The organism is Rhizobium sp. WW_1, assembly GCF_003610155.1.
GTDB classification, from domain to species: Bacteria; Pseudomonadota; Alphaproteobacteria; order Rhizobiales; family Rhizobiaceae; genus Rhizobium; species Rhizobium tropici_A.
Map to the genome: position 1 here is coordinate 1 of NZ_RAIN01000020.1, position 106494 is coordinate 106494.

The 106494-nt window shown below is 59.0% G+C and carries 102 protein-coding genes and 3 pseudogenes; 50 read left to right on the forward strand and 55 right to left on the reverse strand.

The window, feature by feature from the left end; genetic code table 11:
• Nucleotides 1–466 precede the first annotated feature (466 nt).
• Nucleotides 467–1459: a carbon-nitrogen hydrolase family protein gene (locus tag BJ928_RS32785; RefSeq protein WP_047637151.1), complete on the forward strand. Its 993-nt coding sequence runs from the start codon at nt 467–469 to the stop codon at nt 1457–1459.
• A gap of 120 nt (nt 1460–1579) precedes the next feature.
• Here the strand turns inward: BJ928_RS32785 and phnD (BJ928_RS32790) are convergent, their stop codons facing one another.
• Nucleotides 1580–2488: a phosphonate ABC transporter substrate-binding protein gene (gene phnD, locus BJ928_RS32790; protein WP_047637150.1), complete on the reverse strand. Its 909-nt coding sequence runs from the start codon at nt 2486–2488 to the stop codon at nt 1580–1582.
• A gap of 369 nt (nt 2489–2857) precedes the next feature.
• Here phnD (BJ928_RS32790) and phnF (BJ928_RS32795) point away from each other — a divergent pair, with 369 nt between their 5' ends.
• Both phnF (BJ928_RS32795) and BJ928_RS32800 read left to right on the forward strand, forming a co-directional pair.
• Nucleotides 2858–3649 (forward strand): phosphonate metabolism transcriptional regulator PhnF, encoded by a 792-nt coding sequence (phnF, locus tag BJ928_RS32795; RefSeq protein ID WP_082012077.1) that lies wholly within the window; start codon nt 2858–2860, stop codon nt 3647–3649.
• 415 nt (nt 3650–4064) lie between these two features.
• A pseudogene (locus BJ928_RS32800) lies at nt 4065–4244 on the forward strand (IS5/IS1182 family transposase); the annotation flags it as partial.
• Nucleotides 4245–4340: 96 nt separating this feature from the next.
• Here the strand turns inward: BJ928_RS32800 and BJ928_RS32805 are convergent.
• Genes BJ928_RS32805 through BJ928_RS32820 form a run of 4 tightly spaced genes read right to left on the reverse strand, consistent with a single transcriptional unit; the run spans nt 4341 to nt 8015 of the window.
• Nucleotides 4341–4706 carry a GtrA family protein gene (locus tag BJ928_RS32805; protein ID WP_047637147.1) on the reverse strand — a complete coding sequence of 122 codons (366 nt, stop codon included), beginning with the start codon at nt 4704–4706 and terminating at the stop codon, nt 4341–4343.
• Nucleotides 4703–5407 (reverse strand): HAD family hydrolase, encoded by a 705-nt coding sequence (locus tag BJ928_RS32810; protein ID WP_047637145.1) that lies wholly within the window; start codon nt 5405–5407, stop codon nt 4703–4705. The genes BJ928_RS32805 and BJ928_RS32810 overlap by 4 nt, the downstream gene beginning before the upstream one ends.
• The gene (locus tag BJ928_RS32815; RefSeq protein ID WP_120296770.1) at nt 5404–6366 is read right to left on the reverse strand and encodes a UbiA prenyltransferase family protein; all 963 of its coding nucleotides are present in this window, start codon (nt 6364–6366) and stop codon (nt 5404–5406) included. The genes BJ928_RS32810 and BJ928_RS32815 overlap by 4 nt, the downstream gene beginning before the upstream one ends.
• 53 nt (nt 6367–6419) lie before the next feature.
• Nucleotides 6420–8015, reverse strand: a complete 1596-nt coding sequence (locus BJ928_RS32820; RefSeq protein ID WP_047637142.1) for a hypothetical protein — start codon at nt 8013–8015, stop codon at nt 6420–6422.
• A gap of 551 nt (nt 8016–8566) precedes the next feature.
• Between BJ928_RS32820 and BJ928_RS32830 the strand changes: the two are divergent.
• Nucleotides 8567–8707: pseudogene (locus tag BJ928_RS32830) on the forward strand (helix-turn-helix domain-containing protein); the annotation flags it as partial.
• 212 nt (nt 8708–8919) lie between these two features.
• Here BJ928_RS32830 and BJ928_RS32835 read toward each other — a convergent pair.
• The gene (locus BJ928_RS32835; protein WP_047637140.1) at nt 8920–9834 is read right to left on the reverse strand and encodes a LysR family transcriptional regulator; all 915 of its coding nucleotides are present in this window, start codon (nt 9832–9834) and stop codon (nt 8920–8922) included.
• A gap of 100 nt (nt 9835–9934) precedes the next feature.
• Between BJ928_RS32835 and BJ928_RS32840 the strand changes: the two genes are divergently transcribed.
• Nucleotides 9935–10573, forward strand: a complete 639-nt coding sequence (locus BJ928_RS32840; protein WP_047637155.1) for a DsbA family protein — start codon at nt 9935–9937, stop codon at nt 10571–10573.
• Between the two features lie 25 nt (nt 10574–10598).
• Nucleotides 10599–11495, forward strand: coding sequence for an MBL fold metallo-hydrolase (locus BJ928_RS32845; protein ID WP_047637139.1), 897 nt, complete (start codon nt 10599–10601; stop codon nt 11493–11495).
• 195 nt (nt 11496–11690) lie between these two features.
• On the opposite strand, the gene BJ928_RS32850 is transcribed toward BJ928_RS32845, so the two are convergent.
• The gene (locus BJ928_RS32850; protein WP_052228088.1) at nt 11691–12833 is read right to left on the reverse strand and encodes a glycosyltransferase family 2 protein; all 1143 of its coding nucleotides are present in this window, start codon (nt 12831–12833) and stop codon (nt 11691–11693) included.
• A gap of 387 nt (nt 12834–13220) precedes the next feature.
• Here BJ928_RS32850 and BJ928_RS32855 point away from each other — a divergent pair, with 387 nt between their 5' ends.
• The gene (locus BJ928_RS32855; protein ID WP_052228087.1) at nt 13221–14069 is read left to right on the forward strand and encodes an endo alpha-1,4 polygalactosaminidase; all 849 of its coding nucleotides are present in this window, start codon (nt 13221–13223) and stop codon (nt 14067–14069) included.
• Between the two features lie 279 nt (nt 14070–14348).
• On the opposite strand, the pseudogene BJ928_RS32860 reads toward BJ928_RS32855, so the two are convergent.
• The 3 genes and pseudogenes from BJ928_RS32860 to BJ928_RS32870 all read right to left on the reverse strand — a co-directional run.
• Nucleotides 14349–14527, reverse strand: a pseudogene (locus tag BJ928_RS32860) (IS3 family transposase); the annotation flags it as partial.
• 206 nt (nt 14528–14733) lie between these two features.
• Entirely contained in the window at nt 14734–15162 is a 429-nt protein-coding gene (locus BJ928_RS39510) for an MBG-2 domain-containing protein (protein ID WP_183079489.1), read from the reverse strand.
• Nucleotides 15163–15526: 364 nt separating this feature from the next.
• On the reverse strand, nt 15527–16432 hold the full coding sequence (locus BJ928_RS32870) for a LysR family transcriptional regulator (RefSeq protein WP_047635913.1): 906 nt from the start codon (nt 16430–16432) through the stop codon (nt 15527–15529).
• Between the two features lie 167 nt (nt 16433–16599).
• Here BJ928_RS32870 and BJ928_RS32875 point away from each other — a divergent pair, with 167 nt between their 5' ends.
• Nucleotides 16600–16956, forward strand: a complete 357-nt coding sequence (locus BJ928_RS32875) for a hypothetical protein (RefSeq protein WP_047635914.1) — start codon at nt 16600–16602, stop codon at nt 16954–16956.
• A 599-nt stretch (nt 16957–17555) separates the two neighbouring features.
• On the opposite strand, the gene BJ928_RS32880 is transcribed toward BJ928_RS32875, so the two are convergent.
• From BJ928_RS32880 to BJ928_RS32905, 7 genes are all read right to left on the reverse strand, one after another.
• Nucleotides 17556–18179: a hypothetical protein gene (locus BJ928_RS32880; protein ID WP_147413966.1), complete on the reverse strand. Its 624-nt coding sequence runs from the start codon at nt 18177–18179 to the stop codon at nt 17556–17558.
• 62 nt (nt 18180–18241) lie between these two features.
• Nucleotides 18242–18850, reverse strand: a complete 609-nt coding sequence (locus tag BJ928_RS32885) for a hypothetical protein (RefSeq protein WP_047635916.1) — start codon at nt 18848–18850, stop codon at nt 18242–18244.
• Nucleotides 18851–18911: 61 nt separating this feature from the next.
• Nucleotides 18912–20003: an ABC transporter substrate-binding protein gene (locus tag BJ928_RS32890; protein WP_047635917.1), complete on the reverse strand. Its 1092-nt coding sequence runs from the start codon at nt 20001–20003 to the stop codon at nt 18912–18914.
• 58 nt (nt 20004–20061) lie between these two features.
• A complete protein-coding gene (locus BJ928_RS32895) occupies nt 20062–20574 on the reverse strand; it encodes a hypothetical protein (protein WP_047635918.1) in 513 nt (170 codons plus the stop codon).
• Nucleotides 20567–21007, reverse strand: coding sequence for a hypothetical protein (locus tag BJ928_RS32900; protein ID WP_245432656.1), 441 nt, complete (start codon nt 21005–21007; stop codon nt 20567–20569). Before BJ928_RS32900 ends, BJ928_RS32895 begins: the two co-directional genes overlap by 8 nt.
• A 129-nt stretch (nt 21008–21136) precedes the next feature.
• Complete coding sequence (locus BJ928_RS39520) at nt 21137–21871, reverse strand: hypothetical protein (RefSeq protein WP_245432657.1); 735 nt, start codon at nt 21869–21871, stop codon at nt 21137–21139.
• Complete coding sequence (locus BJ928_RS32905; RefSeq protein ID WP_245432659.1) at nt 21868–22098, reverse strand: hypothetical protein; 231 nt, start codon at nt 22096–22098, stop codon at nt 21868–21870. The genes BJ928_RS39520 and BJ928_RS32905 overlap by 4 nt, the downstream gene beginning before the upstream one ends.
• Nucleotides 22099–22172: 74 nt before the next feature.
• On the opposite strand from BJ928_RS32905, the gene BJ928_RS32910 reads away from it, so the two are divergent.
• Nucleotides 22173–23552, forward strand: coding sequence for an HWE histidine kinase domain-containing protein (locus BJ928_RS32910; RefSeq protein WP_052227947.1), 1380 nt, complete (start codon nt 22173–22175; stop codon nt 23550–23552).
• A gap of 258 nt (nt 23553–23810) precedes the next feature.
• On the opposite strand, the gene BJ928_RS32915 is transcribed toward BJ928_RS32910, so the two are convergent.
• On the reverse strand, nt 23811–25994 hold the full coding sequence (locus BJ928_RS32915) for a histidine kinase dimerization/phosphoacceptor domain -containing protein (RefSeq protein ID WP_183079487.1): 2184 nt from the start codon (nt 25992–25994) through the stop codon (nt 23811–23813).
• Nucleotides 25936–26514 carry a biliverdin-producing heme oxygenase gene (locus tag BJ928_RS38635; RefSeq protein ID WP_147413967.1) on the reverse strand — a complete coding sequence of 193 codons (579 nt, stop codon included), beginning with the start codon at nt 26512–26514 and terminating at the stop codon, nt 25936–25938. The genes BJ928_RS32915 and BJ928_RS38635 overlap by 59 nt, the downstream gene beginning before the upstream one ends.
• 418 nt (nt 26515–26932) lie before the next feature.
• On the opposite strand from BJ928_RS38635, the gene BJ928_RS32920 reads away from it, so the two are divergent.
• The 12 genes from BJ928_RS32920 (at nt 26933) to BJ928_RS32975 (ending at nt 40719) form a co-directional block, all read left to right on the forward strand.
• Nucleotides 26933–27256 (forward strand): hypothetical protein, encoded by a 324-nt coding sequence (locus BJ928_RS32920; RefSeq protein ID WP_047635920.1) that lies wholly within the window; start codon nt 26933–26935, stop codon nt 27254–27256.
• 271 nt (nt 27257–27527) lie between these two features.
• A complete protein-coding gene (locus tag BJ928_RS32925; RefSeq protein WP_047635921.1) occupies nt 27528–30962 on the forward strand; it encodes a response regulator in 3435 nt (1144 codons plus the stop codon).
• Complete coding sequence (locus BJ928_RS32930) at nt 30959–31798, forward strand: CheR family methyltransferase (RefSeq protein WP_245432663.1); 840 nt, start codon at nt 30959–30961, stop codon at nt 31796–31798. The genes BJ928_RS32925 and BJ928_RS32930 overlap by 4 nt, the downstream gene beginning before the upstream one ends.
• Nucleotides 31795–32361 (forward strand): chemotaxis protein CheB, encoded by a 567-nt coding sequence (locus tag BJ928_RS32935; protein WP_047635923.1) that lies wholly within the window; start codon nt 31795–31797, stop codon nt 32359–32361. Before BJ928_RS32930 ends, BJ928_RS32935 begins: the two co-directional genes overlap by 4 nt.
• Before the next feature lie 4 nt (nt 32362–32365).
• Nucleotides 32366–33919, forward strand: coding sequence for a response regulator (locus BJ928_RS32940; RefSeq protein WP_047635924.1), 1554 nt, complete (start codon nt 32366–32368; stop codon nt 33917–33919).
• Nucleotides 33920–34238: 319 nt separating this feature from the next.
• Entirely contained in the window at nt 34239–34478 is a 240-nt protein-coding gene (locus tag BJ928_RS32945) for a hypothetical protein (RefSeq protein WP_047635925.1), read from the forward strand.
• A 61-nt stretch (nt 34479–34539) separates the two neighbouring features.
• Nucleotides 34540–34854: a hypothetical protein gene (locus tag BJ928_RS32950; protein ID WP_047635926.1), complete on the forward strand. Its 315-nt coding sequence runs from the start codon at nt 34540–34542 to the stop codon at nt 34852–34854.
• The gene (locus BJ928_RS32955; protein ID WP_047635927.1) at nt 34847–35101 is read left to right on the forward strand and encodes a hypothetical protein; all 255 of its coding nucleotides are present in this window, start codon (nt 34847–34849) and stop codon (nt 35099–35101) included. Before BJ928_RS32950 ends, BJ928_RS32955 begins: the two co-directional genes overlap by 8 nt.
• Before the next feature lie 118 nt (nt 35102–35219).
• Complete coding sequence (locus BJ928_RS32960) at nt 35220–35591, forward strand: hypothetical protein (protein WP_082011995.1); 372 nt, start codon at nt 35220–35222, stop codon at nt 35589–35591.
• 162 nt (nt 35592–35753) lie between these two features.
• Nucleotides 35754–36128, forward strand: coding sequence for a FixH family protein (locus tag BJ928_RS32965; protein ID WP_047635929.1), 375 nt, complete (start codon nt 35754–35756; stop codon nt 36126–36128).
• Entirely contained in the window at nt 36125–37552 is a 1428-nt protein-coding gene (locus BJ928_RS32970; RefSeq protein WP_052227949.1) for an efflux RND transporter periplasmic adaptor subunit, read from the forward strand. Before BJ928_RS32965 ends, BJ928_RS32970 begins: the two co-directional genes overlap by 4 nt.
• Entirely contained in the window at nt 37549–40719 is a 3171-nt protein-coding gene (locus BJ928_RS32975) for a CusA/CzcA family heavy metal efflux RND transporter (RefSeq protein WP_047635930.1), read from the forward strand. Before BJ928_RS32970 ends, BJ928_RS32975 begins: the two co-directional genes overlap by 4 nt.
• A gap of 326 nt (nt 40720–41045) precedes the next feature.
• On the opposite strand, the gene arsH is transcribed toward BJ928_RS32975, so the two are convergent.
• The 7 genes from arsH to BJ928_RS33015 form a co-directional block, all read right to left on the reverse strand.
• Nucleotides 41046–41774 (reverse strand): arsenical resistance protein ArsH, encoded by a 729-nt coding sequence (arsH, locus tag BJ928_RS32985; RefSeq protein WP_047635932.1) that lies wholly within the window; start codon nt 41772–41774, stop codon nt 41046–41048.
• A complete protein-coding gene (arsC, locus tag BJ928_RS32990; protein ID WP_047635933.1) occupies nt 41749–42180 on the reverse strand; it encodes an arsenate reductase (glutaredoxin) in 432 nt (143 codons plus the stop codon). The genes arsH and arsC overlap by 26 nt, the downstream gene beginning before the upstream one ends.
• The gene (gene arsB / locus BJ928_RS32995; RefSeq protein ID WP_047635934.1) at nt 42177–43235 is read right to left on the reverse strand and encodes an ACR3 family arsenite efflux transporter; all 1059 of its coding nucleotides are present in this window, start codon (nt 43233–43235) and stop codon (nt 42177–42179) included. Before arsB ends, arsC begins: the two co-directional genes overlap by 4 nt.
• A gap of 1 nt (nt 43236) precedes the next feature.
• Nucleotides 43237–43764, reverse strand: coding sequence for an arsenate reductase ArsC (locus BJ928_RS33000; protein WP_047635935.1), 528 nt, complete (start codon nt 43762–43764; stop codon nt 43237–43239).
• A 38-nt stretch (nt 43765–43802) separates the two neighbouring features.
• Complete coding sequence (locus BJ928_RS33005; RefSeq protein ID WP_047635936.1) at nt 43803–44156, reverse strand: metalloregulator ArsR/SmtB family transcription factor; 354 nt, start codon at nt 44154–44156, stop codon at nt 43803–43805.
• 495 nt (nt 44157–44651) lie between these two features.
• Entirely contained in the window at nt 44652–46007 is a 1356-nt protein-coding gene (locus tag BJ928_RS33010) for an ATP-binding protein (RefSeq protein WP_052227950.1), read from the reverse strand.
• Complete coding sequence (locus BJ928_RS33015) at nt 46007–46669, reverse strand: response regulator (RefSeq protein ID WP_047635937.1); 663 nt, start codon at nt 46667–46669, stop codon at nt 46007–46009. The genes BJ928_RS33010 and BJ928_RS33015 overlap by 1 nt, the downstream gene beginning before the upstream one ends.
• A gap of 117 nt (nt 46670–46786) precedes the next feature.
• Here BJ928_RS33015 and dsbD point away from each other — a divergent pair, with 117 nt between their 5' ends.
• Both dsbD and BJ928_RS33025 read left to right on the forward strand, forming a co-directional pair.
• Complete coding sequence (gene dsbD / locus BJ928_RS33020; protein WP_052227951.1) at nt 46787–48622, forward strand: protein-disulfide reductase DsbD; 1836 nt, start codon at nt 46787–46789, stop codon at nt 48620–48622.
• Nucleotides 48619–49227 carry a DsbA family protein gene (locus tag BJ928_RS33025; RefSeq protein WP_047635938.1) on the forward strand — a complete coding sequence of 203 codons (609 nt, stop codon included), beginning with the start codon at nt 48619–48621 and terminating at the stop codon, nt 49225–49227. Before dsbD ends, BJ928_RS33025 begins: the two co-directional genes overlap by 4 nt.
• On the opposite strand, the gene BJ928_RS33030 is transcribed toward BJ928_RS33025, so the two are convergent.
• Both BJ928_RS33030 and BJ928_RS33035 read right to left on the reverse strand, forming a co-directional pair.
• On the reverse strand, nt 49224–49871 hold the full coding sequence (locus BJ928_RS33030; RefSeq protein ID WP_245432673.1) for a DsbA family protein: 648 nt from the start codon (nt 49869–49871) through the stop codon (nt 49224–49226). The genes BJ928_RS33025 and BJ928_RS33030 overlap by 4 nt on opposite strands.
• Nucleotides 49872–49905: 34 nt before the next feature.
• Nucleotides 49906–50631 (reverse strand): L,D-transpeptidase, encoded by a 726-nt coding sequence (locus BJ928_RS33035; protein WP_047635939.1) that lies wholly within the window; start codon nt 50629–50631, stop codon nt 49906–49908.
• A 109-nt stretch (nt 50632–50740) separates the two neighbouring features.
• On the opposite strand from BJ928_RS33035, the gene BJ928_RS33040 reads away from it, so the two are divergent.
• The gene (locus tag BJ928_RS33040; protein WP_052227952.1) at nt 50741–51658 is read left to right on the forward strand and encodes an alpha/beta hydrolase-fold protein; all 918 of its coding nucleotides are present in this window, start codon (nt 50741–50743) and stop codon (nt 51656–51658) included.
• Here BJ928_RS33040 and BJ928_RS39525 read toward each other — a convergent pair.
• Together BJ928_RS39525 and BJ928_RS33045 are read right to left on the reverse strand one after the other, a co-directional pair.
• Nucleotides 51618–51938, reverse strand: a complete 321-nt coding sequence (locus BJ928_RS39525; protein ID WP_245432684.1) for a LysR substrate-binding domain-containing protein — start codon at nt 51936–51938, stop codon at nt 51618–51620. The genes BJ928_RS33040 and BJ928_RS39525 overlap by 41 nt on opposite strands.
• Nucleotides 51869–52567 carry a LysR family transcriptional regulator gene (locus BJ928_RS33045; protein ID WP_245432686.1) on the reverse strand — a complete coding sequence of 233 codons (699 nt, stop codon included), beginning with the start codon at nt 52565–52567 and terminating at the stop codon, nt 51869–51871. The genes BJ928_RS39525 and BJ928_RS33045 overlap by 70 nt, the downstream gene beginning before the upstream one ends.
• Nucleotides 52568–52671: 104 nt before the next feature.
• On the opposite strand from BJ928_RS33045, the gene BJ928_RS33050 reads away from it, so the two are divergent.
• From BJ928_RS33050 to BJ928_RS33065, 4 genes are read left to right on the forward strand one after another with little or no spacing between them, the layout of a single operon-like run.
• Complete coding sequence (locus BJ928_RS33050; protein WP_047635940.1) at nt 52672–53418, forward strand: SDR family oxidoreductase; 747 nt, start codon at nt 52672–52674, stop codon at nt 53416–53418.
• Between the two features lies 1 nt (nt 53419).
• A complete protein-coding gene (locus BJ928_RS33055; RefSeq protein ID WP_047635941.1) occupies nt 53420–54124 on the forward strand; it encodes a cupin domain-containing protein in 705 nt (234 codons plus the stop codon).
• Nucleotides 54121–55224, forward strand: coding sequence for an FAD-dependent oxidoreductase (locus BJ928_RS33060; RefSeq protein WP_047635942.1), 1104 nt, complete (start codon nt 54121–54123; stop codon nt 55222–55224). The genes BJ928_RS33055 and BJ928_RS33060 overlap by 4 nt, the downstream gene beginning before the upstream one ends.
• Nucleotides 55221–56420 carry an MFS transporter gene (locus BJ928_RS33065; protein ID WP_047635943.1) on the forward strand — a complete coding sequence of 400 codons (1200 nt, stop codon included), beginning with the start codon at nt 55221–55223 and terminating at the stop codon, nt 56418–56420. The genes BJ928_RS33060 and BJ928_RS33065 overlap by 4 nt, the downstream gene beginning before the upstream one ends.
• Nucleotides 56421–56495: 75 nt before the next feature.
• Here the strand turns inward: BJ928_RS33065 and phnE (BJ928_RS33070) are convergent, their stop codons facing one another.
• The 5 genes from phnE (BJ928_RS33070) to phnF (BJ928_RS33090) all read right to left on the reverse strand — a co-directional run bounded on the left by phnE (BJ928_RS33070) (nt 56496) and on the right by phnF (BJ928_RS33090) (nt 60938).
• Nucleotides 56496–57377, reverse strand: a complete 882-nt coding sequence (gene phnE / locus BJ928_RS33070; RefSeq protein WP_052227953.1) for a phosphonate ABC transporter, permease protein PhnE — start codon at nt 57375–57377, stop codon at nt 56496–56498.
• Nucleotides 57374–58273 carry a phosphonate ABC transporter, permease protein PhnE gene (phnE, locus tag BJ928_RS33075; RefSeq protein WP_047635993.1) on the reverse strand — a complete coding sequence of 300 codons (900 nt, stop codon included), beginning with the start codon at nt 58271–58273 and terminating at the stop codon, nt 57374–57376. The genes phnE (BJ928_RS33070) and phnE (BJ928_RS33075) overlap by 4 nt, the downstream gene beginning before the upstream one ends.
• Nucleotides 58274–58308: 35 nt before the next feature.
• Entirely contained in the window at nt 58309–59247 is a 939-nt protein-coding gene (gene phnD / locus BJ928_RS33080) for a phosphonate ABC transporter substrate-binding protein (RefSeq protein WP_047635944.1), read from the reverse strand.
• A 49-nt stretch (nt 59248–59296) separates the two neighbouring features.
• Entirely contained in the window at nt 59297–60094 is a 798-nt protein-coding gene (phnC, locus tag BJ928_RS33085; protein ID WP_047635945.1) for a phosphonate ABC transporter ATP-binding protein, read from the reverse strand.
• Nucleotides 60095–60167: 73 nt separating this feature from the next.
• A complete protein-coding gene (gene phnF / locus BJ928_RS33090) occupies nt 60168–60938 on the reverse strand; it encodes a phosphonate metabolism transcriptional regulator PhnF (RefSeq protein WP_052227954.1) in 771 nt (256 codons plus the stop codon).
• 434 nt (nt 60939–61372) lie between these two features.
• Here phnF (BJ928_RS33090) and BJ928_RS33095 point away from each other — a divergent pair, with 434 nt between their 5' ends.
• From BJ928_RS33095 to BJ928_RS33125, 7 genes are all read left to right on the forward strand, one after another.
• Complete coding sequence (locus BJ928_RS33095; protein WP_047635946.1) at nt 61373–62509, forward strand: transporter substrate-binding protein; 1137 nt, start codon at nt 61373–61375, stop codon at nt 62507–62509.
• Nucleotides 62506–63087, forward strand: coding sequence for an ANTAR domain-containing protein (locus tag BJ928_RS33100; RefSeq protein WP_047635947.1), 582 nt, complete (start codon nt 62506–62508; stop codon nt 63085–63087). The genes BJ928_RS33095 and BJ928_RS33100 overlap by 4 nt, the downstream gene beginning before the upstream one ends.
• Nucleotides 63087–63935, forward strand: a complete 849-nt coding sequence (locus BJ928_RS33105) for an ABC transporter permease (RefSeq protein WP_047635948.1) — start codon at nt 63087–63089, stop codon at nt 63933–63935. The genes BJ928_RS33100 and BJ928_RS33105 overlap by 1 nt, the downstream gene beginning before the upstream one ends.
• Nucleotides 63935–64855: an ABC transporter permease gene (locus BJ928_RS33110; protein ID WP_047635949.1), complete on the forward strand. Its 921-nt coding sequence runs from the start codon at nt 63935–63937 to the stop codon at nt 64853–64855. The genes BJ928_RS33105 and BJ928_RS33110 overlap by 1 nt, the downstream gene beginning before the upstream one ends.
• 24 nt (nt 64856–64879) lie before the next feature.
• Nucleotides 64880–66499 (forward strand): ABC transporter substrate-binding protein, encoded by a 1620-nt coding sequence (locus tag BJ928_RS33115; RefSeq protein ID WP_047635950.1) that lies wholly within the window; start codon nt 64880–64882, stop codon nt 66497–66499.
• A gap of 77 nt (nt 66500–66576) precedes the next feature.
• Entirely contained in the window at nt 66577–67521 is a 945-nt protein-coding gene (locus BJ928_RS33120) for an acetamidase/formamidase family protein (RefSeq protein ID WP_047635951.1), read from the forward strand.
• Entirely contained in the window at nt 67518–69200 is a 1683-nt protein-coding gene (locus BJ928_RS33125) for an ABC transporter ATP-binding protein (protein WP_047635952.1), read from the forward strand. Before BJ928_RS33120 ends, BJ928_RS33125 begins: the two co-directional genes overlap by 4 nt.
• Before the next feature lie 90 nt (nt 69201–69290).
• Here the strand turns inward: BJ928_RS33125 and BJ928_RS33130 are convergent, their stop codons facing one another.
• On the reverse strand, nt 69291–69935 hold the full coding sequence (locus BJ928_RS33130) for a TenA family protein (protein WP_047635953.1): 645 nt from the start codon (nt 69933–69935) through the stop codon (nt 69291–69293).
• A gap of 5 nt (nt 69936–69940) precedes the next feature.
• Nucleotides 69941–70783 (reverse strand): BtpA/SgcQ family protein, encoded by an 843-nt coding sequence (locus tag BJ928_RS33135; RefSeq protein WP_047635954.1) that lies wholly within the window; start codon nt 70781–70783, stop codon nt 69941–69943.
• A gap of 26 nt (nt 70784–70809) precedes the next feature.
• Between BJ928_RS33135 and BJ928_RS33140 the strand changes: the two genes are divergently transcribed.
• A complete protein-coding gene (locus BJ928_RS33140; RefSeq protein WP_047635955.1) occupies nt 70810–71712 on the forward strand; it encodes a PfkB family carbohydrate kinase in 903 nt (300 codons plus the stop codon).
• A gap of 2 nt (nt 71713–71714) precedes the next feature.
• Here the strand turns inward: BJ928_RS33140 and BJ928_RS33145 are convergent, their stop codons facing one another.
• The 7 genes from BJ928_RS33145 to BJ928_RS33175 form a co-directional block, all read right to left on the reverse strand.
• The gene (locus tag BJ928_RS33145; RefSeq protein WP_047635956.1) at nt 71715–72485 is read right to left on the reverse strand and encodes a glutamine amidotransferase; all 771 of its coding nucleotides are present in this window, start codon (nt 72483–72485) and stop codon (nt 71715–71717) included.
• 17 nt (nt 72486–72502) lie between these two features.
• Nucleotides 72503–73579, reverse strand: coding sequence for a phosphotriesterase (locus BJ928_RS33150; protein ID WP_047635957.1), 1077 nt, complete (start codon nt 73577–73579; stop codon nt 72503–72505).
• The gene (locus BJ928_RS33155; protein WP_047635958.1) at nt 73579–74583 is read right to left on the reverse strand and encodes an ABC transporter permease; all 1005 of its coding nucleotides are present in this window, start codon (nt 74581–74583) and stop codon (nt 73579–73581) included. The genes BJ928_RS33150 and BJ928_RS33155 overlap by 1 nt, the downstream gene beginning before the upstream one ends.
• Nucleotides 74580–75386: an ATP-binding cassette domain-containing protein gene (locus BJ928_RS33160; protein WP_047635995.1), complete on the reverse strand. Its 807-nt coding sequence runs from the start codon at nt 75384–75386 to the stop codon at nt 74580–74582. The genes BJ928_RS33155 and BJ928_RS33160 overlap by 4 nt, the downstream gene beginning before the upstream one ends.
• Nucleotides 75386–76336, reverse strand: coding sequence for a substrate-binding domain-containing protein (locus BJ928_RS33165; protein ID WP_047635959.1), 951 nt, complete (start codon nt 76334–76336; stop codon nt 75386–75388). Before BJ928_RS33165 ends, BJ928_RS33160 begins: the two co-directional genes overlap by 1 nt.
• Nucleotides 76337–76356: 20 nt before the next feature.
• Nucleotides 76357–77394 carry a LacI family DNA-binding transcriptional regulator gene (locus BJ928_RS33170; protein WP_047635960.1) on the reverse strand — a complete coding sequence of 346 codons (1038 nt, stop codon included), beginning with the start codon at nt 77392–77394 and terminating at the stop codon, nt 76357–76359.
• 203 nt (nt 77395–77597) lie between these two features.
• Nucleotides 77598–78632: a 4-hydroxythreonine-4-phosphate dehydrogenase PdxA gene (locus BJ928_RS33175; protein ID WP_047635961.1), complete on the reverse strand. Its 1035-nt coding sequence runs from the start codon at nt 78630–78632 to the stop codon at nt 77598–77600.
• Between the two features lie 182 nt (nt 78633–78814).
• Between BJ928_RS33175 and BJ928_RS33180 the strand changes: the two genes are divergently transcribed.
• Nucleotides 78815–79513 (forward strand): GntR family transcriptional regulator, encoded by a 699-nt coding sequence (locus BJ928_RS33180; protein WP_052227955.1) that lies wholly within the window; start codon nt 78815–78817, stop codon nt 79511–79513.
• Between the two features lie 173 nt (nt 79514–79686).
• Here BJ928_RS33180 and BJ928_RS33185 read toward each other — a convergent pair whose 3' ends face one another.
• Nucleotides 79687–81165: an amidohydrolase family protein gene (locus BJ928_RS33185; RefSeq protein ID WP_047635962.1), complete on the reverse strand. Its 1479-nt coding sequence runs from the start codon at nt 81163–81165 to the stop codon at nt 79687–79689.
• 156 nt (nt 81166–81321) lie between these two features.
• Here BJ928_RS33185 and BJ928_RS33190 point away from each other — a divergent pair, with 156 nt between their 5' ends.
• The 7 genes from BJ928_RS33190 to BJ928_RS33225 all read left to right on the forward strand — a co-directional run bounded on the left by BJ928_RS33190 (nt 81322) and on the right by BJ928_RS33225 (nt 89932).
• Nucleotides 81322–82887: an ABC transporter substrate-binding protein gene (locus BJ928_RS33190; protein WP_047635963.1), complete on the forward strand. Its 1566-nt coding sequence runs from the start codon at nt 81322–81324 to the stop codon at nt 82885–82887.
• Between the two features lie 458 nt (nt 82888–83345).
• Nucleotides 83346–84314 carry an ABC transporter permease gene (locus BJ928_RS33200; protein WP_047635965.1) on the forward strand — a complete coding sequence of 323 codons (969 nt, stop codon included), beginning with the start codon at nt 83346–83348 and terminating at the stop codon, nt 84312–84314.
• 20 nt (nt 84315–84334) lie between these two features.
• A complete protein-coding gene (locus tag BJ928_RS33205) occupies nt 84335–85294 on the forward strand; it encodes an ABC transporter permease (RefSeq protein WP_047635966.1) in 960 nt (319 codons plus the stop codon).
• A gap of 4 nt (nt 85295–85298) precedes the next feature.
• A complete protein-coding gene (locus BJ928_RS33210) occupies nt 85299–86492 on the forward strand; it encodes an amidohydrolase family protein (RefSeq protein WP_047635967.1) in 1194 nt (397 codons plus the stop codon).
• On the forward strand, nt 86492–87982 hold the full coding sequence (locus tag BJ928_RS33215) for an amidohydrolase family protein (protein ID WP_047635968.1): 1491 nt from the start codon (nt 86492–86494) through the stop codon (nt 87980–87982). The genes BJ928_RS33210 and BJ928_RS33215 overlap by 1 nt, the downstream gene beginning before the upstream one ends.
• A complete protein-coding gene (locus BJ928_RS33220) occupies nt 87975–88958 on the forward strand; it encodes an ABC transporter ATP-binding protein (protein WP_047635969.1) in 984 nt (327 codons plus the stop codon). The genes BJ928_RS33215 and BJ928_RS33220 overlap by 8 nt, the downstream gene beginning before the upstream one ends.
• On the forward strand, nt 88955–89932 hold the full coding sequence (locus BJ928_RS33225; RefSeq protein WP_047635970.1) for an oligopeptide/dipeptide ABC transporter ATP-binding protein: 978 nt from the start codon (nt 88955–88957) through the stop codon (nt 89930–89932). The genes BJ928_RS33220 and BJ928_RS33225 overlap by 4 nt, the downstream gene beginning before the upstream one ends.
• 21 nt (nt 89933–89953) lie before the next feature.
• On the opposite strand, the gene BJ928_RS33230 is transcribed toward BJ928_RS33225, so the two are convergent.
• Entirely contained in the window at nt 89954–90631 is a 678-nt protein-coding gene (locus BJ928_RS33230; protein ID WP_047635971.1) for a GntR family transcriptional regulator, read from the reverse strand.
• Nucleotides 90632–90767: 136 nt separating this feature from the next.
• On the opposite strand from BJ928_RS33230, the gene BJ928_RS33235 reads away from it, so the two are divergent.
• From BJ928_RS33235 to BJ928_RS33260, 6 genes are all read left to right on the forward strand, one after another.
• Entirely contained in the window at nt 90768–91403 is a 636-nt protein-coding gene (locus BJ928_RS33235) for a flavin reductase family protein (protein ID WP_047635972.1), read from the forward strand.
• Nucleotides 91404–91417: 14 nt separating this feature from the next.
• Nucleotides 91418–92140, forward strand: coding sequence for an aspartate/glutamate racemase family protein (locus BJ928_RS33240; protein WP_047635997.1), 723 nt, complete (start codon nt 91418–91420; stop codon nt 92138–92140).
• A 239-nt stretch (nt 92141–92379) separates the two neighbouring features.
• Nucleotides 92380–93213, forward strand: a complete 834-nt coding sequence (locus BJ928_RS33245) for a formate/nitrite transporter family protein (RefSeq protein ID WP_047635973.1) — start codon at nt 92380–92382, stop codon at nt 93211–93213.
• 171 nt (nt 93214–93384) lie between these two features.
• Entirely contained in the window at nt 93385–94986 is a 1602-nt protein-coding gene (locus BJ928_RS33250; RefSeq protein ID WP_047635974.1) for an ATP-binding protein, read from the forward strand.
• Nucleotides 94979–95626, forward strand: a complete 648-nt coding sequence (locus BJ928_RS33255; RefSeq protein ID WP_047635975.1) for a response regulator transcription factor — start codon at nt 94979–94981, stop codon at nt 95624–95626. The genes BJ928_RS33250 and BJ928_RS33255 overlap by 8 nt, the downstream gene beginning before the upstream one ends.
• 185 nt (nt 95627–95811) lie before the next feature.
• Nucleotides 95812–97506 carry a dihydroxyacetone kinase family protein gene (locus tag BJ928_RS33260; RefSeq protein ID WP_047635976.1) on the forward strand — a complete coding sequence of 565 codons (1695 nt, stop codon included), beginning with the start codon at nt 95812–95814 and terminating at the stop codon, nt 97504–97506.
• A 28-nt stretch (nt 97507–97534) separates the two neighbouring features.
• Here BJ928_RS33260 and BJ928_RS33265 read toward each other — a convergent pair whose 3' ends face one another.
• The 9 genes from BJ928_RS33265 to BJ928_RS33305 form a co-directional block, all read right to left on the reverse strand.
• The gene (locus tag BJ928_RS33265; RefSeq protein WP_047635977.1) at nt 97535–98464 is read right to left on the reverse strand and encodes a LysR substrate-binding domain-containing protein; all 930 of its coding nucleotides are present in this window, start codon (nt 98462–98464) and stop codon (nt 97535–97537) included.
• A gap of 75 nt (nt 98465–98539) precedes the next feature.
• The gene (gene argH / locus BJ928_RS33270) at nt 98540–99928 is read right to left on the reverse strand and encodes an argininosuccinate lyase (RefSeq protein ID WP_047635978.1); all 1389 of its coding nucleotides are present in this window, start codon (nt 99926–99928) and stop codon (nt 98540–98542) included.
• A gap of 48 nt (nt 99929–99976) precedes the next feature.
• Nucleotides 99977–101338, reverse strand: a complete 1362-nt coding sequence (locus BJ928_RS33275; protein WP_047635979.1) for an MmgE/PrpD family protein — start codon at nt 101336–101338, stop codon at nt 99977–99979.
• Entirely contained in the window at nt 101328–102227 is a 900-nt protein-coding gene (locus tag BJ928_RS33280) for a polysaccharide deacetylase family protein (protein WP_047635980.1), read from the reverse strand. The genes BJ928_RS33275 and BJ928_RS33280 overlap by 11 nt, the downstream gene beginning before the upstream one ends.
• Nucleotides 102224–103096, reverse strand: coding sequence for a polysaccharide deacetylase (locus BJ928_RS33285; RefSeq protein ID WP_052227957.1), 873 nt, complete (start codon nt 103094–103096; stop codon nt 102224–102226). Before BJ928_RS33285 ends, BJ928_RS33280 begins: the two co-directional genes overlap by 4 nt.
• Before the next feature lie 128 nt (nt 103097–103224).
• On the reverse strand, nt 103225–104055 hold the full coding sequence (locus tag BJ928_RS33290) for an ABC transporter substrate-binding protein (protein WP_047635981.1): 831 nt from the start codon (nt 104053–104055) through the stop codon (nt 103225–103227).
• A gap of 39 nt (nt 104056–104094) precedes the next feature.
• Nucleotides 104095–104856: an amino acid ABC transporter ATP-binding protein gene (locus BJ928_RS33295; RefSeq protein ID WP_047635982.1), complete on the reverse strand. Its 762-nt coding sequence runs from the start codon at nt 104854–104856 to the stop codon at nt 104095–104097.
• The gene (locus BJ928_RS33300) at nt 104856–105743 is read right to left on the reverse strand and encodes an amino acid ABC transporter permease (protein WP_245432675.1); all 888 of its coding nucleotides are present in this window, start codon (nt 105741–105743) and stop codon (nt 104856–104858) included. The genes BJ928_RS33295 and BJ928_RS33300 overlap by 1 nt, the downstream gene beginning before the upstream one ends.
• Nucleotides 105744–105942: 199 nt before the next feature.
• On the reverse strand, nt 105943–106431 hold the full coding sequence (locus tag BJ928_RS33305; protein WP_047635983.1) for an NUDIX hydrolase: 489 nt from the start codon (nt 106429–106431) through the stop codon (nt 105943–105945).
• Nucleotides 106432–106494: the final 63 nt, after the last annotated feature.

Here is a 106494-nt window from a genome sequence, read left to right on the forward strand (position 1 = left end):
CTCATCTTCGCTTCCTTTGATAGAGCTACGATGAGCCGAAAATCCTCTCTTCTCAATTAAACCAATTCTGTCTCAAGGGCGCTGATGTCGGACAGAGTGCCATATCTTGAAGAATGGTTGGTCGGCATATTTGTTCCGGGCGAAAGTAGGTCCGCAATCAACCCGTTTTGGAATTCGAACACCGGGAGACCGGGCGCGGCAATTAGTGACCGAGACATTGGCTGGCAGATTAATGCCGACAATATTCCTTATTCGCATCTCTCAAATGCAGTCTCTGCGGCAACTTGACGAATCGGTGCTAACAAAACAATCTCGCTTTTGGCGTGACCTACGCCCAACCTCCCAGGACCTTCCCCAGCATGGTCTTCAACGGAGGCAAAGGGACTTTCGTCTCGGGTCGTTGTCTTGGTCCTATCGTTTGGGCGTTGTTGCTGGGGAGCTTTCGTTCGAACGGGAAGGTCTGACAATGACACAGAATGGAAATCTCAAACGTCGTGTTCGTGCTCGCTCGACCAAAACAGGCGAGTCTTATACCACCGCTCTTATGCATGTCCGCCGATCTGTGTCGGACATTGCTCCCGCAAAATCAATGTGTTTGGCCGTGTCTCAAACCACGCTGTTTAATGACCCTCGCGACATTCAAGGGCTTCGCGCCAGCGGTTTGGAATTGCGACAGTTGATGCGGGAGGCGAGGGCAGGAGGTGCGCAGCTCGTTCATTTTTCCGAAGGCACCACTTGCTCACCGCACAAGCGCATCATGTCCGAAGTCGGCCCAAGGGAAATCGGTCCGTCCGACTGGAGCCGTTTCGAATGGGGTGTCCTCCAGGAAGAAATGCACGAGACGGTCGAACTCGCGAAGCATCTCAAGCTTTGGGTGGTACTCGGTTCGGTTCATCGACTGACGCCTCCGCACCGACCCCATAACAGCCTGTATGTCATTTCCGACCGTGGGGAAATCGTCACCCGGTACGATGAACGGCTGCTCTCGAATACCAAGATTTCCTTCATGTATTCGCCAGGAAAACTCCCGATCACCTTCGATGTCGACGGCTTTCGCTTTGGCTGCGCCATGGGAATGGAATCCCACTACCCAGAGATTTTCATCGAATACGAACGGCTTGGTGTCGATTGCGTCCTGTTCTCGACGACAGGGGAACTCCCGGAAGCCGCTTCCGCCTTCGCAGCAGAGGTGTTAGGACATGCTGCCAGCAATGCGTATTGGGTGAGCTATGCAGCGCACGCGCCGCAAAGCGTTGCAATACCTTCCGGAATTGCCGGTCCGAATGGCCGCTGGGCCGCCCAATGCCCAACGAATGGAGGCTCTGGTATTGCTCTTGCGGATATTAGAACCGATCCGGAGAATCTCGCCCGACCTTGGAGGCGCAAAGCTCGATCCGACCTCTACATTCCCCATCAGGTGAACGACGATCCCCGAAGCGACGGTCGTAATCTCTTCTAAGGAAGCATGATGTTCAGTGGGGCGATTTCGCCCCACTGACACAGGGTTCACGCTACGGAGCTGATCGATATTTCGATTGATTCGGCGTCTTCGGCGGAGTTCGAGACGATCGATCGCCGGTTATCCGCCGATCGCAGCCTTGCGCACTTCGATAACAGCCTTGTAGTTATCCTCCGTTACCGGGACATAGCCCTTGAAGTCGCCGCCTGCGATAGCATCGAAGCACTTCGGGTCGTCTTTCGGGAGAGCGAGGAAAAAGTCCGTGAGTTTCTTGCGCCATTCATCGCCAAGCCCGTTTCGAACGACAAGAGGACCGTTCGGAATCAATGGCGAGCGCCATACTTCCACGAGCCTGGCGGGATCGACTTCCCCCTTGGCGACCATTTTGTGGAACGTATCCGAGCTGTAGCCGTCTCTGAAATCGCCAATGCCGGACGAGCCGTCGACCGAGACGTCAATCTTACCATCATACATCGCGAGAATATTGTTTTCATGGCCGCCGGTGAACTGCGTCGATGCGAAGAACTTGTCGTTCGGCATCCCCGTTACCTTCGGTATCTGAGTAAAGGGAACCAGATAGCCCGAGGTAGAGTCCGGGTCGGCATAGCCCAGTTTCTTGCCCTTCGCATCTGTGATCGTTTTGATGCCGGAATCCTTGCGGGCAAGGCCGATCGAATAATAACCCGTCGATCCATCCGTTTGCTGTTCGGTCAGGATCGGAGTGACCGCGTTCTTGTCCTTCAGGTAGAGTGCTGCGTAACCGGAAGCTCCGAGCTCGGCGTAGTCGAGCGTGCCGCCCAATAGCCCCTGAATGACGCCATCGTAGTCGGCGGCGGGGAACAGCAGCACCTTGTCAAAGCCGAAATGCTCCTTGAGATGGTCGGCGAGGCAGGCAAAGTTGCGCATGCGGTCGGCTTCGTTCTCGCCGCCAAGGATACCGATGCGGAATTCCTTCAGATCGGCCGCGTGTAGACTGGAGGTCGCCAAGGCGATAACCGCCGCAGTGACCGCAAAGAATTTTTTCGACATAGTGGTTCCTTGAATGATTTTGCCAGATGGCAGCGACGGTTGTTCAGGTTTGCGGCATCGTTGAAACATGTCAGGATTCATCGAGCTCCCGATCGCTGCGGCATCAAAGGCGCAGTCAGGTAGCCATCGGCATCCGACCTATGGAGTCGGCCAGCGGCAATCGGCATTGATCTCTTGATCCGTCAGGTTTCTGCCGGGAACCTGCGGCGCGCCCATGAAAATTGGGCAACAACGACATGAAGAAAAACTGACAGAATGTGGTGAACTTTTGAGTTTCGATGGGTTTCGGCAATTCACGCGATTGCAATTGATGCGTCGCTGCGACCATAATCCGCGACCGCAAATGTGAATCTAACGGTATTTTGCCAGATGGCTTCGACGTCACCATCCCACCGACCCTCGCGGTCCGGCAGCAGGTTTCTTTGGCAACTCGTCATGGATGACCTGTTGAAGGACATTCGCGACGGGGCTCTGCTGCCAGGCCAGAAACTGCCGACAGAAACCGCCCTCGCTGCCCGCTTCGAGGTAAACGTCAACACCGTCAGGCGCGCGCTGTCCCACCTACAGGAGAAAGGTATTGTCCGCGGCGAGCGGGGGAGCGGTACATTTGTGAAGGACGATACCATCCGATATCCCGTCTCCATTCGGCAGGAGCAAGGTAAGGAGTTGGCAAGGCTCCAGAGGTCCAACCTGCGGCAAGTTCTGGCCGCAAAAACCTTGCGAGCGTCAGATGAAGTCGCGGCGGCTCTGCAGATCGATGCCGGCAGTTATGTCAGAAGGGTCGAGACGCTGAGCTGGGCCGATACCAGGCCGTTTTCCGTCTCCACCTATTTTTATCCGCTGCCACGCTATTCCGGCATCGATGCCAAGATCTCCGAATATGGCTCGATAACCAGGGCGCTCCGGGACTACGGCATCGAAGACTACAGACGAGCACAATCGCTGATCAGGTCCAAGAAGCTATCAGTTCGCGAGGCGAAGCTTCTTCAGCAATCGAGGACAAAGCCTTCGATTATGGCCGCTCATATCAATATCGAGCCGAATGGAACGCCGATCCAGATCAGCGTTAGTGTCGAAGCCGCATGGGTGGAATTGCTCTTCCGTTTCGATGGCGATGCCCCCGACAGAGCCGCCGACTTGAAATTCCCGCTGTCGAACTGATCTTGCGATCGTCGCGGAAAGCAGCTCATCGAAATGCATTGTGAAGATCGGACAAAATCATCGGCGGGTCGTAAATGCCACGGATGATAGCGGAGACGGCAAGGTATACTGCGCGGAACGTATCGCTGGTTTTGTGTCCGACGACAACTAGTTGATCCGGCGATGACGAAGCGACTGATGCACGACCGTTGACCGCGTAAAGCGGCCCTCTCAGGTTCGGCCGCCTTCGGCCTACCGTTCTAGCACCGCCGGTATGGCTCATCAGCTGTTCATTTGTGTCGAGATCTTACCCAACTTTGCATTTCATCGCGACACTACCTGGATGCCGATATCGCAAATTCATCAATGGGTTCTCAGCCGCTGAATGGATCAGCCGCAAATGCAAATCTGGGTCAAGGCGTTGTGAAACTGAACAGCCAAGAGTTTCGAAGTCCTGCTGCGTCGCGGGGTCGTGGAACGCACCTTCACATGGCTTGGCAGGTGCCGACGTTTGGCATAGGATTCGAAGAAATCAGTCGCTTCAGCCGAAGACTGGATCGTCATCGCTCACATCCGCATACTGACCCGACGTCTCGCAAGATATTATTTTTATTAAACTATTTTGAATCAGACAAGGACCATGTCCCGTATCGGAAAATCCTCTACCAATAATTCGCAAACGCGGACTTTACTGTGCGACAATTTCAAGGTTCTACTTAAAAACCCAAAGGAGGTTGATCAGGAAATTGAAAATGAAGGCGATGCCTATGCCTAAGAATTTTGCCCAAAAGGGTTGGATCTCGAAGTTTCTCACAAGCAATACCGTCATGCAGACATTGATCGACAGCCCCAACAGCGCACCAACCAAAAACAATGAAGCGCGCTTGTGGCTGACAGCCTGCTTGAAGACATAACGGCTGGTGAGGCCGTAATTGACGGCGGCGGCGATCAACCAGCTCGAGGTCGCCGAAAAGCCGAGCGGTACGCTTATAAACAAGAGACCGCGAAAAACCCCGAGATCGACAACGGAAGCCAAGCCTCCCGTAAACACATAGCGGATTGCCTTCGACAATATCATTCGAACACTTTCTCCCTCAGCAATGGTGCAAACAGCCGATCTGAGTAGTTCGAAAAAATGCGCCAACCGTCGCGCGGTTTTTGGGAGCGAATGAACGGGAGGACGCCAGCGCGCCGGGCGGCAAGACCGTCCCGATCGGGCCTGTCGCCGATCAGAACGGTTTGTTCCGGACTTACGCCAGCACGCTGCATCAGGATCCGCAACCCACGCGGGTTCGGCTTCAAGACACCAACACCGACATCTTCTGCGGATAATATATAATCGGCGGACAATTTCATCCTTTGCAGCTTCTCCTCGGCAGGATAGTCGGAATAGATTCCGATTGCCTTGTTTCCTCTCCGCAGTCCCGCAAACAATTCGACCAGTCCGTTGTACCGACAAGACTCGATATAGGCGAGTGGACGACGTTGGATCCATTCGGCAACGATTGCCTCTATTCGTTCCGCCGAAACACCGGTTCGCGCGACGGTTTGCGCCATTAGGCACTCCTGAAAACCGTCAATCTCCTGCTCGCCGATTATTTCACGCACCGATCGGTACGCCCGCAAGACTCGTAGATTGGTCAACCCGCGCGTTGCTACTGCATCGGCAATCATCTCGCCCGCCATGCGAAGACGCAGCTTGCGTTGATTATAGAGCGTACCGTCAACATCAAAGACGACGAAGTGGATCCTGTCCCAGTCGAAATGCTCCGTGATCATCTGATGGTAATGTAGTGCTGCTCGGTCAGGGTCACTAGCAACGGGATATCCACACATGTTGTGAAGATGAATGCTGCCACCAATGCCATGACGATGGCGAGGAGACCCGGTTCGCGGAACAACTTTTCCGGCTTCTGCGCCGTAGATCCCGGCTTCGTCGCCATCACAAAATAAGTAGTGAACAGCGCAACAACAAATGGCAGCACGAGAATGTATTCGATTCGATATTTGACGAGAAATACAGACAGGAAGGCAATCGAGAACAAGGAATAGGCGATACAGGACGCAGTCAACGATACCTGCGTATACTGAGCGAAACTCACGCGGTATCGCGAGAGCAACTCCTTGCCGTGCGAAGCGACGATTTCATCATATTCCGAAAGACGTTTTGCCGCCATCAGGAAGGCGCCTCCGAACCAGTAGGCCAGGATAATAGATCCTGGTGGTAAGGTGGTAGGGTCGATCATCGACCAGCCGATTACCAGCCGGATCGGGTTATTAATCGATTCCGAGATAACGTCGAGATAGGCCTTGTCCTTGCTCCTGATCGGGTCGAGATTGTAGACGATCCCCTGCATCGCAAACAGACAGGCGACGAAGAAGAGAAGCTTGCTCGACAGGATGGCGCAGCCGAGTCCGACAAAGAGCAGCAGAGCCCATTCGAGCTGCACCAGCCTGCCGTTCATGACGCTTTGTACAGCAGAGCGTTTTGATTTCGCTGGATGATGTCGGTCGAACTCACGATCGAACCACTCGTTGATGCAGTAGTTCGCGGATGCGATACAAATGGCGGTCAAGAACCCGAGTAAAATTGAGGAAAGTATGTCATCGTTTCTGACTCCGCGGAGAAGAAACGCGAGGACAATGCCAGGAACGATGAAGATGTGCTTCGTACTATGATCTAGCCGGGCGATGGCAATGTAATCGCGAACGCCTGCCCGCCCCGACGCAGGCAACATGCTTTTACCCAAGCTTGTGTTCACGCCGAACGCCTCCCTTATCCTCGGGCAATCTATTTCCGATCATCGCCCAATAAATACACATCATAAGTTTCAAAATAATTCGCAGGTCCGAATTCCGCGAGTAGCGTGGTCTTGGATAGAAAGTCGTTGATCTGCTGTTGCGATGCATGAAAGGTCCAGTTGTAGCCCTCGGCGTAGATCTGACCGGGGATCATGTTCTTCAATTTGTGCTGCATTAAAATCACCACCGGAGACCCGGTTTTGTCTTGCAGATCCTCGCTGACTTTCAAGGTCTCTCCGAGATCCGTGTCGAGTTGACCCTGTTTCGTAAAGTGGACATAGTTCCCGAATTTGTGTTCCCGGATCAGGTAGATCGGGTTGGAGATATAGAATGGGAGCGCCTCAGCCAAATATTCCGGTTCAGCAACAATGATTGCCTTCGCCAGCTCCGGCCGAGATCGAATCAAACGGCTAAGATCGGCACTCCGGCTCTCGACTCTCCCTTGAGCGATGGCCAATCCTGCCATCTTGAGCCCGAAGGCTAGCTGCAGGCACGCCATAATCACGAACATTCCACAGCCGAACCGGAAAATGACGTTCCAACGCAGCTTTCGTCTGCCCGAAAAGCAGTCCGTTATTCGATCCCAGCTTATCCAGTAGAGGGCAAGGCAGAAGCAAAGCCAGACCAGAGCATGCCGTTCGCTACCCCCCGATGCCAGACTGGAAAAGAGCGAGAAAACGAGAAGCGAGACAAGGGCCGCAGCGAAGGCCGCCGGTCTGGCCAAAAGACCAAGGGTTGTGCCAAACAGCACGAATGATCCGAGCAGGCTCGGGACAGTCGGGAGCAAGGTGCCTGGCGTCGTGCTTGCTGGATTAAATATCGCGCTCAATGCAAGCATTGTCGGCGATTGCATGGAGAGGTCGATGACCGCGGCATCGTTGAAAGTTGGAAGAATCGTGACGCCACAGACGGCCAATCCTGCCGCCGCGATGAGCGCATTGACAAAGAAGTTCGTGAGTGTCGGGGTCCAGCGCATTCCGCTTTCCTCAAGCAGATCGAAGAACCAGAAGAGCAGGAATCCCCCCGTCATGATCGCCGCGATGACGTTGGTGTTGGCGAGAAGGAAGAGGAGGCAGCCCATCAGATACCCGCGCTGCCGCCAGGCCGGATAGCTTGCGGCGACGATGAACATTAGGAGCGCCGATATGCCGTAATTCCTGGCCATGACTGAATATTCATAAAGGAAGCCGTTGCTTCCCATGAACAGGACGACCAGGATAAGGGGAAACGGTGACCGGAAGAGGAGTAGGCCTACCGCAACGATGGCAATTAGGAGAGCAAGACCGGGCAGCACCTGCACACTTCCGAACACCGCATAAGCGAGACGCAGTAGCAGATACCAGATCGCCGGATGGCCTTCGCCATGGATCGTCCCCAGCATCGCCCATACGTTCTCGCCGGAAAGAGCCAGTGACAGAGCTCGGACTTCATCCCGAAACATCACGTGGTGGTGAACCTGGATGCTGATCGCGGCAAGCCAGATCACGAAAACGACAAATTCGACAGGCCGGCGAGACTCGGTTCTCGACCGGGAGAAAAGCTTGAGCGGATCAGCCGATCTGTGTGCGGTTAGAGTATGCATCATTCTCGAGCTGCCACGTAAACGAGCAAATGCCCTGTAAAAAAATATCCCACTGCCAGCTATTGCCGCGCAGTTGTTCTTCAGGACATCCTCACGAGAATTCCCGAGCCACACTCGTGTTCTTAGCAACTGAAACCTAAGATAAGCTTTAGACATCCGCTCTGAGTTTTGTGAGAATACTATCGAATCTAGGTGGAGTAACGGTTCGCCCACGTGATACGCTCTTTGAGCAGGCGGTCCGGCGAGGACAACCATCATATCGATCTTCTCCCGAAAACGTGGGGAAGCGGTAAGACCTATGGCTATCAAACTGGCAGAGGACTATTTTCTGGTGAAGTCAGATATCATGAACTCTCAGTTGACGCCCGAGATTGGATCAGAGGCCAATGCCGAAAGACTGCGCGTTTGCCGCGGGAGTTCATTACGGGCAAGGCAGCTTGCGCAGGAAAAACAACAGCCACAGGATTGCAGTAGTTCCATAATTAAGCTTATCTGCTTTTTGATTGTAGCGGGGTACATTCTATTTTCAATTGCTTACGCTTATAGATTCTCTTATGCATAGCTGTTATCAGCAACTGACCCTCGCCGACCGACAACGCCTACATCCGTTGGCTACGGCAAAGGTTTCCGTTAACGAAATGGCGCGCCTGCTCGGTCGCCACCGTTCGACCAATCACCGCGAGATCAAGCGCAATATCATTCCTGATGCACGTTCTGGGGGTGTCAGGATGAGGTCAAAATCTACGAGGGGCAATTGTGGCAGGTCAGCTCTGGTTCTATTCCTTTCCCGGTGATCTTTGGCTCAAACGTTTATAGCTCGACCGAGCGACTTCATATGTCAGTAGGCTACGTTGTTTAATTGTGCAGTATAAATTGCACGCGAAAGAAGCATCTCTCCTGCGAAGGACTACTTCGCAGCAGCTCCCCGTCGTCGTTCGGCAGCCTGCAGCATCTCGATGAACCGCTTCACCTTGGCAGGACGGAAGCGAGCGATCGGGAGCACGGCATGGATCCCACCGACGGGCAGCGTCCACTCCGGAACCAGTCGCTGCAGGCGGCCTGCTGCAATGTCGTCGACAACCATATAGTCGGGAAAGACGGAGACGCCCATGCCGGCCTTCACGCAGGCATAGGCCGACGGTGTCTTGTCCGTCCGCACTGTAGAATGCATTTCGACGATTTCGGATTGATGACCTTCGCGCGAAAACATCCAGCGCAAGGGCTGACGTAGCACAGCGTTCTCTATCCAGGGCAGCTTCGACACATCGGACGGCGCCACAGCCTCCGGAAAGCTTGCTGCGAGCTTGGGTGTTGCCACGAGATATTGTTGAAACGTGCCCAGGCGTCGAGCTTTGTTGCTCATGTCGGCCAACCAGCCCGCCCTGATCGCCAGATCGAGCTGTCCGTTGGCGAGATCGATGACACTGTCGTCGAATATGAGGTCGACAAGCATCTGCGGATACCGCTCCCGATAGGCGGCGACGACAGCGACAACCACGGCCGTACCGTAGTCCAAAGGTGCTGTCAGCGTCAGCGTCCCGTTTGGCTCGCTCGAATGAAGTGCCATTTCCCCATAGGCGGCTTCCGCCTCCCGGAGGATGATCGCGCAGCGGTCGTAGAACACCCGCCCCTCTTCCGTCGCATGCAATCGCCGCGTCGTCCGTATCAGTAACGAGACGCCGAGCTCTTCCTCGAGTCGCGCCACCTGATGGCTGACCACGGCCTTGGCGACGCCAAGACGTTCGGCTGCGGCGGTGAAGGATCCGGTTTCGATGACGGAAGTGAAGAAGATCAGCCGGTTAAGATTGAGAAGGTCGCTCATGCCATTGTCTGATTAATTCATACAGTCAGTATCATTGATCGATGTTTATCTCGAAGGCAACAACTGGAATGGTCTGTCCGTGCCAACGGAGGCCCAAGCCGTGCAGAAATTCTCAGCCACCTATCTCTTCGACCCGCTCTGTGGTTGGTGCTACGGCGCAAGCCCGATGATCGAGCGTCTTCGTCTCGCAGGTATCGACGTCCGCCTTCTCCCAACGGGTCTGTTCTCGGGATCCGGCGCACGCGAAATGGACGCGTCGTTCGCAGCCTATGCCTGGTCGAACGATCAACGGATCGAGCGGTTAAGCGGTCAGCAATTCTCCGAGAACTATCGCTCGGAGGTTTTGAACAAGCCAGGCTCGCTGTTCGATTCGAGTGCAGCGACACTGGCGGTCACGGCGGCCGGCCTTGCGGATCATCGCAAGCGCTTCGATGCGCTGCGCCATATCCAACATGCGCGATACGTGACGGGACTAGACATCACCAACGTGGCGCTTCTGGCAGATTTGCTCTCGTCCGAGGGATTTGCCGACGCCGCCCGCAGCTTGTCTGAGGGCTCGACTGAATTGCTCGACGCCAACAGGCAGCTCGTCTCCCAGGGTCAGGATCTCTTTCGACGCCATGGGGCCAACGGAGTTCCAGCACTGGTGATCGAAAGAAACGGACACCAGCGCCTCCTGGACGCAAGTGCCCTCTTCAGCAGCTATGAGAACCTCATGGCGCATCTCCAGGCAGCATGACCTCACAAACAACAAAGGAACCAGCATGTTCACCAGACGCGAAGCATTGAAACTTTCGCTCGGCGCCGGCGCCGTCTCAATCGTTCCCCTCGCCGCCTCACAGGCTGCAGGTTCGAAGCTCAAGTGGCGGTATTTCCAGGCCGGTGAGACCGGCTTTCGCCGCACGCCGGTGCTGTTGACCGGCAAAACCGAGGCGATCCTCATCGACGGCGGCTTCACCCTTTCGGATGGCCGGGCGGTCGCGGACGCCATCAAGAACACCGGCAAGCATCTCAGCACCATCTATGTGAGCTGCAACGATCCCGACTACTATTTCAGTCTGCGGCCGATCGTCGAATCCTTCCCCGATGCAAAGGTTATCGCCAAGCCGGCCACGGTTGCGGCCATCCACGCCAATGTCGAGGGCAAGCTTGCCACCTGGGGACCGCAACTGAAGGACAACGGTCCGCAGAAGCTGGCGGACGTCGTCCTCCCGGCAGCCTCAGACTTGAAGGCGCTCGAACTCGACGGCGAGAAGATCGAGATCGTCGAAGTTCCCGACATGCGTGATCGTCGATATCTCTGGGTCCCGTCGCTCAGGGCTGTTTTCGGGGGCGTATTGGTCTCCTCCGGGATTCACGTCTGGGTCGCGGACGAAGCGACGCCGGAGAAGCGGCAGGCATGGATAAAGGCACTCGATGAACTGGCGGCTCGCAAGCCGGAAATCGTGATCCCAGCCCACCAGACCGAAGGCGCGCCGCAGGGTCTCGGAGCCGTCAGGTTCACCCGCGACTATCTCCTCGCCTTCCATGAGGAGGAAGTGAAGGCCAAGGACAGCGCCGCTTTGATCGCAGCAATGACCAAGAGATATCCCGACCTCGCCGACGTCGGCTCCCTCGAACTTGGCGCCAAGGTCGCTAAGGGCGAGATGAAGTGGGGTTGAATCCTCAAACGGATCGGCTGATACCCTCAGCCGATCCGCCTATGCCCAATCCCGGTTCGCTCGCTAATCGTGGTGAATCTTGGATGCGCACTACTGCTGCTGGAGAAATATTTGAGGCAGGTACTGAGGCGTAATAAGGCCATCGCTCTTGATCTTTGAGCCAGATCCGCCCGGCCTGTCGGCTTCGGCGCGAGCTTAGCACCCGTCAATTCGGCGATAATGGGCCGATAGGATGCCCATCGCCCCCTCGACCAGTCCAACCGCACTGCCGATATTCGCCGCAATGGCGATCAACGCCCGCTCGCGCCGGATCGGCACGAAGGCGACAGACACGACGATCTTGCAAAGCCTCATGGCGAACGAAGATACAAGCCTCGCTTGGTCCTTCAGCCGGCCCCTGCGGACGAAGCTTGTTTGCCGGGCGTGGTCGCGGCTTCTGCGGTAACAATAGTAGAGGCTCATCCGCGAGGCTGGAACGTCTTCGTGGACAATGGCGTAAGGCGTCCACCCCGTTTTGGCACCGAGGTTTTTCGCCTCTTGCCAGAACTTCCAGTCCTCACCCCCACCGAGTGCCAGATCCGCATCAAAGCGCAGACCGCTTGCGCGTAAAAAGCTCAACCTTGCCAACCAGCTTCCGGTCGCAATCTTGATGGAGCCGGATCGTCCACGCTCACGCAGCTTGATGCAGCGCCTCTCGGCGCTCTCATTGTTCTTCTTCATCCCGCGAAGCAGAAGCAATTGCCAAGTGGAGCTTGGCGGGTCGAAAGCTTCGATGCGCACCGGTGATCCAACGAGATCAAGGCCTTTGCTCCTTTGCTCCCTCAGGAGCTCAACAAGCCAGCTTGCACTGACACGCTCATCATCATCCGCAAAAGCTAAAAAATGATATCCCCTGGCGATCGCATGTTCCAAGGCGCCATTGCGCGCCGAAGCAATTCCTATTCTGCGCTCAAGGATATAGTCGCATTGCAATGTCTCGACCTCGTGTCGGAACCTCTCAACCACATGCTCGAGCGTCTTTTCATGATTATTCTCAACAACCAGAAAATCGAGATAAACGCCGTGTGGCCTAATAAGATTTGCATATGACATCAGCAACGCCTCGAGCATCTTCGGTCGATCTCTCGTGACTGTTGCGACGCAAATCCTGATCTGATGGTTCGACGCGTCGAAGTCTTCCCTCGAAGACACCTCAATGCACGTTGCAGCCATATGAAGGCTCTCTTGTCCCACCGGAGGCGCGGTGCAGTCGTGCCCGGCCCTATCGTTGGTCTCGCTGCGTGTCGGGATCATCCGATCATCGGACAGAAGAATCTTCCGGATCTCACCCTTTAGCATCCACGTGACCTCTCGATGATTGGGGTTATCCCCATTGCCACCGATTAGCGGAGAAATGTGCACGAATGCTGGATCTATTGTGGATGTTGTGTGGAGATGAACGGTGTTTAAACGGATAATTGCATCGGAATACCGGATGCGAGACCATCAGTAAAAAATGCTAGAGACCTAATGAGCGCTGTTCTTTTCGACGGACGTGATAAATCATCACGTCGCCATCAGCTTATATATATGATTGCTATGGAACTATGTTTTGACGTGCTTGACTGCAGGTTTGTCGACACTACATCCTGGCATCAGCTGAATCTTGACGGTCATCAGCCCGTCATGAAATGCGCCAAAGCATTGGGCTTGAGGCGGGATATCAGCTCGACGGGGTTTACCTGAATGCGTTTTACCTGGTTTCATGCGACAATTATCGCCACTATTACCGTGACCCATATTGTCATGCCGGCTAGCGTCCAGGGTGCTCAGTCCGTCTTGTTGCCCCCGGTCAAGGGTCAGTTTGACTACCAACTCGGCGGTGACTACCAGCCGACGAAAAGCGCTGCAATTGTTGTTCGGGATCGAGAGGTAAAACCAGTCAAGGACAAGTACAACATATGCTACGTAAATGCGTTTCAGACTCAGCCGGACGATGGCGCCTGGTGGACATCCAAACATCCAGACCTGCTCGTTCGCAAGAATGACCAATTCGTTATCGACAAAAAATGGAACGAGTATCTGTTTGATACGTCGACAGATGTGAAGCGAACGGCACTTATGAGGATCGTTGGCCCGTGGTTCGACAAATGCGCGACGGATGGTTTCAAGGGCATCGACGCCGATAATCTTGATTCATGGACACGGTCCGAGGGTGTCCTGTCCGAGAAAAGTAATGTGGAATTTGCCAAGCTGCTAGTGAAGCGCGCCCATGCCGTAAACCTCGCAATCGCGCAGAAGAACGCCGGGAGCCTCGCATCGATCGGGCATTCCAAGATCGGCTTCGATTTCGCAATTGTGGAGGAATGCCAGGTTTGGTCGGAATGCAACTCGTTCACGGACGCCTACCCAGGTGAGGTCTACGAGATCGAGTATAACGACAACAACAAGGACGCTGACGGCAATCCCGTTGATCCGATCAGCTTCTTTAACGCTGCGTGCGCGGCGCACGGCAAGCAGATTTCGGTGATTTATCGTGACCGCGACCTGGTTCCGTTCGGGTCTCCCGGATACGAGTATAAAGTGTGCAAATAAAATCCAGGAAATGCACCCTGCAAGCCTGGGACCTTGTTGACCCTTCGTCCCGAAGCGCGAGCGCGTGGAGGCACATGTGTCTTCGGCGACCTCATGTTTCAAGCGACAGCTGTCCATGCGGCGCAACGAGCGGCGTGGAGATGCGGCCGCTTGTCGAGTTTCACGACACCTTAATCCCTATTTTAATTTGATGGTCATCCCTTCGATCATCGGGAACCAATTGATGAATCTGGTATATCGCTTTCGAAGCAGACAACGACGAAATGTATAGTTGGAGGTCCGTTGGCCGAGATTTTTTCGGTATTCGATGGAGTTGAGAGAGCCAAGGGAGATCTTGATCCGCTTTCCGTCGTACCATTGGATGTGGCATCAACCTCCCTGACGAGCTATTCGATAGTGATGTCCTTCCAATCACGCGGGTAGAAGATATTCGTTTTAACCGCGCCGAAGAATCCTTCGGCACGCGGCGTTGCATGAGACCTATGCCGAGTGTGAACCAACGGCGACGCGCCGAGCTCGCCAAGAACGCACCGTTCGCCGCAAACATCAGACGAGACATTCGGCATAATCCGCTGATGCACGGAGATTGGTGATCCCCTACCCTGTAAAACCGACATGATGCACTTGGGGCAGGAAGTCCAATGTCAAACTCGCAATCCCCGGATCATGGCGCTCCGTGAACAACACACCCCTCGCCATTTCCGAAGCAGACGACAGTGCCGTTGAAGCGCAGGTCGACGATATAAGGGCGGCCGCCCTGATCATTCCTCTTGCCACTGACAAAGGTGGGTCCCGCCTGCTCCTGAACCGGCAGCAGAGGCGTGGTATCGGGTGCATAGGAACGGGGTATGCCGACGCTGGCGAGTTGCGCGCTCGGGATCGTCGGCGCCGCCGTCACCGTCAGCACGCCGTCGATAAAGCTCATGTCGTAGTTGCCGGACGCGGCAAGCGAGCCTCGGGTGATGGCATAGCTGCCCGGTGAGGAGAAGGACGTGGCCGCGCTTGCGAGCTGACCGAACAGCCTGTCGCCATTGACAAGACCCGCACCACCGATGGTGTGGGTGAAGAATTGAAAACCAAAGCGATTCGGCAGGCGTGCCGGGCCAGCCGATCAATCGGTTCATGCAAGTGAAGGGGACGCTAGGTGGATTCTAACCCACTGTCGCCGTCCATTTCTGATCAATGACCACCGGACCGCGGCGCCGTGCGGTGTTTTGGTTCAGCTTCATTCAAGGTGGAACGAGAACACAAGCTTATCGCCGGAAGTTCGAAGCGCCCTCGCGCCTGCAATGGCACTGTCGACGATCAGCAGCTTGTGCGCCTGCGCTCTGGTATGGACGTCTATCGGTCACGCCGAGGACAATGCGTGAGATTGTGAAGTGCTCAATGGTACATCCGCCATGCCGGCAACTGTCTGGCAGTTCAGCACTACCACTGGCGACGCCGATTCACGGCACTTATCTTGGCGAAGGCAGGCTGCTCCCCGCCAGGGTGTCTTTCATGAAGTCGACGAAAAAGCGCACTTTGGACGATATGTGCTTACGGCTTGGGTATACAGCATAGACGTTTCGTTCCGGGGAAGGAAATTCGGACATGACTTCGATCAACCTTCCATCTTTGAGATCTTCGGCCACAAGGAAGTGCGGTTCAAGCACCAGAGCTTGGTGACCAAGTGCAATCGATCGTGAAATGTGGCCACTCGATGCCTTTACACGTGGACGAATCTCGAAGTTCCTGGGAGATCCGTCGACCAAAAATTCCCAGCTGTAGCTTTCCTGATCTCTTGCGACCGCTGCAACGACGAATTTCTTAAGCTCATTGGGGTGCACAGGCATACCGTGTCGACGAATAAACTCAGGCGAGGCGCACAAGACCATTTTCATAGTCGAGACGCGCCTCCTGACGAGGTCTGCGGAGTGCGCCTCGCCAATCCGTAAGGCGACATCAAACCCATCCCCGATCAGGTCAACGGGACGGTCACTGAGATCTATATCGAGGCTCAGGCGCGGAGCCTTTGTAAGAAGCTCGGGCCAGGCATTCATCAGATAATGAAGCCCGAATGAGGATGGGATCGATACCCGCAACACGCCGACTGCAGACCCCGCGTTTCCGAGAAGGTTCTGTTCCGCATCTTCAATGATTTCAAGGGCCTCCACACAACGAGTGAAGAAAGCTCTTCCTTCCTCTGTTAATGCAACATGCCGTGTCGAGCGTTGCAGGAGGCGAGTGCCGAGCCGGGATTCCAGCGCTGCTATGTGTCGAGACATAGCCGGCCGAGAAGTTCCAAGTGTCTCGGCGGCCTTCGTAAAGCTTTTGAGTGTCGCCACGGCATGGAATGCCGTCATTTCATTGAAGCGATCCATTGTTTCAATTTTCGTACCAAGCTTGTTCGAAAAAGCAGTCTACAACGGGCTTGATGAAATAATCTACTCTAAAACATGTGAGCTTCAGAAGAGACGCTCGCAGGGCTCAAACAAGCGGTGCACGGCGACATAGCGGCACTGCAAGGAACAATCGTGAGGATAAGCGCATGGCAAACATCGTATGGGCCGCTCTCGCCGCAACGGCGGCCTTGAGTGTAACGTCGGTAGCAAGAGCAGAAGTGATCGAGGTCGTGACGTTCAACCTAAAACCTGGCGTAACCGCCAAGGAGTTCGAGCCACTCGACAAGGCCGTTGGTGCCAGTCATGTTGCGAAGCAGCCCGGCTTCATTTCACGAGAATCAGCCGCCGGTCGGAACGGAACATGGCTAGTCGTAGTCCATTGGAAGTCCGTTAACGATGCCGAGGCATCGATGAACAGCTTCATGGCCGCGCCCGCAGCCAAATCATTTATGGACAAGCTTCAGGCGGATACCATGAAAATGGTACGTTACGATAAACAGTAACGTTGTAAAGCGCATTAATTTAGCTTTCCAAAGCTTGTCGGTGGATCGACCCTTACCACCGGCAAGTCAGCTTGGCATCGGCCGTTGGGCCAGAACGCCGCGAAGTTGCTTTTGCAACAGCTTACAGAGAAAAATGCCGACAAGCGTTGGAACTTCGTTAGGCGCGGTGCACCGACCATCTATGAAATATGGCCCCATGATGCCACCGGACAGGTTGTACGCTTCATGCGTCGAGACAAGCTCCGCAACGATGATAGAACGATATCTGAAACGACGTCATTGTCGAAGTTCATCGCCACCACACCATCCTTGTTCATTTGCGTCGCGATTTCCCCCAGTTGCATCCGAACATGACCTTTCTGCGATGGCGATGTAGCAAACTTGTCAACGAGTTCTCGTCGTTTGAGTGGATCAGCGTCAGATGAAAATGCGGATCAGAGCGAGGTGCAACTGAACACTATGCTGCTGGAAGAAGGCATGGCACGGGTCAGGGCGCGCATCGCCAAGGGCGAAAGCGGCGAATGAAATACTACACAATGCGGCTGTCGTCGGAGGCGGAGACAGACCTTGCGCGGATCTACAACCGTATCGCCGGCAAGTCAGGTTCCGCCATTACGGCTGAAGCTATTTTCAACCTCCTGGCTCAGGTGCTCGCTGGCCCACCGCATCGGCGCCTCGATCTCTCGTCGAAGCCACGGGTAGAAGCCGTTGAGGAAGCGGGTAGCTGCAGGAATGTAGTAGCCGCCATGATGCATATGCGGATCGAGCGTTGTGGCGATCAGCCGACCTCGAAAGCCGCGCCGGTCATCGAAGAGGATATCGCCAATCCGTTCCTCACTATGCGGTCGGCATAGTTCGACAATCGTGTCCGCTGTCCCGGCTTTCAGATAATGACCATGTCTGTGCCATTGCAGGTCCTTCAGGCCGATATAGCGATGCAGGCTGTGGCCTGCGTTGCCCATGCGATGACCGCTATCGGGATTTTCCTGCATGAACCAGGTAAAATTGGTGCCCGTAGGCACGAAGGTCATCCGCGGATCGACGATATCGGCGCGCACACCCCCCATCAGGACCAAGAAGCCCCCTCCATCGAGGAAAGCACGCAAAAGCGCCGCGTGACGTTTGAGTTGGTCGTTGTCGGAGCGGCATGCAATCACCACGGCTCGACTGCGCGCAAGATCCTCCTCGGTCAATTCGGGGAAATAGACGATGCGGTCGATCATCCTGGCATAGTCGCGCAGAAAATTGAGATGCTGGGGAAGCCCGTTATGAATGACTGTCAAACTCATGAGCGCGGCTCCACAAGCCAATTGATCAGATCATGGGTCAGATTCGGTGTATCGTGTGGCCCGCTATGGAAGGCGGCAATGTCGGGGCCGCCATGGCAAAAGAAGATGCCACCCGCCTCGTTCTCGATATACCAGTCGATCGCGTAGGCCCCGCGCCCGATGGTGTTTACCACCTTAGCCCCGGGCGGCGGAGGATTGTGGCCGACACCGTAGACGCCCGCCATTCCCTCCAACAGATGAAACCGATCGAAGGGCAGCCTGTCGAATGCAGGATGAGGGCTGTGACGCTCGACCGAATAGTCGCCGAGACCGGGAAGCGGAATGGGTTCGAAGGGCCGCAGGAACGGCATATAGGGAAGAGCAACGATATCGTTGGCAAGGATGGACGCCCCCTGCTCCCAGGCGCCCTGCAGCCATTCCCGCTTGCGCGATAACATGATCTCATCGCTTTGCATGGGTATGATGATCAGCCGGTGGCGAAGCGGCGCCGGCGTATCGGGCAGATCGCGCACATGGACGATGTCCAGCGTCAGCGGCGCGGTCCGATAAGCCTCCGCGGGCGGTTCGTCCTCATTGCGGCTGCGAATGTAAAGAGCATTGACCATCGTTCGTACCTGCTACCTGCCCATGCGACAAAGGCCCGCCAAGGCGGGCCTTTGTGTTGTGCTATTTGCCGGCGAAGCGTTCGTAGCCTTTGGCCCCGGCATTCATGTCCATGCGCAGGATGGCGTCGATCTGCTTGTCCGTCGGGGTTTGCCCGTAGAGCTTCGGATACCAGTCCTTGATTTCGGCGCGCAGGTCGAAATTGAACAGGTCGGGCTGCAGGATATCGGCAAGCCACATCCAGCCGAGCGGCGATTCCGCACTGCCGGGATCCCAGCGATAGCCGCCCATCGGCATCTGGTAGACCCGCTTGTTCTTTGCCGCGTCGGTCAGGCCGAGCACCGGATCATCATAGAAGCGCTTGACGCTCGCCTTGTCCTCGAACGTGCTGATGAAGATCACCTCCGGATTCCAGGCCGCAACCTGCTCGACACTCACCTGCTTCCACTTGTCGATGTCGGCAGCGGCATTGCGGCCGCCGGTAAGACCGATCTGCCAGCCGTCATGATAGTTGTTGCCGACGGTCCACAGCTTGTCGACGGAGTAGAAGAAATAGGCGACCTTCGGCTTCTTGTCCTCCGCGACGCCCTTCAGGCCCGCCTGCAGCTTGCCGATGACATCGTTGTGCCAGTCGTTGATCATTTTGGCGCGTTCCGGCTTGCCGATCGCCTGCCCGAGCATCGTCAGGCTCTGCTGCACATAGGTGTCGTCATCGCCGCTGACGACAATGGCGGTGTTGAGACCGGCATTGACCAGCGGTGCGATATTGTCTTCGCCCGCATGCGCCCATTGCAGCACGAGATCGGGCCGAAGAGCGGCGATCGCCTCGACATTCGGCTTGCTGCCCTGGGCCGCGCCACCGGCGAGAATTCCGGTTCCAAGCGCCTTGGCCTTGGGAAAGAATTCGCCGAGAATTCCCTGGGCGATCGCCGAATAGGCCTCCGGATGGGCGGCGATCAGGCGGTCGGCGCCTTGGTCCAGCGCGATCACCATCGACGCCATGGGCACCGGAAAGGCGATGATCCGCTCGGCCGGCTTTTCAAGGGTAATGATCTTGCCGGTGAGATCGGTTATCTTGATCTCCTCGGCATGCGCGCTCGCGCCGGCGAACAGCGCCAGGGCGGCCAACAATCCGGCAAAGCCTTGTTTTTTCATGGTCGTCTCGACTTTCCTTATGGGTGTTTTGGCAGCGTCATGGGTGTTCCACACCCGGTCAGGAGAGCAGTCGCACGGCATAGATTTCCGTTGCCGGCAATGGCCGCAAGCGGGCCGCCATCTCGGCCTTCAGTTCTTCGAGACGCGCGTCTTCCTGAGGCGTCCGGCTCGGATTGGCCCCGAGCGTGACGAACTCCTCGCGCACGTGGCCGGGCTTGATGACGGCCTCCGCAGTTCTGTCGCGATAGGTAAAACGGAAGACATAGGGACCCGGCGGATCGCTGATCACGTCCTTGCCGCCAATCGAACGGTCGATAGTGAGCCGGCCATCCGTCAATGCGCGCGTCACCATCTCGATCGCATCGCGGGCGCCCGGACCGGAGAAGGCCGTCAGGATGGAAATCTCCCGTCGTTCGGGCGGTGTCTCGGAAAGCAGGGCAAAGGCCGCCTGCATGGCCTTCAGGCCATGCGCGACGCCGCCCGGAAAGCCGCCGCCGTGAAAGACGTTGATATCGTCGAAGGAGAAAACAAGATCCTTGCCGTTTTCACGGACAGTGATGGTGTCATGCATGGAGATAGGCCTTCAGGTTGGGGACGAAACGGTCCAGGAAGCGCGTGGTGGCAGGCATGAAGTGCGAGCCGTGATGAAACATCGGGTCGAGCGTGGAGAGGATCATTCGCCCCGGTGTCGAGACGTCGTCGACATAGAGAATGGCGCGACCCTCGGCGTCGGTCAAAAGCACCTCTGCACCCTCGGGCGGTTGGAACCAGCCATGCAGGTGCCAGGTGACATCCTCCTTGACCATGCCCCGCATCAACGGGTGATCGGGCGCGACGATCGAGACGCCGAGATCGGCCTTGGGATCTCGCCACCACCACCAGTTGGTCGGCGTTTCGGTAAAATCGATGAAGGGAAGCCAGAGATCGGAGCGGCTTTCACCCAGCGCCACCACCGTGCCACCCGCCTCAAGATGATCGGCGACAACCTGGCGCTGCGGCATCATACGCTGGGCCGGCGTACGGCATGGAACCCAGAGGATATCGTCCGGCCCGAGCGCGCACTCAAGCTCTTCCGGCGCAACGATCTTGTCGAAAGCGTTGGAGTAACGCGGTCCCTCAAGGCTCCGAATGGCCTAGTAGGAGCCGGCCGATGGAGCCACGATGCGCCGGGATTTGGCGGTCGCCGACTTGCTGCCGCCAAAATCTTCCGGTGCTTCGAGTTCCCGGCCGCCGGCGGGGTCCGCGAAACCTACGCGCGCCGGATCAAGACAGGGGGCGCCGCCAGCCCAATCGAGAATTCGTTGCGTGAGTTCGGGTGCAAGCCCCCAATCCTGACCCATGGCGCCGAGATCGTTGCCCGCATGCGAAAATACGCGCCCGCCGCCCGGCCTTGCCCAGACCCAGTCGACCGGCACCTGAGCTTCACCGAGGCCGTTGACGGCGACGGCACCCTCCGGCAACGGATTGCAGCCGCGGCCATAGAAGCCCGCGACACCCTTGTTGGTTTCGATCTGGGCCAGGTCGATCCCGGCGAAGATCGAGTGCGGATTGATCGATGTCAGAACAAAATCGGCCCTTCTGGGCGTATCGATCGGGCGGTACTGCGCCATGCCGTCGAGAAGCGGGCGTACGATGTGTCCGTTGAAGAACCAACGGCCTCCGCCGTCAAGAAAGGCGGCAAGCGCCTCCCTCATGCCGAGCATGGCATTCTGGTCCAATTGGTTGCCCGTGACCAATCCGCGACTGGCGAGCAGCCGCTCGCCAGTCAAATCGGTCTGTTCTACGATTACGATCAGGCCCTCGGCCGCGGCCTTCGCTACCGTCTCCGAGGGAGCGTCGTAGGCGGATTTCAGATAGATGACGCTCACGCCGCCGCCTCGATCCCCGCAAACGCCGGCAGGATGGCCTTGCGCGCCTTGCCATCGGCGCCAGCTATATCGACCCAGGACATCGGCACGCCGTAGAGTTCCGAAAGCTTTTCCGGCTCGATCATGTCCGCGACCGAGCCGCTGATTTCGCGGCCGGCCGGCATCATCAACAACACATCGTCTGCAGCCGCCAGGGCATGGTTGGGGTCGTGCGTGGTGAACAGCACGGCCTTGTCGCGCCGGTGTCTCAACGCGTTCAGAAGATCGAGCGTCCGCGACTGGTTGCCGAGGTCGAGAGCGGATGTCGGTTCTGTCCGTCGTCTATCGCATGAGCCCCGATTGGCGTGAAATGCGTTATCTGCAAGGCAAGGATTTCATAGCAGACACCGACAATCCGAGCGAGAGCTGGTTACAGCGGTATATTCACCCCGATGATCAGGAGATGATCACGACGGCCGTAACAATTGCAATTGCGAACAAGACGGTGTTTGAGCTCGAACATCGTGTCATTCGTGTCGACGGCAGCCTGGGATGGACTCACTCCCGAGCGATTCCTATTCTCGACGGCAACGGAGAGATCGTTGAGTGGTTCGGCGCCGCCCATGACGTCAGTGATCGAAAGCAATCGGAGCAAACCCAACAATTGCTGCTCAACGAGCTCAACCATCGCGTCAAGAACACACTTGCCTCAGTTCACGCGATCGCCCAGCAAACCTTGCGCACGTCGCCTGATCCTTCAGCCTTCGCCACTGGGTTCAGCGGGCGTTTGCAGGCTCTCTCACGAGTGCACACCTTGTTGACGAGCTCGAATTGGGAAGGTGCTGAACTGCATGCGATCGTCCGCGACCAGCTCTCGATAGGCGCGACCGGCGACGACAGGATAACGGTGATCGGACCACCGGCACGTCTCAATCCGCAAGCATCGCAACACATGGCCATGATATTGCACGAGCTCGGTACGAACTCTCTCAAATACGGCGCGCTCTCGAACGCGACTGGGCTGGTTTCGCTTGGCTGGTCTTTGCGCGACGCCCGTCTTCATCTCGACTGGAGGGAGAAAGCCGGACCTCCGATCAAAACGCCTCTCGGCCGTGGCTTCGGCACACGGTTTATCGAGACGGTTGCAAAGGGTGAAGGCGGTACCGCAATGATGTCGATTGAGGATGGTGGGTTGAACTGGGAAATCGTCCTGCCGCTTGCAAGCGCAAATGCTTCCTTTGCGAGTTCGTCAAACTCGCCCGCTGATCGCGCGCATCCCGAAACCGCGACACAAATTCAGCTACCAACAATCAGCGGAAAGACATTCGCAATCATCGAAGACGAGCCCCTGATTGCATTCAATATCGCGTCTATTCTGGAACAGGAGGGCGCGCGCGTTGCCGGCCCCGCTCTCAGCGTCACCGATGCCTTACGCCTGATAGAAGTTTCCGAACTGGACGGCGCTTTGCTCGACGCCAATTTAAGAGGCGACGGAGTCGGCGATGTCGCTGCCGCGTTAATAAGACGAAACATCCCCTTTGCATTTGTGACCGGCTATGGACGAGAAGCCCTACCCGCGAAGTTTGCCAGTGCGAGACTTCTTACCAAACCTTTCACGGAGCAACAGCTTCTGAAAACTGCGATCGAGATTGTCGACCAAGACGATAGTGTGCTCCGCTATCGGGCTTCTGGACGCGAATGAATGCAGATGTTCCGGCGGTGATTGTCACGGGGCAAATGCCCGATATCATCAATTATGGGCGCCAAGAAGCTCCGGGGAATTGTGATGCCAGCAGGCGAAATTGCCTAATCTGAAAACTTGCATTCGGTTAAGCATCGTCTCTGGTCGCCCAAAGTCGGCGTGACACAACAGAGGCACCGGAGGCGAATTCGAATGCGTTAACGCGGCATGGTCTCTTGCATTTGAAGTAAAGTCATAACGGCCTATGATTCCACCTCGTTAGGAGCGGAACTGGACAGGTATCGTGACAATCGTTTTCAGTCCAGGATTGTTGCTGGTTTCCTGGAGTTCTCCCCCGAGACCGACGACAATTGCATCTAACATCTTGCTGCCGAAACCTGTAGTAAGGCGTGTCTTTCCCGTGCCTCGATCGGCGATCGTCAGGCGAATGTCGTTAAGATGATGATCGAGAACAGCGCTTGTTGGTCCCGGACCGCCTCCATATGCGTACTTGTTCGCGTTGGTGATCAACTCTGCGAAGATGAGCCCGACATTGATAGCCCGATCGGCATCCATCAGCACTGGCGAAAAACTGCTGCTGTGGCAACTGCGCCATTCTTCTCCCATGGAGAGAAACAGCTCCTTGGAAAGATCACTGAGATATCGGGCAAGATCAACCGCTCCGACGTAATTGTCCGAATAGAGCCGCCTGTGAACAAGCGCAACCGCGGAAATTCGGCTTCTCGCGTCTGTAAGCTGCTCGACGACCGACATATCGTCGCTTTCCCGCGCCTGCATCTTCAGAAACGTCGAAACGAGCTGCAAGCTGTTCTGGACCCGATGGTTGATTTCCCGCATCAGGAAATCCTTCTGCTTGAGCAATTCATCCTTCTGTTCCAGGGTCTTCTGCAATTCTTGATTGAGCCTTGCAATACGCTCACGCTGAAAGCTTTCGGATATCACACGGCCAACACGGTGGATCGCATCTATATGGTTGTTATTCCATATGTTTGAACAACCACGAACCTCCTCGGACCAAGCCGCGAAGGATGCGCGCGGTGAAAGCGATGCAGCGGTCGAACCGGTCAGTTCCTTATGAGGATTCCCGGCCCATTCCACAACCTGCGCCTTCTCCGCCCGCAGCCATATCAGGAACAGATTTTCCTGCAGCGGGAGCTTGAGCATCGCCAGCCCGCTTGCGACCGCCACCAGATGAGCGGGAAGATCGGATAATCGACCAAACGCATGGCAATGAAACATTCCGTCTCCCAGCCTCGGCTCCGATATCTTTATAATCGTGCGAAGCTCATCCAATTCCGGAACCATACCGGACCGGGCGACCAATACCTCTCCGCTGAGAGCCGCAAAGCCGTCCGATGCCATCATCTCGCGTAGATTGGGCGCAGCCTGTATCAGCAATTCCCGCACGGGAGCGCTGAGCTGAAGCGTCTCGATCAAACGATCCTCATGCGCGCGAAGTGTGAGGCGTTCACGCGCATTTTCCGCTTCATCCTTGGCCTTGATCTGCCGAGCCAGGCTGCTTGCAAGTGCCATCGCAGCAGCGCGTACGGCAAAGGGCATGCGCAAAGGCGTGGCATTGTGACAAGCGATCAACCCCCAAAGCACGCCGTCCTTGATGATGGAGACCGATGCACTGGCGCGTACGCCCATATTGCGCAGATACTGCAGATGAACAGGCGAGACGCTTCGCAACGCTACGTCGCTCAGATCGACAGTCTGGTCCTCGCCACGCGACCAGCGCAAAGGTGCCGGCAGATAGGTCGCATCGGGAATGGCCCGGACACGGTTACGCAGATAGAGCGCACGTGCCTGTCTCGGGATGTCACTGGCGGGAAAATGATGATTCAGGAAAGGCGGGAAGACCTCGTTGCGGTCTTCTGCGATGACTACGCCGGAAGCATCCTCCGTGAATTGATAGATCATAGTCCGATCGAAGCCGGTGAGCTCGCGAAAGGCCGTCGCCGCGATCTCAAAAAGAGCCGAGGTATCGGGCGATGTTTCGAAACGTTTGGCTATCGCATCCAAGTTCGAAAGAGACTGTTCCGGCGTCAATTGCGAGCTTTGGGCTGGCTCAAGCTCAATCAAGATGATATCGCCGACGATATGGCCAAGAACATCGTGAACTTCGCCGTCGACCTCATGTTTGCCCACGATGATTTCGTTGGTTCGCGGAGCTTTTTCGATGCTGGCAATGACATCGAACGTAAGCAGGTCGTCAATCGGCCGACCTAACCAATTGCCTCCAAAATGCACCTCTATCGCGCCTGCCCCGCCAATGACCCTGCCGGTGGCCCGTTCAACGACGAACAAAAGACCGTGCGGCTGAATGGATCCGGGGATGTGTATCGGTTCGCGATCGCATGCGGTCTGATCAACAGAGATTTCAGCCGGCATTGCCAAACAGTCTCCGATAGTTGCTTTCGAACACGCCAAATGCTGCAATCGCCGCTTGATTGCAGCAGTCCTCATCATCGATCCACGTTGTCTCAATTATGTTGAGTATCGTCCGCCAAGACCGCAGATTGTACACCTGCTGCGCTAGATGGCGTGCCCCAAGACTGCCGGACAATCCGAGCTTCGCGGCCCGGTTGATCAGAATCCCCGCTCCGAGGCCCGAGCCCTCCACCACATAAAGAGTTCCAAGGATCGCCGGCATTGAGACGGAGGCGTTAACCACCGCGGGCGACATAACATTATTACCGCCAAGATCACGAACGTCTTCCAGGAGCTGCGGGACGATCTTTCGCCGCGTCCAATTCGGTACCAGCGCGTCAATCTGACTTGCCTCGAGGATTGCTTCCAGCTCAACCCGGCTCGCAAGTGTTGCAGTCAGATACTTTTCATAGGACGAGATTGACCCAAACATCGCGAGTTCTTTGTTTAGTCCATCCAGTCGACGGTGATGTGATTCCGTTGCCGATTTCAAACGCGAACGGCGACCTGACAATAATTTTGCGGGCATAAAACTTATATTCCTCAAAACGACAGCCTTGCTTCGAGCCGGACCGCCCGACTAACAACTCGACACGCGCATGATTTGTTCCGAGCAAATCGTAAATAGATCCCTGCGGTGAAACAGTAATTGGCGTTCCGTCTTCCTCGACGGCGCTAGCGATGCTTCGGCTCTTGCGCCATTCACACGAGCCTTGCGATCAATGCGAAGATTGGCGGGGCATCGGCTCCAATCCAACTGCCTTTTGTCTTTGCTCGCTTCTATTGTCTGCTCGCCATCCAGCCTTAGCGACAATGCTGAATTTCGCGCTTGGTGAGCCAGCAGATAGCCTTCAAAAGGTCTAGCACCGATTAATAAAAGTTAATGCGCAAAGCCCACATGTGCCCTAAGACGCCGTGCAGATAATTCACGAAAGCGGGACGAGAAAATGCTTCGATATCACCATCTGACGGATGGTATACTCAGACCGGAAGAAGTGAAATTTCTCCAGGTCATCTTTGCCACGATTACCGCTGAACCGTGGTTTGATTTGACCGATTACAGCCGCGAATCGCTCGCCGCGCGACTGATCCGCTTGTATCAAAACGGCTTCACCGACGCGGAGCGGCTCCAAGAGCTTGGGTTTTTGACCGCTCAAGCTCACTTCGGTCGAAATACACCTGATGAGAAGCGAAGGGCCTTGGAGCGCCTTTACGACCTCGAAGGGCGTGGAGCTAATGGTTCACACGACACCAGAGGCTCGAATGATTAAATGCCGAAAGATCGACGCAAACACTTACCCGCAAAGAATGTATGTGGGCATGAGCTTCACATTTTCGAAAAAACCTTGCTTGCCTAAATTTTGGATCGCATATGACTTAGCATTTTCCACTCACAATATTTGCAAAGGTAGCACCGCTTGATAGTTTCAACCGATCGCCTACTTTGCTTCGGATGTGATTCTATTACCGCTTGTTTTATCTATTTGGAGCGTTGTGAAATTGAAACAACGCTGCCTTTTCCCAGAACTTAAGAGAATATCCATGAGCCAATCCGCAACGTCCAAAGTTACGAAATGGAACCTTGGCCTTGATCCGGTCGTCGCATTTAGCCTTGTTGGGGCGATCGTTTTCTTCCTGATCAGCGGAGCCTTTGCCTACATCAACACGAGTATATTGCGCGAAAACACGGATAAGATTGTCCGTTCGCACGCGATCATGATAGCGCTCGACGAGTTGCTTTCCAGCGCGCAGGATGCCGAAACGGGACAACGCGGCTTTTTGCTGACGAACAACGAGCGCTATCTGGATCCCTATAATTCGGCGTTGAATGCCGTCCCGCAGCGCCTTAGGGAAATAGAAGAGCTAACCGCAGACAATGCTGCTCAACAGCGCAGGGTTGCAATCTTACAGCAACATGTCGACGCGAAACTTGCCGAGCTGAAACAGACGATCGACCTGCGAAAGGCACAAAGCCTCGACGCAGCCCTGGCTGTTGTCAATTCGGATCAAGGCAAGGTGGAAATGGACGCAATCCGTGCCCAGCTTTTTGCCATGGGTCAATCCGAGACCGAGCTGCGCTCCCAGCGCCTCGACGAGATGAACGATGCCTACCACACTGCTCTCGTGGGCAGCGTGCTGACCGGTGCGCTCGGAATATTGCTCACGATTGTGATGGGCTTGCTCATTCGCAGGACCACACTCACGCGCCGCCGCGAGGAGTGGTTGCAATCCGGCAACCTCGGACTGGCGTCCGCTCTTGTGGGTGACCAACGCACTGAGCAGCTTGGTGATAACATACTTGGATACCTGACGAGGTATGTCGGTGCAGTCGCAGGCGCGATATTCGTCAGAGACCGGGACACATTCCGGCGTGTTTCAACCTATGGCGTTCCTGAAGGAGCGGCGCTCGTCGAGCGCTTCGGCCTGCGCGAGGGCCTCCTGGGTCAGGCCGTGGTAGAAGAATCTCCCATCGTCATTGACGAGGTGCCCGCCGGCTACCTGACGTTCGGCTCGGCATTGGGCAGCAGCAACCCCAACCATCTTGTCATATCGCCCGGCAGCGTCGACGGGGATGTGAACGCCGTCATCGAACTCGGTTTTCTCCGACCTGCTGACGAAGCCGTACTGGAGTTTCTGGAACGCGCATCGTCATCGATCGCAACCGCCGTTCGCTCTGCGAAGTATCGCAGTGACCTCATCAACCTTCTGGAGGAAACGCAACGCCAGTCCGAGGAGCTGCAGGTTCAGGGCGAAGAATTGCGGGTCTCCAATGAGGAGCTGGAGGAACAGGGGCGCGCGCTCAAGGAATCGCACATGCGGCTCGAGCAGCAGCAGACCGAGCTTGAGCAGACGAACTCGCAGCTGGAAGAACAAGCCCAGCAACTGGAAACTCAGCGTGACGATCTGGAGCGAGCTAACACTTCCATCCAGTTGAAGGCTCAGGAACTCGAACAGGCCAGCCGATACAAGTCGGACTTTCTCGCCAACATGTCGCATGAGCTGAGGACACCGCTCAACTCGTCGCTTATTCTCGCAAAACTTCTAGCAGACAATACCGATGAGAATTTAACGCAAGAACAGGTCAAATATGCCCAAACCATTCAATCGTCGGGAAACGACCTGCTGAATCTGATCAACGACATCCTCGATCTCTCCAAGATCGAAGCCGGTCACGCCGATATCAGACTGGAACAGGTGTCCATCAAACGTCTTTCAAACAATATCCGCCAACTCTTCGAACCGGTCGCAGGCAGCAAAGGGATAACGTTCGAGATTAAGATCGCTGACGAATGCCCGGCGATCATCGAGACCGATCTGCAACGGCTTGAGCAGGTTGTAAAGAATCTCCTATCGAATGCCTTCAAATTCACCGAACAAGGACACGTCACCGTATCGATCAATGGGGCTGGCGATAACCGCATCGCAATTGCGGTTTCCGATACTGGTATCGGCATAGCCGAAGATCAGCAGAGGCGCATTTTCGAGGCCTTTCACCAGGCGGATGGCACCATCAGCCGGAGGTTTGGCGGTACCGGCCTTGGTCTCTCCATCTCGAAGGAGCTCGTCCGCTTGCTTGGAGGTAACATTCAGCTTGAAAGTCGCGAAGGACAGGGCAGCACCTTCACGCTCACGCTGCCGTTGACCTACACCGAGGCGGTAGATGCGACCCGTGAGCGCATTGCAACCGGTGTATCCGCTCCATCGCTCGCTCCGGCAGCGAGTGATTCATACCCGTTGCCGCCGCGCAGCCGTCCACTTGACGACGATCGCGCCATTTCACTTGGAGATAAGCGAGTCCTGCTCGTGGTCGAAGACGACGATGCCTTTGCGGAAATCCTCCGGGACTTAGCGCGCGAGGTCGGCTTCCGCGCCCTCGTTGCGACCACCGCACACGAAGCGATAGCACTCGCAAGCCAGTTCGTCCCCAATGCCATCGTTCTCGATGTCGGATTGCCCGATCAATCGGGTTTGTCCGTCCTTGACAGGTTGAAACGCGACGTGCAGACGCGCCATATCCCGATCCATATGGTCTCGGCGGATGACTATTCCGAGACGGCATTTGCGCTCGGCGCCATGGGCTACATGTTGAAGCCCGTCAAACGTGAGCAACTCGTCGACGTCCTGAAAGGACTTGAACGGAAGCTTTCCCAGCGCCTGCATCGGGTGCTGATTGTCGAGGACAATGAAGTGCAACGCGAGGCGGTCGCGAAATTGTTGACCTCCCATGAGGTTGAAACTGTCGGCGCCGGCACCGCGGCAGAATGCCTGAGGCTCTTAAAGGAAGAGATCTTCGATTGCATGGTGCTTGACTTGTCGTTGCCAGATGCTTCGGGCTACGCATTGCTTGAAAAGATCAGCCAGGATGGCGATCATGCCTTTCCACCCGTCATTGTCTATACTGGTCACGTCCTGTCGCCCGACGATGAGCGGAAGCTGCGCCGCTATTCGAAATCAATCATCATCAAGGGGGCGAAATCCCCCGAGCGTCTTCTCGACGAAGTCACGCTGTTTCTGCATCAGGTCGTTTCAGATCTGCCGGCGGAGCAGCAGCGGATGATCCGGAAGGCACGAAGCAGGGATGCGCTCCTCGAGGGACGCCGCATCCTTATCGTCGAGGACGACGTCCGTAATGTTTATGCGCTGACCAATATACTGGAGCCGCGCGGCGCGGAAGTTCAGATTGCGCGAAACGGCCAGGAGGCTATCGACGCATTGAAGAATGCAGCGCTTGGTTCTTCTTCGGCGATCGATTTGGTGCTCATGGACGTTATGATGCCCGTCATGGATGGTCTCGCAGCCACCCGTGAGATCCGCTTGAAACCAGAATGGAGGAAGTTGCCAATTATTGCGCTGACGGCAAAGGCGATGCCCGATGATCAGCAACGCTGCATCGAGGCGGGTGCAAATGACTACATGGCCAAGCCCCTCGATGTGGAGAAACTGCTGTCTCTCGTTCGCGTCTGGATGCCGCGGTGACACAAGATTCAGCGCTAGAAAAAATCGAGGACATTGAGATCCGGCTTTTGCTGGAAGCGATTTACTATCAATATCACTATGACTTTCGCAACTATGCGATGGCCTCGATCAAGCGGCGGCTGAAACGTGCACGGGAGCAACTCGGATTTGCGACGATTTCGGCCATGCAGGAAGGCGTGCTGCACGATCCAACTGTACTTTCGCAGCTTCTTGGATACCTGACCGTCCAAGTCAGCGATATGTTCCGCGATCCACGTTACTTTCGCGCGCTTAGAGAAAGGGTCTTGCCTCACTTACGAACCTATCCGTCACTGAAGATATGGATTGCCGGCTGCAGCAGCGGGGAAGAAGTCTATTCCCTCGCTATTCTCTTTCGCGAGGAAGGCCTGGAATCTCGAACGATTTTCTACGCAACCGACATCAACCACGATGCCCTGCAGGCAGCCGAATCGGGGATCTATGATCTCGATCGCATTCAGCAATTCACGGAGAATCATCGCGCAGCAGGGGGGAAATCATCATTGTCCGACTATTATCGCACAGCATATGGCAAGGCGTCTTTCGACAAGACATTGCGCCAACACGTCGTCTTTTCGGATCATAGTCTTGTGACGGATGCTGTCTTTGGCGAAATGAACCTGATTTCCTGCCGAAATGTCCTGATCTATTTTGACCGTCCGCTCCAGGACAGGGCCGTTGGCCTGTTTGTCGACTCACTCGCAAGAAGGGGGTTCCTTGGGCTGGGCGCAAAAGAGAGCCTGAGGTTTTCGGCTCATGCCGACGGCTTCAAGGACTTTGCACGCGAAGAGAGGATTTATCAGAGGTTGGATCGATGAGCGACGCGATATCGGAGGCGGTCGTGATCGGCGGCTCGGCAGGCGCCATTGAAGCCTTGTCTGCGATCCTGCCAAATCTCCCATCGCACTTCCGGCTGCCTGTCATCGTCGTTGTCCACATCCCGCCCAACAGGCAAAGCGTACTCGCCGAACTCTTCCGCGCTAAATGCCGGCTCGCCGTCGTCGAAGCCGAAGACAAGGAACCGATCAAAGCCGGCACCGTTTATTTTGCGCCGCCCGACTATCATTTACTCGTGGAGACGAAGGATACGCTGGCACTGTCACGCGAGGAGCCTGAGCTCTTTTCGCGTCCATCGATTGATGCGCTCTTCGAGAGCGCGGCAGATGTTTATGGCGAAGGCTTAATCGCAATTGTCCTCACAGGAGCCAATCAGGACGGCTCAAGAGGCCTGTTGGCTATCATCCAGTCGGGAGGAGTAGCTCTTGTCCAAGATCCCGCCGAAGCCTTCGCGGCCAGCATGCCTCGCGCCGCTATCGCGGATTGTCCGGATGCAAAGATCATGTCGCTACAGGCGATAACGACTTACTTGAAAGAGGTATGAGCACATGGGTGCGGTTAAATTCCTGCTAGTCGATGACCTGGAAGAAAATCTGATTTCGCTGGAAGCCTTGCTGCGCCGCGATGAGCTGGAGCTGCTGAAGGCCCGCTCGGGAGATGAAGCGCTCGAGCTTCTGCTCCATCACGAAGTGGCATTGGCGCTCGTTGATGTGCAGATGCCAGGTTTGAGCGGCTTTGAAGTTGCGGAGTTAATGCGCGGCAACGAACGCACGCGACGCGTTCCGATCATCTTTGTCACGGCAGGGAGTGCCGACAGCCAGCGGCGTTTTCGCGGCTACGAGGCCGGGGCGGTAGATTTCATTCAAAAGCCTATCGAGGCGGATATTCTACGCAGCAAGGCGGATGTCTTTCTAGAACTCTACAAGCAGCGCCAGCAGATAGCAGAGCAACGTGACAGACTTGAATTACAGTCGAATTCTCTGCAGGAGGCCGATCGTCGGAAGGATGAATTTCTCGCAACCCTTGCACACGAATTGCGAAATCCCTTGGCGCCATTACGGCATGGATTAGACATCCTGCGGAGTAATCCCGACAGCAAGGCGGCTTCGAATATTCGCGATATGATGGACCGGCAGCTGACGCATCTCGTCCGATTGATTGACGACTTGTTGGATGTCTCTCGCATCAGCCAGGGTAAGATCGAGCTTCGCAAGGAACAGGTCAATATTCAGGACATTGTCGAATCGGCTGTCGAGGCAAGCCGCCCACTTATCGAGGAGGGAGAGCATTTGCTGGAGGTCGAACTTCCGACGAGGCAGCTATGGGTCGATGGTGATCATACCCGGCTTTCCCAGGTGATATCCAACCTCCTTAACAACGCGGCCAAGTATACGCCAAGGGGTGGTAAGATCGAGCTGTCCATCGAGGACACTGGCGATGACGTCAATATCAAGGTCCACGACAATGGACTTGGTATACCGGCCGAAATGCTGTCCTCCGTATTTCAGCTCTTCATTCAGGTCGGTGATCACCGTGAACAGTCGCAGGGCGGCTTGGGAATCGGCCTTGCCCTCGTTCACCAGCTTGTCGCGCTGCATGGCGGAACCGTCGATGCAAAAAGCGCGGGCGTGGGTAAAGGAAGTCTGTTCACCATTCGCCTGCCACTCATCGACGCTCGCGAACCGCCCACTACTTCCAAAGAGCCGGATCCGGAGCCCGCAACTGCGCCATTGATGAAAGCCCTTGTTGTGGACGACAATGTCCTGATTGCCGACGCGCTGGGATGGATGCTGGAGGAAATCGGACACGAATATCGTTTAGCTCACAACGGCGTACGAGCCCTGGAAGTCGCGGACGAGTATTTGCCGGATATAATTCTCCTCGATATCGGCCTTCCCGGCATGGATGGTTATGAGGTCTGCAGGGCGTTGCGCCGAGATGAACGTTTCAGGACCACGCCGATCATCGCCCAGACGGGATGGGGGCAAATGAAAGACAAGGAGTTGGCAGCTCAGGCGGGTTTTGATCATCATCTTACAAAGCCAGTGATGATGACGGAACTCAAGCAGGTCTTGGCGGAAGTCAGCAATCGAAGCGTGTAACTGTGCGAGAGCGGTGCGGCGAGGCGCGCTTGCCTCCCATTGTGATTCGGCGCGGTGATTGGGAGTAAATTGGCGCCACAAGCTATTGGTATTTTAAAGATTGACGGGGTCATTTGGCGGCGCGGTTTCACAATCGGGGAAGGCAAACGGCTAATTTTGCTTTTGCTTCTTCATCTAAAGGTCAATTCCGCCCGACGCTCTGTGTGCCATCTTTCACACACCCTTAGTTGCGCTATCAAGGGCACTCTCTCGTCAACATCCTTAAGCTTGACTCTCCTCGAAAATGAGAACATTTTGGGAACAAAATAAGGAATACGCCATGAGCTCTGCAGAGAAATTTATCGTGCTGCCGTATCGCATGAACCGTGGAAATCTCGTTCCCGGTGAGATGCGCCAGGCATCAAACGTACCGTCTGCGGAGAAGATCGCGGCTTCCATGGCGTCTCGTTTCGCCGGTGTCGCGGCCTATGCTGTGATGGTCGACGAAGAAACCGGCGACATGTCATCCCCTCGTCTGCTGGCCAAGCACGGCGAGATCGCGGACCTGAACGCCGCCTGAAACTGAACGATAGATCGAAAAGGAAACCTGCCTCTGCTCGGCGGGAACGGAGACGTGCGCCATGCAAACGGCCCGCTATAGCTATAGCATTACGTTCGAAGATGCAGAGATCATCCGGGAGCTAATCGCCTTCCTGGGGGAAGACGTCTTTGACCAACGTCGGAAAGACGGCGTTATCGCCAAATCCGATGCATTTCAGCGCCGGATCAGCGAAGTCAGAAACGTGCTGAAAATGATTGGTGCCTACGATGGCGCAAGGATAAGTGACCAACCTTCCGTTAACCAAGGAACCCTACCCTCTCCCGGTGATTCCAGAGTCGCCGTTCGTTTCCCGGAAACGGACGCGCTTACCCTTGAAGGATGTCCCGATGGCTGACGACACCGCAAAGATCGCACGCTCCGCAGACGATATGATGCTCGCAAATCACTTCTGCGAATTCCCCGGATGTGTAAAATGGGGCGGGCTCGGATATGACGTTGGATATGGTGAAGCCCAGTGGTTTTGCTTCGAGCACAAGTGGGACGACTATCGTCTGGGCAAAGCACGCCGCTTCTTCTTCGACGATGAAGCGGCGGGTATCAAGGCGATCATGGCGGAACCTCAAGCCGCGACCATCCGATGATCCTTCTTGTGCAACCATATTGGTGCGGATGAAATGAGTTCATTGCGACCGCCCGTGAGTTCAACACATCTCCGTGAGGCCCTTCCAATTCTCCAATCGCCGTGGCATCGCTGTGACTATGTCATTCGTGTGGACCATCCGTCGCTTGTTCCTGTGCGTTGCCATGCTTGCGGTCTTCGTCGGGCCGATGAGCATTGGGCTTGCAGGTAATGCAATGGCGATGGATGGAGCAGGCAGCAGCATGTCCATGCCCGGCATGAACATGGTCGAGAAGATGCCATGTTGTCCGGATGAGCACCCCACAAAGCCCGATTGCTTCAAGAACTGCGTTCTAGCTCTGCTGTGCACGACGTCTTTTACCGCCGACACGCCGCATGGCGCTTCGCTGCCACTCTCAGAGGCCTGGCAATCGCATCGCTACGAGTTCTTGCCTGCGGCACAATTGACATCGGCTCTTCTTGAGCCTCCTGCCCGCCCTCCCAAAGCCTGATCTCCATCGCTCAATACCGAAACATGCCGCAGTAATTGCCGGATGCCTGGAAGCGTTCGGATAGGCCTGCAGGCGATCAATATTGACCTACGGACGTGATCTGGAAGATCCGTCCCAATGAGATCCATAATCATGAACAGGCTTTCTCTTTCCGGAGGAGCGATGCTCCTCGCCGGCATTCTTGTTGCCGGTTTCGCCACCGTGTCCTTCGCCGCCTCGCAAGACTATGAGTTCCAGCCGGTCTCGACCGATGTCAAGCAAGGCCAGGGATCGCTGGTCCTGGTCCGTCTCGTCGACAAGCGGACAGGCAAACTAGTCCCTGACGCGGTCATCTTTACGACCCGAATGGACATGGCCCCCGAGGGCATGGAGATGATGACCACCCCGGTCTCGGCCGCGTCTTCGACAGAGCCGGGCGTCTACGCATTCAAGACCGACTTCGCCATGGCCGGCGGTTGGCGCTTCAAGCTTGCCGCCAAGGTGCAAGGTGAACCGGATACGGTGCAGGGCGAACTTGTCCTGAAGGCGGCCCCTTGAACCTGCCATCGCGTGTGGCAGCCACGCTCTCCCTCGCCGTATTGCTCGGCGGGGGAGGCTATTGGGCTGGCACGAACAATCTGGGTTCCGTTCTTGGCATGGACCTCACCGGGCAGGCATTGGCCGCGCCTACCGCAAAGAAGACCACGCCGACGGGGGCGATCATCTATTACCGCCATCCGAATGGGTTGGCGGAATTCTCTTTGGCTCCCAAGGACGCATCCGACGGTCGTCCCTTCATCCCGGTGCGTGCCAGTGAAGATGTGAGTTTCGACGGAAGCAAAAATGCCGAGCCGTCGACAAGGACAGCCGACGTGGCCCCACCCACCCCATCTAGCAAGGGACGCATCCTATACTACCGCAATCCGATGGGACTGCCTGACACCTCAAAGGTCCCGAAGAAGGACTCGATGGGGATGGACTACATTCCCGTCTTTGACGGCGAGCAGGTCGACGCCTCCACCGTCAAGGTCTCGCTCGGCAAGCTGCAGCGCACGGGCGTGAAGACGGCCATTGCCGAACTGGCTAGTATCGGCCGCAGGATTGAGATCCCTGGCACGGTGACGCTCGATGAACGCCGCGTCAGCGTCGTCTCGATGCGAACGGACACCTTTCTGGATGATGTCGCCAACGTCACGACAGGCGATCATATCACCACGGGAGAGAAGCTCTTCCAGTTCTATTCGAAGGACATTGCCACCGCAGCTTCGGAATATGCCGCAAGTCGCGGCAACAACGATACCGGACCCGCATTGAGGCTGAGGAATCTCGGCGTACCGCAGGAGGTCATCGATACGATCTCCCGCACACATCAGGTGCCAACCAGCATGGGTTACACATCGCCGCGAGACGGCATCGTCCTCGAGCGTCTTGCGACCGCGGGCATGATGGCAAAACCCGGCGATATCCTGTTCCGCATCGCCGACATCTCTCATGTCTGGGTGATCGCCGATGTTCCGGAGTACGACCTTGCCTCCCTGCGGGTCGGTGCAGAGGCATCGATCAAGATCCGCAGTCTTCCCGGCAAGGCGTTCAAAGGGAACGTCGACCTGATTTATCCCGAGGTCGAAGCCCAGACGCGCACAACCAAGGTCCGCATCGAGCTTGCCAATCCGGATGGCGTGCTCCTTGCCAACATGTATGCCGACATCGATATCGAGGCAGCACCGCCCAATCCCGTTGTCAGTGTCCCCAACAGCGCCGTCATCGACACGGGCGATCGCCAGGTCGTCTTCATAGACAAGGGTGATGGCAGGTTCGAGCCGAAGGATGTCAGCCTTGGCATGCGCGGCGACGACAAGACCGAAGTTCGCCGCGGCGTTGCCGTCGGCGACAAGGTGGTCGTCTCCGCCAACTTCCTGCTCGATGCCGAGAGCAACCTCAATTCGGCGCTAAGCGCGATGACGCAGGAGACCAAGCCATGATCGCACGCGTCATCTCATGGTCCGCCCACAATCTCGTCCTGATCTTTGTCGGAGCCGCACTTGCGGTGGCCGGCGGCATCTATGCGCTGCGCTCGCTGCCACTGGATGCCATTCCCGATCTCTCCGACGTGCAGGTTATCGTCTACACCGAATATCCCGGGCAGGCCCCGCAAGTGGTCGAAGACCAGGTCACCTACCCGCTGACCACGTCGATGCTGACGGTGCCGAAGTCGAAGGTCGTCCGCGGCTTCTCCTTCTTCGGTGTTTCCTTCGTCTATGTTATCTTCGACGATGGTACCGATCCCTACTGGGCGCGCAGCCGCGTGCTTGAATATCTGAACGCCGCCTCAAGCCGCCTGCCGCAGGGCGTCACACCCACGCTTGGGCCGGACGCGACGGGTGTCGGCTGGGTCTATGAATATGCTCTTGTCGCCAAGGAGCTGTCACTTGCCGAGTTGCGATCGCTGCAAGACTGGATCGTGCGGTTTGGCGTGTCGAAGTCCGAAGGCGTGGCCGAGGTCGCCAGCGTCGGCGGTTTCGTCAAACAATACTCCATCGTGGTCGATCCGTCCCGGCTCAAGGCACAAGGCGTGTCGCTCAACGATGTCGCCAATGCCGTCCGGGCCAGCAATACGGATGTCGGCGGCCGTACGATCGAGCTATCCGAATTCGAATTCATGGTGCGCGGTCGCGGCTATCTGAAGGGAATTCCGGATATAGAGAACATCGTGCTGAAGAGCCAGAATGGCGTTCCCTTGCGCCTTGGCGACGTCGCCAGGGTCGAACTGGTTCCAGACGAAAGGCGTGGCATCACCGAGCTCAACGGCGAGGGTGAAGTGGCCGGCGGTATTGTGCTTCAGCGTTTTGGCGCGAATGCGCTGACTGTTATCGACAACGCCAAGAAGAGCATGGATCAGATCAAGGGCAGTCTTCCGCCCGGCACGGACATCGTACCCGTCTATGATCGTTCGACGCTGATCGAGGCCGCCATCGAAACACTCAAGGGCACGTTGGTGGAGGAATCCATCGTCGTCGCACTGGTGACGATCGCCTTTCTTCTGCATGTCCGCAGTGCACTCGTTGCGATCGTCATGCTCCCAGTCGGCATTTTGATCGCTTTCATCGCCATGCGGATGCTCGGCCTTGGCGCGAATATCATGAGCCTTGGCGGTATCGCGATCGCCATCGGTGCGATGATCGATGCCGCCATCGTCATGATCGAGAACGCTCACAAGCATCTTGAACGGGCGCCGCCCGACAAGCCAAGGATGGAGATCCTGGTCGAGGCAGCAAGCGAGGTCGGACCGGCGCTGTTCTTCAGCCTGCTGATCATCACCGTGTCGTTCCTGCCGATCTTCACGCTGGAATCGCAGGAAGGGCGTCTCTTCGGACCGCTCGCCTTTACCAAGACTTTCTCGATGGCGGCAGCAGCCTTGCTGTCGGTGACATTGGTGCCGGCGCTGATGGTGCTCTTCGTCAGAGGCCGTATCGTTCCTGAGCACAAGAACCCGGTGAACCGCCTGCTGATCTGGGTCTACCGGCCGGTCATTTCCGGTGTTCTCAGGGCTAAGGCCCTCACCATCCTGGCGGCGCTTGCAATCCTTGGTGCGACGGCGTGGCCAGCCCAGCACATCGGCAGCGAGTTCATGCCGAATCTCGACGAGGGCACGCTGATGTATATGCCCACCACCTTGCCCGGCATTTCGCTCACCAAGGCGGGTGAACTGATGCAGATGCAGGATCGGATCATCAAATCCTTCCCGGAAGTGCAGACGGTCTTCGGCAAGGCTGGCCGTGCCCTGACGGCAACGGATCCTGCCCCGACGGAGATGTTCGAAACCATCATCACGCTGAAACCGAAATCGCAGTGGCGGCCAGGCGTTACCATCGACAGCCTGAAGCAGGAGATGGATGCCGCTCTGCAGTTTCCGGGCGTGTCGAACGCCTGGACCATGCCGATCCGCGGCCGCATCGATATGCTCTCGACGGGCATCCGGACACCTGTCGGTGTGAAGGTCTACGGCACCGATCTCGGCGAAATGGAGAAGATCGCCCGGCAAATCGAGGGTGTGTTGAAGGGCATCCCAGGGACATCGAGCGCGTATGCCGAGCGGGTGATCGGAGGGTACTACCTCGACATCGTTCCTAATCGCGTGGCGCTCGGTCGCTATGGATTGACAGTCAATGACGTGCAGAGCGTCATCGGCATGGCGCTCGGGTCCGAGGTCGTGACATCGACCGTCGAGGGTCGCGAACGCTATGGTGTTGCGGTCCGCTATCCAAGAGCGCTCAGAAGTGATCCGCAAGCGATCGCCAGGGACGTTCAGATCTCGTTGTCCGGCGGCGGCACGGTTCCGCTCGGCGAAGTCGCCGATGTAAAACTCACTCGCGGGGCAACGACGATCCGCACGGAAAATGGCCAGCTCGCCGTCTATGTCTATGTCGACATCGCCGGCCGCGATCTCGGCGGCTACGTCGCGGAAGCACAGCGGGCGGTGGTGAAATCGGTACAGATGCCGCCCGGCTACTCCGTCGCCTGGAGTGGCCAGTTCGAATATCTCGAACGTGCCGAAGCGCGACTGGCGGTCGTAGTGCCGCTGACATTGGCGCTAATCTTCCTGCTGCTCTACCTGAACTTCAAGGCTTTGACCGAGACGATGATCGTCATGCTGTCCCTCCCATTCGCGCTCGTCGGCGGCATCTGGCTGATGTGGTGGATGGGCTTCAATGCCTCGGTGGCGGTCGCCGTCGGCTTCATCGCCCTTGCAGGTGTGGCTGCCGAGACCGGGGTCATCATGCTGATCTATCTCGATCATGCGATGAAGGAGCAGCGCGAGGCCTGCGAAAAGGAGGGACGTGCCTTCTCGAAACTGGATCTCAACAGGGCGATCATGGTCGGTGCGGTTGAGCGCGTCCGGCCGAAGATGATGACAGTCGTCGCCATCATGGCGGGGCTTGTGCCGATCCTCTGGAGGACGGGAACAGGATCGGAAATCATGCAGCGCATCGCCGTGCCGATGATCGGCGGCATGGTTTCCTCGACATTGTTGACCTTGATCGTAATCCCGGCCGTATACGGTTTGGTCAAGGGATGGCGGCTGCCGACAGCATCCACAGTCGATACGGCCGCAAACGAGAACACCAACAAACTCGCGGCCGCTGAATAGCATTGATGGGTGGACTCTCCTGGAGTTCGCCCATCATGTCCCTTTTCCGAGCGGATCAGCTGCTGCGGCCGTGGAGAGAAATCGTTGAATGACCGAGGACTCTACAGGACGTCGTCCATGCCGAGATTCCAGAGCAGGAGATCAAGCCGAAAGCAACAGTTGCTTGATGTAAGTTCCCGCTCCTGACCTTTGGTATTTTGATATGCAGATCCTGAACCTATCCCTAGGAAGAGACTATACCGAATCCACTTCCGCACGATCGGCATGGCAGCCTTTGCCAGCGTGGCGATGGCGACGAAACGGAGCCTCGTCGCCATCGGCTGAGATTAGATCGACTTCAACTGGACCCGCTGTTCGAGCTTGGCCGCGTCTTCCTTCCTCTCGCTGTAGCGGTCGGTCAGATAGTACGAGGCGTCACGGGTCAGCAGCGTGAACTTCACCAGTTCCTCGCAGACGTCCACGACACGGTCGTAGTAGGACGACGGCTTCATCCGACCGTCGACATCGAATTCCTGATAGGCCTTGGCGACTGAGGACTGATTGGGGATCGTGATCATCCGCATCCAGCGGCCAAGGATGCGGAGCTGGCCTATGGCGTTGAATGACTGCGAGCCGCCCGATACCTGCATCACGGCGAGTGTCTTTCCCTGTGTCGGACGCACAGAACCGACGGCGAGTGGAATCCAGTCGATTTGAGACTTCATGACGCCCGTCATCGCACCATGCCGCTCGGGGCTGATCCAAACTTGGCCTTCAGACCATTCGGAGAACTCCCTGAGTTCCTGGACCTTCGGATGGCTGGCAGGAGCTTCATCAGGCAACGGAAGGCCCTTCGGATCGAAAACACGCACGTCGCAACCGAAGTGCTCCAGCAGCCGCTGGGCCTCAAAGGCGAGAAGGCGGCTGTACGAAACCTCGCGAAGCGACCCGTACAGGATCAGGATGCGGGGCTTGTGATTGGAGAATACAGGACGCAGAGCATCCCGATCAGGCATGCGGAAATGCTCAGGCGAGGCAGCAGGGAATGTGTCAGACAATGCGCTTTCCTTCGTCATCAAGAACGGGTTCGCCATCTTCCTTTGTGAACGGACCCTTGAAGGCCTCTGTCGGAAGGATGTCCAGAACGGCTTCCGAAGGGCGGGCAAGCCTTGTCCCGAGCGGCGTGACGACAATCGGTCGGTTGATGAGGATCGGAGTCACGATCATCGCGTCGAGCAACTGATCGTCCGTGAGACCCGGATTGTCCAAGCCCAGTTCGGCATAGGGTGTACCCTTCTCGCGTATAGCTTCGCGAACCGCCAGACCGGCATCAGCAATCATCTTGATGAGTTGATCGCGCGACGGCGGTGTCTTTAAGTATTCGACGACCGTCGGCTCGATGCCGGCATGGCGGATCAGAGCCAGGGTGTTGCGGGAAGTTCCGCAGGCGGGATTGTGGTAGATGGTGACGTCCATGGTCATGTCCTTTCGGTCGTGGTGTTTCGGGAGGCAGCGGGCGCGGCCTCGTACCAGCCCTTGGTTCGGTTCACGATCCAGACCACCGAGAGCATCACCGGAACCTCGATGAGGACACCGACGACGGTGGCAAGCGCTGCACCGGACTGGAAGCCGAACAGACTAATGGCGGCCGCGACTGCAAGCTCGAAGAAGTTGCTCGCGCCGATGAGCGCAGACGGCCCGGCGACGCAATGTTGTTCACCCGACATTCGGTTAAGGAGGTACGCCAGCCCCGAGTTGAAATAGACCTGGATCAGGATCGGCACCGCAAGCAGGCCGATGATAGCGGGCTTGGCGATGATCTGCTCGCCTTGGAACCCGAACAGGAGGATCAAGGTGGCAAGAAGGGCAACAAGTGAAAACGGCTGCAGCCTTGCCAGAAGCGCGTCGAAGGATCGTGTCGTGCCGCTTGCCGTCAAGCGCTTGCGGATGACTTGGGAAATAGCGACCGGGATCAGGATGTAGAGCACGACCGAGATCGTCAGCGTGTTCCACGGCACGGTGATGGCCGACAGGCCGAGTAGAAGTCCAACGATCGGCGCGAAGGCGACGATCATGATGGCGTCGTTCAGCGCGACCTGGGACAGTGTGAAGTGCGGCTCGCCTTTGGTGAGATTGGACCAAACGAACACCATGGCCGTACAGGGAGCTGCGGCGAGGATGATCAGTCCCGCGATATAGGAGTCGATCTGATCAGCGGGCAGAACGGGACGGAAGAGCCAGCCGACGAACAGCCATCCCAGGAGCGCCATGGAGAACGGTTTCACCGCCCAGTTCACGAAGAGTGTCACCCCGATCCCGCGCCAGTAGCTGCCGACCTTCGCCAGCGAGCCGAAATCGATCTTGAGCAACATCGGGATGACCATCAGCCAGATGAGTATGGCAACGGGGATGTTCACCTTGGCGACTTCGGCTGCGCCGATAACATGGAAGAAGCCCGGCATGACATGGCCGAGCGCAATGCCGACGACGATGCAGAAAAGGACCCAGACGGTCAGGTATCGTTCGAACGTGGACATCTCAGTCGGCTCTATCGGTCTTGATCGATGCACCCTCGGTCGCGCCGATCTGGCGGAGACGGTGTTCGAGCGCCAGGCGATCGATCGATGCGATTGGCAAGCTTATGAAGGCCCTGATGCGGTTGCTCAGGTACCGGGCGGCTTGCGCGAACGCACGTTGAATATCCGTTTCGCTGCTAACTACGGCGGCCGGGTCTTCGATGCCCCAATGGGCGCTCATGGGATGGCCGATCCAGACTGGACAAGCTTCGCCGGCGGCGCTGTCACAGACCGTGAAGATGAAGTCCATCTCCGGCGCGCCGGGTTCGGCAAAAACATCCCAGCTCTTCGAGGAGAAGCCTGTCGAAGGATAGCCAAGGGCTTCCAGCTCCTTGAGTGCATGCGGGCTGACTTCTCCTTTGGGCTGGCTGCCAGCGGAGAATGCCTTGAAACGCCCTCCACCCTCCTTTTTGAGGATGGATTCGGCGAGAATAGAACGTGCGGAATTGCCCGTGCACAGGAAGAGCACGTTGTAAGTTTTCTCGGTCATGGTCGTGTTCCGTGGTTAGGTCGGAGGCCTGTTGAACATCATGAAGGCTTTGCCTCCGGACTACAGCAGGGAGTTAGCTCCGCGATAAGCGGGGCACAAAGTTCGGTCGAACCACCGCAACAGTCCTTCAGCAGAAACAGCGTCAGGTCGCGCAAGCCGTCAAGGTCGGCTCTATAGATGATCGAGCGGCTCTGCCGCTCGCTCTTGACCAGTCCTGCTCGGGAAAGCGTCGCCAGATGCGCCGACATCGTGTTCTGAGGCACATCGAGCAATCGGGCGAGTTCGCCAGCCGGCACCCCATCCGGTTCGTGCCGAACGAGAAGCCGAAAGGTTTCCAGTCGTGTGGTTTGAGCCAAAGCTCCTAGAGCCGCTATTGCATCATTTGATTCCATATATCCAGATTAATGGATATAATGGCAAAGTCAAGCGGTCGTTCTCCAGTTGCGAAATTTAGGGTGCTTAATCAGCTTCAATGGAAATTCCGGCTCTTCACCTTCAACATGTCAATGTGAGGGTCCGGAATGTGAGCATCCCTCGGCTTGACGGTGGGTTTCGGGATCTCGCGTAAATCCGGGCCGCCGCCATGGGTAAAACGGTCTGATCTGATAGCTTTGCCGGTCGATATCAGCCGGCACCCTGATCGCCAGGTCGAGTTCGATAGATCTCCAGCCATACGGGAAATGACGGCGTTTATCCTGCGCCGCTGACAGAGCGATCCCAAACTAAGCTAGTTCTATGTGCCGGACAATTTCCCGGCCAACGGCCCCGCAGATTGACGCGGCCTTGTTTTCCGCTAACGAAACCGAAGGGAGCGGCGGCGTTTGCCGACATGCTCGATAGCCGGCTCGTTGCTCGACCGCTGCCGGACAGAACGTCCCGTCCAAGCTTTAGACTTCGAGCAAAACCTCAAAGCGCGATCCAGGTTTGGCGAAGCTGAGCCGACCACCAAGCCGCTCGATCGACATCTTAACAATCGCAAGTCCAAGGCCGCTGCCTCCAGGAGCTGAGCGTGGCGACCGGTAGAAGCGCTGCAAGACCTTTCCCTGCTCTTCGAGAGCAATCCCGGGACCCTCATCGGAAACGACAACGGTTATGCGTCTTCCGTCTGTCTCCACCATACATTCGACGATGGAACCTCGCGGGGAATGCTGAACGGCGTTTTCGAGGACATTTCGAATTGCAAGCCGCAGCAACGAGGCGTCGACACGGGTGGAAAGAGCCCCAAGCAGCCGAGGTGCCTTGCAGATGATCTCGACGTCGCGGACCCTCTTCAAGGACTCAAGGTCGTTGGCGACGTCGAGGACCAGCGCCTCGACGTCGACCTCTACCGACCTGTCCCTTCCCTCGGCGGCATCGACGGCCGCAAGATCGATGAGCTGTCGCGCCATCCGGCTGGTACGGTCGACGCTCTGCTCGATTCGTTTCAGTGCCCGCTGCTGGACTTCGCGATCACTCGACCGCATAGCAACCTGCGCCTGCGTCTTCAGTCCGGCAAGCGGCGTCTTAAGCTCATGGGCAGCATAGGTGATGAACTCCTGTTCCCGTTCACGAGCAGACTGGACTCGGAAGAGAAGACTATTCAAAGCCCGGATCATGGGCCGCAGCTCAGCGGGAGTCTTGTCGTCGACAAATGGATGAAGCTGCGAAGCATCACGGGCGGTGAGACTGGCGGCCAGTCTCTGCAACGGCGCCAGCCCCTTGGACACGGACAACCAGATCAGACCGGCCATAAGCGGCATGATGAGGACGGCAGGAAAGAGCAGCCCCTTGATGACATCGTCGACGAGCCGATCGCGCACCTGTAGGCTGTCGCCGACCAGAACCCTTATTCCGAGGTCGGGTTTAATCACTGCGTAGACGCGCCAAGCGGCGCCGTTGATCACGGTGTTCCGGAATCCGGATCCGTGATCGGAGAGCGATGCGACTGGCGCGCTGTCGGACTTGCTGAGCAGCTTGCCGTTCACCGACCAGATCTGGCACGCAAGCTGGCGTTCGTAGGAGGGCGCCACCGTAGATCCGATTTCGAGGTCGCGCCCTGTGGCGGGCTCCTGTTCGCCCATCCCGATGACGACGGAGCGGTCGCCGACCAGCGAACTCACCATCTTTGCGGACTCGGCGAGACGGGCATCCAAGACATGCTCAAGGCGCTCCTTCGTGCTGGTGTAGATCCAGACGCAGGCCGACAACCAGACGATGCTTGTCATCAACAGCAGAACGGTAAACAATCTTGTCCGGATCGACATCAGCCATCCCTCCCCACACGGTAACCGACGCCACGGACGGTCTCGATGAAGGTCGGTCCGAGCTTCGTGCGTAGCTTGTGGACGTGAACCTCGATCGTATTGCTCTCGACGTCCTCCTGCCAACCATAAACCTTCTCTTCCAGGATGGACTTAGAGAAGATCATGCCTGGATTCTGCATCAGCGCGTTGATGATTGCGAACTCCCGGCGGGAGAGCGGAATGACGCTGCCATCCTTCAGGGCTTCCATCCGGGCCGGATCGAGCGTGACACCCTGGCTCTGCAGGACGCCTTCCGAGCGCCCCTCGCCTCGCCGAATGATGGCACGCAGTCGTGCTGAAACCTCGTCGAGATCGAATGGCTTTCCGAGATAGTCGTCCGCCCCGGCGTCGAGCCCTGAGATCTTGTCGGCGGTCGCGTCCTTCGCAGTCAGTAGTAGGACCGGTACCCGGTCGCCGCGGTCGCGAACACGCCGCAGAATATTCAGGCCAGTGCCGTCCGGCAGCATCACATCAAGCACGATCGCGTCGAAACGGGTGTGCTCGAGAGCGGAGAGTGCATCGGCGACCGTCGTCACCGTGTCGATGGTGAACCCGGCGAGTTCCAGCCCGACCTTGAGGCCGTCGAGAAGCACATCGTCATCTTCCACTACGAGCAATCGCATCGAACACTCCATTCATCGGCAGTCGCAGACGAGATCTCCGACCCGCACCTTAAGGCTGCCTTAAGCTTCAAGCTGGAAGCCCTACCCGGTCCGAAGCGTCTTTCACAAGGAGATATAATGCGTCTCACCGTTTCCTCCGTCATCCTCGCACTGCTATGGCTCTGCGGGCCTGCGCTCGCGCTGGCCCCCCCGATGAGGATGGAAGAGGCCTTCACGCTTTCGATCGACCGAGCCGGTTCGACGGCAATGTTCAAGTGGACGATCGCTCCGGGATACTACCTCTATCGCGATACGCTCGAGGCAAACACGGGCGATGGGCGGAAGCTCGAGCTGCAGACACAACCGGGCAAGATGAAAGACGATCCCGGCTTTGGCAGCATCGAGGTCTACTTCAACGAGACGACCGCGTTGTTGGCCGATGCTCCGGAAAAGTTGATAGTGTCGTTCCGAGGCTGCCAGGACGGCGGCATTTGCTATCCGGTGCGAATAGTGAAAGTCGACGGCCTACACATAACGTCGAGCGATCCGCTCGAGGCGCGACCGACAAGTGGCACTTCGTTCCAGGCCTTCACACCCATTCCGCAAGTATCGACGACGGATACCGCCGTGAGACCCGCCCCACGCGCAGAGACCGGAATGGTTGAAGAGATCATGTCTCGTGGTGGTGTTGCTCTTCTCCTTGCGTCCTTCACGGGTCTCGGCATCCTTCTCGCGTTTACGCCCTGCGTCTTCCCAATGTATCCGATCCTCGCCGCCACGCTCGGACGGCAGGGCGCGGCACTGTCTCCCGGAAGGGGCTTCTTGCTGTCCAGCGTCTATGTCGTTGCCCTTGCTGCGGCATTCAGCCTGTTCGGCGTACTCGCTGCATGGCTCGGCCAAAGCTTCCAGATCGCGCTGCAGTCCGAGACCGCGGTGGCCGTCATGGCCGGCATCTTCGTGGTTCTCGCCATCGCCAGCTTCGGCATGGTCGATGTGCAGCTTCCGGGATTTCTGCGGAACCGCCTCGCCCGCTCTCAGCGCCCGCTCGGCGGGTCCATCCGATCGACTGCCATCCTCGGCTTCACCTCCGCCCTGTTGCTCGGACCCTGTGTGACCGCTCCGCTTGCCGGCGCGCTCCTTTATATAGCCAAGACCGGCAACATCGCGCTCGGCGCGGCAGCGCTATTCGCGCTCGGAATCGGCAAAGGCATCCCTCTCATCCTCATCGGAACATCGGGAGCAGCGCTTCTTCCTCGCGCGGGCGCATGGATGGTCCAGGTGCGGTGGCTGTTCGGGTTCATCTTCCTCGGCACCGCGGTCTGGTATTTCAACCGGCTCGTCGAACCGCCCGTGACGCTCGGGTTGTCCGCGGCCCTGCTCGTAACGGCAGGCGTCTGCTTCGGTGCCTTCGACACGATTTCGTCAGAAGTCGGACTCGGAAAGAGGCTTGCCAAGTCCGGCAGTCTGCTCGCCATCCTCTATGGAATGTTCCTCGCCTTCGGCGCGGCCGGCGGTGCGACAAGCATGCTACAGCCGCTGAAAGGATTCGACGCCACCATGGCGCCTGCGTCGCCCGGCTTGACCAAGGAGAGCTTCGCAAGTGTTTCGGATGAGGCAGAGCTACGAACCATCTTGGCGCGCAGCAGCAAGCCGAGCCTCGTCTACTTCACCGCCGACTGGTGCGTCTCTTGCCGCGTCGTCGACCGTTCGGTGCTGGTCGATGCGCGCGTCGCGGCAAGCTTAAAGGACTTCAATCTTGTCTCCGTCGATTTGTCCGACATGACCCGCGACAAGCAGAAACTGATGACCAACAATGGCGTCGTAGGTCCACCGACCATGCTGTTCTTCGGCACCGAGAATTCGGCGACCAAAAGCCTGGTCGGAGATATCTCCACGCGAGACCTGATCGACGCGGCGAAGACGGTTGCCCCTACTCCCCAGACTGCCAACCTCACCACAGGACCTCGCTCATGAACGTCACACGCCGTCATTTTGTCGCGATAGCCGGGCTTGCTGCGGTCCTACCTCCGTCACTTGCCTTTGCCTCGAAGGCTCCGACAGACCGCGATATGGTCCTTGACGATCCGGACGCGCCTGTCCTCTGCAACCCAAAGGGCGACGTCACGGTGGTCGAATACTTCGACTACCAGTGCCCGTATTGCAAAAAGTCCTACGAGATGGTCCGGGAAGTGGTCGAACAGGACGGCAAGGTCAAGCTCGTGATGAAGGATTGGCCGGTCTTCGGCGGCGCTTCGGTCATCGCAGCACAGGCGGTGCTCGCAACCGCGAAGCTGGGCATGTACGAGGAGACGCTTGATGCGATGTTTCATACGCCCGCGAAGCTGCAGCAGACCGACATGGAAAAGGCGCTCGCGAAGACAGGCCTCACATTCGACGTCGTCGGCAAGGCCGTGGTCAAGAACCAGGCGTGGATTTCAAGCCTGCTGGATCGAAATTGGATCCAGGCGTCTGCCTTCAAGTTTGTCGGAACGCCGTCCTTCGTGGTGGGATCGACCACCTTCGCGGGCGTCCTCGACCGCAAGGGCCTGAAGGACGCGATCGCGAAGGCGCGCGGCTAGACCGGTTGGCGGGCCTTTGCGAAGAGGTCCGTGAACGCGTCGACGCTCTGGATGGCGCCAGGAACGAGGTATTTGCCGACGATGAAGGCAGGCGTCCCATTCAGTCCGAGCGACATCGCCTGCCTGCCATTTCGTTCCAGCAGCGCCGCGATCTCAGCCTCATGTTTCGCAAGGTCGTCTTGCAGACGGGCAAAGTCGACGCCGGTCGTGCGTTCGACGGCATCGCGCATTTCGCCTGCCTTGGCTTTCGGCGTTTTGATCGCCATAAGAGCCTCGTGCACGGCGTCGTAGCGACCCTGGTATTTCGCAGCGAGCGCTAGCCGGGCTCCGTCTACTGAGTCCCTCGTGATGATCGGCCAGTCTTTGTAGACCAGCCGGACGCCGCCATCCTTTACGACCGCCTCGCGCATCGGCACCGCTGCCTTCTTGCACCATGGGCAATTGTAGTCGAGGAAGGCAACCATCGTGAGATTCCCCATGAGATTTCCGGTTACCGGTGCTGCAGGATCGTGCAGGATCATCTCCAGGTCGACGTCGTCGTTCGCAGACGCGACTGCCGGAATCGCCGCCACGGCAGCCGCGACGACGGATGCCTGAAGAAAAGCGCGGCGTCCGAGCGCCGGTATTGCGGTTTCACTTCTCAAATCTGAACTCCTTTTCATGGATCGGGAACGGTGATCATGCACTTGGATGTTGCTCCCGCTTCGATGGATCGGGCAGGACGACGATCGTGCTGCCGTCCCGGACATTGTTGTAGAGGTCGATAACATCCTGATTCAGCAGCCGGATGCACCCTGACGATACTGCCTTGCCGATCGAGAAGGCCTCGGGTGTGCCATGGAGACGGTAGAGCGTGTCCTTACCGCCCTGATGGATATAGAGCGCCCGTGCACCGAGGGGATTAGTGAGGCCGGGCGGCATCCCGCCATTCTCCTTACTGACCGGCCACAGCCGCGGATCACGCGCCACCATCTCGTCCGGCGGCGTCCACTTCGGCCAGGCGCGCTTGTAGGCAACCGTTGCCCTGCCCGACCACGAGAAGCCGTCACGCCCGACGCCGATGCCATACCGCACCGCCCTACCGCCGGGCAGAACGTGATAGAGGAACTTGTTGGGTGTATCGACGATGAGCGTCCCGACCTTCTTGTCGGTCGGATAGTCGACGGCCTGCCGCCAGTAGCGTGGATCGACTTGGGCGAGCTTCACTGCCGGTATTGGAAACCGCTCCTGCGGCATCGCGGCATACATCACAGGCGTCGGCGAAGAAGGTTTGGGGCTGATCGTGGCTGTCGCGGCGATCGCCGCCGCCGACGACGAAGTCGGGCCGGAGCTGGCGCAGCTCGCGAGGACGCTTGCAAGCGCGGCGACGACAAGCGTTCGGCGGGCGATGATGATGTCTTGCATTTCGTATCTGTCTCCGCTTTCAAGTCAGACAGACGGTGACCACCTTAAGCCAGGCTTAAGGCGCTGATCGAACAGTGGCCGTGATCACCCGACGACCGGAGAAGACCGCATGCGAATGCAAGACTTCAGAGATTTTTCAGCGGCAGCCAACCGACGGACCGCAATCCGTCTCGTCATCCTTCTGGCTTGCTTGCTGGGCGCTGTCTCGCACAGCCTCGCAGCTATGTCGACGGCGCGACAGTGCGACCTGAAGACTTTTTCCGTCCCGTTGCCAGATCCGGTCTCCGGGCGAAAATATCAGCTGTTCGTCAGCCTTCCGGACAGCTTCGACTCAGCAAACCCGGCGCTTCACCCGCTGCTGCTGATGGCCGATGGGGCGCGCGCGTTCCCGCATCATATCTGCGACGTACGAGACGCGGCCAAATCCGAGCAGAAGGACCTCATCGTGGTCGGCCTCGGCTATGCGGAAGGCGAGTCGCTCGAAGACAGTCGTCGCCGCGACTATACGCCTACGCCGCAGCCTTCGACGGGCCATGTTTACGGCGGATCTGCCGCCTATCAGGCTTACATCAGAGACGTCGTCATTCCGTTCGCGGAAGCGCACTACCATACCGACCCGGCCAGACGGATATTCTGGGGTCATTCCTACGGTGGCCTCCTGGCGACAACGATGCTTCTAAGTAACCCCGGAATGTTCCGGACTTACATCATCGGCAGTCCATCGCTCTGGTATGACAAGCATGTGATCCTGGCGATCGAAAAGCAATTCGCCGCCGCGCATAAACGCCTTCCGGCGAACGTCTATCTCTACGTCGGGGAAAACGAGGCGCGTCGGTATGACGCGACCCGTCATGGCTTCACACAGGACATGGTCCAAGATGCAAAGCACTTCGAGAGCCTCCTCACATCCCGGCATTACGAAGAACTGACGACGGAATTCAAGATCGTGCCCGGCCGGGACCACGTCGGCTCGGTCGGACCGGGAATCATGTGGGGCCTGCACCTGGCGCTTCAGCCGGGCAGTTGAACTCAACAGCTCGAATGCCGGTCAGCCAGGTATGGAAAGACATGACCTCGTGACGCCGCAGCGCCTTCTGCGGGGCGACGACATAGTAGGCCCATTTCACCGGCCATCGGATGTCGGGAATGAGATGGACAAGTCGACCAAGCTCCAGCTCCTGGGCCACCAGGGCCTTGCGGACAAGCGCCACACCGCGAGCCGCGACAGCCGCGTTGATCACGGCGGCAGTGGAGTTGATCTTAAGTCCACGCTCACCGGGCGTCTGGTTCGCACCAGCACGCGCCAGCCATTCGCTCCAGGTCGGAAAGTCGCCACCGGATGCGGTGTACCGTCATGGATCAGTGTCTGCTCCGCGATCCAGCCGGCCGTTACTTCCCTGTCGGTCGGAACCAGCTTGTTGTGGCAGACGGCGATAATTTCCTCACCCATAAGATAGGTAGACTTCACGCCTTTCCATGTGCCGAGGCCGCATCGGATTCCGATGTCCGCTTCCCCGTGCGCGAGATCGATAACTCTGTCGGAGACATCCAGCCTAACGTCGACGTTCGGACACTTCGAAGCGAACTCCTCCAGACGCGACATGAGCCAGTTGGCGACAAGCGCCTGCGATGCGGTCACGACGACCACCGACCGGGCCTTGCGGCCGCGCAGCTTCCGAAGACCGGATTCGAGGAGATCCAACCCTTGTGCGATGTCTTCGAGAGCTTCCTGTGCCTCTTCCACCGGCGTCAGTCGTTCGGCCCCGGAACGACGCCTCTTAAACAGAGGGTAGCCGACCCAGTCCTCGAGCGATCGCACGAGTTGGCCGATGGCGGGAGGCGTCACATCAAGCTCCCTGGCTGCGCCCACGAAGCTTCCATGTCTGGCCGACGCTTCCAATGCCTGCAGCGACTTTAGTCTTGTCAGGTTTCTCATATCGATCACAACAAAGATTTTCTTTCTTCTCGATATGGCGTCTTTTCCTCGTGAATGCAAACGCCGAGGTCTAGGTTCGGACGACTGAACACGAGGAAAGACAAATGGTTCTTGAAGGAAAGACCGCGCTGATTACCGGCGGATCGAGCGGGATTGGCCTCGCCGCAGCGCGCGCGCTGCTTGACAGCGGCGCACGCGTCGCAATCACCGGACGCTCGACCGAGAGGCTTGAGAAAGCTGCTGTCGAACTTGGCGGCGACGTACTTCCGATCGACGCAGACGTGACGTCGCTGACCGACCTCGCCAACATGAGAACGAAGCTCGAAAGCGCCTTCGGCTCGCTCGACATCGTATTCGCAAACGCGGGCGTCGCGATGGGCACGCCACTGGCGACGACCGACGAAGCGACGTACCACAAGATCATGGATGCGAACGTGAAGGGCGTATTCTTCACGGTGCAGGCGGTGCTTCCGCTGTTGCAAGACGGCGCGTCGATCATTTTGAACACCTCGTGGCTTAACCAGATCGGAGCGCCCGGTCGTGCCATCCTGTCCGCGTCGAAGGCGGCAGTTCGCTCCTTTGCCAGGACCATGTCGGCGGAGCTTCTCGAACGGCGGATCAGGGTGAATGCCGTGAGCCCCGGATCGATCGAGACGCCCATCCACCAGGGAAGGGGTCAGACCGAAGAGGAGTTCCGCGCCTATGCCGAACGGGTCGGCGCGCAGGTACCTGTAGGTCGCATGGGTCGCCCGGAAGAGATTGCAGACGCTGTCCTCTTTCTGGCAAGCGCTGCGTCGAGCTACATGCTGGGGGCCGAGATGGTGATCGACGGCGGTAGGTCGGAGCTATGATATGTTGATCAACGAAGACCTCAATCGGCGCGTCCTCGTCAAAGCCGCCAAGCTCGACTGGGTTGCGAGCCCCGCCAATGGCGTGGACCGTCGAATGCTCTTCAGGATCGGCGAAGAGAAGGCCCGCGCGACGTCCATCGTCCGCTACGCCCCGAAAAGCAGCTTCGCCCATCACCAGCATTTGGGCGGCGAGGAGTTCCTCGTGCTGGATGGCGTCTTCCAGGACGAGAGCGGCGACTTCCCTGTCGGCACATATGTGCGCAATCCGCCGGGAACTGGACACGCCCCGAGAAGCGACCGTGGCTGCACCATTCTGGTGAAGCTCTGGCAATTCAAGGCCGACGACCGCGAGCATGTCGTGCGCCGTCCCGGTGAAGGCAAATCTGCCACCGCTCGCCCCGGCGTTGTTTCCGCGATGGTCCTCTTTGAAGGATCGGGAGAGCGCGTCGTGTTGGAGGAATGGCAAGCGGATGCAGAAGTCGAACTGCCCAATCCGGAAGGACTTGAGCTGCTGGTCGTCGATGGTGCTTTCACCGAAAGCGGCGACACGCTCGACCGGTGGAGTTGGCTACGACTACCGGCGGGACAGGCCGTGAAGGCAAAGGTCGGCCAGAATGGAGCGCGCGTCTGGTACAAAACTGCGCCGCTGATGCACGACGACGTCTGCGCGTTCGATGAGCCTGCAAAGGAGGCGCAACGATTATGAATTCATGCAAGGTCGCAGTGATAGGTGCTGGGCTCGCTGGCCTTTACACTGCGCAGGCGCTGCACGCGTCCGGCGTGGACCTCCTCCTTGTCGAGGCGCGCGATCGGGTCGGCGGACGGATACTGACCGCCGGCAATGACGGAGCCCCATCCGCAGACGGGTTCGATCTCGGACCGTCCTGGTTCTGGCCCGCGATGCAGCCTGCAATGGCCGATCTCGTTGCCGAGCTCGGACTAGATTCGTTCCTCCAGCACAGCACCGGCGACGTGGTGTTCGAACGAATGTCACGCGAAGAACCGCAACGGTTCTCTCCCGCCGACGAGAACCAGCAGTCCATGAGGGTCTCCGGTGGAACGGGAGCCGTGGTGCAAGCCCTTGCAAGCCGCCTGCCTGACAGTCGGATCAGGCTCGGCACGAAGGTGGCGGCGATAGCGCTGAAGGATGACGCTGTCGAGCTTTCTCTGCAAGGCTTCGACGGCAGCACAGAACTTCTCCGCGCAGAGTACGTGGTTGCAGCTCTTCCCCCCAGACTGCTCGATGCGACAGTCGTCTTCTCCCCGGCACAGGATCCGGTGATTGCCGCAAGGTGGCGTAATACCTCGACTTGGATGGCTCCCCACGCGAAGTTCTTCGCGATCTATGACGAGGCCTTCTGGCGTAAGGAGGGGCTTTCAGGAACAGCACAGAGCATGGTCGGTCCGATGGTCGAGATCCACGATGCGACGACGAATTCGGGCAAGGCTGCCGTCTTCGGCTTCCTCGGCGTCGGCGCCGACCAGCGGGCGTCCGTCGGCGACGAGACGCTGAAGCAGGCCTGTGTCGAGCAGCTTGCAAGGTTATTTGGGCCACGAGCGCTTACCCCGCGCGCGACCATCCTCAAGGACTGGGCCGCAGACCCGTTCACCGCGACGATTGCCGACCGGACCGGCGGGGATCATCCCGTGCCGGGAAATCCTCACTGGGTGACCGGTACATGGGAAGGCCGCCTCATTATGGCAGGAAGCGAGACCAGTCCTGCCGAACCCGGATATCTCGCGGGCGCTATTGTCGCCGCCAAGCAGGCAGTTGCCGATATCCTCTTCAGAGTTGAATTGAAATGAACACAGCACAGAACGCTCCCCTTGATCAAAGTCTCGGCAAGCGTAACGCATGGATCCTGACCGTCGCCCAGGCCTTCGGCGGGGCGAACGCACCGATCGTCATCTCACTTGGGGGTCTTGTCGGCCAGCACCTTTCGCCCGATCCCGACCTGATCACGCTTCCCGTCAGTCTTCTCAATCTTGGCCTCGCGCTTGGAACCCTGCCGGCCGCCTATGTGATGCGGCGGCTCGGCCGCCGCAACGGCTATCTGATTGGGACGACGATCGGAATGATCTCCGGGCTAGTCGCGGCGATAGGCATCATCCTCTCGAGCTTCGTCGTCTTCTGCCTCGGAACCTGCATGGCGGGCCTTTATTCGTCCTATGTCCAGAGTTACAGGTTCGCAGCCGCCGACAACGCTCCGGGTTCGGAGGCGCAAAAGGCAATCGCCCGTGTCATGGTCGGCGGCCTGGTCGCAGCCGTTATCGGTCCGCAGCTTGTCATCTGGACCCGGGACGCGGTTCCGGGCACGGCGTTCGCCGGGAGCTTCATCAGCCAGGGTCTGCTCGCCGCGCTGGCTTTCCCCGTCCTTTGGAATCTTCGCGCGTTCTCCGTGACGAAGGCGCAGGGAACAGCCGCTGCTGCCGAGCGGCCGCTGATGCAAATCCTCACATCGCCCCGCTATCTGCTGGCGATCGCCACGGGTGTCGTCTCCTACGGCCTGATGACCTTCGTCATGACGGCGTCGCCCGTCGCTATGGTCGGACACGGACATTCCATCGACCAGGCCGCGCTCGGCATACAGTGGCACATCCTCGCCATGTACGGGCCGTCCTTCATAACGGGCCGCCTGATGGTCCGGTTCGGCAAAGAAAGGGTCGCCGCAGTCGGGCTGCTCCTCATAGCCTCGGCCGCCGCGGTCGCGCTGTCCGGCTTCGACATCGGCCATTTCTGGGTGGCGCTTGTCCTACTGGGGATCGGCTGGAACTTCGGCTTCATCGGGGCGACATCGATGGTCGGCGACTGCCATACGACCGCCGAGCGGAGCAAGGTTCAGGGCGCGAACGACTTTCTCGTCTTTGGGACAGTGGCATGTGCCTCGTTCTTCTCCGGATCGCTGCTCCACAGCTCTGGATGGGAAACGATCAACTGGATCGTGCTGCCGGCCTGCGCGCTGGTCCTCGTTCCATTGGTCTGGCGAACGTATTGGCCCTGATTTCGAGAGGATAATTAATGGGTGACAACTTTCTCCTGACCGCATCCCTCTCAGATTCCGCTCCCGGTCTCCACATCAACGCTCCTTCGACGTCGCTCCTTGCAGGCGTCGCCTTACGATCTGAGAGAATGCATCTATAAGGACGACGGTAGCAAAGATAAGCAGCAGGATGAAAGCCACCTGATCCCAGGCCAGTATCTTGATGCGGCGCGATATTTCGAGCCCGATGCCGCCCGCGCCGACGATGCCGATAACGGTCGCCGACCGAGTGTTGGACTCAAAGAAATACAGCGCCTGGGAAACGAAGAGCGGCAGCACCTGCGGCAGGATTGCGAAGCGGCCGATCAGGAGGGCGGAAGCGCCCGTAGCCTTCACGCCCTCGATCTCCTGTTTGCGCGCGGTTTCTATGGCTTCGGCATAGAGCTTGGCCAGAGAGCCGATATCCGACAACGCAATCGCCAGAACGCCGACCATCGGGCCCATGCCGAACGCACGCACGAGAATGACGGCCCAGATCAACTGGTCTATTCCGCGCAGGCAGTCGAACAGCCGACGGAACCCGAAACGCAATGGTGCCAGGAACACGACGTTGCGCGCTCCGAAGAATGACAGGGGAACGGCGATGAGCGCCGCTGCCAATGTGCCGAGAAAGGCTATGGCTACTGTCTGCAGCATGGCGGCAAACAGGGCTGCAAACGGCCATGTCGAAACATCATGCCACCGAAACATCTGCGAGAGGATCAGCAGCAGTCCGTTTTCCGAGACCAGCCCGCCATAGAGGCGCCCGGGCGTAAAGCCATAATGCGCAAAGAGCAGAGCGACCGCCAGGCAGAGCAGCAACGCGAAGCCGGCTCTCAAAAGACGCCTTGCTGATTTGTCAGCAAATGCACCGGGGCAAAGCCGCGCTGCCGCATCGATTTCCGCGGCTCCTATCGTCTGTCGACGAGATTGGCTCATCCCCTGCTCCCTTCGAGGATCGCGTGGCGCAGCCGCTCGGAAAGCAGATCCGCGACGAAGACGACGCCGACGATCATGATCACCATGGCGCTCAGTTCCTGATAGTAATTGAAGCTGACGACGTAATAGAGTTCCTGGCCGATACCGCCCGCCCCTACCAGTCCGATAATGGAGGCGGAGCGTATGTTGATCTCCAGGCGCATCACCGTGTAGGAGAGCAGCGTCGGCAGCACCTGCGGCAGCACAGCGAAACGCACCTTCCAGAGCCAGTTCGCGCCCGCGGCTTCCAATCCCTCCAGCGGGCGTGGATCGACCGCCTCGTTTGCCTCGGAAAACAGCTTGCCGAGCGAGCCTGTCGTGTGGACGGCGATCGCAAGAATGCCGGCAAGCGGCCCGACACCATAAGCCCAGACGAAGCAGAGCGCGAAGACGATGTCCGGTACGCTGCGGCACAGGTCGAGAAACCGGCGGGTCAAATGAAAGATTGGCAACGGCGCAAGATTTCGCGCTGCGCCGAAGCAAAGCAGAAAGGCCGCGCCCGCGCCGAGCGCGGTGCCGATCAGCGCTATCGCCGCCGTATCCAGAAGCAGCCGCGCATAGTCGCCCGCCCGGTAAAACCAATAGGCGAAGGAGCCCTTGGTCTCGCTGTCGTCAAGCAATCTGGCAACCGTCAGATCGGGCAAGGTCCGCTGAACATAATCCCCGATGTGCGGCATACCCGCCAGAAGCCTCGCCAGAGAGAATTCGGTCTCGTGGCCTGCCAGCAGCACCATCAATAACAGTAGCGCCCAGCCGAGACCGCCATACAGGCGCCGGCGCGAAAGGAGCGCACGATATTCAGCCTCGATGCGGGTGACCGCATCGAGACCGTTGGCGCCGTTGCGGGCTGTTTGCATCTCAATCATAACCATCGAAACAGCGCCCTGCAGACTTACGATTTACGACGAGCCTGCATCTGCGCTTCGCGCATCTTGACGATGCCTTCGAAGAAATCGCGACCGACACGCTTGTAACCGAGGCCGTCACCCTCCTGGACTGCGACGTAGATATCGTGATGCTCCTTCGGCAGCGCCATCAGGAAATCGGTGAAGTCCTTGCGGAAGGCTTCCGGCAGCGCGGAACGAACCGTCCAAGGGCTGTTCGGGATCAGGCCGGACTGCCAGAGAATACGGATCTGTTTCATGTCGAGCAGGCCCTTGCCGACCATGCTGTGGAATACGCCCGTGGTAAAGCCTTGGGCAATGTCTCCCTGCTGCGAGCTCCAGCCGACGCCTGCGTCATACTGGCCCTTGAGCACGGCGATGACGCTCTGCTCGTGGCCGCCGCTGAAGCCCGTCGAGCCGAAGAAGCTGGCGGGATCGTAGCCTTGGTCCTTGAGGTCGAAATTCGGGATCAGATAGCCGGAGGTCGAGTTCGGGTCGCCGAAGGCCAACGATTTTCCCTTGAGATCCGCGAGCTTCTGATAGGGCGAATCCGCCTTGACGTAGAGCACCGAGTAATAGCCGGGCGTACCGTCCTTTTCGATGGAAACAGCCATCGGCTCGACGCATTTGCAGTCCAGCCAGAGGCCGGCATAACTCGAAGCGCCGAGCAGCGAGATATCCACCTGGCCCGCGGCCATGGCATTCATGATGCCGGCATAGTCGGAAGAAGGATAGAGTTTGACCGGAACGTTGAAGGTCTTCTCAAGCAGGGACTTGAAGCCGTTATATTCGGCCAGTCCGCCACCAGAATTTTCCGAACCGAGAATGCCGATGCGGATTTCCGGAACGTCCGCCTTCCAGCTGGGATCGGCTGCAAATGCGGCAGAAGCCAGTCCGGCCAGGCCGATAAGTCCTGCCGCGGCGATGCGTAGGGCGCGCGAAATCATTACAGTAACTCCTGTGTCGATGAACAGCGATGTTTTCAAAAATGGAGCGTCAGCCGGACGCGGCTTCAATGTCGACGGATGTCACCGCTTCGCTGACGTCATGCTCCTCGCCGCCTGCGTAGATCAGGCGCAATGCGGCGCGGTCGAGGGCTGCGGCCGGACCATCGAAGACGATCCTACCGTTCGCCATACCGATCACGCGGTCGCAATATCTACGCGCCGTGTCGATCGTATGCAGATTGCAAAGGACGGTGATCCCGTCCTCGCGATTGATTGATTTCAGCGCGTCCATGACGATCGCCGCGCTCTTGGGATCGAGCGAGGCGATCGGCTCGTCCGCGAGAACGAGTTTCGGCTCCTGCAGCAATGTGCGGGCGATAGCAACACGCTGCTGCTGGCCGCCGGAAAGACTGTCCGCACGCTGGTTCCAGGCATGGGCAATGTCCAGGCGATCCAGCGCCTGCACGGCAAGCACTCTTTCGCGCACGCCGAAATGCTTGAAAAGGAGTGGCAGTACCCCGCGCTGGCTTGCCCTGCCAAGCAGCACATTGGTCAGCACATCCAGCCGTCCCACGAGATTGAATTGCTGAAAGATCATGCCGCATTCGGCTCGCCACTCGCGAAGTGCGGCACCTTTCAACGTCGAGATATTGCGGTTGCCGAAAAGGACATCGCCGATGGTCGGCTCGGTCAGTCGGTTAATCATCCTCAGAAGCGTCGACTTGCCGGCGCCGGAGCGACCGATGACGCCAATCATCTGTCCTTGCGGAACGCTAAGATCAACGCTGTCGACCGCGCGCTTGTCGCCAAAATTCTTGCAGAGGCCCCTAATCACCAGATCGGCCATCAGCGTGTCTTCCACGCCTTCGAAATTGCAGCGGTGACACGGTGAAAAGCAGGATTACCTGACATGGGTCCGCTCATTTCGAATGCCTGTCAGCTGCGTTTCCGGCCGTCATATCGTTGATCTCCAGCGTGTTGTCGATGGTGAATTGCACCCGGTCGCCGGCCCAAACGACCTCGGAATAAGCGATTGGAACCCCTTTCGTATCCGCATCGATCTTGTGAGTGACCAGCACCGGCTGTTGTGGCGGCAGGCGTAAGACGCGCGTGACTTCGGCTAGCGGCATACGCGTCGAAATGACTGTCTTCAGTCGGAAATAGTCATGCACGCCGTACGTGGCGTAAATCTCGGAAAGCCGGCGCAGACTACGTCGCGCCTTGTCTATGTCGGGAAAGCGGTCAACAGGGTGATAGGCGGTGGAGATGCTGATCGGAATATCGTCGGCAAAACCGTAACGCACGATCCGATAAACCGCGGCCCCCTCCTCGATGTTCAAGGCCTGCGCCACCGTGGTCGACGCGGCAACGACTTCTTCGCTGACGGGCTGGTCGGTCGAGGCGCGTCCCTGCTCGCCAATGTTGCGGGACACGCGGGTCCGAAGCGAGATCTTGTAGTCAATGACATCGGCGCGCTGGACAAAGCTGCCTTTGCCGCGCTCGGTGCGAATGAGCCCGTGGGCCGACAGCTCCGATAATGCGCGGCGGACGCTATGACGTCCTCCGCCCAGACGTTCCATCAGGTTAGGCTCGCTGGGAAGCAGGCTCCCGACCGGGTAGACGCCGGCTTCGATATCACCGCGCAGCCTTTCGGCCAGATCTTCCCATCCAATTGCAGGGTTTCTACTCAAAGACCGAACTCATTCGAATGTTGATTAAAGCCATTCGAATGAGTATGCGCATCAGGTGACAGTCGCATGACGGCTGCGAGAATATTTTGTCATGTCGCGACAGATATCGAACCGAGTGCGCAACAGCTTCTATGATCTCGCAGAGTTCGTGCGGCGCGAGCCGCCTGCCGCTATCTTTGACGAATGAGAAGCCAGCGCTCAAGACCTGCATCGCGGGGCTCGGCACACCGTCGACATGGCTTGTACAGCCCATCCCGACAGCGTGGCTTCCGACTTGACAAACCTAAATTGACCGTATTTTAATCACGCTCAAGATATGAGCAGGTCAGCTGCTCTGCTTGTTTACATGACTTCGTTTGTCGAAGGGCAATAGCGCCCCACAACGCCCCGGCTTCCGGGATCCGCGTTGTGGGATTTTTTGTTTTGGGGTGTTGATGCAAGACGTCATGAAGATCGGCATTCTCTATTCGACCACCGGGCCATACGGCTCGCTGGGACGCGAGGCCCGCCTGGGCGCCGAATTCGCTCTGCACGACTACCGTCAAAATGGCGGCGACAAGGCGGAGCTGGTCTTCTTCAACCCGCATGCGGACCTTGCGGCCTATCTCGAAGGCGCCCGAAGCCTTATGCGCGACAGCGGCTGCCGCCATATCGTCGGCACCATCACCTCCGCCGCGCGCAAGGAAGTCATTCCTCTTGTCGAAAAACACGATGGCCTGCTCTGGTACATGTGCCCCTACGAAGGCTTCGAAGCCAACGAAAACGTCATCTACATCGGCGCCTGTCCAAATCAGCATCTGATCCCGTTATTCGAACATCTGATCCCACGCCATGGTTCCAGGCCCTATCTCGTCGGCGCCAACTATGTCTGGGGCTGGGAGATGAACCGGCTTGCCCGCGAACTGATCGTCAATGCCGGCGGCACTATCCTAGGGGAGCGCTATTTGCCGCTCGAGGAGACATCGGTCGAGCGCATCATCGCCGACATCGCGGAGAAGAGGCCAAGCTTCATTCTCAACAATCTTATCGGTCCATCGAGCTACGCATTCCTTGCGGCAATAGGCGAGCTTGCCAAGAGCGATCCGGCCTTCCTTCCGGAAAACTGCCCCGTTGCCAGCTGCGATCTGACGGAGTGCGAATTACAGGATATTGCCGGCGGCGCCGTCGGTCAGCTTTCCGCGCTCTCCTATTTCGACGGGCTGGACACCAGCGAGAACCTCGCCTTCAAATCCCGCCTGAAAGCATGGCGGCCAGAGACCGGCAAGGTCTCCACCATGTTTGCCAGCTCCTATACGGCGGTCGCCCTTTGCATTGCCGCGATCGAGACATGCGGCAGCGACGATCCGATGATGGTCAGGCAGGAGATCGTCTCGCGCGCCTGGCCGTCGGTTCTCGGCAATCTGATCGTCGATCCGACAACCAACCATGCCGCCCTGCCCTTCTATCTCGGCCGTATCAATCCGGAACTGGGGTTCGATCTCATCGCATCGGAGCCCGCCATCCCGGCTGACCCCTATTTGATCACGAGCAGGCAGAAGCCGGTTCGGCATCTCCGCGTGGTGCAGTCATGAAGGGCACTCCCAATTTCGCCGGATGGCGCGTCACGATCCTTGCGGAAGACGACAGCAATACCGAGAGACTGAACCGCCAGCTCATCGTTCTCGGCATGCGGGCAACCCGCCAGTGGACGCCGATATCCGTCGGTGAACTGCCGGATCTTGTCATCGTCGACGTCGACCGCGGATGGGACGAACTGATTCCGTGGAGCGACGACAAGCCGCTGCGTCCCGTCGTTGCCGTTCTCGGTTCCGAAGCACCCGGCCGCATCGCATGGGCTCTGCGCCAGGGCGCGGGCGCAATCATTCCCAAACCGGTTTTGGCATCCGCCGTCTTTCCCGCGCTCGTGCTGGCGGTGTCGATTCATGAGGAACGGATCAGGACGGCCGGTCACATCGCGCGCCTGGAGGAACGGCTGAAGCTCAGGCCCGTCGTCTTTTCGGCGATCGAGAAGCTAAAAGCGGAACGTCAGATCGACGACGAATGCGCCTATGCCATTCTGCGAAACTGCGCCATGCGCCGGCGTCTTCCGGTTGAGCAAATTGCCGCCTTCTTTCTGGTCGGCTCCGAAACATTGTCCGAGGTCGGCTGATGCGGGTATTGAAGGAATTATGCCGGCAACCCGCTGGGTTGTTCGGCCTCATCATCGTCGTCGCCGTCGTGGCCATGGCCATTGCCGCACCTTGGCTTGCGCCCTTCGACCCTGACAACCAGATGTTCGATGGCCTCACTCTCGAAGGCGCGCCCATGCCGCCGGGAGGCCAGTTCCTGCTCGGCACGGACACACTGGGACGGGACCTGCTGTCACGGCTGCTGTTCGGCGCAAGAACATCGCTGGTGATCGGCCTCGTCGCCAACGGCGTTGCCGTCGCCATCGGCCTCTTCGTCGGCGTCATGGCCGGCTATCTGCGCGGCTGGGCCGGCAGCCTATTGATGCGCTTTACCGATCTCATGATGGCGTTCCCGGCGCTACTGCTTGCCATCGTGCTCGCCGCAATCCTGAAACCGAGCCTCTGGATCGTTGCCATGGTCATTGCGCTGGTGAACTGGGTGCAGGTGGCGCGTATCGTCTATACCGAAACCCGCGCACTGGTGGAGCGGGATTTCATCATGGCCGAACGGGCACTCGGCGCCGGTCATGCCCGCATCGTCGTCCTTCATATTCTGCCGCATCTGTTGCCGACGGCCATCGTCTGGGGAACGCTCGGCATCGCAACCACGGTTCTGCTCGAGGCGACGCTTTCCTTTCTCGGGGTTGGCGTCCAGCCGCCACAGCCGTCCTGGGGCAATATCATTTTCGAAAGCCAGAGCTATTTCCAGGCAGCTCCCTGGCTCGTCTTCATCCCCGGCGCCGTCATTCTACTGACCGCGCTTGCCTTTAACCTCGTCGGTGATGCCCTGCGCGACATTCTCGATCCGACCCAGAGAGGCAGAGGCTGATGCTGAACGTTTTTGCAAGGCGTCTCGTTCAATCGGCGCTCATCCTCCTCGGCGTCGCGGCCATCACCTTCATCCTGCTCTATGCCTTGCCCGCAGATCCCGCCCGCATGATTGCCGGCCGCAGCGCCACACCGCAGACGGTGGAGAACATCCGCCGCGAACTCGGGCTCGACCAGCCGCTGCTGACACAGTTCCTGTATTATCTGAACGGCCTGCTGCATGGTGATCTCGGACGCTCCTATGCGCAGAAGACGCAAGTGATGACCTTGATCCTGGCGCGGCTGCCGGCAACAATTACCTTGATGGCTGCAGGTATATTCGTCGAAGTCCTGCTCGGCCTCACGCTCGGCATTATCGCAGCGCTCGATCGCGGCGGCCCGACCGATCGACTTGTCATGGCATCAGCCTTCGTTGGCGTGTCGGCACCGCAATTCGTCGTTGCCTTGCTGCTGCTCTATCTCTTGGCGGCGACGCTCGGCTGGTTTCCGATGAGCGGCTACGGCAGCTTCTCCAACATTGTGCTGCCGGCCGCCACGCTCGGCCTTCTCGGCGCCGGCTGGTATGCCCGCATGGTCCGCTCCGCCATGATCGACGTGCTGAACCAGGATTTCATCCGCACGGCGCGCGCCAAGGGCCTGTCCGGGCGGCGCATCATCCTGCGCCATGCGCTGCCGAACGCCATCCTGCCCATCATCGCCATGATCGGCATCGACATCGGCCAGTTCATGGGCGGCGTCGTTGTGGTGGAAGCAGTCTACGGCTGGCCCGGCATCGGGCAACTGGCCTGGCAGGCGATCCAGCAGGTCGACATCCCGATCATCATGGGGGTCACACTCACCTCCGCGCTCGCCATCATCCTCGGAAATCTGGCGGCCGATCTCATCGCGCCGCTGATCGATCCGCGTATCCGCTCGCATTGAACCACGAAAAAGGGGAACTGATCCATGTTCAAAAGCTGGTTATTGAGAACGACGACCGCTGCCATGCTGGCATTCATGCCACTGGCAGCCCATGCCGCCGATCAGCCGACGCAAGGCGGCGACATCATCGTCACCTACAAGGACGACATCACGACGCTCGACCCCGCCATCGGCTACGACTGGGTGAACTGGTCGATGATCAAGAGCCTGTTTTCCCGCCTGATGGACTACGAGCCCGGCACGGCCAAGCTTGTCCCGTCGCTTGCCGAAAGCTTCACCGTTTCGCCTGACGGCCAGACCTATACGTTCAAGCTGCGCAAGGGCGTGAAGTTTTCCAACGGCCGCGAACTCGTCGCCTCCGACGTCAAATATTCGATCGAGCGTGCGGTCAATCCGAAGACGCAAGGCCCCGGCGCCGGTTTCTTCGGCGCGATCAAGGGCTATGACGACATGGCAGGCGGCAAAGCCGACAATCTGCCGGGCATCGAAGCTGCCGACGCCGGCACGGTCGTCTTTCATCTGAGCCGCCCCGACGCGACCTTCCTGCATGTTCTGGCGATCAACTTCGCCTCGGTCGTGCCGAAGGAGGCGGTGGAAGCCGCCAACGGTGATTTCGGCAAGCATCCGGTCGGTTCCGGTACCTTCACCCTCAAGGACTGGACGATCGGTCAGAAGCTCGTCTTCGAACGCAACAAGGACTATTTCGTCAAGGACGTGCCCCATATCGACAACTTCACCGTCGAGGTTGGGCAGGAGCCGCTGGTCGCGCTGCTGCGCCTGCAGAAGGGCGAGGTCGATATCGTCGGCGACGGCATTCCGCCGGCCAAGTTCCTGGAAATCAAGAATTCGCCTGATGGCGCGAAGATGATCGTTGACGGCGAGCAGCTGCATACGGGCTACATCACGCTCAATACCAAGGTGAAGCCCTTCGACAATCTGAAGGTCCGCGAAGCCGTCAACATGGCCGTCAACAAGGATCGCATCACCCGCATCCTGAATGGCCGCGCAACACCGGCAAATCAGGTGCTACCGCCGCTGATGCCGGGATACGACAAGTCGTTCCAGGGTTTTGCCTATGACGTGAAGAAGGCAAAGGCATTACTTGCCGAGGCCGGCTATCCCGACGGCTTCTCGACCGTGCTTTATTCGACCAACACCGATCCGCAGCCGCGCATCGCCCAGTCGATCCAGCAGGATCTGGCCGCGATAGGCATCAAGGCCGAGGTCCGTGCGCTTGCACAGGCCAATGTCATCTCGGCTGGCGGCACGGAAGGCGAAGCGCCGATGATCTGGTCCGGCGGCATGGCCTGGATTGCCGATTTCCCGGACCCGTCCAACTTCTACGGTCCGATCCTCGGCTGCGCCGGCGCTGTTCCCGGCGGCTGGAACTGGTCCTGGTATTGCAACAAGGCGCTCGATGAACGGGCAGTCGCCGCCGATTCAATGTCGGACCCGGCCAAGGTTGCCGAGCGTCAGGCAGCTTGGGGCAAGATCTTCACCGACATCATGGCCGACGCTCCCTGGGTGCCCGTCATCAACGAGCGGCGCGTCGTGGCAAAGTCGCCGCGCATGGGCGGTGCCGACAGCATCTATGTCGATCCGACCCGCGTCATCAATTACGACGCGATCTTCGTGAAGCAATAAATTCAAGCAATGAGGCCGCTCCCTCAGCATATGGGGGAGCGGGATGACATTCAGCGGTTTTGACCCCGGAGACTTTCATGTGCATCGCCTGCACCCACACGATTCATCGCGCACAGCATAATTTCGGCTGGAACAAGGATTTTCCACCGGCGCTGACGGCAAAGGCCGGTGAGACCATCCTGTTCGAATGCCTGGATTCCTCCGGCGGACAGCTCGGCGCCGATGCGACCCTGGAAACCTTGACCAATCTGGATTTCGGCAAGATCAACCCGGTGTCCGGGCCGGTCTATGTGGAGGGCGCCGAACCCGGCGACGCCCTGAAAGTGACCATCCGCAAGTTTCACCCGATCGGTCATGGCTGGACAGCGAATATTCCGGGTTTCGGCCTGCTGGCCGATCAGTTCAAGGAACCGGCTCTGCATGTCTGGAAGTACGACAGCGTCACCATGGCGCCGTCGGCTTTCGGTCCTGGCGGCCGCGTACCACTGAAGCCTTTTACCGGAACGATCGGCGTCGCTCCGGCTGAGCCCGGACTGCATTCCGTCGTGCCGCCGCGGCGGGTCGGCGGCAACATGGACATTCGCGACCTGACCACCGGCGTCACGCTCTATCTGCCAATCGAAACGAAGGGTGCTCTTTTCTCGGTCGGGGATACGCATGCCGCTCAGGGCGACGGCGAAGTCTGCGGCACAGCGATCGAAAGCCAGATGAACGTCGAATTGACGCTCGATCTCGTCAAGGGCGCCAATCTCAAGACCCCGCGCTTCACGACCACCGAGCCCGTCACCAGACATCTCGACGGAGCCGGCTACGAAGTGACCACCGGCATCGGCCCGGATCTGATGACCGGCGCGCGCGAAGCCGTCATGCGCATGATCGACCTTCTTACGGCCGAACATGGCCTCAATCCAGTCGACGCCTACATGCTCTGCTCGGTTTGCGGCGACCTCAGGATCAGCGAAATCGTCGACATGCCCAACTGGGTCGTCTCCTTCTACTTCCCAAGGATCGTCTTCGCGTGAACAGTCAAAGCGGCCGTCCGGCGGTTCTCTCCGTCCGCAACCTCACCGTCGATGCGAGAACTCCGGAAGGGTTGAAGCGCATTCTCGACGATGTGAGCTTCGATCTCGAACCCGGCAAGACGCTTTGTCTTGCCGGCGAATCCGGATCGGGAAAGTCAGTGACGTCGCTGTCGATCATGGGATTGCTTCCAAAGACCTCGCTCAAGGTCGCATCGGGCGAAATCCAACTGGAAGGCCGCAACATTCTCGGCATTCCCCATCGCGCGCTTCGCCAGATCCGCGGCGGCGAAGTAGCGATGATCTTCCAGGAGCCTATGACATCGCTCAATCCGGTGATGACGATCGGCGACCAGCTTGTCGAGGCCATTCGCGAGCATCAGGCTGACACCGCCGACAATGCTCGGCACACCGCAAAATCAATGCTCGATGCGGTTCAGATCAGCGATGCCACCAAGCGTTTGACGCAATATCCGCATGAGCTTTCCGGCGGCATGCGCCAGCGCGTGATGATTGCGATGGCTCTGTCGTGCCGCCCGAAAGTGCTGATCGCCGACGAGCCGACCACCGCGCTTGACGTTACCGTTCAGGCACAGATCCTGACGCTGATGCGCGAGCTTCGCAACGAATTCAATACCTCGATCCTGCTCATCACCCATGACATGGGCGTGGTGGCGGAAATGGCCGATCGCGTCGCGATCATGCAGCGCGGCCGCATCGTCGAAGAGGGCGATGCCGTCGCCATTTTCGGCACACCGAGCCAGCCCTATACGCGTGAGTTGCTGGCCGCCGTGCCGCGTCTCGGCGCCCATGCCGGCACGGATGAGCCGCCGCGTGTCTCGGATGCGCCAAGGAAGTCGGCACCTTCCGCCGCTATCCTCGATGTTCAAAAGCTGAGCGTGACATATGGTGCGAAGAGGGGCTTCTTCGGCAAGGGTGCGGGCAGCGCCCCGACCGTCAACGACGTCTCCTTCACCATCAAGGCCGGACAGACGCTCGGTTTGGTGGGTGAAAGCGGCTCCGGCAAGTCCACGACCGGCAAGGCCGTCCTCAACCTTATCGCCTTCGATGGCAGTGTGAAGATCGAGGGCCGCGAAGTCCAAGGGCTCTCGCCGACAAAAATGCAGCCGACGCGCCGCGCCGCACAGATGATTTTCCAGGACCCCTATGCCTCGCTCGATCCGCGCATGAGCGTCGGCTCGGCCATTGCCGAGCCTTTGGTGATCCATAAGGTCGGCAATGCATCGGAACGCAAGGATCGCATCGCTGCCCTGCTGAAGCGCGTCGGGCTCACGCCGGATGCCGCCACCCGCTATCCTCACGAATTCTCCGGCGGCCAGCGCCAGCGCATCTGCATCGCGCGGGCGCTGGCACTCGAACCGAAGCTCATCGTCGCAGACGAAAGCGTTGCCGCGCTCGACGTTTCCGTACGCGCCCGTGTTCTGGATCTGATGCTTGAGTTGCAGGAGCAGATGGGGCTTGCCTATCTCTTCATCTCACATGACATGGCCGTCATCGAGAAAATGTCGCATCACGTCGCCGTCATGCGCGGCGGCCGCATCGTCGAGATCGGCACGCGCCGCCAGGTTTTCGAGAACCCCGGCGATGACTACACCCGAAACCTGATGGCGGCCGTCCCCATACCGGACCCGACCTACTATAGACAGGCACGTCAAGGTTGAGCAAATATGCCGGCACTGCAGCGCCGGCATCTATTCGGCTGAAGATGTTGGCGCCTCGCAACCATCATTGGCACCGGCCTCATCTGGTCTCTACCAATATGCCGCTTCATGAAAATCGATCTCCAGGCGCTGCGCCCGCCCGAAGATCGCGCTCAACCGCTTGCGCTCGGCGGCATCCATGCTTCTTCCGGCCTCATCCAGCACCGTCTTCAACCAGCGCGCCTGGGCTTCGAATTCGGGCTCGGCATGAAGCCTGACCCATTCCTTAAGCAGGGGATCGCTGATCGCAGTCCGGTTCGCCTCACTCGACCAGGTCCAGTACATCCATTCCGCGGCAAACATCGCCGCAATCGTGTCGAGAAAGCCGCCATCGCGCGCAATTGACAGCATCCCGTCCCGGAAGGCTGCGACATCTTCCCGTGTTGTGTCATATCCCGTGGGATCGATACCGCGCTCCGCAAAGGTCTTTTCGAAGTAGGCGATCTGCTGGTTTGCGAGCGCATCGAGGACACCGATCAGCCAGCGCTTCTGCTCGATCGTATCGGCCTTTGCGGTGGCGTAGGAGAAGATCGCGATCGCCGTATCGACGAAAGCACCCTCGAAGACGAGATAGCGTTCGAAAGCTTCGTTCGCGAGACGATCGGCCTTGATATCCTCGACGAAGCGATGGCGCACCATCGCTTCGAAGACGCCGCGGTTTTCATCAAGCATCTGCTCGGACAGGGTTTGCGCCATGACCGTTACGCCTCAAGGCCAGGTCTTGCCGCCTCGACGAAGGCGGAGACACGGGCAGGCTCCACCGGGTTCCACCAGACGCCATCTTCTTTCAGCGACGAGGCGACGATGACGCCGTTGGTACGCTTGAGGATCTCGACGATATTGTCCTTGGTGACGCCGGAACCGACGAGCAGCGGCAGATGGGTGGCGGCACCGATCTCCTCGATCTCCTCGATCGTCGCGCTGTTACCGGTCCTCTGGCCGGTGGCGATCACGACGTCGGCGTCGAAGAAGGCGAGATCCCGCGTCAGCTCGTCGATTGTCCGGTCGGCGGTAATCGCGTGCGCGCCATGCTTGACGTGGCTGTCGGCAAAGACCCTGATGTGCTCGGCGCGCAGCAGCGAACGGTAGCGCATCGCCTCGGCGGCACGTCCCTCCATGAAGCCCTCATTGGCGACATAGGCGTTCGCCCATTGATTGACGCGGATGAAGCGCGCATTGCCGGCCATGGCGATTGCGAAGGCCGGAATGGGCGCGTTGGCAAGGACATTGATGCCAAGCGGCACGTCGACGGATCGAGCGATACGGTCAGTCACAACCGACATGAAGGCTGCGGTTTCATGGCCGATATCCTCGGGCTTCGAAAAGGGGATGTCTCCATGATTTTCGATGATCAGGCCATGAATACCACCCTTGACGAGCGCTTCGGCGTCGCGAATACATGCGTCGTAAATTTTATCCATCACCGCACCACGATAGCGCGGAGCACCAGGGAAAGGCGGGCAATGGATCATACCGATCAGCGCCTTGTCAGTACCGAAAATTTCCCGTATGGCGCTTGAAGCCCTATCCGATATTTGCTGCATTTCTCGTTCCTTTCTGAAGGTGTGCCATGCGTGCCTATGTCATCGGTAACGTCGCCGTCGACGAAACCATATCTGTCTTGTCCATGCCCGAAGCCGGCGCCTCGATCCTCGGCCGGGAAGAAACCCGCGACCTTGGCGGCAAGGGTGCCAATCAGGCGGTCGTGATGGGCCGAACCGGCCTTGCCACGACGCTGGTCACGGCCGTCGGCGAGGATTTTCGCGCCCAGACGATCCGCTCTCAGCTTGCCGCAGAGCCGGTCGACGCATGTCTCTTGGGACATCCAGACCGTTCCAGCGACTTCTCCATTATCTTCACGACGCCCGACGGCGAAAACGCCATCGTGACGACGACGGCCTCCGCCGAGGCCATGACGCTTGCCGAGGCGCTTGCGCCGCTCAAGGACGCCGCGGCCGGCGACCTCGTGGTGCTGCAGGGCAATCTCAGCGAAAGCGTTACCCGCGGCATTCTCGCCGAAGCCAGACAGCGTGACCTGACGACCGCCTTCAACCCCTCCCCGCTGCGGCCCTACTTCGCCGAGCTTTGGTCTTTCATCGACATCGCCTTTCTCAATAAGGGCGAAGCCGAAAGCCTCACCGGATCGTTTGGCGAGACCGCCATTCATCGGCTCGCCGAAGCCGGCGTGGCCCAGATCGTCCTGACCCTCGGCGGCAATGGTGCGATCCTTGCCGGCAGTGGCCATGTGCTGGCAACCGTCCCGGCACTCGCGACCGACGTCATCGATACGACGGGCGCAGGCGACACCTTCATGGCGGTGGCGCTTGCCTCGGCCGCACTGAGAGACACCACGCTCGATGCGAGAGCCATCCATCATGCAACGGCCGCCGCCGCCATCACCGTCAGCCGCCGGGGGACGCGTTCGGCCTTCCCCAGCAGCCGCGATCTCGCCCGCATCCTGGCCGGCGAATGAAGCTATTTCTCCTCGGTGAGCCAACCGAGGATGTTCTTCCAAAGACGCCCGTAGCCTTCCCATTCGCAAAAGGCGGGCGAGAGCCAGTGTGGGCCGATATCCGACGTCCAGGCAGCAGTCCTGCCCTTGCCGAACCGGCCGGTCACCAGCAGCGGATGCCCACCCTCGGAATCGGGTAATCGGGCGACGATTTCGACATCGTCCCGGTCACGCACCTCGACCTCGTTAACACCGAGTAGCAAGGGCCATTCGCCAGGAATGCCCGCAACAGTCGCGTGATCCGACTTGACGATGACCGGTGTCGTTCCCTCAGGGATTTCGACACGATCATCATAAGGAAGGCATGTGACCGGCAGCGTGTCCTCGACGGCGGTGCGGCGCCAGCGCGCCTTGCCATCGATCCCCTGGAACGAGAAATAGCCGCCGACCATCAGCAAGCCACCGCCCTTTTCGACCCACGCCTTCAAGAGTTTCAGCCGGTTCGGAACCGTCTTCGAATGCAACCAGACCGCCGGCGGAAGCAGCAGCGAATTGGCGCCGATATCGGAAAGGATGATCGCGTCATAGACATCCAGTCCGGCCATATCGAAGGGCAGTTGTTCGACCGCCTCATGGGCCGGCATATAGGTCAGCTCATACTGGCTGCCAGCGAGCGCCTTGACGAGCGGCTCGGCGCCGAGGTGAAACGTGACGCTTCCGAACTGGTCGAAGCCCTTGTAGTGCGTGGCGGAACTGACCCAGCTCTCGCCGACGAGAAGAACCTTCTTTGTCATGATGTTTCCATTTCTTTTTATGAAGTTGCAGCGGCCTCAAAGACCGATCTGGGATTGGCGCGCATGAAGATATCGAGCGTTGCATCGTCCAGCCCGTGGCGCTTCAGCCGCGGCAGGAAGTGACGCAGGACATAGGCGTAGCCGTTGCCCCCGTAGTGCTTCAGCATCATCTTCAAAAACACGTCGTGAGATAGAAGCAGGCGGTCGCGATGTCCCATCTCGACGAGCTTGACGAGCGCGCGTGCTGCCTCTTCGTCGCTTGGGCATTGCACCTGCTGATCGGCATAGAAGAGGTCCATGCCGATCATGTCGTATTCGAGGAAGGCGCCGCGTGCGGCAAGTTCCGACTGATAGGTGAGATCGTCATGCGACGGGTTCATATGGCAAAGTACCGTATGCCTGAGATTGCCGCCTTCCAACGCCACGATATCGAGAACCTTGTGGCCGAGACGATACCAGCCAGGAAGGTGAACCATCAGCGGCAGGCCGGTGCGCACATGTGCTTCCGTGGCGCCCCGCAGCGATTTCTCTTCCTCAGCCGTGAAGTCGGAAGAGACGCCGATCTCGCCGATCAGGCCGATCTTCACATCCGTACCGTCGGCGCCGACGGTTGCCTCGGACACGATCTCGTCGGCGATCTGAGCCGCCGACATCCCCGCGACCCTTTCAGGATGCGACGAGCCGAGGTAGAAGCCGGCTCCCATGACGATGTTCAGCCCCGTCGCCTTGGAGATGCGGCGAAGAGCCAAGGGATCACGGCCAATGCCCTGGCATGTGGGTTCGACGACTGTGCGGCCGCCGAGCCCGGCAAAGTCCTGAAGCTCCGTCACCGCAAGCTTTTCGTCATCCAACGTGATGTTGTGCTTGTTGACGAAAGGGTCCTGCCGCAGCTCACCCAGGATCTCCATACAGACGAAGCTCTCGGCAAGATATTGCCGATCAGGCGTCTTCGGTGCGTGCCACCAGCAACGGCAATCGTTGAGAATATGCTCGTGCATCAGGGTGACGCCGATGTCGGAAACCGGTATCGGCCCCGCAACGGTCATCACTTGTCCGGATCGAACATGACCAGGTGAAAGCTCATCTGTCGTCATCAGCTCTTCCTCCTGCCTGCCAGCCGGAAGTTGGTGGTGAAGATGCGCGTGTTCAGCCAGATGGCAACGAGGATAATTGCGCCTGTAACGATCTGCGTGAAGAAGGGCGAGATGTGCATCAGGATCAGACCATTGCCGATGACGGCGATAGTCATGGTGCCGAGAACCGTTCCGATCATCGTGCCGCGCCCACCCATCAGCGACGTGCCGCCAAGGACAACGGCGGCAATCACCTGAAGTTCGAAGCCAACAGCCGCATTCGACGAACCAGAGCCGAGACGCGCGGCAATCAGAAGACCTGCCAGTGCCGATGCAACGCCCGAGACAAGATAGACTGACGCAACGATCCATTTGGCAGGCATGCCGACGCGGCGCGCCGCTTCCATGTTCGATCCCACAGCCACGATCTGACGCCCGTACTTGGTGACAGCCATGACGACATAGCCGGCAATCGCGATGAGGATTGCGATCAGTGCCGGCACGGGGAAGCCAGCTAACTCGCCGCGCCCCATATAGAAGAAGCCTGGCTCGTTGTTGATCGGAATGGAGTAACCCTGGGTCAGATAAAGAGCGACGCCGCGCAATATGGAGAGACCGGCAAGGGTAACAATGAAGGCAGGAATGTTCTGGTAGGCGATAAACCAACCCTGCAACAGGCCAATGATCCCGCCGAAGGCGAGCATGCCAATCGACACGATCGGCCAGGGTATGCCTGTCGCCAATGTGATGGCGGCGACAGCATTAATGAGAGCCAGCATCGAGCCGACAGAGAGATCGATGCCACCGGTTACGATCACCAGTGTCATCGCAATCGCCACGACGAGGATGGGAGCGGCCTGGCGCACGATATTGAGGATGTTACCCATCGTCATGAAAGTGGTTGTCGTCAGTGAAAAGAAGACGAGGCATGCCAGGAAAAAGAAGGCGATCGACAGGACCTGCGCGTTTTCGCCCAGGAAATCCGATATCGGCGAGCCCTTGCTGCGTTCGGTGTAGACGGTCAATGTCTTTCTCCCCCGACGATGAGCTTGACGAGATCTTCAAGATTGGTCTTGCCGATATCGCGTTCGGCAACCTTGGTGCCTTCGTACATGACGGCGATCCGGTCGCAGACCCTGAACAGATCCTGCAGGCGATGGGTGATGAGAACGACGGACACGCCGCTTGCCTTGACCCGGTTGATGAGCGACAGGACGGCCTCCACTTCGGCGACGGCAAGCGCCGATGTCGGTTCATCCATGATCAGCACCCTGGGGCTGAACGAAGCAGCTCGCGCGATCGCGATCGCCTGGCGCTGGCCTCCCGACAACTTCTCGACCTTGGCCGAGAGACGCGGAATGCGGATCTCAAGCGCATCGAGCATCCTGCGCGCCTCGCTCAACATCCTCTGATGATCGAGGAACGGGCCTCTGGTGATCTCGCGTCCGAGAAAGAGATTGCCGACGACGTCGACGTGATCGCAGAGGCTAAGATCCTGGAAGACCATTTCGATGTGGCGATCGCGCGCATCGGCTGGCCCCGAAAAGCGGACTTCCTCGCCATTCAAAGAGATGGTGCCCTCATCCGGCAGATAGGTGCCGGAGATGATTTTTGTCAATGTCGACTTACCCGCCGCGTTATCGCCGACGAGGCCAAGGCATTCGCCGGGAAACAGATCGAGATCGACGCCACGCAGCGCCTGATGCGAGCCGAAGGTCTTGCGGATGCCGCGCAGAGATACAGCTGGCGTCACGGCGGACGAGCCGGAGGAATGCCGGGAGGCTTGCGCCTCCCCGGCTCCGGCATAAACAGGCCGGTTTTCCATCATCATTTGAAAACGGCCCGGTATGGGTCGACGTTCTGCTTCGTCACGATCGTGATCGGTACGGAGATGCTCTTTTCAACGCTCTGGCCGGCGTTGAGTTTCGCCAGGGCTTCGACGGCAGCCTTGCCCTCGCCTGCCGGGTCCTGTTGGACGACAGCGACGACATAACCCTGATCGAGACCGGCGATCGCCTGTGCGGTCAGATCCCAGCCGAAGACCTTGATCGTATCCTGCTTGCCCTGGCTTTGAACGGCAGCGATGGCGCCGAGCAGCGCCGGCTCGCCGGTCGCATAAATCGTCGTCATGTCCGGATTGCCGGTGATGAGATTTTCAGCGGCGGAAAGGGCATTGTCCTGGATATTCTGGCCGTCGACAACGCCAGCCGTTTCAATGCCGGCACCCTTGATAGCGTCCTCGAAACCCTTCTGGCGAACGTTCTGAATATAGGAGTTCAGGGCGCCGACGATGCCGACCTTGGCTTTGCCGCCCATGTTCTTCTTGACGTAATCGAGGTAGTAGGCACCGATATCGGCGCCGGCCTTGGCATTGTCGACGCCGATCTGCGACTTCTGCGGGCCGTCCGGCAAGATTGCATCGATGGCGACAACAGGAATGCCGGCATCAGACGCCTGCTTGACCGCCGGCATGATGCCGTTGACGTCGATCGCCACGACGATCAGCCCGTCGACTTTCTGCTGGACATAGGTCTCGATGGCGCTGTTTTGTGCGGCGGCATCATTGTTGGCATTGAAAATGACGAGCTTATCGCCCGAGGCATCCGCGGCCTTCTGAGCGCCCTCGTTGATCTGATTGAAGAAAAGGGCCTGCTGGTTGATCTGCACCAGTGCATAGGTCTTGCCGGCTGCATGGGCGAGTGGTGCTGCCATCGTCGCACCCGCGAGCGCGGTCAAGGCAAGGGCGGCGTTGAACGCCCGACGTCTCATCTGTTTCATGTTCTCATCCTCTGGTTTTGTTATCGTTGCTTGTTATGTGTCGAAGGCGGTGCAACGGATTTCCGCACGACGATTTCGACTGGCACGAGTTCCTCTGTGGCGAGCGATTTGCTCTCCTGCCAGTTTGTCTCAAGAAGAAGGGCGAGCGCGCGTTGCCCGATGGTGCGCACCGGCTGCCGGATAGCCGTCACGGGCGGCGCAAAAAGATGTAAGGGGCTGACATCGTCGAAGCCGATGAGAGACAGGTCCTCGGGGATCGAAATCCCCCTTTCCCTCAGGACTTCGATCATACCGATGGCGATTTCGTCGGAGCTGGCGAAAATGGCCGTTGCCGGCATGCCTTCGTCTAAGAACCGCCGTGCCATCTCCCGCCCACAAGCGATCGTATATTCACCGCTATAGCGCCGGATCGAGGCGGCATCGCCGAAGCGCTCCCGCAGCCCCTTGCATAATCCGTTGAAGCGCCGCTGCGTGCTGATCATCGCATCGGGGCCGCCGACATACAGCACCTGCCGATGCCCGAATTCCGCCAAGTGCCGGCCGGCGAGCTGGCCACCCTGAAAATTATCGCAAAAGAGCTTTGGGACGACGGCAAGCGGCACGTCTTCGTCGACGACGATGACCTTGCCGGTTCGATTGATGAGCTCTGCAAGCTCCCCGTCATCGGGATGGTTGGTAACGAAGACCAAACCATCGACGTGATTGTGCTCAATTAGTCTGAGATAGGCAACTTCACGGCCGGTCCTATTGAGCGTCGCATAGAGCGACACAGCAAGCCCCCGGTCGTTGGCCTCCTCCTCGATGGCGGCGACCATCGTTGCAAAGAACGGGTTGGCAATATCGGGAACCACCAGGCCGATCGTGTCCGAGCGGCCGCGGCTTAGACGTCGGGCATGGGGGTTCGGCTGATATTTGAGGGAGGCGATCGCTTCATCGATGCGCTGCTTGGTTGCCGCCGGTAGATCAAGCGAGCCGTTCAGCATGCGCGAGACGGTCGCCACCGATACGCCAGCGGCTTTCGCCACATCCTTCAAACCGGAGATCCGTTCGTTCGCCATGCTTTGTAAACCGCTTTAGTAAAACGCTTTAGTAAAACGCTTTACTGATCGTGATGGACATAATCACATCTGTCAAGCGCCGCAGAAGCGGTGCCGCGTGATTCACTCAGCGATGGAATGAATGGTGTTCGTAGACACGCGAGAGAGGCAATGGCTTATCTTGCCAAAGGTCGCCCTTGGCTGCGGTTATATCCCGCCCTTGATCATTCAAGGGCGCTTGGCCTCTGCTCCTGCCCAACCATGCGCGCCGCCAGCAATAAGGCCTCTTCGCTCGCGCCCACATTGGCAATGCCTTTGCCGGCGATGTCATAGGCCGTGCCGTGTGCCGGCGTGCAGACGGGGAACGGCAGCCCGCCAATCATGGTCACGCCGCGATCAAAACCCATCATCTTCATCGCGATCTGACCCTGGTCGTGATACATGGTCAGCACTGCATGGAAGCCGCCTTTCAGTGCCGTCAGGAACGCAGTATCGGCCGGAAACGGTCCCTCGACCAGCCAGCCCCTCGCGATACCCTTGGCGACAGCCGGCTCGATGATGTCGATTTCCTCCATCCCGAAGGTACCGCCGTCGCCGGCATGGGGATTGAGCCCGGCAACGGCAATCCTGGGCTCGGTGATCCCGGCCTTGATCAGGCATCTCCGCGTCAGATCGAGCTCGGCGAGGATGGCTTCCTGGGAAATGTGGGAGGCCACGGCCGAAAGCGGGATATGCGACGTCACGCGCGCATTCCAGATCTTTTCCAGCACGTTGAATTCCCGCATCTTTTGGCGATGCTGCAACACATCGGCGATGAAGCGGATTTCGTCGTCATAGCCCGGATAGGCAAGGCGCATGGCCTTCTTGTTGAAGGGCGTGAAGCATACCGCATCGACTTTGCCGTCACGGCCAAGCTCAAGGGCCTTGCGGAAGTTCTCGATGGCAAAGCGCCCGCCTGCAAGGGTCGCCTCCCCCTTGCTGACATCGCCCGGCGCCAGATTGCCAAGATCCACGAATGCGCGGGTTGCCTCCAACGTCCGATCGACTTCATTCACGGACACTGGCTGCAGCTTCAACTCTACTCCCGCCGCCGCAGCGCCCTCGTCAAGAACGCGTCGGTCTCCGATCACCACCAGCCGAGCAGTTTCGCCTACACGCTGCGATACAAGCAGCCGGGCCGCCAGTTCTGGACTAATCCCCGCCGGGTCGCCCATGACAAGGGCAATGAGAGGACGATGAACCGCGTGCATGTCATCCATTTTGTCTGCTCGATCTGGAGTGAATGCAGCAACGCTATCGGAGCAAGGAGGTGACGTCAAGCATTCTGTATACAGCATACAAAGTTCACAGCGGTGGCCACTGATGATCCCGGGCTGGACAGTGGTCGGTGGAAAAGATACGTCGAGGATGACACGCTACTTTGAAAGACCAGGGAGAGGACATGGTTGCAGGCTCCGACCCGCTTCCGAACATAACGGATGGATCGGCGAGCGAACTCGGTCCGATTGACCGCGTGCCTCTTCATGATGCGATCGTCAATCGACTGCGCGACATGATCATCGAAGGCGAGTTGCCGCCCGGTTCGCGCATTCACGAAACGCAAATGGGCCAACGGCTTGGCGTGTCGCGCACTCCCTTGCGCGAAGCAATTAAATTCCTCGCCAGCGAGGGGTTGGTAGAGCTCGTACCGGCCCGCGGGGCGGTCGTGCGTCAATTCAGCACCAAGGACATCAAGGACATGCTGCTTGTCCTAAAGACCCTCGAGATTCTGGCTGGCCGCCTCGCTTGCGAGCATGCAACCGACGGGCAGATCGCCCATATCCGATCCATGCATGATGAGATGCTCGGCCATTATCGCGAAGGCCGGCGCATGGAATACTACAAGCTCAACCAGGGCATTCACTCGGCCATCGCCGCGCTTTCCGACAATGAACCGCTGGCCTATACCCACGGCATGCTGCAGACGCGCCTGAAACGGGTGCGCTTCGTCGGGCACCAGGGCGAGGAAAACTGGGCCAAGGCGGTTGCGGAGCATGAGGAAATGATCGCGGCTCTCGAAGCGCGGGATGCGGCCCGCTTGTCCGAGATCATAGAGCGGCATCTGTCTGCCGCCTGGGAACGGGTCGAAGCCTCGATTTGACGGCCCACCGGCATGGCGTTGAAAACCATGCCCACCCTCATCTCCAAGTCCTTGTCCAGCGTCGCAAGGGAGTCCATGCGCCGCCCCGGTCGCGCAGCGGATCGTCGCCAACCCTTGACCAGTTGCGTAGAAGGCGAGCGAGAAGGAGCCGCCCTTACAATGCCGCTACGTCGCTATCGGCAATCCGGAGCTTGTGGCGGCAGTACGGGCTCGGCGAACGTGCGTTGCAATTTCCCCCAACCGGGATCATGCATATGGACCTGCAGACCAGCCCGCTCGACAAGCGCAAGCGCTTCGCGCTGGCCGAAATCGAGCGCCGCGTCGGTATCGACGGTCAACACCCTGCCAGCCTCCATCAGCACCTTACCGTCGACGATCACGGTATCGACATCGCTACCAAGTACCTGATGGACCAGGCGATGCACCGGCATCCAATTTGGCATCAGATGTGGCTTGCGCATGTCGACAATGGCAATATCCGCCTTCTTGCCGACCTCGAGCGAGCCAATCTCATGGTCCATGCCGATGACCTTGGCGGCATCGATGGTGATCATCTCGAAGATCTTGCCCGGCGGGAGCAGATAGCGATCATGATTATGCAGGATATGCTGGGTGGATTGAGCGATCCTTGCCGTCTGGAACATGTCGAAGTGCCGGCTCGGCGCGGCACCGTCGGAGGTGATCGCCAGCGGAATGCCTCGCGACATCATCTCAAGGATCGGCGTGGAGCGCCCGGGCGGCGCGTGGGTAACGTTCGTGCCGGTCTCTGCCAGGATATCCATCTCCTCATGCGAGATGCCCCAGCAATGCTGTAGATGAATATCAGGCCCGAGAAGCGCGTTTTCCTTGTCCTGGAATGCCATGCGGATCTGCCCGGCAAAGGCGTCGGAATGGATGCGCACGTTCCATTTGTGCGCCGTCTCCCGAACCCTGCGTGCCTGCAGCCGATCGTCTTTCGTTAGGTTCACGGCTTGGTCCGGGGTCGAGGCATTCGAGGGCTCGACGGACGGAACGATGGTAAAGGGAGTGAGGAACACCTTGATGCGTCCGCCCGCGCTGCCATCAAGCGCCTCGATCACGGTTTCCGAGCCTTCGATCATCTGCTCGAAGGTAACGTTGCGGCGCTCCGGCCTGCCGCTTTCCCATCGCGTGACGGGATGCGGCCAGGGCAGCCCGGAAGGGCCGACGCAGACGATCTCGCGCAGGCCGATCTCGGTGTAGGCGCGCGCATGGTTGATGGCAAAGACGGGATCGTCGCTGCGGGGCATAGAGGTGATGATGCTGGCACCCGTCGTCACGCCGGCGCGCAGCCGCTCAAGCCCCGACACAAGCCCATCCGCATACCAGAAGTCGCGCGTGATAAAGTGATAATAGGTCGGCGTGACCACGCGCATCCATAGGCCGTTGGTATCGGCGGCAATGCTGCGGATAAGCGCATGACCGGCGTGGCCGTGGGCATCGATTAAGCCAGGGATAATCAATTTCCCGCGACAGTCGATCACCTTCTTGTCTGAATGACGCGGCATCAGTTCCTCAGCCGCACCGATATCAACGATCCTGTCTGCCGAGATCGCCAAAGCACCATCCTCTATGATGCGACGTTCTCCATCGACCGTGACGATCGTCCCATGCACAAGTAGCAAGCCCTCCACCTTTCCCTCCCTCGTTGCCGCAGCCAAAGTGGCGCCGATCTCGTTGAATTTTGGATACGATAATTGTCGACAATTTAATTGACAATAGGAAAAGCTCCGCCGATACTCCGAGCAAATTGGGACTTAGGCCCATCAAATAACGAAGGGGAGGAACAGATGCTTCGTTTCAAACAGATCGTCATTGCCGCATTGGCAGCCGCAGCCATCGCGGCGCCCGCCGACGCCGCCACACTGCGCTGGGGCAGCCGGGCGGATATCTATTCACTGGACCCGGATTCGGTCCCGTCCACCTCTAACCTCGCTTTCCTCAATCACATCTATGAGGGGCTCGTTCGCTACGATGCGAACTTCAAGATCGAGCCGGCGCTTGCCACTGACTGGAAGCTGATAGACAACAAGCACTGGCGCTTCACGCTGCGACAGGGCGTGAAGTTCCACAATGGCGCGGACTTTACCGCCGATGATGTCGTGGCGTCGTTCAAGCGCGCCGCCGACCCTTCATCGCCGCTGCGCGGCAACATCCCGCTTTATGTCGGCGTCCAGAAAGTCGACGACCACACGGTCGACATCGAAGTTTCCGCGCCGACCTCGCTTTTCCTGAACGACATCACCAACATCTTCATGTTCAACGCCCAATGGCTGAAGGACAATGATAGCGAGAAGCCGACCGATATCGCTTCGAAGGTCGAAGGCTTCACGACCATGCATACCAACGGCACCGGCCCGTTCAAGCTCGAAAGCCGCGTGCCCGACAGCAAGACGGTCCTCGTTGCCAATCCCGGCTGGTGGGACCAGAAGAAGCATAATCTCGACCGGATCGAGTTTGTGCCGATCGCCTCGGCTGCAACGCGTGTCGCAGCACTTCTCTCCGGCGAAATCGACTTCATCGATTCCGCGCCGATCCAGGATCTGCCGCGCCTGGAATCCATGCCTGATATCATCGTGAAGAAGCGCACGGAATTGCGCACCGTCTTCATCGCCTTCAACCGCAAGGACAAGCTTGAGGATGGGCGCCCCAATCCCTTCAATGACTTGCGCGTTCGACAAGCCTTCGAGGCATCCATCGACCGTGACCTGATCAACAAGAAGGTGATGCGCGGTCTGGCCCGGCCTTCCGGCTCGCTCATCGCCCCCGAGATCTCCGGCTACGTCAAGGATCTCGACACCTACAACCAGGCCGATCCGAAGCTGGCACAGAAGCTTCTGGACGAAGCCGGCCAAAAAAACCTCGCCTTCACCTACATGTGCATGAACGACGAGAGCATCAACGAAGAGGATATCTGCTCTGGCGTTGCCAACATGCTGAAGCGCGGCGGTTTCCAGCCGAGCATCGACATCGCTCCGCGTGCGGTACAAACGGCCAAGCGCAGCAACGGCAAGGCCGATGTCTTCAATCTGAGCTGGGCGAACGAACCGACGCTCGATGCCTATTCTCTCCTCTCGCAGGTCCTGTCGACGCGCAATGGCGCCATGGGCGTCTCCAACTATGGCGGCTGGTCGAACCCCGACCTCGACAAATTGGTGGCACAGGCAGCGCAGGAGCCGGACAACGAGAAGCGCTTGGCTCTCGAGGCACAGGCTCTCAAGATCGCCAAGGACCAGGCAATGCTCATCCCGCTGCATCAGCAGCCGATCGCCTGGGCCGTGCTGAAGAAGGTCAAGAGCATCGATTTCCGCGCCGACAACAAGCCGCGCCTGTGGCTGACGCAGATGGCGGAATAGTCGTCGCCGCATCCTTTTGCCGAACGACGAAAAGAGCGCTTCGCAGATTGCGAGGCGCTTTTTCTTTGAGTCGGCATTCCTCGATAAGAAGGCCGCAACCCTCCTGCTTACGATACGGATGCCTGCCGCAGTTGAGTCCTCGCGAAGCGATGCTGCCTATGGCCGAATCTCCATCGGTCAGTTTGCGGAAGAGCCAGTTCGACAACATTGTGCAGCTAATATTGTCGACAATCGCGTTGACAAATTCGAAATTTCTGCGCTAATGGCGCACAGGGAGTGAGGGAGGTTTGCTCGCAGCGAACGACATCTGTTGCCGGTAGCGCGCATTCTCGCGGCTCGAAGCAACAGGGTTTTGCGCAATAGCGCTGCAGCCGTTCTTTCTTGATCCCCCAAGGAAATTTCGCCAACTCCTTCGTGCGCATATTTGCCGAAGGACGAAGCGAAGCTGAGAGGGTCTCATGCTGGTTTTCATCATCAAGCGCCTCGGGAATGCAATCCTGGTGATGCTTGCCGTCGCGCTTCTGGCATTCCTGATCTTCCGGCTTGCCGGTGACCCTGTGGAGTTGATGGTGGGCGAGCAGACCTCGCAGGCGGATCGCGCCGCATTGCGCGAGAAGCTCGGCCTCAACGACAGTCTGCCGACCCAATATATCCGCTTCGTCGTCAATGCAGCGGAAGGCAATTTCGGCGTCTCCTATCGTAATGGTCAGAAGGTGCTGCCACTGATCGCCGAACGCTTCCCGGCCACGCTGGAACTCGTCTTCGTCGCAACGCTGATCTCGCTTATCGCGGGCATTCCTCTCGGCGTGCTCACGGCCATCAAGCGCGGTAAATGGTATACCGAGGGGCTGCAGTTCCTGTCGATCATCGGGGTATCCCTGCCAAGCTTCGTCGTCGGCATCCTGCTCATCCTCGCCTTCTCCGTAAGCTTGGGCTGGCTGCCCGCCTTCGGGCGCGGCGATGTGGTGCAGATCGGCTGGTGGTCCACCGGCTTCCTGACGCCGTCGGGTCGCGCGGCACTGATCCTGCCATCGATCGCGCTCTCGCTCTATCAGATCACGCTGGTCATGCGCCTGGTGCGGGCCGAAATGCTGGAAGTGCTGCGCTCCGACTACGTAAAATTCGCCCGCGCCCGCGGCATTCCACGCTGGCGTATCTATTTCCGCCATGCCCTGCGCAACTGTCTGATGCCGGTCGTCACCATGACGGCGATGAATGTCGGCGCGCTGATCGCCTTTGCGTTGATCACCGAAACCGTGTTCCAGTGGCCCGGCATGGGCATGCTCTTCATCCAGGCCGTCACCTTCCTCGATATTCCCGTGATGGCGGCCTATCTCTGCATCATCTCCTTCATCTTTGTCGTTCTCAACACGTTGGTGGACATCGCCTATGCGGTGATCGATCCCCGCCTGCGCACCGCACGCTGATCGAAACCAGGAGCCGCTCGATGACCATGGAACTCTCAGACATTTCGAAGCCGGAAAAGCCCTCGCGTCCGCCGCTCTTCAAGCGCCTTCGCAACAGCGATCTCTGGTGGTCCTTCACGCATAGCAAGGCAGCGATCATCGGTGCCGTCGTGCTTGCAATCTTGATCCTGACCGCCGTCTTCGCGCCGCTGATCGCGCCGCAGAACCCCTATGACGGGGCGCAGCTCGACATGTGGAAGGCCGAATTGCCGCCGATCTGGCGAGATGGCGGCGAAATGCCCTATCTGCTCGGCACAGATACGCAAGGGCGCGACATGCTGTCGGCCATTCTCTATGGCACGCGCATCTCGATCGTCATCGGCATTGCCTCGGTTGCGCTATCGCTGGCGATCGGCATGATCGCCGGCCTGGTTGCCGGCTTCTTCGGCGGCTTCATCGACAATCTGCTGATGCGCATCGGCGATGTCATGCTCTCCATCCCCACCATCCTCGTCGCCATTCTCGTCTCCACCGTCGTACGACAGATGCTGCCGGAGAACCTGCGTGAAATCGGCGCGTCAGCCGTTCTCGTCTTTGCGATCGCGCTATCGAGCTGGGTGCAATATGCCCGCACGGTGCGGGCGCAGGCGATCGTCGAAGCCGGCAAGGACTATGTGCAGGCGGCGAGGCTAATCGGCGTGCCGGCGCGCCGCATCATGGCCAAGCACATCCTGCCCAACACGTTGACGCCGATCATGGTCGCAGCGACGCTCAACTTCGGCATGGCGATCCTGACCGAGGCGACACTCTCCTTCCTTGGTATCGGCATGCCGCCGAGCCAGCCATCGCTCGGCACGCTCATCCGCATCGGCAACCAGTTCCTGTTTGCCGGTTCCTGGTGGATCGTGCTGTTCCCCGTCATTCAACTCTGTCTGCTCGTCGTCGCCGTCAATCTGCTCGGCGACTGGCTGCGCGACGCTCTCAATCCGAAACTGAGGTAAGTTCATGACCAATCTTCTGCTGCGCAATGTCCGGCCCATGGCTGGCGAAACCTGCGACATCTTGATCCGCGACGGGAAGATTGCCGGCTTCGGAAAGTTCGAGGCCGAGCCGGGCATGGCCGTCGAAGACGGTGGGAATGCCATTGCGGCGCCGGGCCTGATCGACGCCCATACTCATCTCGACAAGACCACTTGGGGCATGCCGTGGCATGTGAACAACCGCGCCGCGATCTTGCGCGAGCGCATCGACTTCGAACGCGAGCATCGCCTGGAAATCGGCATCGACCCGCATCGCCAGTCCATGCGCCATGCAATCGGTCTTGCAGCGCATGGGGCCAGCCACATTCGCAGCCATGTCGATATCGACCCAACCCACGGCTTGCGATTGGTCGAGGGCGTATGGGAAACAAAAGAGAAGCTCCGGGGCATTATCGATATCGAGATCGTCGCTTTCCCGCAATCCGGCGTCATGGTCATGCCGGGCACGGTGGAGTTGCTTGACGAAGCGCTGCGCCGGGGATGCGAAGTACTCGGCGGTATCGACCCCTGCGGCATCGACCGCGATCCCAAGGGCCAGCTCGATATCCTGTTTGCCCTTGCCACCAAGCACGGCGTTGCAATCGACATCCATCTGCATGAAGCCGGCGAACTCGGCGCCTTCACGATGGAGCTGATGTTCGAGCGCATCCGCGCCAACGGCATGCAGGGCAAGGTCGCCATCAGCCACGCCTTCGCGCTCGGCATGAACGACTATCTGCGCGTCGGCAAGCTGATCGACGAGATCGCCAAGCTCGACGTGGCGATCGTGACGACCGGCGCGCCTTCAGCGGCCGTGCCTTCTATCATGCGCCTCAAGGAAGCAGGCGTGCGCGTTGCCGGTGGTTGCGACGGTATCCGCGACACCTGGGGTCCGTGGGGCCAGCCCGATATGCTCGATCGCGCACAGATCATCGGCATGAAGAATGGCCTGCGGTCGGACCGCGATCTGGAACATGTACTGCACATCGTCTCGCAGGGCGGTGCCGACGTCATGGAGCTTGAGAATTATGGGCTGAAGGTCGGTTGCGATGCCGATCTCACCCTGCTGGTCGGTCAGACGCTGGCGCATGCCGTGGTCGAGGTCGCACCGCGCCCGCTGGTCGTGAAGCGTGGCCGTGTGGTCGCCCGCCAGGGCCAGGCCGTGGTGGAGATGCCATGATGGCGGGGGATTTCGCTGATCTTTCACTCGGGTGCCGGCCGGAAGGCCGGACCCTGGTGACGGCGAGCTGGGTGGTCGGCCATAAGGATGACGGTCACACGCTGCTGCGTAACGGTCAGGTCGTCTTTGAGAATGGCGCCATTCTTTTCGTCGGCCATAACTTCCCCGGCAAGGTGGCGCGCCGCATCGATTTCGGCAACGCTCTCATCAGCCCAGGCCTGATCGACCTCGATGCGCTTTCCGATCTCGACACGACGATCCTCGGCATCGACAACCATCCCGGCTGGGCCAAAGGCCGCGTCTGGCCGCGCTCCTATGTGGAGGCAGGCCCCTACGAGATGTATTCACAGCAAGAATTGGCCTTCCAGAAGCGCTTTGCTTTCGGCCAGCTGTTGTTGAACGGCATTACGACCGCAGCGCCCATCGCATCGCTCTTCTATCGCGAATGGGGCGAGACCGTCGCCGAATTCGATGCGGCGGCGGAAGCTGCCGGTGATCTCGGCTTGCGCGTCTATCTCAGCCCCGCCTATCGTTCCGGCGGCATGGTGCTGGAGACGCCGGGCAAGATGGTGCCCGTATTCGATGAAGAGCGCGGGTTCCAGGGCCTGAGGGACGCCATCACCTACATCGAGCGGCAGCAAGGTGCGCATGGGGATCTGGTGCGCGGCATGCTGGCGCCCGATCGCGTCGAGACGTCGACCCTTGCCCTCCTGCAACGCACCGATGCGGCTGCGCAGGATCTCTGCTGCAAGTTCCGCCTGCATATGGCGCAGGGCACAATGGAGGTGGACACCGTACGGAGGCTGCACGGTTCGACGGCGCCCGTCTGGCTTGCCAAGAACAAGCTCTTGAGCGAGCGGCTGATCGCGCCGCATGCCACCAACGCGACCGAGGAGGATCTTGGGCTTTACGCCGAGCACGGCGTTTCCATCGTTCACTGTCCGCTCGTCTCAGCACGCAGCGGCTCGACGCTCAACTCTTTCTCGAAATGCCGCCGGCAGGGCATCAATATCGCCATGGGAACGGATACGTCGCCGCCCGATATGCTGATGAACCTGCTCGTCGGCCTCATCACCTGCCGCATCAACGATCACGCGCCCGACAAGGTACGCAGTGCCGATCTCTTCGACGCGGCCACGCTTGGCGGCGCCCGCGCGCTCGGCCGCTCCGATCTTGGGCATCTTTCGCCTGGCGCACGCGCCGACATCGCCGTCTTCGATCTCGGCGACGCGATCATGGCACCATCGGTCGATCCGATCACGACCCTCGTAACCGGCGGTTCAGGCAAGGCAACCCGCGCGGTCTTCGTCGATGGCCGCCTCTCGATGCTGGATCGCCAGCTGGCGAACTTCGACATGGACAAGGCACGCGAGCAGGCACAGGCGCAATATGACCGGCTGATCGCCAAATATCCCGAGCGCAGTTGGAACCACCCGCCTGTTTCCGACATCTTCCCGCCCAGCTATCCGATCGAGGCAGACCATGGTTGAGGCACAGCAGCCGGTTATCGACGTTCGAAACCTCAAGGTGGAATTTCCGAACCGCCGCGGCACGGTCACGGCGCTGTCGGATGTCAGCCTTACCATCCGCCCGGGCGAGATCCTTGGTGTCGTCGGCGAATCCGGCGCGGGCAAGTCGATGACCGGGCTTGCCATCCAGGGTCTGCTCGAGCGTCCCGGCCGCATCGCCGGCGGCGAAATCTGGCTCGGCAACCGGCGGATCGATACTCTCGACGACCGGGCAATGCAGCATATTCGCGGCCGCGAGATCGGCGCGATCTTCCAGGACCCGCTCACCTCGCTGAACCCGCTTTTCACGGTCGGAGCACAATTGACGGAAACGATCCGGCAGCATCTGCCGCTCGGCAAGGTCGAAGCACGTGCCCGCGCCGTCCAGCTGCTGCGCGATGTTGGCATCCCTTCGCCGGACGAACGGGTCAATCACTATCCGCATCAGTTCTCCGGCGGCATGCGCCAACGCGTCGTCATCGCACTTGCGCTCGCAGCCTCGCCGAAGTTGATCATCGCGGACGAGCCGACAACGGCGCTCGATGTCTCGATCCAGGCGCAGATCATTTCGCTGCTTCGCAGGCTCTGCAAAGAGAAGCAGGCAGCCGTCATGCTGGTGACGCACGATATGGGCGTCATTGCCGAGGCCGCGGACCGCGTCGCCGTCATGTATGCCGGTCGTCTGATCGAGATCGGCTCGGTGGAGCAGGTGCTGCACGCGCCGCGCCATCCCTATACACAAGGGCTGATGGCCTCCATTCCCTCGCTCGGCGCCCGCGTCGAGAAGCTGAACCAGATCGACGGCTCAATGCCTCGGCTGGACGCCATTCCGAACGGTTGCGCCTTCAATCCGCGCTGCAGGTCCACCGGCCCGCGCTGCCTGCGCGAGCGGCCGGAACTGATCTCGACTGCCGACGGCGCAAGCGCCTGCTGGCTCAACGCGGGAGGCACCGCATGACCCTATCGTCCGAAAAGACCCCCGCCTTGGCCGTCGACGGGCTGGTCAAGACCTTCGACGTCTCCGCCCCCTGGCTCAACCGGGTGGTCGAGCGCAAGCCGCGTCAGTTCCTGCAGGCGGTCAACGAGATCAGTTTTGCGGTTCCGGCCGGGGGCTGTCTCAGCATCGTCGGCGAAAGCGGCTGCGGCAAATCCACCGTCGCACGACTGGTGACAGGCCTCTACAAGCCGACAAGCGGCGAGATCCGCTTCGCGCCGGGGCGCGGCGGCACGCCGCTGTCAGCCCAGATGATCTTTCAGGACCCCTATGCTTCCCTCAATCCGCGCTGGCGGGTCAAGAACATCATCGCCGAGCCGCTGCGCGAACTGAAGCTACGCAACTCGGCGAAGGAAATCATCGAGCGGGTCGAGGAACTGTTGCTGACTGTCGGACTTTCGGTTTCGGACGGCGAGAAATTCCCGCACGAGTTCTCCGGCGGCCAGCGCCAGCGCATCTCGATTGCCCGTGCGCTTGCAAGCGAGCCGGAATTTCTTGTCTGCGACGAGCCTACCTCCGCGCTTGACGTTTCCGTGCAGGCACAGGTCCTGAACCTGATGCGACGGCTGCAGGACGAGCTGGGCCTCACCTATCTCTTCATCAGCCACGATATGAGCGTCGTCCGCCACATGTCGGATCGGATCGCGGTGATGTATCTAGGCCGGATTGTCGAGGAAGGAGAGACGGAGGCGCTATTTGCACGCCCGCGCCATCCCTACACCCAGCTGCTTCTGGAAACCATCCCGAACATCGATGCGCCAAGGCGCGATCGTGAACTGGCCGGTGGCGAAGTACCGAGCCCGCTCAAGCCCCCTTCGGGTTGCGCTTTCCATCCACGATGCCCGCTGGCAACGATCAGATGTTCGGCCGAGGTGCCGGCGGTTCGAACATTGTCGAACGGAACGCGGATTGCATGCCATCTGGTGGATGACGAATAAGGAAGATCGCCTGCGGCGGCCTCAGGCGAGCGCCGCACGCAGGTCGTGGGAAAGGTCACGGATCTCAGTCAGATCGAGTTCCGATTCGACGTGTTCAAGGTGATGCGCCATGAGATGCGTCGCCTTGTGTACATCATTGCTGACAATAGCCTCGACGATCTCGGCATGCTCGTCCGGGCCGCAATTGAAGCGGTTGGTATTGCGATAAACGGCTGTGATCAGGGAGGAACGAGCGATCAGATCGCGCATCGTCGAAAACAGAAAGTCCGAGCCGACGGTTTCCGCCAGCAGCAGATGGAAGCCGCCGGAGAGCTTGATGATGTCGGTGGTGACATCATCCGTATTGGCGATGCGCTCCTTGGCAACATGGTCGCGCAAACGCTTCACATCAGCCTTGGAGATGCCCTTGCAGAGCCGCTCTACGACGCAACGCTCGACCGTGCGGCGGACGAAAAACACATCCCGGGCTTCTTCGACGGAAGGCTTCGAGACAAAGGCGCCACGGTTGGGAATGATCATGACAAGCCCATCGCGCTGCAATGTCGACAGCGCCTGGCGGATGCGCGCGCGGCTGACATGGAAGATCGCGGCCATCTGCTCTTCCTTGAGCTGAACGCCGGGTCTCAGCCTTCTTTCCGCGATGGACAGCCAGACCTTCTCGACAATCTGCTCAACGGAGGTCCCGTTTTGATCGGTCATGAGTTGCACTCCTCGTTAAGGCTAGAGAAGCGTGATGCGAAGGAAAAAGTCAATCACAACAATTGGATTTTGATTGCAGCATTGTTGACAATATGAAATGATATTGTCAATCATAAATTGACACACGGATCACGCGATGGAATTCGACTTTGCCGAGCTTGAGCCTCAGAGCCGTTATCGGCTTTTGACGAACTTCGTCGGGCCTCGCCCGATCGCTCTGGTGACGACGCGTTCGCCGGCCGGGCACAACAATGCCGCGCCGATGAGCTTCTTCAACGTCTTCTCGCACGACCCGCCGATCGTCATCCTGGGCATACAACCAAGGCTAAGCGGCGAGGAAAAGGATACCGTCGCCAATATCCGCCGAACGCAGGAATTTGCGATCAACATGGTCGATATGCCGATCTCGCAGCAGATGCTGGTCTGTGGTCTCGGATTCGACAGCGAGATCGACGAACTCGCAATGGCCGGGCTAACAGCCACTCCCTGCCGCAAGATCGATGCCGCCTATGCCGCCGAATCCCCTTGCGTCTTCGAATGCAAGGTCGAACGGCTGATCGACTATCCGCGCCGCACCCTCGTGCTTGGCGAAGTCGTCCACATGCATGTGCGCCGCAATTGCCTCGACGAGGCTGGACATTATGTCGACCCCGAAAACTACCAGCCGATAGCCCGTTTGCACGCCGACAACTACATCGTCTCGGATCGTCAGTTCGTCCTCAAGGCCCCGCCCATCGGTGATTTTCTCACGCCGCAAGACAAGGATCGATGAAAGGTCCCGCCGCAATGCACATACGTCTCATCAATCCGAACTCCACGGCGTCCATGACGGCGCAGGCGCTGGATAGCGCCCTTCGCGTCAAGCAAGTCGAGACGGAGGTCTCCGCGGTCAATCCGAGCGACACACCCGTCAGCATCGAAGGCAGTGCCGACGAGGCGGCCGCCATGCCGGGCATGCTTGCGGAAATCCGCAAGGGGGAAGTCCTCGGGGTCGACGCCTATGTCCTCGCCTGTTTCGACGACCCGGGCCTGCATGCCGCGCGTGAAGTGGCGCGCGGCCCGGTCATCGGCATTTGCCAGGCGGCCGTCCAGGTCGCGATGACGATCAGCCGTAGGTTCTCGATCATCACCACCCTGCCCCGCTCCATTCCAATCATCGAGGATCTTGTCAGCGATTATGGCGCCGAACGTCATTGCCGCAATGTCCGCGCCATCGACCTGCCGGTCCTTGGATTGGAAGAAGACCCGGTCGAAGCGGAACGCCTGCTGATCGATGAAATCGAGAAGGCCAAAAAGGACGATCGCGCCGAAGCCATCATTCTTGGCTGCGCCGGCATGTCCTCCCTTTGCGATCGGCTGCAGGCGGCAACCGGCGTTCCGGTCATCGACGGCGTAACGGCCGCGATCAAGCTGGCTGAAGCCCTGGTCGGGGCCGGCTACATGACATCGAAGGTCAATGCCTACGATTTTCCGCGCATCAAGGGAGGCGAGTGCCGGGCCTGCGCCTAAGTCGCCTCGAATGAGGGCGACGTCAGGCAGTCAGGCCTACGCCAGGACATCGATTTGGCGTTGCCAATCAGGGCCGCCCGCCTATCGCACGCATCTTTGGACGCCGGACGGGTTGTTGCTCGACCGGCGTGTGCCGACCTACACCTAAGTATGATTCAGTACGACATCCCATGCGGCTAGCCTGCGTGCATTATTCGGCACGTCCCCGGTTCAATCCGGGCATTATGCGAGGATCTCGTATGTATCAGGATTCCATTGTCAATTTTGCCACGTCGGGCGAGCATAAAGCCCACATCGTGCGCACACAGCTATTCGCCTTCCTCATCGGCGCGGCGATGGCGGGTGCCTATATCGGCTTTGGCGACATCATCATGTTTACCGCCGGCGCGCATGTCGACCCCGCATGGGCCCATCTGATCATGGGAGCCGTATTTTCGTCAGCCTTGACGATCGTCGTTTTTGCCGGTTCCGAGCTCTTTACCGGAACCGCAATGTACATGCCGCTTGCCGTTCTGACACGGAGGGCCGGGGTTGTGGACATGATTCTCGTCTGGGTCGCCGCCTGGGTCGGCAATCTGATCGGCGCCGTGGTGCTCGCCGGTCTCTTTCATCTTGCCGGCGGCGGGGTACTACTCGGCGACGGCAGTCAGGAGTTTTTCGCAGTCGTCTCCGCCAAGATGTCGGCAAGCTCTCTTGCTCTCTTTGCCCGCGGCATCCTGTGCAATTGGCTCGTCTGCCTGGCGATCTGGATGGCGGGACGCACTGATAACGCAGCAGCCAAGATCATGCTGATCTTCTGGCCGATCACCATTTTCGTTGCCGCCGGCTACGAACATTCGGTCGCCAACATGTTCACCTTCTCGATGGCTCTGCTTGGCGATCACCCCGCCAACATCACGCTTGCCGGTGCCGTCCACAACCTCATCTGGGTCACGCTCGGCAACCTGATCGGTGGTGCAATATTCATGGCGCTCGGCTATTGGGCGCAGTTTCAAAGCAGCGGTCACGTCTCTTTCGTCCCGGCTACGACACCAATTCGTACCGGTGCTTCCCACAAGCAGAGCCAGACCTAATCGCTCTACCGCGCGCCCATTCGGTGCGCGGCCGCCGGCAGATAAAAGCGACTGCTGGACGACCCCATGCCTCGACGTTATCGTCGCCGTCACTTGCCGCCATTACACCTATGGATAGGTTCAAAGGCGCCAGCAAAGGCATAGGCTTGGGAGCGAACAGGCTGTAAGAACATGATGAGAGCACCGCTGCTATTTCGCGCACACGACCCTGGAGGCCGCTATAATGCGGCCTTCGGCTTTGCCGCCATTGCGCTTGCGATCTTCGTATTCTACATCGACACCTACACCGACATAGAAGGCGCCATAGCGATTTTCTATGTCGTCAGCATGCTTCTCGCCGCTCAGGCAATGACGCGCGTCGGCCTGTTGCTCGCGGCAATCGGCTGCGCCTTTCTGACCGTTCTCTCCTATGTCATGACCCATGTTTCCTATGCCATCGCCCATGGCGCGGACGTGGATCTTCAATCGACAATCCGCCTCTTCGGCGCGTTGGCTGCATTGATCGTCACGACCATGCTGCTGCTGAAGACGGAAACGGCTCGCCTCGGCCTGCTTTCGACCAACTCCGCCCTTAAGAAAAGCGAGGCGCGGTATCGTTCTATTTTCGACTGTACGCGCGTCGCGCTCTGGGAACGGGACTATTCGAAACTATACAACTACCTGAGCATCATTCGCATCCGGGGCGTTACAAACATAGGGGCTTACGCCGGAAGCAACCCGCGTTTTCTGGACGATTGCCTGGGCCTGATCAGGGTCGTCGCAGCCAATGAAGCGGCAAGCGAGTTGCTCGGCTCCCGGTCCTCCGCCATCAATGTCCTGCGTGCCGCCGTCCATACCGAACGCCAGACACTGATCGATATGCTTCAGGCGATCATGGACGGGAAAAGAATCTTCGAAGGAAACGTCAGGCTGCGAACCGATAGCGGCGAAGAAAAGCTTGTGCTGATAAGCATCAACCTTCCGGAGGACCCGGCTGCTTTCAATCGCGTCGTCGTCAGCATGGTCGACAATACGCAGCGCGAAATGGCGCTCAAGGCCCGGGTTGAAGCACAGGCGGAGTTGACGAAGGCAGCGAAGGCCGCAACGGTCGGCGCCATGTCCGCTTCTCTTGCCCATGAACTCAATCAGCCGCTCGGCGCAAACGTGGTCAACGCGCAAACCCTGTTGCGATGGCTCGACCGCAAACCGCCGGATCTATCCGCCGCGCGACGCTCGGCGGAAAGGATGGTCCGCGACAGCCAGCGGGCAAGCGAAATCATCCACAATGCCCGCAGCCTGCTTGCTCCGTCGACCAACAAGCTGGAAATTGTCGATATCGATGAGCTGATCGAGGAAACGATAGGCTTGATGGAACACGAGCTTCAGCGGAGCAGAACGGAAGCGCGTTTCGCGCATGGTGCGAAGTTGCCACCCGTTTCGACCGTGAAAATCGAACTCCAGCAAGTGTTGATCAACCTGATCACCAATGCCATCCAAGCCATGGAGGAGGCGGGGAGCCGCGAACGGATCGTCACGATCCTATCAGAACTTGAGGATTGCGATCATGTCTCCATCGTCGTTCGCGACACCGGACCGGGCATCGATCCAGACGCGAAGGATAAGCTGTTCTCGCCGTTCTTCACGACCAAGGCAAAGGGCATGGGCATGGGTCTTTCCATATGCCGCAGCACGCTTGAGGCGCGGGGCGGAATGCTTGATGGTACGAATCATCCCGAAGGCGGTGCAATCTTTCAGATACGCCTCCCGATGAAGCCGGAGATGGAACATGCCTGACACACGCAAGTCGCCGACAGTGCCGTCTGCTCCAATCATCTTCATCGTTGACGACGACTTGTCGATGCGCGAGGCGCTGATTGATCTGTTCCGTTCGATGAAGTTCGAAGTTGAGGCCTTCGAAAGCGCCCCGGCACTCATGCAGGCAGTGAACTTCAACCGGCCGGGATGCATCCTTCTCGATGTGCGGCTACCTGGCGTCAGCGGTCTGGATTTCCAGGTGCATTTGGAGCGTCTCGGCAGCAAGATGCCGATCGTCTTCATGACCGGATATGGAGACATCCCGATGAGTGTCCGCGCGATGAAGGCCGGAGCGGTCGATTTCCTCACCAAACCATTCAAGGATCAGGATGTCCTCGATGCGGTTGCAGCAGCGCTGGAGCGCGATGCCGCGCACAGGCGTCTAAGCGCGCAAAGCGAGGCAATAGTCGCCCTTGCGGAACACTTGACCCCGCGTGAGCGCGAAGTCATGAAAGCCGTGGTCAAGGGATTGATGAACAAGCAGATCGCCCACGAACTCGGGATCAGCGAAGTGACCGTGAAGCTGCATCGCGGCAACGTCATGCGAAAAATGGAGGCTCGCTCGGTCGCCGAACTCGTCAGGAAGGCCGAAGTACTGGGCGAAGAACTCACTCCGTAACAAGGTTCAAGACAGGCGGGGCACATTCGCCGCACTGGGTGATTTTCCCTGTCGGTTGATGGCATGAATAGTGGCTGTGATATGCTGCCTGCGACCCTCGGTGGGGCCGCGCGCCCGGCTCTCCTTGTCTAAGCCGGCCGAGCTGGTCGTTTGAAAACGTTTCGTGGATGTAGGAGGGAAGGATCATGAAGAAGCTTATCAACAGGCCCGCCGATGTCGTGCGGGAAATGCTTGAGGGCCTCGTCGCCCTTTCACCTGCCCTCGCCTTGCTGGACACCGAGAATGTCGTCGTTCGTTCAGACCTTCCTGCAGCCGCCGAACGGCCCGTGGCGCTGATCTCGGGCGGCGGCGCCGGGCACGAGCCTGCCCATGCGGGCTATGTCGGACCGGGCATGCTCACAGCAGCCGTTACCGGAGAGGTCTTCACCTCACCGAGTGTCGATGCGGTTCTTACCGCCATCCGTGCCAGCGCGGGGCCGGCGGGCGCGCTTCTGATCGTCAAGAATTATACCGGCGACCGCCTGAACTTCGGTCTTGCCGCCGAATTGGCGACCGTCGAGGGCATTCCGACCGACGTCGTTGTCGTCGCCGACGATGTGGCTCTTTCCAGCCTCGTGCCACGTGAGCGACGGCGCGGTATCGCTGGGACGGTGCTGGTGCACAAGATTGCGGGTGCCGCCGCAGCAAGCGGCAAGAGCCTGAAGGATGTAGCCGCCACCGCCCGGTCCGCGGCCTCCCGTCTCGGCACCATGGGTGTTGCACTCGGCGCCTGCATCGTGCCGGCGGCCGGCAAAGCCGGCTTTGCTCTGGCTGAGGACGAGATCGAGCTTGGGCTCGGCATTCATGGCGAAAAGGGGGTCGAACGTACGAGACTTCTGCCCGCCGACGCCATCACCGACCGGATCGTGGATCAGATCGCCAAGGACATGAAGCTTGCACCAGGTTCCAGTGTCGCATTGCTCGTCAACGGTCTCGGTGCGACACCGCCGATGGAGTTGGCGGTTGTCGCCCGCGGCGCAGTCACGGCGTTGCGCTCGCGCGGCCTCAGGATCAAACGGGCCTGGAGCGGTAATTTCCTGACGGCGCTTGAAATGCCTGGTTGCTCGATTTCTCTCCTTAAGCTGGAGGATGGCGATACCGCGCTGCTGGATGCGGAAACCTCCGCGACGGCCTGGCCAAGAGGTGGTTTGATAGAGGACGTGCCGCGCATCGTTCAAGCCCCGAAGATGCCGGCGAACGAGGCGCCGCTCGGCGATACCGGCCGGTTCGATCCTCGTGAGCTGCGCCGCATCGGTCTTGCCGTCAGCGACGCGCTCGCAGCGGCGGAAGCTCATCTGACTGATCTCGACAGCAAGGCGGGCGACGGCGATCTTGGGGCAAGCATGCTCCGCGGCGCCGAAGCCATTCGTGCCTTGCCCGAAAGCGCCTGGATCAATCCCGCCAATGCACTGGTTGCGATCGGCAATGCATTGCGACGGGCAATCGCTGGAAGCTCCGGGCCTTTCTATGCGATCGCACTGACGCGAGCCGGCCGCCATCTGAGCAAGAGCAATCGCTTTTCAGCCGAAGATTTTCGCGCCGCCTTCGCAATCGGTATCGCGGCGATCAGCGAGATCGGCGGCGCCAAGCCGGGGGATCGAACCATGCTCGATGCACTTGACCCGGCGTTGCAAGCGCTTGAGATTACCGACAGCAATGCGCCTGCGGCAGAGGCTTGGAAACAGGCGGCATCGGCGGCGGCCGACGGGGCACGTCGTACGGCGGATATGGCACCGAAGCTCGGCCGGGCGAGTTATCTCGGCGAGAGAGCGATCGGAATCGAGGACGGTGGCGCGGCAGCTGTTGCGATCTGGATGAAGGCGCTGGCGGCAAGCATCTGATATCGCAAGCATGTTACGTGTTTACGTGTCAGGTCCGATCGTCGCCAAAACCGTCCGCAGTCGCCTTGCAGGCGTGACCGAGCCAGTCGGCAAAGGCACGAACTTTCTGGCGCGCTTCGGTCCTTGCCGGCCAAAGCGCGTAATAACCGTAGCCACTGTCGATGATCCGCTCGAATGGCGCGACCAGCTCGCCGCTTTCAAGATCCTGCCGCGAGAAGACGAGATCGCCCATCGTCACGCCATAGCCGCTCGCTGCCGCGGTCATGGCGAAATCCTGCGTGTCGAAGACCTGATGACGCGAGGCCTGAAACGAATAGGCGCCTTCGGCCTGCAGCCATAGTGTCCAGTCACTATGGCGCGGATTGGAGTGCAACAGAACGCAGTTCTGCAGGTTTTTGACCTCGGGCGGATCGCCGAGTTTTGATAGAAACTCAGGCGAGCACATCGGCGTCAGTTGCTCACGCAATAGCGGCAGCACATCCATACCGGGCCAATGGCCGTTGCCATACGTGATGAGCATGTCGATATCGCCGACCGAAAAAGTCGGCCGCAGGAACCAGGCGGTATCGATATTGATATTCAGGTCCTCATGGTGACTGTGAAGGTCAGGCAGACGCGGCAGGAACCATTTGCGTGCGAAGGTCGGCGGCATGCGGATGGTGAGAGATCGTACCGTCGTTCGCGTTGCTTCGAACGAGGTCTTCAGTGACGCCAGCAGACCATCGACGATCGGGATCAGCGCCATGCCACGCTCCGTCAACGCCACCTTCCGCGTATGACGCTCGAACAGGCTGCAGCCGAAATAATGCTCGAGCTGCTGCACCTGCCGGCTGATCGCACTCTGGCTGAGATTGAGCTCCGCGGCCGCCGCCGTGAAGCTGCCCGTTTCCGCGACGACGGAAAAGGTCTGCAGCGTCTGCAACGGCGGCAGTCTGTTGTGATCGAACCTCGGCTCCATTCCCTACCCGGCTTCCCGCTGCTGTCTCAAACAGCAAGCATTAAAGCATGTGGATGGAATGGCAACCGACGCTTCTCAGCCGATCGCCCGGCGCACCGTCTGAACAGCTTCTCTCACCCTTCGCGGCGCCGTGCCGCCCTTGTGATCGCGGCTGGCGACCGAGCCCTCAACGGTCAACACCTCGAAGACATCCTCGCGAATACCAGGCGCAAAGGCCTGCATGTCGGTAAGCGAGAGTTCGGAGAGCGTCGGTAATGCCTTGTCGCGAGCAGCGCCAACGATCGCGGCAACGGCGTGGTGCGCATCGCGAAACGGCAAGCCCGCACGGACAAGGTAATCGGCAAGATCGGTTGCCGTCGAATAGCCCTGGTTGGCGGCGGCGAGCATTTTTGCGTGTTTGACCGTGATCGTCGGGATCATCTGCGCCGTGACGCTGACCGCCGCTCGCACAGTTTCGAGCGTATCGGTGAGTGGCGGCTTCGATTCCTGCTGGTCCTTGTTGAAGGCAAGCGGCTGGCTTTTCATGAGCGCCGCCGAAAATGCCAGATTGCCCATGACACGAGCGGCCTTTCCACGCACCAGTTCCGCAAGATCCGGATTGCGCTTCTGCGGCATGATCGAGGAACCGGTGCAGAATTGGTCGCCCACCTCGATGAAATCGAACATCGGCGTGCACCAGAGGATCACTTCCTCGCTGAAGCGCGACAGGTGCCCCATGATGATCGAGCCGGCGCTGCAGACATCGACGACATAGTCGCGGTCGGAAACGGCATCGAGCGAATTGGCAAAGGATGCGGCAAAACCAAGCTCGGAGGCGCTGTATTCGGGATCGATCGGATAGCCGCTTCCAGCAAGGGCCGCAGCACCAAGCGGCGAAACGTTGAGCCGCTCCCGCGCTGCGCCGACGCGGTCGAGATCGCGCAGGAACATTTCGACATAGGCCATGAGATGATGACCGAAAGTAACGGGCTGCGCCACCTGCAGATGCGTGAATCCGGGCATGATCGCATCGGCATGTTTCTCGGCAAGATCGACAAAGGCGCCGATTAGCGTCTTCAGATCGTCGGCCAACAAATCCAGCTGCTCGCGGGCATAGAGGCGAATATCGGTCGCGACCTGATCGTTACGCGATCTCGCGGTATGCAGCTTCTTGCCGGCATCGCCGATCAGTGCGATCAACCGGTTCTCGACATTGGTATGAACGTCCTCGAGCTCCCTTTTCCACTCGAAGGTGCCGGAGCGCATTTCTTCAGCCACCTGGTCGAGGCCGTTCTGGATCTGAGCATTGTCCTCGGCAGTCAGAATGCCGGCACGGGCAAGCATCCCGGCATGGACCTTCGATCCGGCGACGTCGTGCAATGCGATGCGCTTGTCCTGGTCAAGGCACTCGTGAAAGCTTTCGAAATCCCTGGAGACCGCCTCCTTGAACAGCGGCGACCATGTGGCTTCTTTCTGATTTCTCATCGCGGTCTTCCCTTTCGAACGAATGCTGCCCTCCTCCGGACGCATCCCCTATTGAAGCAGTGCAAGCAGGCTGCGGGTGTCGGTCTGGTTTTCGAGGTCGAGAACGAAATCGCTGATGGCGTCGACCCTTGCTGTCGGGAGCACCATGCCGGCGAGCGCCGCATATTTGCCGATCAACCGCTCATCGGAGAGCGGGTTTTGCGGACCGCCGAGCGGAAACTCGACGACGAGCCGATGCCGTTCGCCTGATGTCGTGACGATAGTGATCGCCGGCTCGTCCTCATCCTTCATGGCGGGGTCGATACGCACCGTGATGCGGTCCATCAACGGGCCGATCTCAGCCGCCGACCAGGCGGCCTCTTCCAGCTCGGCCAGAAAGACCTTGCCGTAACGCAGCCGCGCTGCGAGCGCATAGGGCAGGCTCATCTGCGCCTGCGCACGCGACTGGATGACCTTGCCGCCGCACATGCCATACTGGAAACCACTGATGTCCACCTCGATGGCGGCGATATCGGCAGACTGAAGACCATGGTTTTGCAACATCAGGTCAAGTGCATCGATCCCGGCATGCGTGCCGCGGCAGGTGGCATGTGGCTTGATGGAACAGCGATTGAGCCGCCAGTAATCTCCGAAGTCGCGGAGAAGCGCCTGCGGATCGCCCTTGCCGGCGCCGAATGTCGCAAAAAAGCTGCCCCAGCGCTCCGGCTCGAAGACACTGTCGGGGCCTTCAAAACCTTGGCCTGCAAGATAGGCGGCCATCAGCCCGCCTTCGGCCGCCCGGCCGGCATGGAGCTTCTTGGTCGAGCTGCCATTGTGGATGAAGGCCCAGGTGCCACCGGCAAAAGAGCAGGCCGAGCCGAGAGCGGAGGCCATAGCATTCACGTCGAGATTCAACATGCTGCCGACGGCTGCAGCAGCGCCGAATGCACCGCAAGTCCCAGTCGAATGCCAGCCGAGGCCATTGTGCTCTTCATAGCCGCCGACCGCTTCCAGAACGCGCCGACCGACTTCATAACCAAGCAGGACGCCGCGCAGCAGTTCGCGGCCACTTAGCGGCTGGCTACGGTCGCCGAGTGCGGCAAGCACGGCAGGCAGGACGACGGCGCCGGAATGATCGCAGCCGCCGCTATCATCAAGCTCATAGGCATGGGCAGAAACACCGTTGACGAAAGCCGACGTCCTGGCGTCGGAGGCAATCGGCCGCCCCCAAATCGGCGAATGTCCGGTCCCGGCCTGGATCCCCAGCATCGCGACGACGGCATCTGTCTCGCGGGATGCCGAGCCGGCGATCGCAGCCCCCAGCGTATCGAGAATATGAAGCTTCGCCTTGTGGATGGTCGCGGGTGGAAAAGCTTCGTAATTCGTCGAGCAGGCAAGCTCGGCCAGGGCGTGTGTCAGATTATCGCTCACCGGCCCGCTCCTCATCGACATAGGCTTCATAGACGTTGATCGGGTGATCGCCGGGCACGACAGTGTCCTTGCCGGCGTGCCAGCGGGCTACGTCCGCAGCCGTCGCCAGCCACACGTCATCGAAGCTCGTGATATGGGCAAGCAAGGCTTCGACGAGCGCGATCCGGCCGGGCGTGCCGGTCCATTCCGGCCGAAGCTGGATAACGTAGCAGAGGCCGTATTTGCGGTAGGCATCGAACTCGGCGATCCAATTGCCCAGCACTGCCTCATACGACGGAATGCGGCTTTGCCCCTTCGGGAAGGCCGGAGTGAAATTGAACTGGAAATACGGCCGGTCTTCCAGTTCGATGTGAACCGGGATCTCAACCAGCGACGAAGAATGGCTATAGGGCACATCGTCACCGTTCAGCGATGCCGACCACCTATAGCCGGCCTCCACTAGAAGGCGATCGAAACGGCGCGGCCAGTTGCCGGCCGGGAGCCGGAAGCCTGAGACCTCGTTCGATGCGATCGCATTCAACGCGTCGCGACTACGCCTCAGAAGATCAATGGCTTCGGTTGCTGACATGGTATCGTAGCGCTCAAAATTCCAGCCATGGCTCTCGATTTCATGCAGCGGTGCCACGACATCGCGCAGCAGCTGTTCGTGGTTCTGCGCGACGATCCCCGGCACGAACCAACTTGTTCGCGCGCCAGCATCGGCAAATACGTTGCAAAGGCGCTCGACGCCGCGCGTCGCACCATATTGCCAGACGGAAAAGCTCTTGCTGCGCCCTTTCAAGTCCGGTGCCTGCGCGACGGCATCGAGCCCATCGTCGAAGATGACGGAGACGATTGCGGCGCATGTCTTGCCTTGTGGCCAGAAGTCTTCAACAACTGCGCCCATCATGCGGCATTCTCCGGATGTTGTGCGATCCACCATTTTGCGATTTCGGCGCAGTGCGTCGCCCAGACACAATCGCCATGGGCGGTGATCGCCTTGAATAGGCCCTCGAGGATCGCCAGCCGGCCGGGCTTGGCGCAAACCTTCGGATGAAGGATCGTCGTCCAGCAGAGCCCCTCGCGATGATAACCCTCGAATTCGGCGCACCAATTGCGCTGGACGTCGGCATAGCCTGAGATGCGGTCGAGGCCGATCGGGAAATCAGGCTCCTCGCTGTAGGCAAGAGCGGTATAGTCATCGATGTCCCAACGACCAGGAATTTCGACCAGGCCGCGGCTGCCGGAGGTCGTGTGAAAGTAAGGCCGGTCGTCACCGCGCATCGAGCTGGAATAAATTACGCCGAACTCGTGCAGCAATTGCGCCGTTTCATCGCTCCAGTCGCCAGAAGGCGTGCGAAAGCCGACCGGCGTCACACCCAGTCCGCTCAAGAAAATGTCGCGGGAACGCCCCATGATGTCGAGCTGCTGCTGGCGGCTACAGTCGATGAAGACTTCGTGATAATGGCCGTGATAGGCGATCTCATGGGCATCGCGAAGGATGCGCTCGCATTGCGACGGCCAGTGCTCCACGACCCAGGTTGGCACGAAGAATGTCGCCTTGAGCCCGTAGGCGGTAAGAAGATCAAGAAGTCGCGGCAGCGCCCGCCACGGGCCATAGGCGCCTTGCGTGAAATAGCGGGGATTGGAGACCAGCGAGCCATCGAGCATCGCATCGCCCGTCGGGCCATCCACATCGAAGGCGAGCGCCACAGCCGATTGCCGGCCTGCCGGCCACAGGCTTGGTTTCGCCGATTTGGTTGCACTCTTCGCAGTCATGGGACTCAGCATGCGTTTCGGGGTGTCTTGGGCCGCAACCATCCATCCGCGGGCGCGAAGCGCCCCGGCCGATGATTGCCTGCATGGGGGAAGAAAGCGCCGCCTTTATCGCGGCGCTTCCTCAATCGTTACTTGACGCCGTTGATCACGGCCTTCGGAACGGCATTGTGGACGAGGCCCCACTTCTTGAGGATCTCATCGTAGGTGCCGTCCTTGATCAGCGCGTCGAGAGCGCCGGCAACCGCATCGCGTAGCGCGGTGTGGTCCTTCTTGAAGCCAATGCCGAACGTGTCGTTGCTGAGCAGCGGCTCACCGACGAGCGTATAGGTGTTGGGCTCGATCCGCATCTGATAGGCGATCGTTTCGATGCCCTGCACGACCGCGTCATAGCGGCCCTGCTTCATGCCGAGACGGGCAGCGTTCGAATCCGCAGTGCCCTCAAACTTGATGGCGGGCTTGCCCTTGCCTTCGCAATTCTCAGCGCTCCATGCTTTGACGTTATCGCCGAAGGTCGTGCTGCGGCTTCCGGCGACCGTCTTGCCGCAAAGGTCGCTCGCCTGCTTGTAGGTTCCGGCGTTGGCATTGACGGTGAAGAGGATCGGGCCGCTGGTGATGTAGTCGACGAAGTCCATGGCGGCCTGACGCTTCACGTTGTCGCTCATGCCGGAAATGATCATGTCGGCGCGGCCGGTCTGAAGGCCGCTCTGCAGCTCCTGGAAGGCGGAAGTGACGAAGACGGTCGTGAGATTGAGCTTCTTGGCAATCGCATTCGCCAGATCGACGTCGAAACCATCGATCGTGCCGGTGTCCGGATTGACGAATTCCATCGGCGGATAGATCGGGTTGGTCATGATGCGGAGCTCGCCGTCCTTAATGAGGTTGAGGCTTGAATCCGCGAAGGCGGCGGTGGCCGCGAGCGAAAGAAGGGCTACCGAGGCGGCGAGACGAATGAGTTTCATGCGATTCTCCTCTGATGATCTTTTTCAGGGTTTTTCTTGTTAAAGCACCGCAGAGATGAAGTTCTTCACTCTGGGATTCCTGGGGTTTTCCAATATGTCGCTGGGCGTCCCGGTCTCGACGATCATGCCTGCATCCATGAAGACGACACGGTCGGCGACCTCGCGGCAAAAGCCGATCTCATGCGTGACGACGATCATCGTCGTGCCTGACGCGGCGAGCTCCTTCATGACGCCGAGGACTTCGCCCACAAGCTCGGGATCGAGCGCCGAGGTCGGTTCGTCGAACAGCATCGCCTTCGGCTTCATGGCAAGCGCGCGGGCAATGGCGATGCGCTGCTGCTGGCCGCCGGAAAGTTCGCCCGGATAGGCGCCTGCCTTGTCGGCGAGGCCGACACGCTGCAAGAGAATGCGCGCCTCGGCTATGCATTCCTGCTTCGGCCGCTTCTGCACCCCGACCGGGCCTTCGATGATGTTCTGCAGCACGGTGCGATGCGGGAAGAGATGGAACTTCTGGAAGACCATGCCGACGGACTGACGCTGGCGGGCGATCTCGCGATCCGGCAGCGGAAATAGCCGATTGCCCTCGCGGCGATAGCCGGCGATTTCATCCTCGACCGTGACATAGCCGGCATCGATCTGTTCGAGCTGGTTGATGCAGCGCAGGAAGGTGCTCTTGCCCGAGCCGGAAGGGCCGATGATACAGACCACTTCACCTTTCCTGATCTCGAAATTGATATCCTTCAGAACGTGAAAGGTGCCGAAATACTTCTGCAGCCCGTGTGCCTTGATGATCGCGTCCATCACGAAGCCTCCCCGACCAGCGCCTGGTTGGCCGCCTGCTGCGCGCTGGCATCCCGCCTGCCCCAGCCCTTGGAAAAATGCTTCTCGATGTAGATCTGTGCGATGCTGAGGATGGTGACGACGACCATGTACCAGATGGCGGCCACGATCAGCAGCTCGATGACGCGCGAATTGACGTAGTAGATATCCTCGACGTTTTTCAGCACTTCGGAATACTGGATGACGCTGGCGAGCGACGTCAGCTTCACCATGCCGATGGTTTCATTGCCGATCGGCGGGACGATGACGCGCATCGCTTGCGGCAGGACGATCTTCAATGTTGCCCTGAGCTTCGTCATGCCGATCGATTGGGCTGCTTCCATCTGGCCCTTGTCGATCGACAGCAGGCCGGCGCGCACGACTTCAGCCGTGTAGGCGCCCTGCTGGATGCCGAGGCCGAGAAGGGCGGCAACGAACGGCGTCATAAGTTCGACCGTTCGAACGGAGAGAACGCCCGGAATGCCGATCGTCGGGAAAATCAGGGCGAGATTGAACCATAGCAGCAGTTGCAGCAGAGCCGGCGTACCGCGAAACAGCCAGACATAGCCGACGGAAATATTGCGCAGCACCGGATTGTCCGACATACGCATGATCGCGGCGATGACACCCAGCACAATGCCGACGATCATCGCGCAGAAAGTCATGATGATCGTATTGCCGACGCCGATCATGACGGCCCTGGTAAACAGGTTCTGTCCGACATATTCCCAGGCAATATCGCCCTTCCAAAAGGCTCTCGCCAGAAGAAGGAGAAGGATGATGCAGATCGCCGCCATGATCTTGGTGCCGATCTTTCGTTGCGGCACGATCACAAGCGCATTCACGTCCAGTGGCGCTGAATTGGTCAAATTTCGATCCCCTGAGCTCATTGGTGAGCTTCCATTTTCTAATGGGGAAAGCTTACGTTGCTTTTGTTTTTAGCCACAAACGAGATTTGAACATGCGATTTATGCCCTTTAAGCATAAATCGACGGCAGCCCCGACGGTCCTGCACGATTTAACCGGGATGGATCGAGATGCGATCGAGGCTTGGATGACCGGTCTTATTCAGCGATCCGGGGTGACGGCCGCCTGGACCATGCGCAGAAGGCTCTTCAATTCAGGCTCTCGCACGCGAGCCGCCGCCTCATTGGGTGAAAACCATTGACGCTGGCGCTGCCCCTGCTCCGGAAATCGGTCATCCAATCCAGCGACCTCTAGAAGGTGGACCTGAACGACAGATGGGACGGTGTCGCCGGTATCGAGAGACTTCAGATAGGTATAGTAGCCGAAACTCTTCTTTCTGACTTTTCCCTTGACGCCAGCCTCTTCCCAGGCTTCGCGTTCGGCGACCTGATGCGGCAGCTTTCCGGCCATCGGCCATCCCTTGGGAATGACCCAACGGCCGCTGTCGCGCGAGGTGATCAGCAGGATTTGTACATCCTTCTCGCCCGCGCAACGCCTGTAGCAAATTGCGGCATATTGCTCGATTGTTCGTCCGGCGAAGAGCTTCTCCGCCTCGCTCGCCAGACGGCGGAGATATGTCTTTTTAGTCATGCGCCGTCACTGCAGCCTGTGGCATCGGGCTCGGTGCTCGACTTTGCAAGAGTTCGCCGCGCT

What these genes read in the sequence shown, in the direction of transcription:
- BJ928_RS33230 (WP_047635971.1), bottom strand. Translation starts at nt 90,631, where the DNA reads ATGACCGATCAAAACGGGACCTCCGTTGAGCAGATTGTCGAGAAGGTC.
- BJ928_RS32885 (WP_047635916.1), bottom strand. Translation starts at nt 18,850, where the DNA reads ATGGTCAATGCTCTTTACATTCGCAGCCGCAATGAGGACGAACCGCCC.
- BJ928_RS33190 (WP_047635963.1), top strand. Translation starts at nt 81,322, where the DNA reads ATGCTTCGTTTCAAACAGATCGTCATTGCCGCATTGGCAGCCGCAGCC.
- BJ928_RS33215 (WP_047635968.1), top strand. Translation starts at nt 86,492, where the DNA reads ATGGCGGGGGATTTCGCTGATCTTTCACTCGGGTGCCGGCCGGAAGGC.
- BJ928_RS33200 (WP_047635965.1), top strand. Translation starts at nt 83,346, where the DNA reads ATGCTGGTTTTCATCATCAAGCGCCTCGGGAATGCAATCCTGGTGATG.
- BJ928_RS33135 (WP_047635954.1), bottom strand. Translation starts at nt 70,783, where the DNA reads ATGCAGCAAATATCGGATAGGGCTTCAAGCGCCATACGGGAAATTTTC.
- BJ928_RS32850 (WP_052228088.1), bottom strand. Translation starts at nt 12,833, where the DNA reads ATGCTAAAGGGTGAGATCCGGAAGATTCTTCTGTCCGATGATCGGATG.
- BJ928_RS33115 (WP_047635950.1), top strand. Translation starts at nt 64,880, where the DNA reads ATGTTCAAAAGCTGGTTATTGAGAACGACGACCGCTGCCATGCTGGCA.
- BJ928_RS33130 (WP_047635953.1), bottom strand. Translation starts at nt 69,935, where the DNA reads ATGGCGCAAACCCTGTCCGAGCAGATGCTTGATGAAAACCGCGGCGTC.
- BJ928_RS33005 (WP_047635936.1), bottom strand. Translation starts at nt 44,156, where the DNA reads ATGGAATCAAATGATGCAATAGCGGCTCTAGGAGCTTTGGCTCAAACC.
- arsH (WP_047635932.1), bottom strand. Translation starts at nt 41,774, where the DNA reads ATGACGAAGGAAAGCGCATTGTCTGACACATTCCCTGCTGCCTCGCCT.
- BJ928_RS33035 (WP_047635939.1), bottom strand. Translation starts at nt 50,631, where the DNA reads ATGCAAGACATCATCATCGCCCGCCGAACGCTTGTCGTCGCCGCGCTT.
- BJ928_RS33040 (WP_052227952.1), top strand. Translation starts at nt 50,741, where the DNA reads ATGCGAATGCAAGACTTCAGAGATTTTTCAGCGGCAGCCAACCGACGG.
- BJ928_RS33140 (WP_047635955.1), top strand. Translation starts at nt 70,810, where the DNA reads ATGCGTGCCTATGTCATCGGTAACGTCGCCGTCGACGAAACCATATCT.
- phnD (WP_047637150.1), bottom strand. Translation starts at nt 2,488, where the DNA reads ATGTCGAAAAAATTCTTTGCGGTCACTGCGGCGGTTATCGCCTTGGCG.
- BJ928_RS32890 (WP_047635917.1), bottom strand. Translation starts at nt 20,003, where the DNA reads ATGAAAAAACAAGGCTTTGCCGGATTGTTGGCCGCCCTGGCGCTGTTC.
- BJ928_RS33225 (WP_047635970.1), top strand. Translation starts at nt 88,955, where the DNA reads ATGACCCTATCGTCCGAAAAGACCCCCGCCTTGGCCGTCGACGGGCTG.
- BJ928_RS33295 (WP_047635982.1), bottom strand. Translation starts at nt 104,856, where the DNA reads ATGGACGCGATCATCAAGGCACACGGGCTGCAGAAGTATTTCGGCACC.
- BJ928_RS33065 (WP_047635943.1), top strand. Translation starts at nt 55,221, where the DNA reads ATGAACACAGCACAGAACGCTCCCCTTGATCAAAGTCTCGGCAAGCGT.
- dsbD (WP_052227951.1), top strand. Translation starts at nt 46,787, where the DNA reads ATGCGTCTCACCGTTTCCTCCGTCATCCTCGCACTGCTATGGCTCTGC.
- BJ928_RS32810 (WP_047637145.1), bottom strand. Translation starts at nt 5,407, where the DNA reads ATGATCACGGAGCATTTCGACTGGGACAGGATCCACTTCGTCGTCTTT.
- BJ928_RS33165 (WP_047635959.1), bottom strand. Translation starts at nt 76,336, where the DNA reads ATGAAACAGATGAGACGTCGGGCGTTCAACGCCGCCCTTGCCTTGACC.
- BJ928_RS33255 (WP_047635975.1), top strand. Translation starts at nt 94,979, where the DNA reads ATGCCTGACACACGCAAGTCGCCGACAGTGCCGTCTGCTCCAATCATC.
- BJ928_RS32950 (WP_047635926.1), top strand. Translation starts at nt 34,540, where the DNA reads ATGCAAACGGCCCGCTATAGCTATAGCATTACGTTCGAAGATGCAGAG.
- BJ928_RS32965 (WP_047635929.1), top strand. Translation starts at nt 35,754, where the DNA reads ATGCTCCTCGCCGGCATTCTTGTTGCCGGTTTCGCCACCGTGTCCTTC.
- BJ928_RS32845 (WP_047637139.1), top strand. Translation starts at nt 10,599, where the DNA reads ATGTTCACCAGACGCGAAGCATTGAAACTTTCGCTCGGCGCCGGCGCC.
- BJ928_RS32835 (WP_047637140.1), bottom strand. Translation starts at nt 9,834, where the DNA reads ATGAGCGACCTTCTCAATCTTAACCGGCTGATCTTCTTCACTTCCGTC.
- BJ928_RS33240 (WP_047635997.1), top strand. Translation starts at nt 91,418, where the DNA reads ATGCACATACGTCTCATCAATCCGAACTCCACGGCGTCCATGACGGCG.
- BJ928_RS32925 (WP_047635921.1), top strand. Translation starts at nt 27,528, where the DNA reads ATGAGCCAATCCGCAACGTCCAAAGTTACGAAATGGAACCTTGGCCTT.
- BJ928_RS33265 (WP_047635977.1), bottom strand. Translation starts at nt 98,464, where the DNA reads ATGGAGCCGAGGTTCGATCACAACAGACTGCCGCCGTTGCAGACGCTG.
- BJ928_RS33220 (WP_047635969.1), top strand. Translation starts at nt 87,975, where the DNA reads ATGGTTGAGGCACAGCAGCCGGTTATCGACGTTCGAAACCTCAAGGTG.
- BJ928_RS32940 (WP_047635924.1), top strand. Translation starts at nt 32,366, where the DNA reads ATGGGTGCGGTTAAATTCCTGCTAGTCGATGACCTGGAAGAAAATCTG.
- BJ928_RS33205 (WP_047635966.1), top strand. Translation starts at nt 84,335, where the DNA reads ATGACCATGGAACTCTCAGACATTTCGAAGCCGGAAAAGCCCTCGCGT.
- BJ928_RS33050 (WP_047635940.1), top strand. Translation starts at nt 52,672, where the DNA reads ATGGTTCTTGAAGGAAAGACCGCGCTGATTACCGGCGGATCGAGCGGG.
- BJ928_RS33260 (WP_047635976.1), top strand. Translation starts at nt 95,812, where the DNA reads ATGAAGAAGCTTATCAACAGGCCCGCCGATGTCGTGCGGGAAATGCTT.
- BJ928_RS32975 (WP_047635930.1), top strand. Translation starts at nt 37,549, where the DNA reads ATGATCGCACGCGTCATCTCATGGTCCGCCCACAATCTCGTCCTGATC.
- BJ928_RS32900 (WP_245432656.1), bottom strand. Translation starts at nt 21,007, where the DNA reads ATGATGCCGCAGCGCCAGGTTGTCGCCGATCATCTTGAGGCGGGTGGC.
- BJ928_RS38635 (WP_147413967.1), bottom strand. Translation starts at nt 26,514, where the DNA reads ATGCCCGCAAAATTATTGTCAGGTCGCCGTTCGCGTTTGAAATCGGCA.
- phnD (WP_047635944.1), bottom strand. Translation starts at nt 59,247, where the DNA reads ATGATTTCGCGCGCCCTACGCATCGCCGCGGCAGGACTTATCGGCCTG.
- BJ928_RS33170 (WP_047635960.1), bottom strand. Translation starts at nt 77,394, where the DNA reads ATGGCGAACGAACGGATCTCCGGTTTGAAGGATGTGGCGAAAGCCGCT.
- BJ928_RS33110 (WP_047635949.1), top strand. Translation starts at nt 63,935, where the DNA reads ATGCTGAACGTTTTTGCAAGGCGTCTCGTTCAATCGGCGCTCATCCTC.
- BJ928_RS32920 (WP_047635920.1), top strand. Translation starts at nt 26,933, where the DNA reads ATGCTTCGATATCACCATCTGACGGATGGTATACTCAGACCGGAAGAA.
- BJ928_RS32855 (WP_052228087.1), top strand. Translation starts at nt 13,221, where the DNA reads ATGCGTTTTACCTGGTTTCATGCGACAATTATCGCCACTATTACCGTG.
- BJ928_RS33285 (WP_052227957.1), bottom strand. Translation starts at nt 103,096, where the DNA reads ATGACTGCGAAGAGTGCAACCAAATCGGCGAAACCAAGCCTGTGGCCG.
- BJ928_RS33055 (WP_047635941.1), top strand. Translation starts at nt 53,420, where the DNA reads ATGTTGATCAACGAAGACCTCAATCGGCGCGTCCTCGTCAAAGCCGCC.
- BJ928_RS32895 (WP_047635918.1), bottom strand. Translation starts at nt 20,574, where the DNA reads ATGCATGACACCATCACTGTCCGTGAAAACGGCAAGGATCTTGTTTTC.
- BJ928_RS33245 (WP_047635973.1), top strand. Translation starts at nt 92,380, where the DNA reads ATGTATCAGGATTCCATTGTCAATTTTGCCACGTCGGGCGAGCATAAA.
- BJ928_RS33105 (WP_047635948.1), top strand. Translation starts at nt 63,087, where the DNA reads ATGCGGGTATTGAAGGAATTATGCCGGCAACCCGCTGGGTTGTTCGGC.
- phnC (WP_047635945.1), bottom strand. Translation starts at nt 60,094, where the DNA reads ATGGCCGATCTGGTGATTAGGGGCCTCTGCAAGAATTTTGGCGACAAG.
- BJ928_RS32785 (WP_047637151.1), top strand. Translation starts at nt 467, where the DNA reads ATGACACAGAATGGAAATCTCAAACGTCGTGTTCGTGCTCGCTCGACC.
- BJ928_RS33235 (WP_047635972.1), top strand. Translation starts at nt 90,768, where the DNA reads ATGGAATTCGACTTTGCCGAGCTTGAGCCTCAGAGCCGTTATCGGCTT.
- arsC (WP_047635933.1), bottom strand. Translation starts at nt 42,180, where the DNA reads ATGACCATGGACGTCACCATCTACCACAATCCCGCCTGCGGAACTTCC.
- BJ928_RS33180 (WP_052227955.1), top strand. Translation starts at nt 78,815, where the DNA reads ATGGTTGCAGGCTCCGACCCGCTTCCGAACATAACGGATGGATCGGCG.
- BJ928_RS33015 (WP_047635937.1), bottom strand. Translation starts at nt 46,669, where the DNA reads ATGCGATTGCTCGTAGTGGAAGATGACGATGTGCTTCTCGACGGCCTC.
- BJ928_RS33305 (WP_047635983.1), bottom strand. Translation starts at nt 106,431, where the DNA reads ATGACTAAAAAGACATATCTCCGCCGTCTGGCGAGCGAGGCGGAGAAG.
- BJ928_RS32805 (WP_047637147.1), bottom strand. Translation starts at nt 4,706, where the DNA reads ATGATATTGTCGAAGGCAATCCGCTATGTGTTTACGGGAGGCTTGGCT.
- BJ928_RS33145 (WP_047635956.1), bottom strand. Translation starts at nt 72,485, where the DNA reads ATGACAAAGAAGGTTCTTCTCGTCGGCGAGAGCTGGGTCAGTTCCGCC.
- BJ928_RS33095 (WP_047635946.1), top strand. Translation starts at nt 61,373, where the DNA reads ATGCAAGACGTCATGAAGATCGGCATTCTCTATTCGACCACCGGGCCA.
- BJ928_RS33000 (WP_047635935.1), bottom strand. Translation starts at nt 43,764, where the DNA reads ATGACCGAGAAAACTTACAACGTGCTCTTCCTGTGCACGGGCAATTCC.
- BJ928_RS32955 (WP_047635927.1), top strand. Translation starts at nt 34,847, where the DNA reads ATGGCTGACGACACCGCAAAGATCGCACGCTCCGCAGACGATATGATG.
- BJ928_RS33150 (WP_047635957.1), bottom strand. Translation starts at nt 73,579, where the DNA reads ATGACGACAGATGAGCTTTCACCTGGTCATGTTCGATCCGGACAAGTG.
- BJ928_RS32945 (WP_047635925.1), top strand. Translation starts at nt 34,239, where the DNA reads ATGAGCTCTGCAGAGAAATTTATCGTGCTGCCGTATCGCATGAACCGT.
- BJ928_RS32960 (WP_082011995.1), top strand. Translation starts at nt 35,220, where the DNA reads ATGTCATTCGTGTGGACCATCCGTCGCTTGTTCCTGTGCGTTGCCATG.
- BJ928_RS32875 (WP_047635914.1), top strand. Translation starts at nt 16,600, where the DNA reads ATGGCAAACATCGTATGGGCCGCTCTCGCCGCAACGGCGGCCTTGAGT.
- argH (WP_047635978.1), bottom strand. Translation starts at nt 99,928, where the DNA reads ATGAGAAATCAGAAAGAAGCCACATGGTCGCCGCTGTTCAAGGAGGCG.
- BJ928_RS33025 (WP_047635938.1), top strand. Translation starts at nt 48,619, where the DNA reads ATGAACGTCACACGCCGTCATTTTGTCGCGATAGCCGGGCTTGCTGCG.
- BJ928_RS32910 (WP_052227947.1), top strand. Translation starts at nt 22,173, where the DNA reads ATGTCGGTTCTGTCCGTCGTCTATCGCATGAGCCCCGATTGGCGTGAA.
- BJ928_RS33120 (WP_047635951.1), top strand. Translation starts at nt 66,577, where the DNA reads ATGTGCATCGCCTGCACCCACACGATTCATCGCGCACAGCATAATTTC.
- arsB (WP_047635934.1), bottom strand. Translation starts at nt 43,235, where the DNA reads ATGTCCACGTTCGAACGATACCTGACCGTCTGGGTCCTTTTCTGCATC.
- phnE (WP_052227953.1), bottom strand. Translation starts at nt 57,377, where the DNA reads ATGAGCCAATCTCGTCGACAGACGATAGGAGCCGCGGAAATCGATGCG.
- BJ928_RS32815 (WP_120296770.1), bottom strand. Translation starts at nt 6,366, where the DNA reads ATGTTGCCTGCGTCGGGGCGGGCAGGCGTTCGCGATTACATTGCCATC.
- BJ928_RS33175 (WP_047635961.1), bottom strand. Translation starts at nt 78,632, where the DNA reads ATGGATGACATGCACGCGGTTCATCGTCCTCTCATTGCCCTTGTCATG.
- BJ928_RS33250 (WP_047635974.1), top strand. Translation starts at nt 93,385, where the DNA reads ATGATGAGAGCACCGCTGCTATTTCGCGCACACGACCCTGGAGGCCGC.
- BJ928_RS32880 (WP_147413966.1), bottom strand. Translation starts at nt 18,179, where the DNA reads ATGATCGACCGCATCGTCTATTTCCCCGAATTGACCGAGGAGGATCTT.
- BJ928_RS32870 (WP_047635913.1), bottom strand. Translation starts at nt 16,432, where the DNA reads ATGGATCGCTTCAATGAAATGACGGCATTCCATGCCGTGGCGACACTC.
- phnF (WP_082012077.1), top strand. Translation starts at nt 2,858, where the DNA reads ATGGCTTCGACGTCACCATCCCACCGACCCTCGCGGTCCGGCAGCAGG.
- BJ928_RS33045 (WP_245432686.1), bottom strand. Translation starts at nt 52,567, where the DNA reads ATGAGAAACCTGACAAGACTAAAGTCGCTGCAGGCATTGGAAGCGTCG.
- phnE (WP_047635993.1), bottom strand. Translation starts at nt 58,273, where the DNA reads ATGCAAACAGCCCGCAACGGCGCCAACGGTCTCGATGCGGTCACCCGC.
- BJ928_RS33290 (WP_047635981.1), bottom strand. Translation starts at nt 104,055, where the DNA reads ATGAAACTCATTCGTCTCGCCGCCTCGGTAGCCCTTCTTTCGCTCGCG.
- BJ928_RS33010 (WP_052227950.1), bottom strand. Translation starts at nt 46,007, where the DNA reads ATGTCGATCCGGACAAGATTGTTTACCGTTCTGCTGTTGATGACAAGC.
- BJ928_RS33060 (WP_047635942.1), top strand. Translation starts at nt 54,121, where the DNA reads ATGAATTCATGCAAGGTCGCAGTGATAGGTGCTGGGCTCGCTGGCCTT.
- BJ928_RS32820 (WP_047637142.1), bottom strand. Translation starts at nt 8,015, where the DNA reads ATGATGCATACTCTAACCGCACACAGATCGGCTGATCCGCTCAAGCTT.
- BJ928_RS33160 (WP_047635995.1), bottom strand. Translation starts at nt 75,386, where the DNA reads ATGATGGAAAACCGGCCTGTTTATGCCGGAGCCGGGGAGGCGCAAGCC.
- BJ928_RS32935 (WP_047635923.1), top strand. Translation starts at nt 31,795, where the DNA reads ATGAGCGACGCGATATCGGAGGCGGTCGTGATCGGCGGCTCGGCAGGC.
- BJ928_RS33100 (WP_047635947.1), top strand. Translation starts at nt 62,506, where the DNA reads ATGAAGGGCACTCCCAATTTCGCCGGATGGCGCGTCACGATCCTTGCG.
- BJ928_RS33210 (WP_047635967.1), top strand. Translation starts at nt 85,299, where the DNA reads ATGACCAATCTTCTGCTGCGCAATGTCCGGCCCATGGCTGGCGAAACC.
- BJ928_RS33280 (WP_047635980.1), bottom strand. Translation starts at nt 102,227, where the DNA reads ATGATGGGCGCAGTTGTTGAAGACTTCTGGCCACAAGGCAAGACATGC.